At 73.0% G+C, this 112,409-nt stretch carries 112 protein-coding genes, 2 tRNA genes and 1 pseudogene (1 of these 115 running past the window's edge); 66 read left to right on the plus strand and 49 right to left on the minus strand.

The genetic code is table 11. The annotated features are described in order from the left end of the window. Positions 1-341: 341 nt before the first annotated feature. Together ACFV4N_RS01630 and ACFV4N_RS01635 are read left to right on the plus strand one after the other, a co-directional pair. Entirely contained in the window at positions 342-647 is a 306-nt protein-coding gene (locus tag ACFV4N_RS01630; protein WP_499670553.1) for a type II toxin-antitoxin system Phd/YefM family antitoxin, read from the plus strand. Positions 648-650: 3 nt separating this feature from the next. Beyond that, positions 651-1,022, plus strand: a complete 372-nt coding sequence (locus ACFV4N_RS01635) for a type II toxin-antitoxin system RelE family toxin (RefSeq protein WP_499670554.1) — start codon at positions 651-653, stop codon at positions 1,020-1,022. Positions 1,023-1,328: 306 nt separating this feature from the next. Here the strand turns inward: ACFV4N_RS01635 and ACFV4N_RS01640 are convergent, their stop codons facing one another. Beyond that, the gene (locus ACFV4N_RS01640; RefSeq protein WP_499670555.1) at positions 1,329-2,162 is read right to left on the minus strand and encodes a helix-turn-helix domain-containing protein; all 834 of its coding nucleotides are present in this window, start codon (positions 2,160-2,162) and stop codon (positions 1,329-1,331) included. Positions 2,163-2,323: 161 nt separating this feature from the next. Next, positions 2,324-3,544 carry a helix-turn-helix domain-containing protein gene (locus ACFV4N_RS01645; RefSeq protein WP_499670556.1) on the minus strand — a complete coding sequence of 407 codons (1,221 nt, stop codon included), beginning with the start codon at positions 3,542-3,544 and terminating at the stop codon, positions 2,324-2,326. Positions 3,545-3,683: 139 nt separating this feature from the next. Between ACFV4N_RS01645 and ACFV4N_RS01650 the strand changes: the two genes are divergently transcribed. Beyond that, positions 3,684-4,037: a hypothetical protein gene (locus ACFV4N_RS01650; RefSeq protein ID WP_499670557.1), complete on the plus strand. Its 354-nt coding sequence runs from the start codon at positions 3,684-3,686 to the stop codon at positions 4,035-4,037. A gap of 63 nt (positions 4,038-4,100) precedes the next feature. Here the strand turns inward: ACFV4N_RS01650 and ACFV4N_RS01655 are convergent, their stop codons facing one another. Further along, positions 4,101-4,709, minus strand: coding sequence for a TetR/AcrR family transcriptional regulator (locus ACFV4N_RS01655; RefSeq protein ID WP_499670558.1), 609 nt, complete (start codon positions 4,707-4,709; stop codon positions 4,101-4,103). Positions 4,710-4,808: 99 nt separating this feature from the next. Between ACFV4N_RS01655 and ACFV4N_RS01660 the strand changes: the two genes are divergently transcribed. After that, positions 4,809-5,801, plus strand: a complete 993-nt coding sequence (locus ACFV4N_RS01660) for a hypothetical protein (RefSeq protein WP_499670559.1) — start codon at positions 4,809-4,811, stop codon at positions 5,799-5,801. A 185-nt stretch (positions 5,802-5,986) separates the two neighbouring features. Next, on the plus strand, positions 5,987-6,451 hold the full coding sequence (locus ACFV4N_RS01665; protein WP_499670560.1) for a hypothetical protein: 465 nt from the start codon (positions 5,987-5,989) through the stop codon (positions 6,449-6,451). Between the two features lie 161 nt (positions 6,452-6,612). Here the strand turns inward: ACFV4N_RS01665 and ACFV4N_RS01670 are convergent. Then, positions 6,613-6,686, minus strand: a tRNA-Pro gene (locus ACFV4N_RS01670). Between the two features lie 39 nt (positions 6,687-6,725). Then, positions 6,726-7,685, minus strand: a complete 960-nt coding sequence (locus ACFV4N_RS01675) for a metallophosphoesterase (RefSeq protein ID WP_499670561.1) — start codon at positions 7,683-7,685, stop codon at positions 6,726-6,728. A 64-nt stretch (positions 7,686-7,749) separates the two neighbouring features. Here ACFV4N_RS01675 and ACFV4N_RS01680 point away from each other — a divergent pair, with 64 nt between their 5' ends. Next, complete coding sequence (locus tag ACFV4N_RS01680; RefSeq protein WP_499670562.1) at positions 7,750-8,217, plus strand: GatB/YqeY domain-containing protein; 468 nt, start codon at positions 7,750-7,752, stop codon at positions 8,215-8,217. A gap of 104 nt (positions 8,218-8,321) precedes the next feature. Here the strand turns inward: ACFV4N_RS01680 and ACFV4N_RS01685 are convergent, their stop codons facing one another. Further along, on the minus strand, positions 8,322-10,790 hold the full coding sequence (locus ACFV4N_RS01685; protein WP_499670563.1) for a transglycosylase domain-containing protein: 2,469 nt from the start codon (positions 10,788-10,790) through the stop codon (positions 8,322-8,324). A gap of 260 nt (positions 10,791-11,050) precedes the next feature. Between ACFV4N_RS01685 and ACFV4N_RS01690 the strand changes: the two genes are divergently transcribed. Then, complete coding sequence (locus ACFV4N_RS01690) at positions 11,051-11,341, plus strand: WhiB family transcriptional regulator (RefSeq protein ID WP_415361059.1); 291 nt, start codon at positions 11,051-11,053, stop codon at positions 11,339-11,341. 15 nt (positions 11,342-11,356) lie between these two features. Here ACFV4N_RS01690 and bagB read toward each other — a convergent pair whose 3' ends face one another. The 3 genes from bagB to ACFV4N_RS01705 are packed head-to-tail and all read right to left on the minus strand — an operon-like array spanning position 11,357 to position 13,765. Continuing rightward, a complete protein-coding gene (bagB, locus tag ACFV4N_RS01695; RefSeq protein WP_499670564.1) occupies positions 11,357-12,469 on the minus strand; it encodes an ATPase BagB in 1,113 nt (370 codons plus the stop codon). After that, on the minus strand, positions 12,466-13,458 hold the full coding sequence (bagA, locus tag ACFV4N_RS01700) for an ATPase BagA (RefSeq protein ID WP_499670565.1): 993 nt from the start codon (positions 13,456-13,458) through the stop codon (positions 12,466-12,468). Before bagA ends, bagB begins: the two co-directional genes overlap by 4 nt. A 55-nt stretch (positions 13,459-13,513) precedes the next feature. Further along, entirely contained in the window at positions 13,514-13,765 is a 252-nt protein-coding gene (locus tag ACFV4N_RS01705) for a hypothetical protein (RefSeq protein WP_499670566.1), read from the minus strand. 234 nt (positions 13,766-13,999) lie between these two features. On the opposite strand from ACFV4N_RS01705, the gene sp36 reads away from it, so the two are divergent. Genes sp36 through ACFV4N_RS01725 form a run of 4 tightly spaced genes read left to right on the plus strand, consistent with a single transcriptional unit; the run spans position 14,000 to position 16,623 of the window. Beyond that, a complete protein-coding gene (gene sp36, locus ACFV4N_RS01710; protein ID WP_499670567.1) occupies positions 14,000-14,155 on the plus strand; it encodes a Sp36 family protein in 156 nt (51 codons plus the stop codon). After that, a complete protein-coding gene (locus ACFV4N_RS01715) occupies positions 14,152-14,610 on the plus strand; it encodes a RidA family protein (RefSeq protein ID WP_499670568.1) in 459 nt (152 codons plus the stop codon). The genes sp36 and ACFV4N_RS01715 overlap by 4 nt, the downstream gene beginning before the upstream one ends. Position 14,611: 1 nt before the next feature. Continuing rightward, complete coding sequence (locus ACFV4N_RS01720) at positions 14,612-15,214, plus strand: hypothetical protein (RefSeq protein ID WP_499670569.1); 603 nt, start codon at positions 14,612-14,614, stop codon at positions 15,212-15,214. A gap of 38 nt (positions 15,215-15,252) precedes the next feature. After that, a complete protein-coding gene (locus ACFV4N_RS01725; RefSeq protein ID WP_499670570.1) occupies positions 15,253-16,623 on the plus strand; it encodes a hypothetical protein in 1,371 nt (456 codons plus the stop codon). Between the two features lie 52 nt (positions 16,624-16,675). On the opposite strand, the gene ACFV4N_RS01730 is transcribed toward ACFV4N_RS01725, so the two are convergent. Both ACFV4N_RS01730 and ACFV4N_RS01735 read right to left on the minus strand, forming a co-directional pair. Then, a complete protein-coding gene (locus ACFV4N_RS01730) occupies positions 16,676-17,572 on the minus strand; it encodes a Gfo/Idh/MocA family protein (RefSeq protein WP_499670571.1) in 897 nt (298 codons plus the stop codon). A gap of 41 nt (positions 17,573-17,613) precedes the next feature. Continuing rightward, a complete protein-coding gene (locus ACFV4N_RS01735; protein ID WP_499670572.1) occupies positions 17,614-18,039 on the minus strand; it encodes a hypothetical protein in 426 nt (141 codons plus the stop codon). 69 nt (positions 18,040-18,108) lie between these two features. On the opposite strand from ACFV4N_RS01735, the gene ACFV4N_RS01740 reads away from it, so the two are divergent. Both ACFV4N_RS01740 and ACFV4N_RS01745 read left to right on the plus strand, forming a co-directional pair. Then, positions 18,109-18,873 carry an NUDIX hydrolase gene (locus tag ACFV4N_RS01740; protein WP_499670686.1) on the plus strand — a complete coding sequence of 255 codons (765 nt, stop codon included), beginning with the start codon at positions 18,109-18,111 and terminating at the stop codon, positions 18,871-18,873. Continuing rightward, positions 18,870-19,682, plus strand: coding sequence for an MBL fold metallo-hydrolase (locus tag ACFV4N_RS01745; RefSeq protein WP_499670573.1), 813 nt, complete (start codon positions 18,870-18,872; stop codon positions 19,680-19,682). The genes ACFV4N_RS01740 and ACFV4N_RS01745 overlap by 4 nt, the downstream gene beginning before the upstream one ends. 616 nt (positions 19,683-20,298) lie before the next feature. Here the strand turns inward: ACFV4N_RS01745 and dnaN are convergent. The 4 genes from dnaN to ACFV4N_RS01765 all read right to left on the minus strand — a co-directional run bounded on the left by dnaN (position 20,299) and on the right by ACFV4N_RS01765 (position 24,521). After that, on the minus strand, positions 20,299-21,402 hold the full coding sequence (dnaN, locus tag ACFV4N_RS01750; RefSeq protein WP_499670574.1) for a DNA polymerase III subunit beta: 1,104 nt from the start codon (positions 21,400-21,402) through the stop codon (positions 20,299-20,301). Positions 21,403-21,650: 248 nt separating this feature from the next. Continuing rightward, on the minus strand, positions 21,651-22,892 hold the full coding sequence (locus tag ACFV4N_RS01755) for an MFS transporter (protein ID WP_499670575.1): 1,242 nt from the start codon (positions 22,890-22,892) through the stop codon (positions 21,651-21,653). Positions 22,893-23,393: 501 nt separating this feature from the next. Beyond that, positions 23,394-24,068, minus strand: coding sequence for a Crp/Fnr family transcriptional regulator (locus ACFV4N_RS01760; RefSeq protein ID WP_015097742.1), 675 nt, complete (start codon positions 24,066-24,068; stop codon positions 23,394-23,396). 201 nt (positions 24,069-24,269) lie between these two features. Beyond that, a complete protein-coding gene (locus ACFV4N_RS01765) occupies positions 24,270-24,521 on the minus strand; it encodes a hypothetical protein (protein WP_344034194.1) in 252 nt (83 codons plus the stop codon). Between the two features lie 205 nt (positions 24,522-24,726). Between ACFV4N_RS01765 and nth the strand changes: the two genes are divergently transcribed. Genes nth through ACFV4N_RS01785 form a run of 4 tightly spaced genes read left to right on the plus strand, consistent with a single transcriptional unit; the run spans position 24,727 to position 27,966 of the window. After that, positions 24,727-25,494: an endonuclease III gene (gene nth / locus ACFV4N_RS01770; RefSeq protein ID WP_499670576.1), complete on the plus strand. Its 768-nt coding sequence runs from the start codon at positions 24,727-24,729 to the stop codon at positions 25,492-25,494. After that, entirely contained in the window at positions 25,491-26,114 is a 624-nt protein-coding gene (locus ACFV4N_RS01775) for a TlpA disulfide reductase family protein (protein ID WP_499670577.1), read from the plus strand. Before nth ends, ACFV4N_RS01775 begins: the two co-directional genes overlap by 4 nt. A 35-nt stretch (positions 26,115-26,149) precedes the next feature. Beyond that, positions 26,150-26,782 carry an NUDIX hydrolase gene (locus ACFV4N_RS01780; protein WP_499670687.1) on the plus strand — a complete coding sequence of 211 codons (633 nt, stop codon included), beginning with the start codon at positions 26,150-26,152 and terminating at the stop codon, positions 26,780-26,782. Further along, positions 26,779-27,966 carry a MarP family serine protease gene (locus tag ACFV4N_RS01785; RefSeq protein WP_499670578.1) on the plus strand — a complete coding sequence of 396 codons (1,188 nt, stop codon included), beginning with the start codon at positions 26,779-26,781 and terminating at the stop codon, positions 27,964-27,966. The genes ACFV4N_RS01780 and ACFV4N_RS01785 overlap by 4 nt, the downstream gene beginning before the upstream one ends. Here ACFV4N_RS01785 and ACFV4N_RS01790 read toward each other — a convergent pair whose 3' ends face one another. The 4 genes from ACFV4N_RS01790 to ACFV4N_RS01805 form a co-directional block, all read right to left on the minus strand. Beyond that, positions 27,967-28,893 carry an alpha/beta fold hydrolase gene (locus tag ACFV4N_RS01790; RefSeq protein ID WP_499670579.1) on the minus strand — a complete coding sequence of 309 codons (927 nt, stop codon included), beginning with the start codon at positions 28,891-28,893 and terminating at the stop codon, positions 27,967-27,969. Between the two features lie 5 nt (positions 28,894-28,898). Continuing rightward, positions 28,899-29,369: a phage holin family protein gene (locus tag ACFV4N_RS01795; RefSeq protein ID WP_499670580.1), complete on the minus strand. Its 471-nt coding sequence runs from the start codon at positions 29,367-29,369 to the stop codon at positions 28,899-28,901. A 122-nt stretch (positions 29,370-29,491) separates the two neighbouring features. Next, positions 29,492-31,468, minus strand: coding sequence for an acetate--CoA ligase (gene acs / locus ACFV4N_RS01800; RefSeq protein WP_499670581.1), 1,977 nt, complete (start codon positions 31,466-31,468; stop codon positions 29,492-29,494). A 202-nt stretch (positions 31,469-31,670) separates the two neighbouring features. After that, positions 31,671-32,240, minus strand: a complete 570-nt coding sequence (locus ACFV4N_RS01805; RefSeq protein WP_499670582.1) for a GNAT family N-acetyltransferase — start codon at positions 32,238-32,240, stop codon at positions 31,671-31,673. Between the two features lie 91 nt (positions 32,241-32,331). Between ACFV4N_RS01805 and ACFV4N_RS01810 the strand changes: the two genes are divergently transcribed. Then, positions 32,332-33,057: a Fic family protein gene (locus ACFV4N_RS01810; RefSeq protein WP_499670583.1), complete on the plus strand. Its 726-nt coding sequence runs from the start codon at positions 32,332-32,334 to the stop codon at positions 33,055-33,057. Positions 33,058-33,236: 179 nt separating this feature from the next. On the opposite strand, the gene kynU is transcribed toward ACFV4N_RS01810, so the two are convergent. Continuing rightward, positions 33,237-34,346 carry a kynureninase gene (gene kynU / locus ACFV4N_RS01815; RefSeq protein ID WP_499670584.1) on the minus strand — a complete coding sequence of 370 codons (1,110 nt, stop codon included), beginning with the start codon at positions 34,344-34,346 and terminating at the stop codon, positions 33,237-33,239. A gap of 8 nt (positions 34,347-34,354) precedes the next feature. Beyond that, positions 34,355-35,170, minus strand: coding sequence for a tryptophan 2,3-dioxygenase (locus ACFV4N_RS01820; RefSeq protein ID WP_499670585.1), 816 nt, complete (start codon positions 35,168-35,170; stop codon positions 34,355-34,357). Positions 35,171-35,277: 107 nt separating this feature from the next. On the opposite strand from ACFV4N_RS01820, the gene ACFV4N_RS01825 reads away from it, so the two are divergent. Further along, entirely contained in the window at positions 35,278-35,727 is a 450-nt protein-coding gene (locus tag ACFV4N_RS01825; protein ID WP_499670586.1) for an Lrp/AsnC family transcriptional regulator, read from the plus strand. Here ACFV4N_RS01825 and murQ read toward each other — a convergent pair. The 6 genes from murQ to ACFV4N_RS01855 form a co-directional block, all read right to left on the minus strand. Continuing rightward, positions 35,696-36,634, minus strand: a complete 939-nt coding sequence (murQ, locus tag ACFV4N_RS01830) for an N-acetylmuramic acid 6-phosphate etherase (protein ID WP_499670587.1) — start codon at positions 36,632-36,634, stop codon at positions 35,696-35,698. The two genes, ACFV4N_RS01825 and murQ, sit on opposite strands and share 32 nt — an antisense overlap. Next, positions 36,631-37,548: a MurR/RpiR family transcriptional regulator gene (locus ACFV4N_RS01835; RefSeq protein ID WP_499670588.1), complete on the minus strand. Its 918-nt coding sequence runs from the start codon at positions 37,546-37,548 to the stop codon at positions 36,631-36,633. Before ACFV4N_RS01835 ends, murQ begins: the two co-directional genes overlap by 4 nt. Before the next feature lie 78 nt (positions 37,549-37,626). Next, positions 37,627-39,273: a serine hydrolase domain-containing protein gene (locus tag ACFV4N_RS01840; RefSeq protein WP_499670589.1), complete on the minus strand. Its 1,647-nt coding sequence runs from the start codon at positions 39,271-39,273 to the stop codon at positions 37,627-37,629. Between the two features lie 11 nt (positions 39,274-39,284). Next, positions 39,285-40,544: an exo-beta-N-acetylmuramidase NamZ family protein gene (locus tag ACFV4N_RS01845; protein ID WP_499670590.1), complete on the minus strand. Its 1,260-nt coding sequence runs from the start codon at positions 40,542-40,544 to the stop codon at positions 39,285-39,287. Positions 40,545-40,549: 5 nt separating this feature from the next. Further along, the gene (locus ACFV4N_RS01850; RefSeq protein ID WP_499670591.1) at positions 40,550-42,280 is read right to left on the minus strand and encodes a glycoside hydrolase family 3 protein; all 1,731 of its coding nucleotides are present in this window, start codon (positions 42,278-42,280) and stop codon (positions 40,550-40,552) included. Between the two features lie 568 nt (positions 42,281-42,848). Next, complete coding sequence (locus ACFV4N_RS01855; RefSeq protein ID WP_499670592.1) at positions 42,849-43,661, minus strand: HAD family hydrolase; 813 nt, start codon at positions 43,659-43,661, stop codon at positions 42,849-42,851. 461 nt (positions 43,662-44,122) lie between these two features. Here ACFV4N_RS01855 and ssd point away from each other — a divergent pair, with 461 nt between their 5' ends. The 9 genes and pseudogenes from ssd to ACFV4N_RS01900 all read left to right on the plus strand — a co-directional run bounded on the left by ssd (position 44,123) and on the right by ACFV4N_RS01900 (position 50,701). Continuing rightward, complete coding sequence (ssd, locus tag ACFV4N_RS01860) at positions 44,123-45,178, plus strand: septum site-determining protein Ssd (RefSeq protein WP_499670593.1); 1,056 nt, start codon at positions 44,123-44,125, stop codon at positions 45,176-45,178. Between the two features lie 70 nt (positions 45,179-45,248). Further along, entirely contained in the window at positions 45,249-45,815 is a 567-nt protein-coding gene (locus tag ACFV4N_RS01865) for a hypothetical protein (RefSeq protein ID WP_499670594.1), read from the plus strand. Beyond that, positions 45,805-46,926: pseudogene (locus ACFV4N_RS01870) on the plus strand (TadA family conjugal transfer-associated ATPase); the annotation flags it as partial. The gene ACFV4N_RS01865 and the pseudogene ACFV4N_RS01870, both read left to right, overlap by 11 nt. Positions 46,927-47,423: 497 nt before the next feature. After that, positions 47,424-47,999: a type II secretion system F family protein gene (locus ACFV4N_RS01875; protein WP_499670595.1), complete on the plus strand. Its 576-nt coding sequence runs from the start codon at positions 47,424-47,426 to the stop codon at positions 47,997-47,999. Further along, positions 47,996-48,544 (plus strand): type II secretion system F family protein, encoded by a 549-nt coding sequence (locus tag ACFV4N_RS01880; protein WP_499670596.1) that lies wholly within the window; start codon positions 47,996-47,998, stop codon positions 48,542-48,544. The genes ACFV4N_RS01875 and ACFV4N_RS01880 overlap by 4 nt, the downstream gene beginning before the upstream one ends. 45 nt (positions 48,545-48,589) lie before the next feature. Further along, on the plus strand, positions 48,590-48,748 hold the full coding sequence (locus tag ACFV4N_RS01885; RefSeq protein ID WP_499670597.1) for a DUF4244 domain-containing protein: 159 nt from the start codon (positions 48,590-48,592) through the stop codon (positions 48,746-48,748). A 401-nt stretch (positions 48,749-49,149) separates the two neighbouring features. Further along, the gene (locus tag ACFV4N_RS01890) at positions 49,150-49,482 is read left to right on the plus strand and encodes a TadE family type IV pilus minor pilin (RefSeq protein WP_499670598.1); all 333 of its coding nucleotides are present in this window, start codon (positions 49,150-49,152) and stop codon (positions 49,480-49,482) included. Then, positions 49,460-49,846, plus strand: a complete 387-nt coding sequence (locus tag ACFV4N_RS01895) for an Rv3654c family TadE-like protein (RefSeq protein WP_499670599.1) — start codon at positions 49,460-49,462, stop codon at positions 49,844-49,846. Before ACFV4N_RS01890 ends, ACFV4N_RS01895 begins: the two co-directional genes overlap by 23 nt. A gap of 264 nt (positions 49,847-50,110) precedes the next feature. Continuing rightward, positions 50,111-50,701 carry a bifunctional DNA primase/polymerase gene (locus tag ACFV4N_RS01900; protein WP_499670600.1) on the plus strand — a complete coding sequence of 197 codons (591 nt, stop codon included), beginning with the start codon at positions 50,111-50,113 and terminating at the stop codon, positions 50,699-50,701. Here the strand turns inward: ACFV4N_RS01900 and ACFV4N_RS01905 are convergent. Then, entirely contained in the window at positions 50,671-53,058 is a 2,388-nt protein-coding gene (locus ACFV4N_RS01905; protein WP_499670688.1) for a DEAD/DEAH box helicase, read from the minus strand. The genes ACFV4N_RS01900 and ACFV4N_RS01905 overlap by 31 nt on opposite strands. Positions 53,059-53,445: 387 nt before the next feature. Here ACFV4N_RS01905 and ACFV4N_RS01910 point away from each other — a divergent pair, with 387 nt between their 5' ends. Both ACFV4N_RS01910 and ACFV4N_RS01915 read left to right on the plus strand, forming a co-directional pair. Beyond that, positions 53,446-55,749 carry a sodium-translocating pyrophosphatase gene (locus ACFV4N_RS01910; protein WP_499670601.1) on the plus strand — a complete coding sequence of 768 codons (2,304 nt, stop codon included), beginning with the start codon at positions 53,446-53,448 and terminating at the stop codon, positions 55,747-55,749. Between the two features lie 181 nt (positions 55,750-55,930). Beyond that, positions 55,931-56,503: a hypothetical protein gene (locus ACFV4N_RS01915; RefSeq protein ID WP_499670602.1), complete on the plus strand. Its 573-nt coding sequence runs from the start codon at positions 55,931-55,933 to the stop codon at positions 56,501-56,503. A 55-nt stretch (positions 56,504-56,558) separates the two neighbouring features. On the opposite strand, the gene ACFV4N_RS01920 is transcribed toward ACFV4N_RS01915, so the two are convergent. After that, on the minus strand, positions 56,559-56,879 hold the full coding sequence (locus ACFV4N_RS01920; RefSeq protein ID WP_499670603.1) for a hypothetical protein: 321 nt from the start codon (positions 56,877-56,879) through the stop codon (positions 56,559-56,561). 10 nt (positions 56,880-56,889) lie between these two features. Here ACFV4N_RS01920 and ACFV4N_RS01925 point away from each other — a divergent pair, with 10 nt between their 5' ends. The 5 genes from ACFV4N_RS01925 (at position 56,890) to ACFV4N_RS01945 (ending at position 65,006) form a co-directional block, all read left to right on the plus strand. Continuing rightward, positions 56,890-57,357: a hypothetical protein gene (locus tag ACFV4N_RS01925; RefSeq protein WP_499670604.1), complete on the plus strand. Its 468-nt coding sequence runs from the start codon at positions 56,890-56,892 to the stop codon at positions 57,355-57,357. Positions 57,358-58,562: 1,205 nt separating this feature from the next. Next, positions 58,563-61,301, plus strand: coding sequence for a type I DNA topoisomerase (gene topA, locus ACFV4N_RS01930; protein ID WP_499670605.1), 2,739 nt, complete (start codon positions 58,563-58,565; stop codon positions 61,299-61,301). 30 nt (positions 61,302-61,331) lie between these two features. After that, on the plus strand, positions 61,332-61,676 hold the full coding sequence (locus ACFV4N_RS01935) for a hypothetical protein (protein ID WP_499670606.1): 345 nt from the start codon (positions 61,332-61,334) through the stop codon (positions 61,674-61,676). An 82-nt stretch (positions 61,677-61,758) separates the two neighbouring features. Beyond that, positions 61,759-63,786 carry a bifunctional MFS transporter/dTMP kinase gene (locus ACFV4N_RS01940; RefSeq protein WP_499670607.1) on the plus strand — a complete coding sequence of 676 codons (2,028 nt, stop codon included), beginning with the start codon at positions 61,759-61,761 and terminating at the stop codon, positions 63,784-63,786. 20 nt (positions 63,787-63,806) lie between these two features. Next, a complete protein-coding gene (locus ACFV4N_RS01945; protein WP_499670608.1) occupies positions 63,807-65,006 on the plus strand; it encodes a DNA polymerase III subunit delta' in 1,200 nt (399 codons plus the stop codon). A 10-nt stretch (positions 65,007-65,016) separates the two neighbouring features. Here ACFV4N_RS01945 and ACFV4N_RS01950 read toward each other — a convergent pair whose 3' ends face one another. Then, positions 65,017-66,606 carry a hypothetical protein gene (locus ACFV4N_RS01950; RefSeq protein ID WP_499670609.1) on the minus strand — a complete coding sequence of 530 codons (1,590 nt, stop codon included), beginning with the start codon at positions 66,604-66,606 and terminating at the stop codon, positions 65,017-65,019. A 125-nt stretch (positions 66,607-66,731) separates the two neighbouring features. Between ACFV4N_RS01950 and ACFV4N_RS01955 the strand changes: the two genes are divergently transcribed. Both ACFV4N_RS01955 and ACFV4N_RS01960 read left to right on the plus strand, forming a co-directional pair. Continuing rightward, positions 66,732-66,805, plus strand: a tRNA-Thr gene (locus tag ACFV4N_RS01955). Between the two features lie 155 nt (positions 66,806-66,960). Continuing rightward, on the plus strand, positions 66,961-67,122 hold the full coding sequence (locus ACFV4N_RS01960) for a hypothetical protein (RefSeq protein ID WP_499670610.1): 162 nt from the start codon (positions 66,961-66,963) through the stop codon (positions 67,120-67,122). Here ACFV4N_RS01960 and ACFV4N_RS01965 read toward each other — a convergent pair. From ACFV4N_RS01965 to ACFV4N_RS01980, 4 genes are all read right to left on the minus strand, one after another. Beyond that, on the minus strand, positions 67,109-68,062 hold the full coding sequence (locus ACFV4N_RS01965; protein ID WP_499670611.1) for a TIGR03617 family F420-dependent LLM class oxidoreductase: 954 nt from the start codon (positions 68,060-68,062) through the stop codon (positions 67,109-67,111). The genes ACFV4N_RS01960 and ACFV4N_RS01965 overlap by 14 nt on opposite strands. Before the next feature lie 91 nt (positions 68,063-68,153). Then, a complete protein-coding gene (locus ACFV4N_RS01970) occupies positions 68,154-69,098 on the minus strand; it encodes a TIGR03617 family F420-dependent LLM class oxidoreductase (protein ID WP_499670612.1) in 945 nt (314 codons plus the stop codon). 10 nt (positions 69,099-69,108) lie between these two features. Further along, on the minus strand, positions 69,109-69,858 hold the full coding sequence (locus tag ACFV4N_RS01975; RefSeq protein WP_499670613.1) for a thermonuclease family protein: 750 nt from the start codon (positions 69,856-69,858) through the stop codon (positions 69,109-69,111). Positions 69,859-69,960: 102 nt separating this feature from the next. Further along, positions 69,961-70,413: a DUF4442 domain-containing protein gene (locus ACFV4N_RS01980; RefSeq protein WP_499670614.1), complete on the minus strand. Its 453-nt coding sequence runs from the start codon at positions 70,411-70,413 to the stop codon at positions 69,961-69,963. Positions 70,414-70,554: 141 nt separating this feature from the next. Between ACFV4N_RS01980 and ACFV4N_RS01985 the strand changes: the two genes are divergently transcribed. Beyond that, positions 70,555-71,058: a MarR family winged helix-turn-helix transcriptional regulator gene (locus ACFV4N_RS01985; protein ID WP_499670615.1), complete on the plus strand. Its 504-nt coding sequence runs from the start codon at positions 70,555-70,557 to the stop codon at positions 71,056-71,058. A 2-nt stretch (positions 71,059-71,060) separates the two neighbouring features. After that, entirely contained in the window at positions 71,061-72,728 is a 1,668-nt protein-coding gene (locus tag ACFV4N_RS01990) for an MDR family MFS transporter (protein ID WP_499670616.1), read from the plus strand. Positions 72,729-72,793: 65 nt separating this feature from the next. Here the strand turns inward: ACFV4N_RS01990 and ACFV4N_RS01995 are convergent, their stop codons facing one another. Then, complete coding sequence (locus ACFV4N_RS01995; RefSeq protein ID WP_344034120.1) at positions 72,794-73,297, minus strand: inorganic diphosphatase; 504 nt, start codon at positions 73,295-73,297, stop codon at positions 72,794-72,796. A 118-nt stretch (positions 73,298-73,415) separates the two neighbouring features. Between ACFV4N_RS01995 and dacB the strand changes: the two genes are divergently transcribed. The 4 genes from dacB to hpt are packed head-to-tail and all read left to right on the plus strand — an operon-like array spanning position 73,416 to position 77,632. Further along, positions 73,416-75,050 (plus strand): D-alanyl-D-alanine carboxypeptidase/D-alanyl-D-alanine endopeptidase, encoded by a 1,635-nt coding sequence (dacB, locus tag ACFV4N_RS02000; protein ID WP_499670617.1) that lies wholly within the window; start codon positions 73,416-73,418, stop codon positions 75,048-75,050. A 47-nt stretch (positions 75,051-75,097) separates the two neighbouring features. After that, positions 75,098-76,141 carry a zinc-dependent metalloprotease gene (locus tag ACFV4N_RS02005; protein ID WP_499670618.1) on the plus strand — a complete coding sequence of 348 codons (1,044 nt, stop codon included), beginning with the start codon at positions 75,098-75,100 and terminating at the stop codon, positions 76,139-76,141. Positions 76,142-76,151: 10 nt separating this feature from the next. Then, entirely contained in the window at positions 76,152-77,063 is a 912-nt protein-coding gene (tilS, locus tag ACFV4N_RS02010; protein WP_499670619.1) for a tRNA lysidine(34) synthetase TilS, read from the plus strand. 17 nt (positions 77,064-77,080) lie between these two features. Then, positions 77,081-77,632 carry a hypoxanthine phosphoribosyltransferase gene (gene hpt, locus ACFV4N_RS02015; protein WP_499670689.1) on the plus strand — a complete coding sequence of 184 codons (552 nt, stop codon included), beginning with the start codon at positions 77,081-77,083 and terminating at the stop codon, positions 77,630-77,632. Positions 77,633-77,657: 25 nt separating this feature from the next. On the opposite strand, the gene ACFV4N_RS02020 is transcribed toward hpt, so the two are convergent. Then, a complete protein-coding gene (locus ACFV4N_RS02020; protein ID WP_499670620.1) occupies positions 77,658-79,358 on the minus strand; it encodes a substrate-binding domain-containing protein in 1,701 nt (566 codons plus the stop codon). A 431-nt stretch (positions 79,359-79,789) separates the two neighbouring features. On the opposite strand from ACFV4N_RS02020, the gene ftsH reads away from it, so the two are divergent. The 7 genes from ftsH to ACFV4N_RS02055 are packed head-to-tail and all read left to right on the plus strand — an operon-like array spanning position 79,790 to position 86,985. Then, on the plus strand, positions 79,790-82,123 hold the full coding sequence (gene ftsH / locus ACFV4N_RS02025) for an ATP-dependent zinc metalloprotease FtsH (RefSeq protein ID WP_499670621.1): 2,334 nt from the start codon (positions 79,790-79,792) through the stop codon (positions 82,121-82,123). Next, positions 82,120-82,752 carry a GTP cyclohydrolase I FolE gene (gene folE, locus ACFV4N_RS02030; protein ID WP_499670622.1) on the plus strand — a complete coding sequence of 211 codons (633 nt, stop codon included), beginning with the start codon at positions 82,120-82,122 and terminating at the stop codon, positions 82,750-82,752. The genes ftsH and folE overlap by 4 nt, the downstream gene beginning before the upstream one ends. Continuing rightward, positions 82,749-83,579: a dihydropteroate synthase gene (folP, locus tag ACFV4N_RS02035; RefSeq protein ID WP_499670623.1), complete on the plus strand. Its 831-nt coding sequence runs from the start codon at positions 82,749-82,751 to the stop codon at positions 83,577-83,579. The genes folE and folP overlap by 4 nt, the downstream gene beginning before the upstream one ends. Then, positions 83,572-83,934, plus strand: coding sequence for a dihydroneopterin aldolase (gene folB / locus ACFV4N_RS02040; protein WP_499670624.1), 363 nt, complete (start codon positions 83,572-83,574; stop codon positions 83,932-83,934). The genes folP and folB overlap by 8 nt, the downstream gene beginning before the upstream one ends. After that, positions 83,927-84,409, plus strand: a complete 483-nt coding sequence (folK, locus tag ACFV4N_RS02045; RefSeq protein WP_499670625.1) for a 2-amino-4-hydroxy-6-hydroxymethyldihydropteridine diphosphokinase — start codon at positions 83,927-83,929, stop codon at positions 84,407-84,409. The genes folB and folK overlap by 8 nt, the downstream gene beginning before the upstream one ends. A gap of 51 nt (positions 84,410-84,460) precedes the next feature. After that, positions 84,461-84,913 carry a DUF3180 domain-containing protein gene (locus ACFV4N_RS02050; protein WP_499670626.1) on the plus strand — a complete coding sequence of 151 codons (453 nt, stop codon included), beginning with the start codon at positions 84,461-84,463 and terminating at the stop codon, positions 84,911-84,913. 50 nt (positions 84,914-84,963) lie between these two features. Further along, on the plus strand, positions 84,964-86,985 hold the full coding sequence (locus ACFV4N_RS02055) for a DUF6779 domain-containing protein (protein WP_499670627.1): 2,022 nt from the start codon (positions 84,964-84,966) through the stop codon (positions 86,983-86,985). A 48-nt stretch (positions 86,986-87,033) separates the two neighbouring features. Here ACFV4N_RS02055 and ACFV4N_RS02060 read toward each other — a convergent pair whose 3' ends face one another. The 3 genes from ACFV4N_RS02060 to ACFV4N_RS02070 form a co-directional block, all read right to left on the minus strand. Continuing rightward, positions 87,034-88,098, minus strand: coding sequence for an NADH-quinone oxidoreductase subunit D (locus tag ACFV4N_RS02060; RefSeq protein ID WP_499670628.1), 1,065 nt, complete (start codon positions 88,096-88,098; stop codon positions 87,034-87,036). 21 nt (positions 88,099-88,119) lie between these two features. Then, on the minus strand, positions 88,120-88,566 hold the full coding sequence (locus ACFV4N_RS02065) for a DUF1203 domain-containing protein (protein ID WP_499670629.1): 447 nt from the start codon (positions 88,564-88,566) through the stop codon (positions 88,120-88,122). A 114-nt stretch (positions 88,567-88,680) separates the two neighbouring features. Then, on the minus strand, positions 88,681-89,127 hold the full coding sequence (locus ACFV4N_RS02070) for a MarR family winged helix-turn-helix transcriptional regulator (RefSeq protein WP_499670630.1): 447 nt from the start codon (positions 89,125-89,127) through the stop codon (positions 88,681-88,683). A 49-nt stretch (positions 89,128-89,176) separates the two neighbouring features. Here ACFV4N_RS02070 and ACFV4N_RS02075 point away from each other — a divergent pair, with 49 nt between their 5' ends. Beyond that, a complete protein-coding gene (locus ACFV4N_RS02075; RefSeq protein ID WP_499670631.1) occupies positions 89,177-89,497 on the plus strand; it encodes a cupin domain-containing protein in 321 nt (106 codons plus the stop codon). Positions 89,498-89,508: 11 nt separating this feature from the next. On the opposite strand, the gene ACFV4N_RS02080 is transcribed toward ACFV4N_RS02075, so the two are convergent. Continuing rightward, positions 89,509-90,420, minus strand: a complete 912-nt coding sequence (locus tag ACFV4N_RS02080) for an SAM-dependent methyltransferase (RefSeq protein ID WP_499670632.1) — start codon at positions 90,418-90,420, stop codon at positions 89,509-89,511. Positions 90,421-90,495: 75 nt separating this feature from the next. Here ACFV4N_RS02080 and ACFV4N_RS02085 point away from each other — a divergent pair, with 75 nt between their 5' ends. From ACFV4N_RS02085 to ACFV4N_RS02105, 5 genes are all read left to right on the plus strand, one after another. Further along, positions 90,496-91,620, plus strand: coding sequence for a PrsW family intramembrane metalloprotease (locus tag ACFV4N_RS02085; protein ID WP_499670690.1), 1,125 nt, complete (start codon positions 90,496-90,498; stop codon positions 91,618-91,620). A gap of 90 nt (positions 91,621-91,710) precedes the next feature. Then, a complete protein-coding gene (locus tag ACFV4N_RS02090; RefSeq protein WP_499670633.1) occupies positions 91,711-92,595 on the plus strand; it encodes a Rossmann-like and DUF2520 domain-containing protein in 885 nt (294 codons plus the stop codon). A gap of 6 nt (positions 92,596-92,601) precedes the next feature. Next, positions 92,602-93,492 carry a pantoate--beta-alanine ligase gene (panC, locus tag ACFV4N_RS02095; protein ID WP_499670634.1) on the plus strand — a complete coding sequence of 297 codons (891 nt, stop codon included), beginning with the start codon at positions 92,602-92,604 and terminating at the stop codon, positions 93,490-93,492. A 13-nt stretch (positions 93,493-93,505) separates the two neighbouring features. Then, positions 93,506-94,018 carry an aspartate 1-decarboxylase gene (gene panD, locus ACFV4N_RS02100; RefSeq protein ID WP_499670635.1) on the plus strand — a complete coding sequence of 171 codons (513 nt, stop codon included), beginning with the start codon at positions 93,506-93,508 and terminating at the stop codon, positions 94,016-94,018. A gap of 11 nt (positions 94,019-94,029) precedes the next feature. Next, the gene (locus ACFV4N_RS02105) at positions 94,030-94,815 is read left to right on the plus strand and encodes a type III pantothenate kinase (RefSeq protein ID WP_499670636.1); all 786 of its coding nucleotides are present in this window, start codon (positions 94,030-94,032) and stop codon (positions 94,813-94,815) included. Positions 94,816-94,821: 6 nt separating this feature from the next. Here the strand turns inward: ACFV4N_RS02105 and ACFV4N_RS02110 are convergent, their stop codons facing one another. Continuing rightward, on the minus strand, positions 94,822-95,580 hold the full coding sequence (locus tag ACFV4N_RS02110; protein WP_499670637.1) for a class I SAM-dependent methyltransferase: 759 nt from the start codon (positions 95,578-95,580) through the stop codon (positions 94,822-94,824). Between the two features lie 63 nt (positions 95,581-95,643). On the opposite strand from ACFV4N_RS02110, the gene lysS reads away from it, so the two are divergent. The 5 genes from lysS (at position 95,644) to ACFV4N_RS02135 (ending at position 101,001) form a co-directional block, all read left to right on the plus strand. Next, the gene (gene lysS / locus ACFV4N_RS02115) at positions 95,644-97,155 is read left to right on the plus strand and encodes a lysine--tRNA ligase (RefSeq protein ID WP_499670638.1); all 1,512 of its coding nucleotides are present in this window, start codon (positions 95,644-95,646) and stop codon (positions 97,153-97,155) included. A 116-nt stretch (positions 97,156-97,271) separates the two neighbouring features. Beyond that, entirely contained in the window at positions 97,272-97,619 is a 348-nt protein-coding gene (locus ACFV4N_RS02120) for a histone-like nucleoid-structuring protein Lsr2 (RefSeq protein WP_499670639.1), read from the plus strand. A gap of 459 nt (positions 97,620-98,078) precedes the next feature. Beyond that, entirely contained in the window at positions 98,079-99,080 is a 1,002-nt protein-coding gene (locus ACFV4N_RS02125) for a FecCD family ABC transporter permease (protein WP_499670640.1), read from the plus strand. Then, positions 99,077-100,192 carry a FecCD family ABC transporter permease gene (locus tag ACFV4N_RS02130; RefSeq protein ID WP_499670641.1) on the plus strand — a complete coding sequence of 372 codons (1,116 nt, stop codon included), beginning with the start codon at positions 99,077-99,079 and terminating at the stop codon, positions 100,190-100,192. Before ACFV4N_RS02125 ends, ACFV4N_RS02130 begins: the two co-directional genes overlap by 4 nt. Further along, positions 100,189-101,001, plus strand: a complete 813-nt coding sequence (locus ACFV4N_RS02135; protein WP_499670642.1) for an ABC transporter ATP-binding protein — start codon at positions 100,189-100,191, stop codon at positions 100,999-101,001. Before ACFV4N_RS02130 ends, ACFV4N_RS02135 begins: the two co-directional genes overlap by 4 nt. Here ACFV4N_RS02135 and ACFV4N_RS02140 read toward each other — a convergent pair. After that, positions 100,986-101,864, minus strand: coding sequence for a (2Fe-2S)-binding protein (locus ACFV4N_RS02140; RefSeq protein WP_499670643.1), 879 nt, complete (start codon positions 101,862-101,864; stop codon positions 100,986-100,988). The two genes, ACFV4N_RS02135 and ACFV4N_RS02140, sit on opposite strands and share 16 nt — an antisense overlap. 366 nt (positions 101,865-102,230) lie before the next feature. Between ACFV4N_RS02140 and ACFV4N_RS02145 the strand changes: the two genes are divergently transcribed. Next, on the plus strand, positions 102,231-104,789 hold the full coding sequence (locus tag ACFV4N_RS02145; RefSeq protein WP_499670644.1) for an ATP-dependent Clp protease ATP-binding subunit: 2,559 nt from the start codon (positions 102,231-102,233) through the stop codon (positions 104,787-104,789). A gap of 177 nt (positions 104,790-104,966) precedes the next feature. Here ACFV4N_RS02145 and pcp read toward each other — a convergent pair whose 3' ends face one another. Continuing rightward, positions 104,967-105,596 (minus strand): pyroglutamyl-peptidase I, encoded by a 630-nt coding sequence (gene pcp, locus ACFV4N_RS02150; protein ID WP_499670645.1) that lies wholly within the window; start codon positions 105,594-105,596, stop codon positions 104,967-104,969. Positions 105,597-105,614: 18 nt separating this feature from the next. Here pcp and ACFV4N_RS02155 point away from each other — a divergent pair, with 18 nt between their 5' ends. Then, on the plus strand, positions 105,615-106,586 hold the full coding sequence (locus ACFV4N_RS02155; RefSeq protein ID WP_499670646.1) for an endonuclease/exonuclease/phosphatase family protein: 972 nt from the start codon (positions 105,615-105,617) through the stop codon (positions 106,584-106,586). On the opposite strand, the gene ACFV4N_RS02160 is transcribed toward ACFV4N_RS02155, so the two are convergent. The 3 genes from ACFV4N_RS02160 to ACFV4N_RS02170 are packed head-to-tail and all read right to left on the minus strand — an operon-like array spanning position 106,558 to position 108,263. Continuing rightward, positions 106,558-107,352: an SIR2 family NAD-dependent protein deacylase gene (locus tag ACFV4N_RS02160; RefSeq protein ID WP_499670647.1), complete on the minus strand. Its 795-nt coding sequence runs from the start codon at positions 107,350-107,352 to the stop codon at positions 106,558-106,560. The two genes, ACFV4N_RS02155 and ACFV4N_RS02160, sit on opposite strands and share 29 nt — an antisense overlap. Beyond that, positions 107,345-107,656, minus strand: coding sequence for an antibiotic biosynthesis monooxygenase family protein (locus ACFV4N_RS02165; RefSeq protein WP_499670648.1), 312 nt, complete (start codon positions 107,654-107,656; stop codon positions 107,345-107,347). Before ACFV4N_RS02165 ends, ACFV4N_RS02160 begins: the two co-directional genes overlap by 8 nt. A 10-nt stretch (positions 107,657-107,666) precedes the next feature. Continuing rightward, positions 107,667-108,263 carry a CGNR zinc finger domain-containing protein gene (locus ACFV4N_RS02170; RefSeq protein WP_499670649.1) on the minus strand — a complete coding sequence of 199 codons (597 nt, stop codon included), beginning with the start codon at positions 108,261-108,263 and terminating at the stop codon, positions 107,667-107,669. Between the two features lie 45 nt (positions 108,264-108,308). Between ACFV4N_RS02170 and ACFV4N_RS02175 the strand changes: the two genes are divergently transcribed. Beyond that, positions 108,309-108,671 (plus strand): nuclear transport factor 2 family protein, encoded by a 363-nt coding sequence (locus tag ACFV4N_RS02175; protein ID WP_499670650.1) that lies wholly within the window; start codon positions 108,309-108,311, stop codon positions 108,669-108,671. Here ACFV4N_RS02175 and ACFV4N_RS02180 read toward each other — a convergent pair. Further along, positions 108,660-110,132 carry a M1 family metallopeptidase gene (locus tag ACFV4N_RS02180; protein WP_499670651.1) on the minus strand — a complete coding sequence of 491 codons (1,473 nt, stop codon included), beginning with the start codon at positions 110,130-110,132 and terminating at the stop codon, positions 108,660-108,662. The genes ACFV4N_RS02175 and ACFV4N_RS02180 overlap by 12 nt on opposite strands. 17 nt (positions 110,133-110,149) lie before the next feature. On the opposite strand from ACFV4N_RS02180, the gene ACFV4N_RS02185 reads away from it, so the two are divergent. Further along, positions 110,150-110,911: an alpha/beta fold hydrolase gene (locus ACFV4N_RS02185; protein ID WP_499670652.1), complete on the plus strand. Its 762-nt coding sequence runs from the start codon at positions 110,150-110,152 to the stop codon at positions 110,909-110,911. On the opposite strand, the gene ACFV4N_RS02190 is transcribed toward ACFV4N_RS02185, so the two are convergent. Both ACFV4N_RS02190 and ACFV4N_RS02195 read right to left on the minus strand, forming a co-directional pair. Beyond that, a complete protein-coding gene (locus tag ACFV4N_RS02190) occupies positions 110,860-111,357 on the minus strand; it encodes a 2'-5' RNA ligase family protein (protein ID WP_499670653.1) in 498 nt (165 codons plus the stop codon). The two genes, ACFV4N_RS02185 and ACFV4N_RS02190, sit on opposite strands and share 52 nt — an antisense overlap. Then, positions 111,358-112,227 (minus strand): HhH-GPD family protein, encoded by an 870-nt coding sequence (locus ACFV4N_RS02195; protein WP_499670654.1) that lies wholly within the window; start codon positions 112,225-112,227, stop codon positions 111,358-111,360. A gap of 179 nt (positions 112,228-112,406) precedes the next feature. On the opposite strand from ACFV4N_RS02195, the gene ACFV4N_RS02200 reads away from it, so the two are divergent. Continuing rightward, a protein-coding gene (locus tag ACFV4N_RS02200) for a hypothetical protein (RefSeq protein ID WP_499670655.1) crosses the window boundary here: on the plus strand, positions 112,407-112,409 show its 5' portion. 669 nt of this gene lie beyond the right edge of the window; 3 of the gene's 672 nt are visible here — the first part of the coding sequence; the start codon lies at positions 112,407-112,409; its stop codon lies beyond the right edge, outside the window.

Here is a 112,409-nt window from a genome sequence, read left to right on the forward strand (position 1 = left end):
CCCCTGGACCCCCGCCGGGGCTGACGCCCCTGGCCCCCGGCCCAGGGGCTCCGCCCCTCGGCGTCGCTGCGGCGCTTCGCGCTCGCGCTCCGCCCCCGAAGCCTTCCGCGTGGCTTCGGGGGGCTTTGACGCTTGGTGGCCGGGACGATTTCGAAGAGGTCGTTGAACTGCAGGGGTGCCGGGGCGGTGAGTGCGTCGCCGATGAAGGTCCGGACTTGTAGGCGTGCCCAACGGTCCTCTGACTCGACTGGCTGCCCCGACAGTGTGAAGTGGCGTGGACTTCTCCGTGTCTACCCGGAATCCTGACTAGAGTAGTGGTGTCCCGTTCGAGGAGCACCCACATGAAGATCGACTCAGAAGACATGATCAGCGTCACCGAGGCGAACGCCAAGGGCATCTCGAAGCTGGTCGCGGAGGCGAGCGCCGGGCAGACCCGGGTCGTGATGCGCAACAACCAACCGGCCGCCGCCATCGTCGACATCAAGACCATGACTCGCCTGCAACGCCTGGACGAGCTGGAAGACGACATGAGGCTGCTCAGCGTCGCCTGGGTGCGAGCCCTGACCGATTCCGGTGCTCGTCATCGCCTGGACGACGTCCTGGCTGATCTCGACATCGACATCGACGTCAGCGAGGACGAGGACTGATCGATGGCCGAGGTGGTGCTGACCGACGACGCTGTCGAAGACCTTCGGGAGCTTGACGGTTCAGCGCGAAAACTCGTCGGTAAGGCGCTCAAGAAGCTCGAGACGGCCCCAGAGCAGCGCGGTGAGCCCCTGGGCAGCCAACAGGGCGGAAACCTGACCACCTTCCGCAAGTTGGTTGTGGGGGACAGGGATTACAGGATCGTCTACCGCATCGACCGTGATGGCACGGTCGTTGTCGTATGGGTGATCGGCAAGCGCGCTGACGAGGAGTGCTACACGTTGGCGTGCTCACGGCTGAAGCTCCACGGCGATCGAGATCTGGCCGAAACCGCTCAGCACCTCCTGGATCGGGCCTGGCAGTCCGTCCGGAAGTGATGTCGAACGTCAATCCGGGTGCGGCCTCCGCCCCCGAAGCCCTTCGCATGTGGCTTCGGGGGCTTTGACGCTTGGTGGCCGGGACGATGTCGAAGAGGTCGTTGAACTGCAGGGGTGCCGGGGCGGTGAGTGCGCCGCTGATGAAGGCCGGGCCTGGTTGGAGGCGTCCGGTGAGCACTCTGGTGACGGTGGAGCGGTTGACGCCCATGGCTTTGGCCAGGGCGTAGTCGGAGTGGAAGCCGGCGAGTTCTCTCGCTTTGGTGAAGGCGTCTTCACGCAGTCGGATGGTCCGCGGAGTCCCAGGAGTCATGACGCCTTGATGTCGTAGTGGCTGGTCCAGTGGGCCAGGAGCGCTCGCGACTCGGCGGGGTCCAGGGCCAAGCGGTTGAGCTGTCGGAACCTGTCCTGGTAGACGGTGACCAGTTCGGGTGCGTCGTGGAAGACGGTGGCCAGGTCGGTCTCGACGTGGACCAGGGGCCGGGCGGGTGGCTGGAGGGTGAGCAGGGTGGCCGGGTGGCACAGGGCGGCGCACAGGGCCCTGTTGTGCGGGATGACGCGGATGGCGGTGTTGGGCGTTCCGGACAGCAGCGTCAGGTGCAGCAGTTGGTCCCGCATGACCTGGGTCGAGCCGACCACGGTGCCCAGGGCGGCTTCGCGGAGGAACAGCGTGGACGGGACCGTCAGTCGGTCTTGGCGCTCCACGCGCGCGGTGACGGTGTCTTCGTCGTTGGTCAGGGCGCGGGCGTAGTCGTCGGTCTGCACCAGGGTGGGGATGCCGATCGGGTCGTAAGACACGATGCCGGTGGCCTGCTCCTCGTGCACGCGCAGGCCGAACAGGGCATCCGGTGAACCGTCGTGCAGGCGCACGAAACTGCCGGTGTCGGTTTCCCAGGCCAGCGCCATGATGCGTTCACGCAACATTTTGTCCGCCCCGCACGCACCGAGCAGGAAAGCGATCTCGGACGCGGGCGTACCCCGCGTGCCGCACTCCAGCTTGGACAACTTGCCCGCCGACCACCCCAAGATCTCCAACAGCCCTTTGAACGGAATCTCGGACCGCCGCCGGACCAGGCGCAGGTGAGCGCCCAGCTCACGGCTGTGAGCGGTGCTCTGCCGAGTTGCTTCGTGGGTGGCTTCCACCGGGTTCCCTCCATTGTCAGAGATCGGCCCCTGATGTCATGGAAAGGTGTCAGTGCCGGCGGCCTCGTAGAAGTGACAGAATTTCAGAGGGAATCCGAACGAAGAACCGGGCTGGGACGTGTTGTCCCAGTCCGGCCGCACGATCGTGCCAAGCAGTACGACTACAGGTCGATGTCCAACCGATCGGCGAGTTGCAGCAGCGGCGTCCGCTTCCGCCGTGCCCTGTCCGCCAGTTCGCGCACCGTCTGGCGGCTCAGGGTGTGGTAGCGCATCCACTCCGGCGCGATGCTCTCGGCGGCGAGGAGTTGGGCCGTGGCCGCTTCGTCGTGGTCCAGTTCGCTGTGCGCGATCGCGATGTCGAGCAGGTGCCGCGCTCTGAAGGTCGGTGAGACCCACCCGTTCGCCGGCACGGTCCTGGCCAGTTCCAGGGCGTGCTCGAAGCGCTCGCTCTCCACCGCCGCGTTCACGGCGGCGATCCCGGCGTTGGTCGGTCCGAACGGAGTGGCGTAGAGGTTGTGGTCCTTGCCGACGCGGGCGGCGGCCGCGCGGGCCAGGCTCAGGTACTCCTCGGAGCGGTCGGCCTGCTTGTTCCGCACCGCCGCGCTCGCCGCCCGCAGCATGAGGATGCCCCAGACCGCCAGGCGCTCCGCCGAGCCCTTCACGAAGTCGACGCCCAGCCGCTCCGCCTTGCGCACGGCGGCGGCCTCCGCGTCGTCCAGTCGGCCCTGCTTGAAGAACACCCACGACAGCGCCGACACGTTCATCGCCTGGAGCAGTTCGTCGCCTGACTCCTCCGCCGCCTCCTGGGCGCGGATGAGGCCGATGTAGCCGATGTCCGGCTTGCCCAGCGCGGTGAGCATGGTCGAGGCGATCTGGATGACCTCGGACAGCAGGCCGTACGCCGCTGCGCGGTCGTCGCCCGACAGCTCGCGCACGGCGGCGCGGGCCTCGGCCACGAGCCCCGGCAGCATGACGCCGAGCTGGGCGAACGAACCGTGTTGGCGGACCGACTCGGCGTGCGCGAGCGCCATGCGCAACCCGTCCAACGTCGGCGGCTCGTCGTTGAAGACCTCCTCGTCGGCGAGACCGGGGAAGTAGGACAGCGACGTCAGCTCGTCGCGGATGGCCAGGATGCCGACCGCTTCCTCGTCCACCCGCGGTGCGATCGAACCCGTCTGGCCGAGGAGCTGCGGCACGTCCTTGTCCACCGCGCGGGCGATGCGCGTCAGCGAACTCATGCTCGCCGTGTGCCGCACGCCCTGTTCGAGCTTGCGAACGAGGTCGACGCTCACGTCCGCCTTCTCGGCCAACTGCTCCTGGGTGAGCCGGCGTCGCGTCCGAGCGCGCTTGACGCGCTCGCCAAGACTCAGGTCGTCGGACATGGGTCGGGCACCTCCCTGCCGGGACGGATAGGACCGCAGGTCAAGAATACGCAGGTCAGAGGTGTCACGAACGGGTGATAGGAGGTAGGACGTGGTGTCCTAGGGGCACGGTGCCGACAGTGCGGAAGCGGGCGGGCAGATGACGGACGACAGCCTCGCGGTGCTCAACGCGGCAGCCGCCGCAGCCGGTCTGGACGCGACCGGAGCCGAGGTGCTCCGGCTCGGCGAGGACGACCTGTACCGCCTCCCCAGTGGTGTGGTCGCCCGCGGCGGGCAGGTGAGGGCGGCGGCGAAGGAAGTCCGGGTGGCCCGTTGGCTGGAGGACAACGACGTCAGCGCGGTACGGGTGCTGCGCGGGCTGGAACAGCCAGTCGTGGTCGACGGCAGACCGGTGACCTTCTGGCACGACGCCGATCAGGCCGCACACCGGTTCGCCTGCCTGCGCGGACGGCGCGGCCCACGCCCCTGGAGCGGCTGGCACGCCGTGCCGTGATCCGGGTGGGGGTCCCGACTGATCGCCTGGAACCGACCACGTCCCGAGATCAGTACTGTCGGTTCACCGGCGGGGCGGGTCCTCGGCCTGCCCGCGCCCGCGCACGAGCGGCAGGAAGACCTCGTCCACGATCTCCACGATCGTGTCATCCGGCACCGCGGCCAGGCCGCGCGTCACGTACTCGTTGCGCAGCAGCGCGATCGCCACCGTCGCCACCCGCGGGTGCAGGGCTTCCGGTGACGCCTCGCCCCGCCGCACCGCGCGCCCCAGCAGGGTCAGCCACGGCCCCGCCGCCGCGTCACCGAGCCTGCCCTGGAGCTGGGCCAGCAGCTCCGGCTCGTCCGCGATCCCCGCCAGCAACCCCCGCAGCACGTCGCCGCGCGGCGACCCCAGGTCGTGGTTGACCTTGCGCAGCAGCGCCAGCGCGTCACCGCGCAGGTCGCCCGTGTCCGGCGGGCGCAGCTCCTCCTCCGCCAGTTGCCGGTAGGCGGCCACGCCGAGCGCCGCCCGGTTCGGCCAGCGCCGGTAGATCGCGTTCTTGTTCGTGCCCGCGCGCTTCGCGACGCGGTCCATGGTCAGCCCCGCGTAACCGGCCTCCAGCAGCTCGGCCACCGCGGCGTCCAGGATCGCCCGCTCCAACGCGGCCCCGCGCCGCCGCACCTGGCCGTCCACCCAACCTCCTCCGGTACGGGAAGTACCTTAACCGACCCCCTCCGGCCTGTGGCAGGATGAAAATAAGGTACGACGAGTACCCTAATGAGGGGAGTGGTCATGCGCGCCAAAGGCATCACCTACGACACCGGCTTCGTCAACCAGGGCAGCACCACCAGGCGGCACTTCGACCCGGCCACCGTCCGGCACGAGCTGAAGGTCATCCGCGACGAGCTGCACTGCACCGCCGTGCGCCCGACGGGCGGCGACCCGGACCGGCTGGAGCTGGCCGCGGCGATCGCCGTCGAGGAAGGGTTGGAGGTGTGGTTCTCCCCGTTCACCTGCGACCTGACCCAGGACGAGCTGGTGGCGTTCCTGGCGGACTGCGCGGACCGCGCCGAACGGCTCCGGGTCGCGGGCGGCGAGGTCGTGCTGGTCCTGGGCGCCGAACTGGCCCTGTTCACCAGGGGCTTCCTGCCCGGCGAGACCCTGGACGACCGGCTCGCGCTGCTCGGCGACCCCGCCGCGCTGCGCGCCGCCCTGCCCGCCGTGCCCGCGCGGGTCAACGGGTTCCTGGCTCGAGCCGCGCAGGTCGTGCGCCAGCGGTTCGGCGGCCGGATCAGCTACGCGTCCATCCCGTTCGAGCAGGTCGACTGGACGCCGTTCGACTTCGTCGGCGTGGACCTCTACCGGTCGGCCGAGGTGGCGCACGTCTTCGAGGACGCCGTGCGCCGCCTGGTGGCGACGGGCAAACCGGTGGCGATCACGGAGTTCGGCAGCGCGACGTTCCGGGGCGCGGCGGACCGCGGCGCGCAGGGCTTCGACGTCATCCGCTTCGACGGCACCGAACCGGCGGGTCTGCACGGCCACCACGAGCGGGCCGAGGGGGAACAGGCCGGCTACGTGCGCGACCTGCTGGCCCTCTTCGACGAGGCCGGCGTGGACACCACCTTCGTCAACACCTTCGCCTCGTACTTCCTCCCCCACCGCCCGACCCCGGCCGAAGACCTGGACCTGGGCAGCTACGGCGTGGTGAAAGTCCTGGACGACGGGACCTGGCGGCCCAAGGAGGCGTTCGCGGCGGTCGCCGCCCACTACGGCCGAACCCCCTGACCGCGTTCCCGGCCACCCGCGGCCCGGAGGGGGACGAGGGCTCGGGGCGATCGACGTGACGATGCCGGCAAGGGGCCTTTCACGAGGCGTGGCCCTGTGGTCGCTGCGTTTCCTGTGGGATCGCGCTTCCCGCGCGGGGTCGTTCGACCGACCTGCCCGGACCGGTGGGTGCCTTAGCATGCGGCGTGCCCCGACGCCGTAGCCTGCGCCCCGAGCCCCAAGCCATCTCGTTCCCGTCGCGGCTCCTCCTGGCCGCCGCGCCGTTCCTGGTCGGGTGCCTCTTCCTCTGGCGGCTGCTCGACCCGACGAGCAGCCGCGACACACGGGGGTTCAACCCGGTCTTCGGCTGGGCGCTGCTGTTCGTCACGGTGGCCGCAGCGGTCTACGTGCTCACGATGGGGTTCAGCGGCTGGGCCCACCGGGCGAACCGAGCCGCGAAGTACGTGATCGTGGGCGTGATGACGCTGGTCGCGGCGGTGCTCGTGCTCGGCGGCCTGGTGTTGCCGCACGTCCTCGACGCGTCGCTCGGCGCACGGGACCTCGGCGGTCCGGGCGGGATCCGGCTGCTCGGCGTGCTCGGACTGGTGGGGGCCCTGGTGGGTGCCTTCCTCTGGCTGCGGGCCCGGCGGCGCAAGCGATCCGGGGGCTGAGCACGACTGCGCACCTCGTCGGTCCGTGGTCACCGAGCCAGGAGGGGATCCGGCGGGGAGCGGAGGACCGCGGTCTTCTCCCGGGGTGCTCCCGAACCGGGCCGCAACACGAGTCAGGCCCGGTCCACGTCTGACGTGGACCGGGCCTGACTCGACCGGTGTCGGGGTGACAGGATTTGAACCTGCGACCTCTTCGTCCCGAACGAAGCGCGCTACCAAGCTGCGCCACACCCCGGTCTCGCCCCACCGGCTCCCCGGTGGAACGAGGAGAACTCTACCTGATGCTCCCACCCACTCCGAACCGGGTATCCCTTTCCGCGCCAACCCCGTCCTGACCTGCGCCAACAGGCCGCTCCACCAGCGTCAGCAGGCTCGCCTCCGGCGGGCACGCGAAGCGCACCGGCGCGTAGGGCGACGTGCCCAGGCCGGCCGACACGTTCAGCCACGTGTGCGCGCCCCACCGCGACACCCCGCGGGCCCGCGAGCGGTCCAGGTCGCAGTTCGTCACGATCGCCCCGTACCCCGGCACGCGCAGCTGCCCGCCGTGCGTGTGGCCGGCCAGGACCAGGTCGTAGCCGTCGCCCGCGAAGCCGTCCAGGACCCGGGGTTCGGGGGAGTGCGTCACGCCCAGCCGCAGGTCCGCCGCCGGCACGTCGCCCGCGATCTCGTCGTACCGGTCGCGCTTGAGGTGCGGGTCGTCGAGGCCGGCCGCGAAGATGTCCAGGCCGCCCGCCCGGAACGTCCGCCGCACGTGCGTCAGGTCCAGCCAGCCCCGCTCCACCATGGCCGCGCGCAGGTCGCGCCACGGCAGCTGGACGCCGTGGATGCGCTTGGTCTTCGCCGACGGCAGCAGGTAGCGCACCGGGTTCTTCGGGCGCGGCGCGTAGTAGTCGTTGCTGCCGAACACGAACACGCCGGGTCGTTCGAGCAGCGGGCCCAGGGCGCGGATCACGGCGGGCACGGCCTGCTGGTGCGCGAGGTTGTCGCCGGTGTTCACGACCAGGTCGGGCTCCAGGTCGGCCAGCGCCGCGACCCACCGCTGCTTGGACTGCTGCCCGGGGAGCATGTGCAGGTCCGACAGGTGCAGGACGCGCAGCGGGGTGGAGCCCGGCGCGAGGACCGGCACGGTGGCCTCCCGCAGCGTCCAGCGCCGCCGTTCGATGCCCGCCGCGTAGGCGACGGTGGCGGTGCCGAGGGCGGTCGTGGCGAGGAGGGCGCGGCCGAACTTGTTCACGCCTCCGAGGGTAGGGGCTTAACCAATTCGGGGCGTGCCGGGTCGCCCGGTACCGTTCCCGACCATGGCGGAGTTGAAGGCGCGGCTGAAGGCCGACCTGACGGCGGCGATCAAGAACCGGGAGACCGTCCGGGCGGGCGCGCTGCGGATGGCGCTGACGGCCGTGACCACGGAGGAGGTCTCCGGCAAGGCCGCCCGCGAGCTGAGCGACGACGAGGTGCGGAAGGTCATCACCCGCGAGGTGAAGAAGCGCAAGGAGGCCGCGGAGGCGTTCGCGGGCGCCGGGCGCGCCGAGAAGGCCGAGCTGGAGCGCGCCGAGTCCGAGGTGCTGGAGACCTACCTGCCCGCGCAGCTGTCCGACGACGAGCTGGCCGCGATGGTCGAGGGCGTGCTCGCGCGCCTGGCCGACGAGTCCGGCGAGCGGCCCGGCATGAAGCAGATGGGCCAGGTCATGAAGGCGGTCAACGCCGAGGTGGCGGGCCGCGCCGAGGGCGGCCGGGTGGCCGCGGCGGTGAAGTCGAAGCTGGCCTGAGGCGAACGGCGCCGGCCCCGGGACGACGGCCCCAGACGACGGCCCCAGACGACGGCGCCGGCCCGGGACGACGGTGGGGACCCCCGCGCGGGGTCCCCACCGGTCTACCTGCCGGGTGGCTCGATCGGGATGGTGAACCCGGGCGGCTCGACGGTCCGCCCCGGCGCCGTCGGCCGCGGGTCGTTCGGCTGCGTCTGCCCCGGCGGCGCGGTCGGCTCGGTCGGCTCGACGGGCTGCGGCGGCGGCACGTAGCCCGTGGACACCAGCAGCGTCACCACGGTGCCCTTCAACGCGCTGCCGCGCGGCGTCTGCCCGACCACGCGGCCCTTCGGCTGCTCGGAGTTGCGGTTCTGCACGGAGACCTTGTAGCCGGCCTGCTCCAGGGTCCGGGTGGCGTCGTTGACGTTGCGGCCCACCACCTCCGGGATGCGGATCTCGCTGCCGCCCTTGAGGTAGCGCTCCTCGACCGGCGGCAGGTTGCTCACCGGCAGTCCCGCGTGGACGTCGGTCATCGCGTCGAACCAGGTGCGCGCGGGGATCGTGCCGCCGTAGATGTCGCCGTCGCGGCACAGGCGCGGCGCGCGGCCGATGCAGATCGGGCTCGGGTCGGGTCCGTCGTTGAACGTCTGCACCGCGCCCGCGAACTCGGGCGTCGCGCCGATGAACGCCGCCGACTTGTAGTCCTCGGTGGTGCCGGTCTTGCCCATCATCGGCCGCTTCCAGTTGAACGCCCGCGCGGCCCCGGCGGCGGTGCCCGAGCCCTGGTCGTCCTTCGACAGCCCGGCCACCAGGCCGTTGGCGAGCGGTTCGGCGACGACCTGCTCGCACGGCGCCTCGTTGACCGGCACGCGCTCGCCGTTGCGGTCGAGCACCTGCGCGACCGGCGACGGCGGGCACCACACGCCGCCGCTCATCAGCGTGGCGGCCACGTTCGCCAGCTCCAGCGTGCTGGTCGGCGCGGGCCCGAGGGTGAACGACGCGCTGCCGCCGTTGGACTTGTAGAACTCGGTCTGCGACACCCGCAGCTTGTGGTCCCTGGACCGCGGGTCCGGCCGCACGCCCGAGAGGTTGGTGGCCATGGTCTCGCGCAGCCCCAGCCGTGACGCCATGTCCACGACCGGGTCCATGCCGAGCTGCTCCTCCAGGATTACGAACCCGGTGTTCGGCGAGGTCTGCAACGCCGCCTGCAACGTCATCTGCGCGGGGTAGTTGCCGTTGTGGTTGCGCAGGCAGTACCAGCGCGTGTCCGGTTCGCCGGTGGACGGGCAGCCGGGCGCGCCGCCCTTGAACACCCGCGACACGTGCGAGGTCGGCGTGGCGACGGTGTTCTCGATGCCCATGCCCTTCTCCAGGGCCGCCGCCGCGGTGAAGACCTTGTAGACGGACCCGGCGCCGAACTTGTTCTCCACCCCGGACGGCAGGTCGAACTGGGTCTGGAACTGGTCGGCCTTCAGCCCGTAGTCGCGGTTGGCGACCAGCGCGACCACCTCGTGCCGCTCCTTGCCCGGCCGCACGACCGCCACCGTGTTGGCGATGCCGGTGGTGGACTTGGCCACCTGGGCCTCGGCGGCCTGCTTGGCGTGGGAGGTGATGGTGCGGTCCAAAGTGGTCCGCACGGTGTAGCCGCCGGTCTTGAGCTGCTCCAGGCTGAAACCGTTGCGCGCCAGGTAGTTCAGCACGTACGAGCAGAAGAACCCGTTCTCCGGCCCCGCGCCGACGCAGCCGTTCGGCGGGGTGCGCACGGGCGTGGCGAGCCCCAGCGGCTCCCTCTTGGCCGCCTCGGCCGTGTCCCGGGACAGCTTGTCGTTCTCGACCATCTTGTCGATGACCTGGTTGCGCCGCTCCAGCGCCTTCTCCGGGAAGACTTCCGGGTTCAGCGCGGACGGGCTGTTGACCATGCCCGCGAGCATCGCCGACTGCGCCACGGTCAGCTTGTCCGGCGTGGTGTCGAAGTACGCCTGGGCCGCCGCGGCGATGCCGTAGATGGTCGAGCCGAACGGCACCACGTTCAGGTAGCGCGCGAGGATTTCGTCCTTGCCCAGCTTGGTTTCCAGCTGGATCGAGATCCGCGCTTCACGCGCTTTTCGCGCGATCGTCTGCTCCTGCGCCTTTTGCTGTTCAACCAGGTTGTTGCGGGCCACCACGTGCACGAGGTAGTTCTTCACGTATTGCTGCGTGAGCGTGGACGCGCCCTGGGTCACGACCCCGCTGAACTGGTTGGTCAGGCCGGCGCGGATGGTGCCGCGCCAGTCCACGCCCTGGTGCTCGTAGAAGCGGCGGTCCTCGATCGAGACCAGCGCCGCCTTCATCGCGTCCGCGATCTTCTCGGGCGGGACCAGCACCCGGTACTGGTCGTAGAGGTAGGCGATGGGCACGCCGTCCTTGTCCGTGATCGTGGTGATCAACGGCGGGTCGGTGGTGACCAGGTCCGCGGAGATGCTGTCGACCGTGTCGCTGGCCCGGTTCGACACCAGCCCCAGCGAGCCGACGACGGGGAACAGCAGACCCGACAGCAGCACACCGGCCAGCAGACAGAGGCCGAGCAGTTTCAGCACGCCGTTCCTGGCTCGCATGCAGGTCAGGGTACGCGCCACGCAAAGTGCGCGAGAGGTCGCGCACAGTTGATTACCCAGGATGAGTACTCGTACTCAAGACAGGTAACAGGTGGGCAACCCAGGGTTGGAGGTGGAACCGGAAGGCTCTACAGTCCGTCACTGTCCAAGACAGCAGTCGGCGGCATGACCACTCGACAGTGGTCAGCCTACGGCATCCGCGGCAGGGGTGTGGCGGATTTAGGAAGTCTGGACACTGTGTGAACCGAGGTGGGGGATATATGAATCAGGGGGATTGGCGGATCAAGGCTTCGTGCCGTGACGAGGAGCCGGACCAGCTCTTCGTGCGCGGCGCCGAGCAGCGCAAGGCCAAGGTGGTGTGCCTGGGCTGCCCGGTGCGCACCGAGTGCCTGGCCGAAGCCCTGGACAACCGGATCGAGTTCGGTGTCTGGGGCGGCATGACCGAACGCGAGAGGCGGGCGCTGCTGCGGCGCCGCCCGGACGTCACCTCCTGGCACGAGCTGCTGGACAGCGCGCGTCAGGAGCACATCGAGGAGTCCAAGGTCGGCTGAGCCCCCACCGGGGGTTCACTCACCCGCGAGCCGCCTGCCGATCTCGTGCAGACCGTCCAGGTCGTGCACGTCGGTCGGCAGCGCGGGTACTCCGACCAGCGGCACGCCGGGGTGCGCCCGGGTGAACCGCGCGAGCAGTCGCTTCTCCCGATCGGCGACGGCCACGCGGTCCGCGTGCACCCGCAGCACCGCGGCGGCCAGCGGCGCGTCGCCGGAGCGCTCCAGCCGGTCCGCCGCGGCCAGGGCGCTCGGCGCGGGCAAGGGGGCCAGCACCGGGTGCGTCCGGTTCGCGACCAGGCCGGTCAACGGCATGTGCTCCGCGCTCAACCGCTCCACGAAGTAGCTGGCTTCCCGCAGCGCGTCCGGTTCGGCCGCCGCGACCACCAGGAACCCGGTCCCGGGCGACCGCAGCAGGTCGTAGGTCGCCTGGGCGCGCTGCCGGAAGCCGCCGAACGTGCTGTCGAGGGCCTGCACGAACGTCGAGGCGTCGTTCAGGAGCTGGCTGCCCACGATCGTCGACACGGCCTTGGTGAACAGGCCGAAGCCCGCGCCGACGATCTTGCGGATGCCGCGCCCGCCCGCCCGGGCGGGCGCCGACAGCATCCGGATCAGCCTGCCGTCGAGCACCGTGGACAGCCGCTGCGGCGCGTCCAGGAAGTCCAGCGCCGACCGGCTCGGCGGGGTGTCCACGACGATCAGGTCCCACTCGTCCAGCGCGACGAGCTGGCCCAGCTTCTCCATCGCCATGTACTCCTGCGTGCCGGAGAACGACGTGGAGATCGTCTGGTAGAAGGGGTTGGCCAGGATCTGCTCGGCCCGCTCGCGGCCCGCGTGCTGCCACACCATGTCGTCGAACGTGCGGCGCATGTCCAGCATCATCGCGTGCAGCTCGCCCCGGAACGCGCCCTCGACCCGGCGGGGGTTGTTGTCCAGTTCCCGCAGGCCGAGCGACTGGGCGAGCCTGCGGGCCGGGTCGATGGTGAGCACGACCGCCCGCCGCCCCCGCTCGGCGGCGCGCACGGCCAGCGCGGCGGCCGTCGTCGTCTTGCCGACGCCGCCCGAGCCGCAGCACACCAGCACCCTGGTCGCCGGGTTGTCCAGCAGCGCGTCCACGTCCAGCAGGTTCACCGCACACCCCGCCCGACCATCACCTCGGCCAGCTCGTAGAGCGCGGCCACGTCCACCCCGTCGGTCAGCTCGGGCAGGTCCAGGGTCGGCAGGTCCGACTCGGCCAGCTTCTCCTTGGCACGCTGCTCCGCGCGGAGGCGCGCGGCGTGCTCCTCGGTCTGCTCGACCAGGCCCTCCAGCACGTCCTCGTCGAGGTCGAGGCCCGCCGCCACCAGGCCCGCGCGCACCTGGTCCGCGTCGACCCGGCCCGCCGCCGCGGCGGCCACCGACCGGGCGGGCAGCCGCGGCGGGCGCACCCGGTTGACGAACACCGCCCCCGGCCGCAGGTCCGCGCCGTCCAGCTCGGCCACCGCGTCCAGGGTCTCGCGCACCGGCATCTCCTCCAGCAGCGCCACCAGGTGCACCGCGGTGTCGCCCGAGTGCAGCAGCCGCACCACGCCCTCGCTCTGGCCCTTGATCGGGCCGACCTTGGCCAGGTCGGCCATGGCGCGGGTGACGTCGAGGAAGCGGACCACCCGGCCGGTGGGCGGCGCGTCCAGCACGACCGCGTCGTACTCGTGCCGGCCGGTCTTGGTGGTGCGCCGCACGCACTCCTTGACCTTGCCGGTGAGCAGCACGTCCCGCAGGCCGGGCGCCAGCGTGGTGGCGAACTCGATCGCGCCCATCTTCTTCAGCGTCCGGCCGGCGAAGCCCAGGTTGTAGAACATGTCGAGGTACTCCAGCAGCGCCGCCTCCGGGTCGACGGCCAGCGCCCGCACCTCGCCGCCGCCGGGCGCGGACGCGATGCGCTGCTCCGCGTAGGGCAGCGGCGGCCGGTCGAACAGCTGCGCGATGCCCTGCCGGTTCTCGACCTCGACCAGCAGCACCCGCCGACCGCCGGTGGCCAGCGCGAGGGCCAGGGCCGCGGCGACCGTCGTCTTGCCCGTGCCGCCCTTGCCCGTCACCACGTGCAGGCGGGCGCGGGTGAGTTCGTCGGTCCAGCCGTCCACCAGGTCAGCCTAGGCGCGCGGACGGGTGAACCGCTGGCTGGAGGGAGCCGCCACGTCAGTCCCACATGGTGATGAAGACCACCGCGATGGCGGTCGCGCCCACCACGCCCCACGCCACCACCGACGGCAGCACGTAGGCGATGAGCACCGCGACGACCGCGACCACGGCGAGCCCGATCAGCGCCGCGCGCCGCACGTCACCCCGGCGGGCGCCCTTGCGGTCGCGGGCCTGCGCCATGCCCACGAGCACCATCACCAGCCCGCCCACCAGGAACGCGCTGGTGGCGACGATCCGCCACGTTTCCACGCGATCAAGGTAGCGCCTGGTGACCGCGTCGTCACCTGCGGAAACCGCAGTTCTGCGTAAAGGGTGGTGCCTAGACTCGGCTGGTGGCCGCGCGCAACGGGATCAGCGGGATCAGCGGGACCGCGCACGGGCCGGTCGCGCGGTTCGAGGAGATCCGGACGGACCCCGGCGGAAAGGACCCCGATGCCCGGTAGCACCCGCCACCACTCAGCGTATGCCGCTAGGCTGCCCGCCATGCAGACGTGGGAGTACGCGACCGTCCCGCTGTTGATCCACGCCACCAAGGCGATCCTGGACCAGTGGGGCGCCGACGGCTGGGAGCTGGTCACCGTGCTGCCCAACCCGAGCGGTGAGCAGCACGTCGCCTACCTGAAGCGGCCCAAGGCATGAGCTGGAAGGCGCGGCTGGCCGAGCTGGGCGTCGAGCTGCCCGCGGTGGCGGCCCCGCTCGCCGCGTACGTGCCCGCCCTGCGCAGCGGGCACCTGGTCTTCACGTCCGGCCAGCTCCCGTTCGTCGAGGGCTCCCTGGCGGCGACCGGCAAGGTCGGCGGCGACATCAGCCCCGAGGAGGCCAAGGGCCACGCCCGTACCTGCGCGTTGAACGCGCTCGCCGCGGTCGACGCCCTGGTCGGCCTCGACTCGGTCGTCCGCGTGGTCAAGGTGGTCGGCTTCGTCGCCTCCGCCGAGGGCTTCACCGGGCACCCCGCCGTGGTCAACGGCGCGTCCGAGCTGCTCGGCGAGGTGTTCGGGGAGGCCGGGCGGCACGCGCGGTCGGCGGTCGGCGTGGCCGAGCTGCCGCTGGGCGCGCCCGTCGAGGTGGAACTGATCGTCGAGATCGGGGAGTGAGATGTCGGACACGTGCCACGAGCTGCTGCTGCGGCTGGCCGGGCGACTCCCGGACGACGTGCTGTGGCGGTTCCGCGACTGGGCCGCGACCGACGCGATCGCGGTGCTGGCCCGCGCCCTGCCGCGCACGCTCCTGCACGACCGCGTCGGCCTGACCGACCACGAGCAGCGCCTGCTCGCGGACGCCCTCGTGCCGCACGGCGCCGACCGCGCCGCGATCAGTTCCGTCAAGGGACTGGACGAAGTGCCCGATCCCGGCTACACCTTCTCCCCGGAATCACCCGATCGGGTGTTGATGGGTGATTCCGCGACCGTGGTGCTCGGAGCGACCCTGCGCGGGCGGCCCGGGGTCGGCGAAGTCCGGTCCTCGTGGCGGCTGGGCGGGGACGAACCCAGGAGGCTCGTCCTGGTCGCCGCCACGTCCGGGTTCGCCCGGCTGACCGGCGAGCTCCAGCGCGTGCTGCGGGCGCTCGGCGAGCACGACCCCTGCGTGGAGGTCCTGCCCGCCGGACTGGACCTGCCGCCCTACCACCGGGCGGCGTTGGCGGCCTCGGAGCTGGTGTGCACCGGCGCGGAGGCCGACGGGCACCTGGTGCCCGTCTAGAGCTCGGCGCTCCCGCGCGGGCCGGAAGGAGAGCAGGCGTGACGAACGACGGAGTGGGACTCCCCGTCCGTTTACACGACCTCCTGTTGGCGTTGGCCGGACGAGTCGACGACGACGCGTTGACCCAGGCCCGTGAGCTGCTGGCGGTCGCCGAGCTGGACAGAGCCGTCGAACTGGTGGTCGGCTGCCTGCTGGCCGGTCGCATCCCGGTGTCGCCGCAGGAGCGGCACGAGCTCGGCGGGCTGCTCGCCGAGGTGCGCTCCGACCCGGGCCTGGCCGACCGGCTGTTCGCCGTCGAGCACGTGCCCGTGCCCCGGCACCGGTTCACCGCCGAGTCGGACCCGGCCCAGGGCCTCGGCGAGGCGCTGGGCAAGACCCTGTCGGCGCTGCCCGACGTGCGCGGCGTGCGGGCGACCTGGCGGTCGAGCCCGTCCGGCGCCACGCCCGGACCGCTGCCCCAGCGGGTCGTCCTGGTGGACATCGGCCCGGCGGGCTTCCCGCCCGCCACCGCCTACCGGGTGGACACCGTGCTGCGCCGGGCGGGCATCCGCGCCGCGGTCGAGGTGCTGACCGCGGGCACGCCGCTGGGCGAGTACCACGCCGCGGCCACCACCACGGCCCGCGAGGTGTTCTTCCCGTCCGGCTCCACCACCCCGGAACCGCCACCGGACCCCACGACCTGGTTCGACGGCGACGTCCGGGACCAGGCACCGGTGGTCGAGCCGGCACCGGTGCCTGCCGAACCCCAGACCGGCTCCAAGTCACGGCGTTCCCGCGTCGACGCGTACGAGGGCGTGCAACCGTTCCCGCCCAAGCCGGTCAAGCGCCTGCCCGTGCGCGAACCGGTCGAGGAGGAACGGCGCCCCGTCGAGCCCGTCGCCGCGGAGCCCGTGCACGCCGAGCACCTGGTCGACGAGCACCCGGCCGACCGGCGCCTGGTCGACGAGCAGTTGGTCGGCGAGCACCTGGTCACCGAGCCCGCGGTCACCGAACCGGTGAACGCCGAGCCGGTGGTCACCGAGCCCGTCGCCGCGGAGCCCGCGCACGCCGAACCGGTGCTCGCCGAGCCCGCGCGTGCCGAGCCCGTGCGCGTCGAGCCGCTGTCCATCGCGCCGGCGATCGTCACGCCGCTGCCGCTGCCCGACGACCACCCGCTGTCGCGGTCCGAGGTGACCACCGAGCTGGGCCCGGACGACCTGGCGGCGCTCCAGGCGGCGCTGGCGGACGGGCACGCGCCCGCGTCCGTGCAGCTCCCGCCGACCGTGGACGCCAAGCTCAGCGACCGCGAGCGGGCGCTGCTCCAGCAGCTCCACGAGGAGCTGGCGCAGCGCGAGCAGCAGACGTGGCCCGGCGGACCGGAGTTCGTCAACGGCATGCCCAAGCCGAACAACGGCAGGCAGCCCGGCTGACAGCGCGTCCCGACGACCCGGCCCCTCGCGTGCGAGGGGCCGGGACCGGACCTCACACCTCGCCGGCCGCCTTGCGGCGCGCCAGGTCGATCACCCGCTGCAGGTGCAGGCCGCGGCGCACGTCCAACGGGTGCTCCGTCGTGCCGCTGTCGACCATGGCCACGAAGTCGTCCAACAGGTTCGTGAAGCACTGCCGCGCGGTCGAACCCCGGTCGGCCAGCACGCGCTGCCCGTGCTCGCCGTAGACCACGACCTCGGAGACGCCCGGGTCGATCGGCAGCGTCATGGTCATCGTGGCCACGCTCGTGGCGCCGCCCTCGTGGCGCAGGACCACCTGCCACAGGCCGTGCTCGGAGCGGTCGGCCGCGACGACGTCGGTGATCGGGCCCAGGGCGGCGTCGAGCAGGTCGAAGGCGTGCGGGCCGACGTCGTCCAGCGGGCCGCGCTCGTGCCGCCACGCCGAGTGCGAGAACGGGCCGCCGAGCAGGGCGCCGGTCAACCAGCGGGCACTGCCGCCGACCCAGCCGCCCGCCTCGCTGAGCTGCGCGAGCTGCTCCCGGGTCTCCGGGGCGTAGCGCCGGGTGAGCACCACGAGCGAGGCGACGCCGTTCCGCTCCACCGCGTCCACGAGGCGCTCGGCGTCCTCCAGGGTCGAGGCGATGGGCTTCTCCAGGACCAGGTGCCTGCCCCGCGCGGCGGCCTCGGTGGCGATCGGCGCCTGCACCTCCGGCGGCACCGCGAACGCGACCGCGTCCACCTGGTCGAGCAGGTCCTCGGGGGTCGGCGCGGTCGTCGCGCCGTAGGTGCCCGCCAACTGCTCGGCCGCCTCCGGACGCCTGGCCCAGACGGTGGTCAAGCGGGTGCCGGGGTGGTCGGCGATGCCCGGCGCGTGCACCTGGGTCGCCCAGGGACCGGCGCCGACGAGCCCTACGCGCAGCTGATCGTTCACCCGACCGATCCTAGATCGCGCCCCGCCACCCCACCCGGCTTTCATCGGCCGCCGACGTAAGCCTCCGCCGGCACGAAGATCCGCCCACCCCGGATGCCGCCGCCGCCCTCCTCCCCGCCGTGCTCGTTCCCATCACCGCTCCCGCCGTCCCCCTCCCCGACGCCGAACCGCAGCTCAACCCCCTCCGGCGACCGGACGACCTCGGGCGCCGTGCCCCACGCGTCCGGGATGGGGACGACGTGGCCGTAGTCCTCGGACCGCCCCAGCCAGACCTCGTGATCGGTGCCGCCGAGCAACCGGGACCGCTCCTTGACGTACACGTTCGGGCTTCCCTCGTCCGTGGAGATCGTCGTGCTGGAGGGCAGGAACAGGATCACGGCCGCGACCGCCGTCAGACCGGTGCCGAGGACCGCGCCGAAACCGAACAGCAGGACGTTGAGCAGGCAGCCTTTTCGCGTGGTGTCCACGGGAGGTGATCCTCGTCGTAGGCTCGGGTCGTGCGCGAACTACCCGACGAACTGGTGCTGCCACCGGAGATGGCCCCGGAGGTGCTCGACGGGCCACCGGTCACGCCGCGCGACGCGGCGACCGTGGTCCTGGTGCGCGACGGCCAGGCGGGCGTCGAGGCGTTCCTCCTGCGACGGGTCGCGGGGATGGCGTTCGCGGGCGGGATGACGGTGTTCCCCGGCGGCGGCGTCGACCGGCGCGACGAGGACACGTCCGTGGCCTGGGCCGGGCCCCCGCCCCCGTGGTGGGCGGAGAAGTTCGCCTGCACGCCCCGCCTGGCCCGCGCCCTGGTGTGCGCGGCGGTTCGCGAGACGTTCGAGGAATCCGGCGTCCTGCTCGCCGGCCCCTCACCCGATTCGGTGGTGGCGGACACCTCCGGTTACGCGGAGGCACGAGCGGCCCTGGTGGCGCGCGAACTGTCACTGGCCCAGTTCCTGGCCTCGGCCGGCCTGGTCCTCCGCGCCGACCTGCTGCGCCCGTGGGCGAACTGGGTGACCCCTGAAGAAGAGCCCCGCCGCTACGACACCAGGTTCTTCGTCGCGGTCCTCCCGACCGGCCAACGCGCGGACGGCATGACCACCGAAGCCTCCGACGGCGAGTGGCAGGCCCCCACCGACGCCCTGGCCGACTGGAAATCCGGCCGACGCGCCCTGCTGCCACCCACCTGGGTGACATTGGCCGACCTGGCCGAGCTGAGTTCGGTGGCCGAAGTCCTCGCCGCGCCGCGCGAGGTGTCGAAGATCATCCCCAAGATCGTGCGAGAGGGCGGGGCGTTGAAGGTGATCGTGCCGTGAGCGACGTCGAGGACCCCCGCGCCACCGGCCCCCGGTACGGCGTGCTGCGCGAGGTCACGCCGTACGCGTCGGTGGTGCTGGCGGAGAACCCGGGCGTGATGACCCTGGAGGGGACGAACACGTGGGTCCTCCGCGCGCCGGGCTCACCGACGTGCGCCGTGGTCGACCCGGGCCCCCTGGACCGCGCCCACCTGGACCGCGTGGCCGCCTGCGGCCCGGTGGACGCCGTCCTCCTGACCCACGGCCACCTGGACCACTCGGAAGGCGCACGGGCCTTCGGCGAGCTGGTCAACGCGCCCGTCCACGCGGTGACCCGCTCCCTGGGCACCGCCGCCGCGGCCCTGGCCGACGGCGACCTGATCGAGGCCGGCGGCCTGGAGATCCGAGCCCTGGCCACCCCCGGCCACACCGACGACTCGATCTCCTTCCTCACCCGGGACGCGGTCCTCACCGGCGACACCATCCTTGGCCGGGGCACCACCGTCCTCGACGGCAAGCTGGGCGACTACCTGGCGACCCTCAAGACCCTGGCCGCACTCCCCGCGGGCACCACCGTCCTCCCCGGCCACGGCCCCGAACTGCCCGACGTGGTGGCCGTGGCCCAGGCGTACCTGAAGCACCGCGAGCAGCGGCTGGCCCAGGTCAGGTCCGCGGTCGAGCACCTGGGCGGCGCACCCACCGCGAGGCAGGTGGTCGAACTCGTGTACGCCGACGTGGACCGCTCGCTGTGGCCCGCGGCCGAGTGGTCGGTGCGGTCGCAGCTGGAGTACCTGGGGCTGTCCCCCGACGGGCCCGCGCCCGTCATCTGAGGGGCCGCCCGCCTTCGCTTGCCGGCCTCTGTGCCTGCGCTACCCGGTCCCCACGTGGCCGGGGCTCTTGCCTGACCGGGACTGCTGCTGGCTAGGGCTCCTGCTGGCCGGGGCTGCTGCCGGCTGGGGCTGCTATGACCGGAGCTGCTGCTGGCTGGGGCTCTTGTTCGCTGGGCTGCCGTTGGCCGGGGCTGCGGTCTGTCAGGGCTCTCCCGTTGGCCGGGATGGCCGGCGGGGGCTTCTCGGCGCGAGGCTGGCTGAGGGAGTGGGCCGGCGGGGTGGTTCGTAGCGGTCGGATTTGGTGGGGCGGGTTCGGCGAGGCGGATTTGGTGGGCGGATTCGTCAGGTCGGGTTCGTCAGGTCAGGCTCGGTGGGCGGGTTGCTGGCGGAGAGCCGGGTGGGGGGCTCCCCCTGAGGTTCTCGGGGGTGGCCTGGGCGGGTTGTCGGTTGGGCGGGGTGGGTGGGCTGGTCGGGGTGTGGTGGGGCGGGGGTTGAGCGAGGTGAGGCGGGTGGTTCGTGGCGTCCTCATGGTTTAACCGATGATTGGTGACGGTGTTTTCGTACATTTTTTGTCGATGATCACCACATCGTGTGAACTTTGCCGACGCCTCGGCGGTCAGACGTTGGTTCGCAGGGGGACCACCAGGTAGGTCAGCTCCATGCCGTCCACGTCGGCTGGTGACGTGAGGACCGTGGAGCGCAGGCCGTCTTGGATGCGGAGTTCCACTCGGCGCCCGCCGAAGGCGCGCAGGGCGTCCGCCAGGTACCTGGCCTGGAACGTCTTGGTCACGCGGTTGCCGTCGACGGTGGCCTTCACCGACTCCTCCGACTCGCCCGCCTGTGGATCGCTGCCCCGCACCCGCAGCTCACCGTCGTGGAGCTGGAGGGTCACCGAGCCGTGCGGGCCCGCGTAGGGCACCGCTCGGCGCACGGCGCCCGCCAGGACGTCCGCTTCCACCAACACCGTGCTGTCGATGACCGCCTCCAGCAACTTGCGCACTCGATCGTCGGGGAACGGCGCGGCCAGCAGCGCGGTGCTCACGCTGCCGCCCGACCAGGACAGGGCGACGCGGTCGGCGTCGGCGTGGACCGCCACCTCGGCATCGCGGTCGGGCTGCCTGGACGCCTCGGCCAGGACCGCCGCCGGGGCCAGGACGTCCAGCTCCCCTGTCCGCACCCACGGTAGCGAAGCGAATGCCATTCGATAACGATCCGTCGCGATCAGTTCCAATCGAGATGCCGTACCGTGCACGCGCACGCCCGTGAAGACGGGCAGGGCGTCGTCCTTCGACGCGGCGCTCGACACGGCGGCCAGGGTCGAGGCGAGGGTCCGCGCGGGCACCGTGCCGACCGCGGGTGGGAGGCGCGGCACGCCGGGGTGCGAGGCCAGGTCCAGGAGCGGGAGCGCGAAGCGGGCGGTGCCGGTGCGGATGGCCAGGCGCGAACCCTCCACGACCAGGCGGACCTGCGGGTCGTCCAGGCCGCGCAGGGTTTCGGCCAGGGGCCTGGCCGGCACCAGGACCGCGCCGTCCGCGTGCACGGTGGCGGGGCGGGTCAGGCGGACGGCGTGCTCGCGGTCGCTGCCCGCCAGCTCGACCCCGTGCCGGTCGGCGCGCAGGACCACGCCCGCCAACACCGGGTCGAGCACCCTGGTGGGCAGCAGTCGGGCCACGTCGGCGGCGGCCGAGGCGAGGTCTGTCGTGGTGGCGGTCACGTCCATGTGGCGACGTTAGAGCCGACCACCGACAAAAACCGGTCCCGTCGGTGCACCTGTGGACAACTGGTCCGCCTGTGGACAACTCCCGTCGTCCGTCATCGGGAAGGCACCGCGAGAGGGAGACCGATGAGAGGGACCGATGAGGGGGACCGGCGGGACCCGGGGGGACCGATGAGGGCGGCTGGGAGAAGGCGGCCGGGGGAAGGTGGCCGGGAGCAAGCGGCTGGGAGGGGGAGAAGAGCCGGGCGGCCTCAGCGGGTGGCGGCCAGCTCCACCTCGTCCCGCCCGGGCAGCGGCGCGCCCGCCGCCACCGTGCCGCGGAACAGCCACACCAGGCCCGCGATCGCCAGCCCGGACACCGCCGCCGCCACGAACGCCGCGCCCGTGCCGTGCGTCTCCACGAGCTGCCCGCTCGCCGACTGCCCGATCGCCAACCCGACCGTCACCGCCGTCACCACCCAGCCGAACGCCTCGGTGGCCGTCCCGGCGGGTGCGACCTGCTCGATCGCCGTCGAGTGCGTGGTCGACTGGGGCGTGATCAGGGTGCCCACCACGAACAGCGCGGCGCCCAGCCCGACCAGCCCGGTCGGCACCGCCAGCAGCAGCGACAGCAAGCCGAAACCGCCGAGCAGCACGGGCAGCCGCAGGTGCATCGCCCGGGGGAACGGCTTCATCGAGTACAGCACGCCGAACAGCACCGAGCTGACCGACCACAGGCTCAGCAGCAGGCCGCCCACGCCGGGGTGGCCCGCCTTGGTCGCGGCCGCGGGCACGGCCACCTCGATGAACCCGATCGTCACGCCGAAGCCGAGCGCGGCCAGCGCGACCGTCCGCATGCCCGGCGACGCCAGGGCGCCCAGCAGGTTGCGCCGCGCCGGTTCGGGCCGCACGCCCCGCACGGTCGGGTTCAGCGCGAACCACAGCGCGCCGGCCACCATCGACGCCGCGCCGACGACCACGCCGGTGCCCGCCCACGGCGCCGCGACCAGCAGGCCCGCCAGACCCGGGCCGAGGATGAAGAAGACCTCCATGCTGATGGCCTCGTAGGCGTAGCCGGCGAGCCGCGTGGGCCCGGCGGGCAGCACGTGCGCCCACAGCGCCCGGGACGCCGACCCGACCATCGGCTCCGTGGCCCCGACGGCGAACGCCAGGGGCACGAGCGCGGGCAGCGCCGCGCCGGCCTCGACCGCCGTCACCGCCGCCGCCACGACCACCGCGAACAGCGACACCGAGGTGATCAGCGGGCGCGTCGGGCCGAACCGGTCCATCAGCCTGCCCTGCACGATCGAGCCGACCGCGACACCCACCAGCGCCGCCGCGGACACGAGTCCGGCGATGGCGAACGAGCCGCGCTCGCGCTGCACGTAGAGCAGCAGCGACAGGCCGATCATGGCGATCGGCAGGCGGGCGAGCAGGGACGCGGCGACGGGGCCGCGCATGGCTGGGGTGGTGAGGGCGGCGCGGTAGTCGGAGAGGCGGGCAGAGTGGGACATGCGTACCAGTATGAGGCTGGTGGTACGCCCGTACCAGTCATTTGCCGGTGCGGTTCCTCACCGGTCCCCGGCCGGTCGCCCGCTGGTCATCTACTGGTCACCTGCTGGTCGTCCGCCGGTTCCCCGCCGGTGATCTCGTCGACGGCCTCACCCGTACGGGGTGCCCCGGTGGCCTGAACCGACGTTGCGGTTCGATAACAACAATGGGATGACCGGGTGAAACATGCAACAAAACCGCTGAACCGGGGGTCCTTGAGGGTGAACGCCCTTGAGTTGCGGGAGGGGTCTCGTGCGATCGTTGGCGAAACAGCCTTTCCGCACCCGTTTCGGCCCAGGTCGCGACGGGTAACCCAACCTCCTTCCGGCGCCAAGGGTCGGGGCCTGCGGGCGCCGGAGGTGTGGAGGCGTGGTCTGTCGGGGGATGGGCCGCGCGAACAACAGGGCCGGTGCGCCGCGTCGGGGGCGGCGCCCGGCTCTGTTGCTCTTCGTCCTGCCGGCGCGCTACCGGGCCCGGCGGGCCAGCCGCTCCGGGTCCAGGATCAGCACGCTCTTGCCCTCCAGCCGCAGCCAACCGCGGTGGGCGAAGTCGGCCAGCGCCTTGTTCACCGTCTCGCGCGAGGCGCCGACGAACTGGGCGATCTCCTCCTGCGTCAGGTCGTGGGTGACCCGCAGCAGCCCGGCCTCCTGGCTGCCGAAGCGCTGCGCGAGCTGCAACAGCGCCTTGGCCACCCGACCCGGCACGTCGGTGAAGATCAGGTCGGCCAGCATGGAGTTCGTCCGGCGCAGCCTCCGGGCCAGGGCCCGCAGCAGCTGCTCGGCGATCTCCGGCCGGTTGGTGATCCACTGCCGCAGCGCCGGCCGGTCCATGCTGACCGCGCGCACTTCCGTCACCGTCGTGGCGGTGGACGTGCGCGGACCCGGGTCGAAGATCGACAGCTCGCCGAACATGTCGGACGGGCCGAAGATCCCCAACAGGTTCTCCCGGCCGTCGGGCGACTTCCGGCCGATCTTCACCTTCCCGGACTGGATGATGTAGAGCCGGTCGCCCGGCTCGCCTTCCGCGAAGATCACGTGGCCACGCGGGAATTCAACGGACTCCAGCGTCTGCGCCAGTGCCTCCGCTGCAGCCGGTTCAACCCCCTGGAAGATGCCCGCGCGGGCCAGGGTCTCGTCCACCTCGTCCCTCCTGTCGAGACACGGCGGCATGGTCGAGCGCGTTCCGCCTTCTGGCGGAGCAGCGCCTTGCCGCCGATCACTGAGAGCAGTCTAAGGGCTGTGGTGGGGATCGCCTTTCGGCGCGCCGCCAACAGCGCCCAAGACAGCGCGACGAGGCCCGCCGGGGGTGACCCCGAGGGCCTCGCCGTTGTTCGGTCCCGCTTAGCGGCGCACGCGTCGCTGGCGCAGGTTCCTGGCACGACCGCCCAGCCTGCGCAGCCGGAACAGCTCCAGCGCGCGGCCGATGCCGTGCCCGTAGAGCGCCCTGACCTCGTCGGGGCGCGCCGACTCCAGGAACTCCTCGACCTCGTCCTCCTGCACCGCGACGTGCCGGAGACGGGCTTCGACGCGCTCCATGAAGAGCGCGAAGAACATGATCACGATCGGAACGGCGATGACGAACCAGGCAGTCATGATGGCTCCGATCCTTGCGCATCCGGTTGAGCGCGCATGAGAGGGGGTCACTCCGGCGTGTCGTCGTGCGTTCTTACAGGGGACGTTCGTCACGGGTGCTGGTTGCTCGCCGTTGCTGTTCCCCGAGATCGACAGCCGACAAACACCCCCACCGTGCGATGCCGCCACGAGAGGTGACACGGGCCAACGCAGTAGTGTTCGGGGCATGGCCAAGAGCGCGGTGAAGCAGCCGGAGACGAGGTTGGGGCTGGTCCGCCGGGCGCGCCGGATGACGCGGGTCCTGGCCGTCGGCTACCCCGACGCGCACTGCGAGCTGGACTTCACCACGCCGCTGGAGCTGCTCGTCGCCGTGGTGCTCTCCGCGCAGACCACGGACGTCCGGGTGAACCAGGTCACGCCCATGCTGTTCCGCCGCTACCGCACGGCGCGGGACTTCGCCTCGGCCGACCGCACCGAGCTGGAAGAGCTGATCCGCCCCACCGGCTTCTACCGCAACAAGTCGACCTCCCTGATGGGCCTGGGCGCCGCGCTGGAGGAGCGGTTCGGCGGCGAGGTGCCCGGCAGGCTGGAGGACCTGGTCACGCTGCCCGGCGTGGGCCGCAAGACCGCGAACGTGGTGCTCGGCGACGCGTTCGGCGTGCCCGGCATCACCGTCGACACGCACTTCGGCAGGCTGACCCGCCGCTGGGGCTGGACCACCGAGGAGGACCCGGTCAAGGTCGAGCGCGAGATCGGCGAGCTGGTCGAGCGCAAGGACTGGACCCTCCTCTCGCACCGCACGATCTTCCACGGCCGGCGCGTGTGCCACGCCCGCACACCGGCCTGCGGCGCGTGCCTGCTGGCGCCGCAGTGCCCCTCCTTCGGCGTCGGCCAGGTCGACCCGGTCAAGGCGGAGAAGCTGGTCAAGGGCGAGGAGGCGCCGCACCTGATCGCGCTGGCCGAGCGAGTCCGGGCGGGGGAGAAGTTGGCGTGAGCGCCCGAGCGCGGTGGGCGGCCGTCGTCCTGGTGCTGGTGGTGGCGGGGGCGGTCGCCCTGTGGCCGAGGGGGTCGGACCCGAGGGGATCGGACCCGGTGGGCGCGGGCCCGCCGACCCGGTCCGCGCCGGACCTGGGCCCGCTGCGCGAACGGGCCGGCCTGGCCCCGTGCGCCGACGGGTCGGGCGGCACCCCGTCCGCGGCCCCGGGCGGGCCCGCCGAGCTGCGGGGGCTCGTCCTGACCTGCCTCGGCGACGGCACGCCGGTCGACCTGGCCGCGGCCCTGCCCGGTCGGGCGCTGGTGAACTTCTGGGCCACCTGGTGCGTTCCCTGTCAAGAGGAGCTGAAGGTGCTCGACGCGTACTCGCGCGAGCCGGGCGCGGTGCCGGTCGTGACGGTGCTCGTGGAGAGCAAGGAGGGTGACGGTCTGGAACTGCTGGCCAAGCTGGGCGTGCGCCTGCCGGCGATCCACGACCCGGACGACGCGGCGCGGGGCGCCTTCCGCACGCCACCCAGGCTCCCGGTGAGCTACGTCGTGGGCGGGGACGGCTCGCTGACCGAGGTGACCGAGCCGCTCGTGCTCGAATCGGTGGCGCAGGTGCGCGAGGTGGTCGGGTGACCGCCCTGGTCGAACCGGGTGACGTCCCGGAGTGGATGGCGGGCCTGGTCAAGGCCACCGCCGAGATCGACGCCCGCGCGTTCACCCGCATCGCGCCGCCACCGCCCGGCACGGGCCGCCCGGCCGCCGTGCTCATGCTGTTCGGCGAGGGGCCCGACGGCCCCGACGTGCTGCTGCTGCGCCGCGCCGACACCCTCGGCTCGCACCCCGGCCAGGTCGCCTTCCCCGGCGGCGCGGCCGACCCGACCGACGACGGCCCGGTGGACACCGCGCTGCGCGAGGCGTTCGAGGAGACCGGCGTGCTGCGCGAGGGCGTGCGGCCGGTCGCCACCCTCCCCGAGCTGCACGTGCCGGTGTCCGGTTTCGTGGTCACGCCGGTGCTGGCGCACTGGACCGAGCCGTCGCCGGTGGCGCCGGTCGACCCGGCGGAGACGGCCGCGGTCGCGCGGGTGCCGGTCGCGCACCTGGCTGACCCGGCCAACCGGTTCCGGGTGCGCCACTCGGCCGGCTACGTCGGGCCCGCGTTCTCCGCACCCGGCATGCTGGTGTGGGGTTTCACCGCCGGGCTGCTGAACGGCCTGCTGGCGCTGGGCGGGTGGGAACGGCCGTGGAACACCGCGGACGTGCGTGACCTCGACCTCGCCCTGCGCGCGACGGAGGTGCCGTGAACTGGGTCGACCTGCTCGTGCTGGCGCTCGCCGCCTTCGCCGCGGTCTCCGGCGCCCGACAGGGCATGGTCGTCGCGCTGCCCGCGTTCGTCGGCGTGCTCATCGGCCTGGTCCTGGGCACCCAGCTCGCGCCGATGGTGGTGGCCGAGTTCGAGAACGTGGTGACCAAGGTCGTCTTCGCGGTCGGCGTCGTGGTGCTGCTGGTGGCCCTGGGCGAGACGCTGGGCGTCTACGTGGGCCGCACGGTCAAGCCGCGGATCAGCTCCAGCCCGCTGCACGGCGTGGACAGCGCGCTGGGCGCGATCGTGCAGGCATCCGTGGTGTTCGTGGTGGCGTGGATGATCGCGCTGCCGCTGACCATGGTCGCGGGCATGCCGGGCCTGTCCAAGGGCCTGAACCAGTCGGTGATCCTGTCCACGGTGGACGAGGCCATGCCGCAGGCGGCCCGGGAGCTGGCCGACGACCTGCGCAACCTGTTCGACGTGTCGGGCTTCCCGGCGGCGGTCAACCCGTTCGACCGCACCCCGCTGCGCGACGTCGAGCCGCCCGACCCGACGCTGGCGGAAGACCCGGTCGTGCAGCGGCTGCGGCCCAGCGTGGTGAAGGTGCGCGGGCGCGCGCCGGCGTGCTCGCGGGCGCTGGAGGGCACCGGTTTCGTCATCGCGCCGGAGCGGGTGATGACGAACGCGCACGTCGTCGCGGGCACCACGGACGTGTCGATCGAGGTCGGCCTGGGCCGCTTCGACGCGACGGTCGTGCACTACGACGCGCAGACCGACGTGGCCGTCCTGGCGGTGCCGGACTTCGACGCCGCGCCGCTGGAGTTCCGCACGGACGAGATCGCGCCGGGCGAGGACGGGATCGTGCTGGGCTACCCGCTGGACGGCCCGTACACGGCGTCCTCGGCGCGGGTGCGCGAGCGGATCCCGGTGCTGCGCGGGCCGGACATCTACGACGCGCAGACCGTGACGCGGGACGTCTACACGGTGCGGGCGGAGGTGCGCAGCGGCAACTCCGGCGGGCCCCTGGTGGACCCGCAGGGGCGGGTGATGGGCGTGGTGTTCGGCGCCGCGGTGGACGACCGGGAGACCGGGTTCGTGCTGACCGCGCAGGAGGTCGCGGACGAGGTCCGGGACGCACCCGCGCTGGTGCGGAGGGCGTCCACGCAGACCTGCGCGTCGTGACTAGGACCCGCCCAGGAACTCGCTGATCAGCTTCGTCGTGGTGTTCGGCGACTCCTGGTGCGGGAAGTGCCCCACCTCGGGCAGCACGTGCAGGGACGAGTTCGGTCCCGCCCACTGGCCCGACGCGGCCGCCGTCGACTCCAGCACCACCGGGTCGAGCGCGCCGTGGACCTGGAGCACCGGCACCTCCAGCCGGCGGTCGATGGCCTCGGCGAAGCGGCGGCCGTCGCTGCGCAGCTGCGAGCGCACGGCCCAGCGGTAGTACTCCAGGGCGCAGTGCGCGACGCCCGGCACCAGGGCCGCCTCGCGGTTGCGCCCGACCACCTCGTCGAACTCCGGCGACACCGTCCACTTCGGACCGGACCAGGCGGCGAACAGGCCGCCGACCGCGGCGGCGCGGTCCCTGGTCAGCCGGCGCTCGGGCCAGATCGGCACCTGGAAGCGGAACACGTGCGAGCTGGCCCGCCCCTGGCGGCGGGGGTGGCGGCGGATCGCGCGGCGCAGGGCCAGCGGGTGCGGCGCGGCCAGCGCGGTCACCGAGGACACCAGGCGGGGGTGCATCGCGCCGACCGTCCAGGCCAGCATGCCGCCCCACGCGTGCCCGACCAGGTGCGCCCGCGTCGCGCCGAGGGCCTTGACCAGCCCGGCGACGTCGCCGGCGAGGGTGAACCCGTCGTAGCCGCGCGGCGGCTTGTCCGAGTCGCCGTAGCCGCGCAGGTCCACGGCCACGGCCCGGTACCCCGCCTCGGCCAGCGCGGGCAGCTGGTGCCGCCACGCCCACCAGAACTCGGGGAACCCGTGCAGCAGCAGCACCAGCGGTCCGTCGCCCATCTCCGCCACGTGCAGGCGGATGCCGTTCGCGGACACGTCCCGATGCGCCCACGGGCCGGGCACCCGCGAGGTCGACGGGTCTGGCGGCGGCCGCACGGCCGTCAGCGGCTCTCGCCGCGGTGCCGGATGGCGGCGACCGTGTCCCTGGCCGAGTCGATGGTCCGCTGCGGCGCGCGCAGCTTCCGCACCTTGCGGACGCCGAGGAACGCGAACACGCCCGCGACCACCAGCATCAGCGCGAACACGATCAGGAACGCCGCCCACCGGGGCAGCCACACGTCCAGCAGCTCCGCGCCGAAGAAGAAGAAGAAGAACGAGCTGAACAGCAGCACCGTCAGCGCGACGATGAAGTAGACGCTGCCCTTCAGGCCCTTCTTGATCTCGCCCGCGACCTCGGACTTGGCGAGTTCGACCTCGGCCCTGACCAGGGTGGACAGGTGCGCGGTCGCGTCGCGCACGAGACCGCCGATGGAGGTCTCGCCGGCGATCCTCTCCGGGCTCTCCGCGGTCAACGGGATCGACGGGACAGGTGGCAGCCCGCTGCCGTTGGTGTTCTCCCGAGCGCTGGTCACCGGGCCATCGTGCCATGCACGGGCGGTCGAGGCCGCTCGACCGGCAGATCACCCCGCCGCGTCGGCGCGCCGGTGCGCGAAGGGGGCGCCCCCCGTGCGGGAAGCGCCCCCTCGCGACGTGCTCAGTCCTCCGAGGCGCCCGACTTCAGGCCGCTGGAGATGAGGTCCATGACGGACGAGTCGGCGAGCGTGGTGACGTCGCCGACCTGGCGGTTCTCCGCCACGTCGCGCAGCAGGCGGCGCATGATCTTGCCCGAGCGGGTCTTCGGCAGCTCCGGCACGACCATGATCTGCCGCGGCTTGGCGATCGGGCCGATCTCCTTGGCCACGTGGTCGCGCAGCGCCTTGATCGCCTCCGCGCCGTCGGAGCCCTCGGCCACGCCGCCGCGCAGGATCACGAACGCCACGATGCCCTGGCCGGTGGTCGGGTCGGACGCGCCGACGACCGCCGCCTCGGCCACCGTCGGGTGCGAGACCAGCGCGGACTCGACCTCGGTGGTGGAGATGCGGTGCCCGGACACGTTCATCACGTCGTCCACCCGGCCGAGCAGCCAGATGTCGCCGTCCGCGTCGTACTTCGCGCCGTCGCCCGCGAAGTAGAAGCCCTGCTCGCCGAACCGGGACCAGTAGGTGTCGCGGTAGCGCTCCTCGTCGCCCCAGATGCCGCGCAGCATCGACGGCCACGGCTCGTCGAGCACCAGGTAGCCGCCACCGCCCTTGGCGACCTCGTTGCCCTGGTCGTCGACGACCTTCGCCGAGATGCCGGGCAGCGGGCGCTGCGCCGAGCCGGGCTTGGCGGACGTCGCGCCGGGCAGCGGGGAGATCATGATCGCGCCGGTCTCGGTCTGCCACCAGGTGTCGACGATCGGCGTCCGGCCGCCGCCGACGTTCTCCCGGTACCAGATCCACGCCTCCGGGTTGATCGGTTCGCCGACGCTGCCCAGCACGCGCAGGGTGGACAGGTCGTACTTGGCCGGGATGTCCGCGCCCCACTTCATGAAGGTGCGGATCAGGGTGGGCGCGGTGTAGTAGATCGTGACGCCGTACTTCTGGATGATCTCCCAGTGCCGGCCCTCGTGCGGGGTGTTCGGGGTGCCCTCGTAGACGACCTGCGTGACGCGGTTGGACAGCGGGCCGTAGACGATGTAGCTGTGCCCGGTGACCCAGCCGATGTCGGCGGTGCACCAGTAGACGTCCGTGTCGGGCTTCAGGTCGAACACGTTGTGGTGCGTGTACGAGGTCTGGGTCAGGAAGCCGCCGGAGGTGTGCAGGATGCCCTTCGGCTTACCCGTGGTGCCCGAGGTGTAGAGGATGAACAGCGGGTGCTCGGAGTCGAAGGCCTCGGGGGTGTGCCGGTCGGACTGGCGGTCCACCACGTCGTGCCACCACACGTCGCGGCCGTCGGTCCACTCGACGTCGCTGTTCGTGCGCTTGACCACGAGCACGTGCTCGACGCTCTCCGCACTGGCCACGGCCTCGTCCACGGCGGGCTTGAGCGGCGCCGGGTTGCCGCGCCGGTACTGGCCGTCGGTGGTGATCACGAGCTTGGCCCGGGAGTCCTCGATGCGGGTGCGCAGCGCCTCGGCGGAGAAACCGCCGAACACCACGCTGTGCAGCGCGCCGAGGCGGGCGCAGGCGAGCATGGAGAAGATCGCCTCGGGGACCATCGGCATGTAGATGGCGACCCGGTCCTCGGCGCCGACGCCCAGCTCGGTCAGCGCGTTGGCGGCCTTGGAGACCTCGCGCTGGAGGTCGGCGTAGGTGATGGCGCGGCTGTCGCCGGGCTCGCCCTCCCAGTGGATGGCGACCTGGTCGCCGTGGCCGGACTCGACGTGCCGGTCGACGCAGTTGTAGGCGACGTTGAGCTTGCCGCCGACGAACCACTTCGCGAAGGGGGCGTCGGACCAGTCGAGGACCCGGTCCCACTTCGTGTCCCAGGACAGCCGCTCGGCCTGCTCCGCCCAGAACGCCTCGCGGTCGGCGTTCGCCGTGTCGTACAGCTCGGCGGTGGCGTTGGCCTGCGCGGCGAACTCCTCGCTGGGCGGGAACGTCCTGTTCTCCGTCAACAGGTTGTCCAGGGCGGCGTGCGGCTCTGTCATGGCGGGGCGTACCTCCTGAATCCGTGGGGTGCGCACCGACCGTAGTGCGATCCAGCTCACTGCGCACCCAAAAGGTTCAGACCAATTTCGGCGGGTTCCGAAACGCGTGGGTAACTGTGTAACCCGCTCGGACGGCCCTGACCACAGTGTTCCCGCCGAACGACACCTAAGTTGCGACCAGCGGCACCTGGCGTGAGCCTGGTCACGTGGTGAGGCGCGCCTTGAGCAGCGGCCACTCGTCGGCGGTCATCGAGTAGACCACGGTGTCGCGCAACGTCCCGTCCGGGCGGACCCGGTGCACGCGCAGGACGCCCTCGCGGGTCGCGCCCAGGCGCTCGATGGCGCGCTGGGAGCGCTCGTTGCGCAGGTCGGTGTGCCAGCCGACGCGGTGCGCGCCGAGGTCCTCGAACGCGCGCTGGAGCAGCAGGAACTTGGCGTTGGTGTTCAGCGCGGTGCGCTGCCAGCGCGTGCCGATCCAGGTGTGGCCGATGTAGAGGCCCCGGTGCCGCGGGTCGATCTCGTAGTAGGAGGTGGTGCCGGCGACCTCGCCCGTGCGCGGGTCGACCTGGGCCCACGCGAGGCGGTCGGGGTCGGCCAGGGCGCGCTCGACGTAGGCGCGGGTTTCCTCCAGGTCCTTCGGTTGCGGCGTGTTCATCCAGGTCCAGATGTCCGGGTCCTTGCCGGCTTCGTGCAGGCCCTCGACGTGGTGGGGCCCGAGGGGTTCCAGGCGGACGTGGGCGCCGGTGAGCACGGGGCGGTCGTACCAGGTCATACCTCGACGGTAATACCGGAAGTGGCTACTCGTAACAGCCAATTCGGGGGTTGTTGAGAAGTCCACTTACCGACGGGTAGTGTTCGGTGGCGTGACCGACCCGCTCGCCCCGCTGCTGGACCTGCCCGGTGTGCCCGAGGCCGTCGACTCGGCGCGCGACGCCGTGTTCCAGGTGCACCGGCACCGCGTGAACCTGCGCGGCTGGGCGACCACCGCGGCCGAGGCGTCGGTGCGGGCCGCCCGCGCGTCGGCGGCCATCGACGGCGGCCCCGCGGAGATCCCGGCCGACGGCGCCGTGACCGACCCGGTGCTGGCCGGCTCGCTGCGCGTGGCCGAGGCGCTGGGCGTGCTCCTGCCGACGTGGCAGCGGGCGCCCCTCCAGGCCCTGGCCCGGCTGCACGTGCTGGCCGCCGCCGACCTCGACCCCGACCCGGGGCGCCCCCGCGTCGTGCCGGGCGTCTCCGAGCGCCTCGACCTGCTGGCCCGCCTGGTCACCGGCGGCACGTCGGCGCCCGGCCCGCTCGTCGTGGCCGTCGTCCACGGCGAGCTGATGTCGCTGGCGCCCTTCGCCACGGCCAACGGCGTGGTCGCCCGCGCCGCCGCCCGCCTGACGTCGATCGCGACCGGCCTGGACCCCAAGTCGCTCGGCGTGCCCGAGGTCATGTGCCTGCGCCGCCGCGACGACTACGCCGCCGCCCTGCACGCCTTCTCCACCGGCGACCCCGAGGGCGTCCGCCAGTGGCTCCTCTTCCACAGCGCGACCCTGGAAGCGGGCGCCCGCGAAGCCCGCGGCATCGCCGACGCCGCCACCCCCTGACCGGCGAGTCGTACGTCCAGAACGCGCGAGTCGTACGTCCAGGACCACCGTGTCGAACGCTCAGGACCCCCGAGTTCTACGTTCGCGACCCGGCCGGACGTTCGTGGCGGGTGTGCGAGTGCTGAACTCGGGGGTCCTGGAGGTACGACACGGTCGACCTGAACGTACGACTCGCGCGGTCAGAGGAGTTCTTTGAGGGTGGTGGCGGCTCGTTCGGCCTCTTCGAAGGTGTTGTAGAGCGGGGCGAAGCCGAAGCGGAGCACGTCGGGCGGGCGGTGGTCGCCGATGACCTGGCGCTCGATCAGCCGGTCCATCAGGCGCCGGGCGTCGGGGTGGCGGAGGGACACCTGGTGGCCCCGCCACTCGTCGGCCGGGGTGATCACCTCGACGCCGGGCAGGTGCTCGACCAGGGCGCGGAAGTGGGCGGTCAGGGCCAGGCCCTTGGCCCGCACGTCGCGCAGGTCCACCTGGTCCCACACGTCCAGGGCCGCGTCGAGGGCGAGCATCGAGATGATGTCCGGGGTGCCGACCCGCGCCCGGGACACGCCGGGGTCGGGCCGGTACTCCGGGTCCATCGCGAACGGCACCTCGTGCCCGGTCCACCCGGTCAGCGGCTGCTCGAACGCGGCCTGCGCGTGCTTCGGCACGTAGATGAACGCCGGCGACCCCGGCCCGCCGTTGAGGAACTTGTACGTGCAGCCGACCGCGAGGTCCACGCCCAGCGCGTCCAGCTCGATCGGCAGCACGCCCGCGCTGTGGCACAGGTCCCACACGACCTTCGCGCCCACCGCGTGCGCCTGCTCGGTCAGCGCCGCCATGTCCAGCAGCCGCCCGGTGCGGTAGTCGACGTGGTTGAGCAGCACGACCGCCGTGGTGTCGCGCAGGTCCAGCTCCTCCGGCGGCGCCGGCCGCAGCGCCAACCCGGTCAGCTCGGACACCGACCGCGCCACGTACCCGTCGGTCGGGAACGTCCCGGCGTCCACCACGATCTCCGACCGGTCGGTGTTGCGCACCGCCGCCATGAGCGCCTTGAACAGGTTCACGCTGGTCGAGTCGGCGACCACGACCTGGCCGGGCCCGGCGCCGACCAGTCGCCCGATCCGGTTGCCGACCCGTTCCGGCGCCTCCCACCAGCCCTCGGACCAGGACCGGATGAGCCGCCTGCCCCACTGCTCCCGCACCACCTCCGCCACCCGGTCGGCGACGTTCCTCGGCGGCGCGCCCAACGAGTTGCCGTCCAGGTAGACGACGTCGTCGTCCAGGTCGAACAGGTCTCGGACATGTGCCAACGGGTCGATCACACGTAGCTCCTCGCGGTCCACAGCTCCGGGAACACCGAGCGCCGCGTGCGCTTCTCCAGCCACGCGACCCCGGCCGAACCACCGGTGCCGGCCTTGGCGCCCATGGAGCGCCGCGTGGCCAGCAGGTGGTCGTAGCGCCAGCGGGCGAACTCCTCGGCGATGTCGGTCAGCGCCTCGCCCAGTTCGAGCAGGTCGCGGGAACCGCCGCGGTAGACGTCCGCCCACACCTCCTCCACCTCGGCGTTCGGCTCGTAAGCCTGGCTGAGGTCCCGCTTGAGCACCTCGTCGGGGATGGGCAGGCCCTGCCGCTGGAGCGCGGCGAGCACGTCGTCGTACAGGCTCGGCTCGTGCAGCAGCGCCTCCAGCGCGTCGTGCTGCGCGGGCACGGCCCGGTGCGGCACCAGCATCGACCGGGACTTCTCGCCGAGCAGGAACTCGACCTCGCGGTAGCGGCCGGACTGGAAGCCGGAGCCCTCGCCCAGGGCGTCGCGGAACGAGTTGAACTCCGCCGGGGTCATCCGCGCGATCGGCCGCCACGCCGCGTTCAGCGCCTGCATGTGCAGTTCGCTGCGGCGCAGGGTGCGCACGGCGGCGCGCAGGTCGTCGGCCCGCAGTTCCGCCTGCGCCTGCCGCCACTCGAAGCACAGCAGGCCGAAGTACAGCTCCATGACCTGGGTGATCACCAGGAACGACATCTCGCGCGGGTCGTCGGACCACTGCCGTTGGAGGCCGTGCAGCACGGAGGCGTGCACGTAGTCCTCGTAGGGGGTCGTGCCGCCGAAGTCGAGCTTGGGTGAGACGGGACAAGTCATGGTCCCAATGATCGGTGCGCGAACGGGTTAACTGAATGGGCAACGCACGTTGTCAGGCACCCTTCTTCTCGCATCCGTGAAGTCGGGGGGCCGGTAGCTTTTCATTCGTGAGCATCGAGCTTGACCGCGTGGACTGGGCCCTGCTGGAGGCCCTCCAGGAGGACGCGCGCCTGTCCTATAACGAGCTGTCCCGGCGGGTGCACGTCTCGCCGCCCACGGTCGCGCAGCGCGTGCGCAGGCTGGAGAACGCGGGCGTCATCACCGGCTACCGGGCCGTGGTCGACCCGACGGCGGTCGGCCGCCCGGTGGTCGCCCTGGTCCGGATGAAGTGCTACGGCCCGCGGTGCATCACGGTGCACCCGGAGCTGCTGGACGACTGCCCGGAGGTGGTCGAGGTGGTGCGGCTGACCGGCGACATCTGCTCGGTGGTCAAGGTGGTGACCACCTCGGTCAGCGAGCTGGAGCGGCTGCTCGTGCGGCTGGGCGGCCACGGCGAGACGTCCAGCGCGATGGTGCTGTCGACCCCTATCCCGTGGCGCCCGGTGACAGCAGGCTGAGCGCCTGCCGGACGTGCCCCTGGGTGCTCTCCAGCGCCTCGGCGGCCCTGGCCGCGGGCACGCCGGCCAGCAGGTGCACCAGGGCCACCTTCAGGTCGCCGCCCGCGTCGGCCAGCGCGGCCGTGCACTCGTGCTCCGGCAGCCCGGTGGCCTCGCGCAGGATGCGCACGGTGCGGCCGCGCAGCTTGGCGTTGGTGGCCCGCATGGACACCATCAGGTTCGAGTAGGTGCGGCCCAGGCGGACCATCACCGCGGTGGAGAACGAGGTCAGCACCAGCTTCTGCGAGCTGCCGGCCTTCATCCGGGTGGAGCCCGCGATCGCCTCGGGACCGGTGTCGACCGCGATCAGCACGTCCACGTCGACCGGCGCGGGCGCGGTCGGGTTGTTCGACACCAGCACCGTCCGGGCGCCCAGCAGCCGGGCCTCGGCCAGCGCCGCCACCACGAACGGGGTGCGGCCGGACGCGGTCACGCCCAGCACCACGTCGCCGGGGGAGGCGTGCCGCCGGATCTCGGCCGCGCCGCTGGCGGCCTGGTCCTCCACGTCCTCCACGGCGTGCACCAGGGCCTCGCGGCCGCCCGCGTGGTGGGCGACGAACCAGTCCGGCGGCGCGTTGAACGTCGGCACCAGCTCGGCCGCGTCGAGGGTGGCGAGCCTGCCGGACGTGCCCGCGCCCACGTAGTGCACCCGCCCGCCCGCGCGCAGCGCGCCCACGGCCAGGTCGGCGGCCCTCGCCAGCTCGGGCAGCACGGCCGCCACGGCGTCCGGGACCAGGTGGTCCTCGGTGTTGATCAACCGCAGCACCTCCAGCGTGGAGAGCCGGTCGATGTCGCCGGTCCTGGGGTTGCGGGCCTCGGTCGGCGAGTCCACGCGGACCACGACGTCCTGCCGGGGCGGCGGCGTCATTTACCGGACTCCCGACGCCGCCTGCCGTCCGGCCGGGCGCCCAGCCGGTGCCCCGAGACCGCGTGGTAGGTGGCTTCCAGGGCGGTCTTGGCGCTGTCCACGTGCAGCTGCGCGACGCCGATGAACAGGCAGTCGATCACGGTGAGCTGCGCGATCCGGCTGGCCATGGCGCCGGAGCGGAACGTGGTCTCGCGCGCGGCCGTGGTCAGCACGTGGTCGGAGACCTCGCTGATCGGCGAGCGCGGGAAGTTGGTCAGCGCCACGGTGGTCGCGCCGTGCTCGCGGGCGACCCGCAGCGCCTCCACGGTCTCCGAGGTGGAGCCGGTGTGCGAGATGCCGACCGCGACGTCCTCGCCGGTCAGCACGGCGGCGGAGGTGAGCGCGATGTGCGTGTCGTTCCAGGCGAAACATGTTCGCCCGATCCGGTGAAGTTTTTGCTGGAGGTCGAACGCGACGAACGCGCTGGCCCCGAAGCCGTACACGTCGACCCGCCGGGCCCCGGCGACCGCCTGGACGACCGCCTGGAGCGTCTCGACGTTCAACTGCTCGGCGGTCTCCTCGACGGCCCGCGCGTCGGCGAACGCCACCTTGCCCACGACCTGCCGCAGGTCGTCGCCCGGCCCGATGTCGCCACCGAGGTCCCGGTCGGTGCGCGCCGCCGTGCGGGCGGTGTCGGCGGCCAGCGCGATGCGCAGCTCCGGGTAGCCGCCGACGCCGATGGCCTTGCAGAAGCGGGTCACCGTGGTCTCGCTGGTGCCCGCGGCCTCGGCGACCTCGGTGATGCTGCGGTGGGCGACGGTCGCCGGGTTGTCCAGCACCACCTTGGCGACCCGCTGCTCCGCGCGGGCGAGGCCCGGCAGCAGGGAGCGGATGGTCACCAGGGGACTGGCCTCGGCGGTGCTCTCGGTGGACACGTGGGAAACTTACTAACCAGTGAAGGAGCGGTCAACGGAGAGTGGGCCCAGAACACCCCAAACCGTGACCTTGGGTGACTAGCGGTCCGCGACTCGCCACCCAACGGAGTGAATCCCTGAGGGTTCGCGTTCCGCGTCGAGCAACACTCCGTGTCGATCAGTCACGCGCACGGCGTCCACGTAGACGCCGCGGCCGTTGTAGCCCGCGCCCCGGACGTACCGCCAGCGGTAGCGCAGCGCCGCCTCGGCGACCACCTCGACCCGCTGCCACCGCCGCTGCCCGTAACCGGCCAACACCTGCACATCGCGCCAAGCGGCGCCGTCGTTAGTCGCCTCCACGACAACCCGGTCGCCGGGGTCGAGGTCGACGAACGCGGAGAACGACAACCGCTGCTCACCGGCCTGCCGCCCGAGGTCGCGGGTGCTCAGCACGGCGCCGTCGACCTCCGGCGTCCACGCGGTCCCGCGCCGCGGCTCCACGGCCAGCGCCCGCGCCAGCCCGTCGGCCACCGCGCGCCGCGCCGGGTTGATCGAGCCCCAGTCCCGGGTGGGGTGCACGCGGTTGGTCAGCAGGATCGCGATCGACCGGGACAGCGGGTCGAGCACCAGCGTGGTGCCGGTGAACCCGGTGTGCCCGGCGGACCGCGGCGAGGTCAGCGCGCCCATGTACCAGCGCTGGTCCAGCTCGAAGCCCAGGCCGTGGGAGTTGCCGGGGAAGCCCTGGTTGAAGTCGGTGAGCATCAGCTCGACGGTCTCCTCGCGCAGGATCCGCCTGCCCGCGTGGTGGCCGCCGTTGAGGATCGCCTGGCCGAGCACGGCCAGCTCGCGCGCCGTGGAGAACACGCCCGCGTGACCCGCGACGCCGCCCAGCGACCAGGCGTTCTCGTCGTGCACCACGCCCCTGACCACGCCCCGGCCGGCCTGGTGCTCGGTGGCGGCGATGCGGTCGAGCTTGCTCGCCGGGGGATTGTAGCCGGTGTCCCTGAGGCCCAGCGGCGCGGTGATGTCCTCGCGGACCAGGTCGTCCAGCGCCCGTCCCGACCACTTCTCGGCCAGCACGCCGAGCGTGATCAGGTTGAGGTCGGAGTACAGGTATTTCGTGCCGGGCGGGTTGACCGGCGTCGCGTCCATCACGGCCTTCAGCCGCGACGGCACGTCCGGGTACCGCGACCACAGCGGCAGCCACGCCACCAGGCCCGAGGTGTGCGTGAGCAGCTGCCGGACGGTGATGTCGGCCTTGCCGTTGACGCCGAACTCCGGCAGGTGGCGGGCGACCGGGTCGTCCAGCTCGAATTTCCCCCGTTCGTGTTGGCGCATGACCACGATCGAGGTGAACAGCTTCGAGATCGACGCGAGGTCGAAGATCGTGTCGCGGGTCATCGGCACCCGCTGGTCCTCGGGCAGCTCGGTGGTCGCGTCGGCGTAGCGGACCGCCCACCCCGTCGGCTCGTGCGTGACCACCGCGCCCTCGTGCGCGTACAGCGTGACCGCGCCGGAGAACAGCGGGTGGCCGCTCGCGTCGGCCCGCGTGTAGCGCTCCACCTGCGCCACCGCGTCGGCCAGCGGAGCCGGGTCGAGTCCCACGCGCTCCGGGGTACCCGTTCGCAGCACGCTGTTCGACCAGCCCTCGTGCGGCCGGTCGAACCGGGCCTCGCGGCCGCCGGCGGCGTGCGCGGGCACGCCCGTCAGCAGGGTGGTGGCGATCAGCAGGGCGGGGACGCGCATCGCTCCTCCATCTACCGGTAGCGCAGGTGGGGCCTTCGGGTGCGCTCGAACGCGGCCAGCTCGTCCTGCCAGGCCCCGACCACCTCGTCGGCGCCCGCGCCCGCGTCGACCATGCGGCGCAGCCGGTCGGAGCCGCTGAGCTTGTCGATCCAGTTGTCCGGCCGCCAGGCGAACCGGTCGGGGTAGCGGGACCTGGCCGTGACGATCATGGCCACGGCGGTGCGCGGCGCGTCGAACCGGCTCGCGTCGGTGAGGTGCAGGGCCACCCCGCCGCACAGCTGGTTGGCGAACTTGTGGAACGTCGGCGTGAAGTAGGCCTCGCGGAACCGGACGCCGGGCAGGTCCAGCGCGTTCAGGTCCTCGGCCCACCGCCAGTCCAGGCCCGGCGCGCCGATGGTCTCGAACGGGCGCGTGGTGCCGCGGCCCTCGGAGAACACCAGGCCCTCGAACAGGCACGTGCCCGGGTAGACCAGCGCCGTGTCGCGCGTGGGCATGTTCGGGCTCGGCGCGACCCACGGCACGCCCGTGTCCAGGTCGTCGCGGCGCCAGCCCCGCACCTCCACCACGTCGAGGCTTTCGACGCGACCGCCGTCGTCGGGCAGGAACTCGGCGTTGAACAGCAGCGCCAGCTCGCCGACGGTCATGCCGTGCTGCTGGACCACCGGTTTGCGGCCGACGCCCGTGGCGTGCGCGGGGTCGAGCTGGGGGCCGCGGGCCGTGCCGCCGACCGGGTTGGGGCGGTCGAGCACGACGAACTCGGCGCCGGTGGCCGCGGCGGCCTGCATGGCCGTGTACATGGTCCAGATGTAGGTGTAGAAGCGCGCGCCCACGTCCGCGATGTCGAACACGACCGTGTCGACGCCGGCCTTGGCGACCATGCCGGCGAGCTTGGCGGCGTTCGCGCCGTACGCGTCGTAGACCGGGATGCCGGTGCGCGGGTCCAGGTAGTCGCCCTCCGAGCCGCCGGCCTGGGCCGTGCCGCGGAAGCCGTGCTCCGGGCCGAACGCGGCCACGGGCGGGCGACCGGCGGCGACCATGGAGTCGACGACGTGGGTGTGGTCGCGGAGCACGCCGGTCGGGTTGGTGACCACGCCGACCCGGCGACCGGCGAACCGCTCCCAGCCGCGCGCGGCCAGCAGCTCCGCGCCGGTCTCGACCCGGTGCGGTCGGGCCGGCCCGCGGCCGTCCCCGGGAGCGCCGTCACCGGGAGCGCCGAGCGCGGGCACGGCGAGCGCGCCCGCCCCCGCCGCGAGGAAGTGCCTGCGGTCCACCGGCCTCACCAGCCCAGGCCGTGGCCGAAGGGGTACGGCCTCGGTCCCGGCACGGCCACCGGGAGCCTGCCGCCGGGCCGGACCTCGCCGGTGATCACACGGGCGAGTGATTCCATCGCGACGGCGCCGTAGGAGTAGGTGGCGAGCCACGTCGGCGCGTCGGTGTGCGCCACGTCGTACGGGTTCTGCACGGCCACCGCGACCACGGGTTTGCCGGTCGCCAGCAGCGCGGTCACCAGGGCCCGCTGCGCGGGTTGCCGGGACAGCGCGTTGGTGAGCACCACGACCAGGTCGGCGTCGCCCGCGGCGCGCACCGCGGCGGCGACCTGCGCGTCCGTCGGCGCGGCGCCGGTGGGCAGCGCGGTGCCGCCCAGCACCGAGGCCAGGGTGCGGGTCGTCGTCTCGCCCCAGCCGGTGACCAGCGGCGCGGTCGGGCGGGTCGCCAGGGGCAGCACGCCGGCGTCGTTGCGCACGGCGGTGGTGGTGCGGTCGGTGATCTCCCGCGCGGCCGCCAGGTGCGCCGGCGCGCCCACGGTCGAGTCGACCCGCGCCTGGCTGGTCGGCGGGCCGGTGAGCACGCCGCGCAGCAGCTTCATCCGCAGCACCCGCAGCACGCTCCGGTCGATGCGCTCCTCGGTCAGCTCGCCGGCGCGCACCGCCGCGACCACGCTGCCGACCGCCTCGCCGAGGTCCACGGGCATGAGCAGCTGGTCGACACCCGCCTTCAGCGCCAGCACGGGGATCTCGGCGTCGGGGTGCAGTTGGCGGACGCCCGCCATGGCCAGGGAGTCGGTGATGACCACGCCGTCGTAGCCCAGGTCCTCGCGGAGCAGGTCGATGGCGGGCTTGGACAGCGTCGCCGGCTCGCCCGACGGGTCGATCCCGGGCACCCGGATGTGCGCGGTCATGATCGAGTCGACGCCCGCGGCGATGGCGGCCTCGAACGGCGGGGCGTCCAGGGCGCGCCACTGCTCGGGGGTGCGGTCGACCACGGGCAGGCTGGTGTGGCTGTCCTCGGCGGTGTCGCCGTGGCCGGGGAAGTGCTTGGCGGTGGCGCTGACCGAGTGCGGGGACAGCGGGTGCTGCTGGTAACCGCGCACCTGGGCGGCGGTCAGCTCGGCGGTGAGCGCCGGGTCGCTGGAGTACGAGCGCACGCCGATGACCGGGTTGGCGGGGTTGGAGTTGACGTCCGCGTCCGGCGCGAAGTCCTGGTTGACGCCCATCGCGCGCAGCTCGCGGGCGGTGATGCGGGCGGCGCGCTCGGCGTCCCGCGCGCTGCGGCCCGCGCCGAGCGCCATGTTGCCGGGGAACTGGGTGGCGGGCGCGCCGATGCGGGTGACGATGCCCATCTCCTGGTCCGTGGCGATGGTCAGCGGGGTGCGGGCGGCCGCCTGGAGGCCGTTGGAGAGGGCGGCGACCTGGCGCGGGGTGTCGATGTTGTCGTAGCTGGAGTTGTTGAAGTAGACGACGCCGCCCGGCTGGAACTTCGCCACCACCTCGGCGGGGGTGGCCACGCCGAAGTCGCGCAGGTTGCCGGGGTGGGCCTCGTCGGCCGACTGGCCGTGCACGTAGGTGACGAACAGCTGGCCGACCTTCTGCTCCAGCGTCATGCCGCGGACCAGGGCGGCGGCGCCGAGGGCGCGGTCGGTCCGGTCCGGGGCGGCGGGGGTCGCGCCGGCCGGCGCGGACGCGGCGGAGGCCGCGACCACGACGGCGGCGAAGAGCGGACGGAGCACTTCGGCCTCCCCACTGGGAATCATCCACCACTAACGGCGACGTTTGGCAAGTTACCCACGTCACAGGGACGGGTCAACGGGTCGCTCGGCGTGGGAATTGTCCTGCGGGGCACCGACAAGACCGCGTCGTGCGCAGCCACTCGATCGGGCGAAGTTGGTGGGGTTCCCAGGGCACAAACAGACGGTGGGCCCCTCCGAAGAGGGGCCCACCGCCGCGGCGCGGACTGTCGAGTTACCAAGCGTGCAAATCGTGTCGTACCGACCTGGCCTCGGCGTCCGGCGTCCCGGTACGCAGGCCCTAGACGACAAGCCTCCCGCGGCGTGCTGCGCGTGGGTGTCTCGAAGTCCGCGCACGGAGCTCTGCCGGGGTGGGCGAGGCTTCTCCTCCGCTTCGCCCCTGGCCGACCCGAGGTCCGCACTTCCTTTGTAATCCGTGTTCGGCGTCACAGCAAGAGCTCGATGGGGTGCACCGTTCAAGCGACGTTGCGTAGCGGTTTTCCCGCCGGCGCAGGGATTCCCGCTCGCGCGCCGGGTCGGGTACCGCTGTCCGGGGCGGACCCGGGGTGAATCAGCTCCGGCGACGGCGGCGCAGGCCGTACCACGCCACGCCGGCCGCCGTCGCCGCGCCGAGGCCGAGGGCCGTCACCGCGACCGCCGTGCCCGACGGGCGCGGGATGCGCGCGCGCAGCGAGACCGGGTCGGAGAAGGTCAGCACGGGCCACCCGCGCTGCGCCGCGACCTTGCGCAGCGCGCGGTCCGGGTTGACCGCGGTGGGGTGGCCGACCGCCTCCAGCAGCGGCAGGTCGCTGATCGAGTCCGAGTAGGCGTAGCAGCGGGACAGGTCGTAGTCGTGCTGGTCGGCGAGCTGCTTGATCGCGATGGCCTTGTTCTCGCCCGCGCAGTAGAAGCCGACCTCGCCCGAGTAGCGGCCCTCGCTGACGACCATCCGGGTGCCCACGCTGCGCGTCGCGCCGACCATGGTCGAGATGGGCGCGACCAGCTCCTCGCCGGAGGCGGACACGACGACGACGTCGTGGTCCTGCTCCTTGTGCTCGCCGATGAGCTGCGTGGCCTCCTTGTAGACCAGGGGATCGACGATGTCGTGCAGCGTCTCTTCCACGATCGAGCGAACCTGCCCGACGTCCCAGCCCTCGCAGAGCGCGGTGATGTGCGAGCGCATCCGGTCCATCTGGTCGGCGTCGGCGCCGGCCAGCATGAAGACGAACTGCGCGTAGGCGCTCTTGAGCACCGCACGCCGGTTGATGAGGCCCTCTTGGAAGAAGGGGCGGCTGAACGCCAGCGTGCTCGACTTGGCGATGACCGTCTTGTCCAAGTCGAAGAACGCGGCGACGCGACTGCCTTCGGTGGCGCGATCGGTCACCGGTCCAGCTTAGGCCGGGTGGCGGTGCGGGCCCGCCGATGGTCGTTCGTCATTTTACGAACTGAATGTGCGGTCCACCGAATTTTCGGTGTCCCTCTAACGGAAGACACACAAGACCCTGCCCCAGGGGGATACAGTAGACGGGTCCGGCTCGACCGGACGGGTTCAGTCCGACCCCCCGGGACTGAACCATCGACGACCCCCGTCCCTCCCCCCTGGCGGGGGTCGTCCCATGTCCGGGGTCGGTTCCCGGGGTTCCCTTCCGGACCGCCGAACGCGTTCGCGGCGGTTTCCATCGGCTTTTGAAGCTTTTTCGCGTCTGTCGGGGCGCGCCGCGCGAGTCCGGGTGACTTGTCCACAGGCCGTCCGGTTGTCCACATCTTGATCTTGCTCCGTTGTGTCCTTCCTCACCGCCCGAGACCGTGGCACCCGAAGATCCACGACTCGTGCCGGGAGGGGCGATGGAGCGACCGGTGGCCTTGGTGGCCGACGCGGTGTTGGTCGACGAGGTGCTGCACGCGGCGGCGGTGGCGGGCTGCGAGCTGGAGCGGGTGGTCGACGTGGGCGAGCTGCGCGGCCGGTGGGCCGGCGCGCCCGCGGTGGTGCTGGACGAGGCCGCGGTGGCCGCGTGCGCGGCCGGCGAGCTGCCGCGCAGACCGGGCGTGTTCGTGGTGAGCACCGGTCCACCGGGTCCGGCGACGTGGCGGTGCGCCCTGGCCCTGGGCGCGGAGCAGGTGTTCGAGCTGCCCGACGGCGTGGTCGGGTTGGGGGCGGCGCTGGCCGACGCGGTCGAGGGCTCGGTGGGCGACGGCAAGGTGCTGGCCGTGGTGGGCGCGCGGGGCGGTGCGGGCGCGTCCGTGCTGGCGGTCGCGGTGGGCCAGGCCGTGCTGGCCGCCGGCGGCCGTGCCCTGCTCGTCGATTGCGACCCGCTCGGCGGCGGGCTCGACCTGCTGCTGGGCGCGGAGCGGCAGGACGGCCTGCGCTGGACCACGTTGCAGCTCAAGGAGGGGCGGGTGCCGGCGGCGGCCCTGCACTCGGCGCTGCCGGGGCGCGAACGCGGGCGGGGCAGGCTGTCCGTGCTGTCCTGTGGCAGGACCGGCCCCGACCCCGCGCCGGAGGCCGTGGCGGCGGTGGTCGAGGCGGGCCGGCGCGCCGGCGGGACGGTCGTGTGCGACGTGCCGCGCCGGCTCACCGGGGCCGCGTGCGCGGCGCTGGACCGGGCCGACCTGGCGGTCCTCGTGGTGCCGGCCGACGTGAAGGCGTGCATGGCCGCCAAGGGGCTGGTGGAGCAGGTGGCGGCGCGCGGCGTGCAGTTGCGCGCGGTGGTGCGCGGCCCGGCGCCCGGCGGCCTGTCACCGGCGGAGGTGGCGGACGCGGTGGACCTGCCGCTGCTCACCGCCATGCGCTCCGAGCCGGGGTTGGCGACCGCCCTGGACGAGGGCCGCGTCCCGGGTGCCGGGCGGGGACCGCTGGCGAAGGCGGCCCGCGAGGTCCTGGCGGTGCTCGATGCCTGCTGACCGAGGGCCGGCCGTGGTGCGGCACCCCCTGCACCGCCCGCGCCCGGGTTTCCGCACCTGCCGCCCGCACGTGCCGCCGGACGAGGGGTTCGCGGTGCCGCCGTTCTCCCGGGCCCCGATAGAGGACCGCTTCGCACGGCTCGTGCGCCCAACGGTGTTCGGCCGGTCTACACCGGACAACGCCGTTTCACCGCACGGCACTGCCTTCGCCCCACCGACGCGTTCGCGGCGCACGGCCTTCGCCGAGGACCAGGCCGACGACTTGGTTGACGGCCTGGCCGACGGCTTTGCCGGTGACTTGGCCGACGGCTTGGCCGGTGACTTGGCCGACGGCTTGGCCGGTGACTTGGTTGACGGCCGGGCCCGCGACTTGGCTGATGGCCTGGCTGACGGCCGGGCCGGGGACCTGGCTGACGAGCTGGCCGGCAATGGCGTGCCGCCACAGGGAGGTGCGTGCGCCCCGCCGGCGCGTTCGGCCCTGGCCGGTGATCCGGCCGGCAGCGGCGTTCCGCCGCACGGTGCCGCGTCCGCCCCACCGACGCGTTCCCGGCGCAAAGCCCTCCCCGCCCTTCCGGTTGATAACGGCGTTTCCGTTGTGTCGCAACGAAACCACCCCTCGGGAGCGGATCATGGCTGACCTGGTGGAACGCGTCCGCCAACGCCTGGCCAACGGCCCCGCCGACCTCACCTCCGCCTCCGTCGCGGCGGCGGTGCGCGGCGAGGCGGGCGGCGTGCTCGGCGACGAGGACGTCCGGCGGGCGCTCGCCGTGCTGCGGCAGGAGTTCGTCGGCGCAGGCCCGCTGGAACCGCTCCTGCGCGACCCGGGCACCACCGACGTCCTGGTCACCGCACCCGACCAGGTGTGGGTGGACGGCGTCGAGGGGCTGCGCCGCACCGGCGTCACGTTCCCCGACGAGCCCTCCGTCCGCAGGCTCGCCCAGCGGCTGGCGGTGGCGGCGGGCCGCCGGCTGGACGACGCCGCGCCGTACGTGGACGGCTGGCTGCCCGGCTCGGTCCGGCTGCACGCGGTGCTGCCGCCCATCACGCCAACCACCTGCCTGTCGCTGCGCGTCCTCCGCCCGGCAGCGCACGACCTGGCGACCCTGGGCGCGAAGGGCACGTTCAGCCCCGAGATCGCCGAACTGCTCCGGGCGATCGTGGTGAGCAGGCAGGCGTTCCTCGTGGTCGGCGGAACGGGCTCGGGCAAGACCACCCTGCTCGCCGCCCTCCTCGGCTGCGTGCCGCACCACGAACGCCTGGTCTGCGTGGAAGACGCCGGCGAACTCGAGCCCGGCCACCCGCAGTTCGTCCGCCTGCTGGCCCGGGGCCCGAACATCGAGGGCGCGGGCGAGGTGACGATGCGCGACCTGGTCCGTCAGGCACTGCGGATGCGCCCGGACCGGATCGTCGTGGGAGAGGTGCGCGGCCCGGAGGTGTGCGACCTCCTGTCCGCCCTCAACACCGGCCACGACGGCGGGGCGGGCACCCTGCACGCCAACTCACCGGCCGAGGTCCCCGCCAGGCTGGAGGCGCTGGCAGCCCTCGGCGGCCTGGACCGGCACGCGCTGCACAGCCAACTGGCCGCAGCGGTCAAGGTCGTGCTCCACGTGCGCCGCGCGACGGACGGCACCCGGCACCTCGCGGAGATCGGCGTGCTGCACCGCCGTGACGGAGACCTGGCAGTCGAGCCGGCCTGGCGCCGCGACACCGGCTGGCACGAGGCTGCCGCCACCCTGAGGAGCCTGGTGAACTGGCCGAAACCGCACTCGACGAAGCCACCGGCCGGCCGAACATCACCAGCTGGCCGAACACCACCGGCCGGATCGACGCCCCCGGCGAGTAGGGGGCTGCCGACCGGCACGCCACTGCTGAGCAGCAGGGCATCACCGCCCGGTGTGGCGTTGCGATCCGGTGGGGCACCGTCGCCCGGAGCCGCCGGAGCCGCCGGAGCCGCCGGAGCCGCCGGAGCCGCCGGAGCCGCCGGAGCTGCCGGAGCTGCCGGAGCTGCCGGAGCCGCGGTCGGGGCGAGGTCCGAGGCGGGTGCGCCATGAGCTTGCTGTTGCTGTTGCTGGCCGCTGCGGTCCTGGTTTACCCATCACCATCAGCGAGGCGGCGGTTGGCGCTGCTCCGGGGGCGGCCGACTCGCCGCCGGCGCCTTCCGACGCCCGGTCAGCCGGTCGTGGTGGTGGCGGGGGCGGTCGTTGGTCTTCTCGCTGGGGTCGGGGGTGCGATCGCGGGCGCGTTGTTGGCGGCCACCGCTTGGCACTACCGCCGCGAGACGGCGCGCCGGCACGTGCGGCTCCGGGCTTCCGCCGCGCTGGCCGAGGGCCTGAAAGCCTTCGCGGCCGAGTTGCGCACGGGTGCGCACCCGGCCGGGGCGGCCGCCTGCGCCGCCGAGGACTCGGAGCCGCCCGCCACCGAGGTCTTGCGCGCCATCGCCGCCGCGTCCGCCCGGGGTGGGGACGTGGAGGTGGCGCTGGCGGACTTCCCCGATGCCCGTCACCTGGCGCGGGCGTGGCGGTTGGCCGTGGACCACGGCGTGCCGCTGGCCGACGTGCTGGAGGCGGTTCGCCGGGACCTGGACCGGCGCGTGACGTTCACCAGGCAGGTCCAGGCCCGCATGGCGGGGCCGCGCACCAGCGCCGCCGTCCTGGCCGGTCTGCCGCTGCTGGGCGTCCTGCTGGGTGAGCTGACCGGCGCGGGGCCGCTCTCGGTGCTGACCGGTAGCGCGGCGGGGCAGGCGCTCCTCGTCGTCGGGGTGCTGCTGATCTGCGCGGGTCTGCGCTGGAGCGGCCGGCTGACCGGGCAGGTGGTCGCATGAGCCTGTTCCTGCTCGCCTTGGCGCTGCTCGTGTTCCCGCCGCCCCGGAAGGCCGCGTCGAGGCTCAAACCACCCCGCGCCCGCCCGCGCGCGCTGAAACCCGTCCCACCGGACCCGCTCGCGGCGGCGGCCACGTGGGACCTGCTCGCCGCGGCGCTCCGGGCGGGGCTGCCCGTGGCCAGGGCCGTGCACGCCGTGCGGTCAGGCGTGCCGCCCGGTCCGGCCGAACGCCTGCGCGAGGTCGGCGACCTCCTCGCCCTGGGCGCGGACCCGGTGACGGCGTGGGCCAAGGCCCTGGGCCACCCCGACGTCGCACCGCTGGCACGGGCGGCCCGCCGCACGGCTCGCTCCGGCGCGGCCCTGGCGAGCGCGGCAGCGGACCTCGCCGCCGAGGCGCGGGCGAAGGTGTCCGACCAGGCCGAGGCCCGCGCCCAACGGGCGGCGGTCCTGGTCGCGGGACCGCTGGCGCTGTGCTTCCTGCCCGCCTTCCTGTGCCTCGGGGTGCTGCCGGTGGTGATGGGGCTGCTCGATGGAGTGGGCGAGTGACGTGGGCGAGTGACGGAGATTGTCCATTGTGGATGGAGGACGACGATGTTGTGGGACGACAGGGGAACGGTGACGGTGGAGTACTCGCTCTGCCTGCTCGCCGCCGCGGCACTGGCCACGGTCCTGCTGGTCGCTTTGAAGGGTGACTGGGTGGTCGGGCTGGTCCAGGGAATGCTGGAACGAGCCTTCGAGGTGAACGCATGAGGACCGGCTGCGCGGCGGATCGGGGGACCCCGGCTGTTGGAGGGGAGCGCCGGGAGGAGCGACGACTCGACCGGATCCGTGCCGGGCCGATCCCAGTCGGGCCGATCCCAGTCGGGCCGATCCCCGCCCGACCGATTCCAGGCCGGCCCGTCCTGCCGGCGGTAGGGGGCGGTGGGCGCGCTGCGGCGAGCGGCGGGCCACAGGTCGGAGGAGCGGGGAGGCCATGGCCCGGCTCGCCGGTGCCGAGAGGTCGGCTGCGGTGGCGGTCGCAGTCGCGGCGGTGGTGTTCGCGCTCGTGGTGGCGGTCGCGGTCGGAGTCGCGGTGGTGCTCGCGGTGGTGGCTGCTGCGCTCGCGGTGGTGGTCGCGGTGGTGGTGGTTGCCGCGCGGGGACCGGGGTGCGGTGACCGTCGAGGCGGCGGTCGCGATGTGCGGGTTGGTCGTCGTGCTCGTGCTCGGCGCGACGGCGGTGATGGCGGTCGTCGGGCAGCTCCGGTGCACCGATGCGGCCCGGGAGGCGGCTCGGCTCGTCGCTCGCGGGGAGGAGGGGCGCGTCGGCGGTGTGGTGGAGGCGATCGCCCCGGCAGGTGCGCGGGTGGCGGTTCGGCGGGAGGGCGACGGGGTGTGGGTCGAGGTCGTCGTGGCGCGGTTGGGCGTGGAGTTGCGCGCCCGCGCGTACGCGGTCGTGGAGCCGGGGGTGGCGGGTGAGCGGGGTGCGGAGGTGGTGGGTCGGTGACGACCGCGGGACGGCTTCGGTCCTCGCGGTCGCGGTGGCGGGGGTGTGGTTCGGGCTCGTCCTGGTCGGGGTGCACGTCGGGGCGGCGGTGGTGGATCGGCACCGGGTGGCCGCCGCCGCCGACCTCGCGGCGCTGGCCGCCGCCGGGCACCTGGTGTCCGGGGTCCGTGCCGCTTGCGGGCGGGCCGAGTTGGTGGTCGGGCGGATGGGCGGTCGGTTGGCCGGGTGCGAGGTGGACGGGTGGGAGGTGAGCGTCCTGGTGGTCGGCGAGCCGTCGGTGGGTGGTGGGGCTCGGCTTTTCGGCGGTGCTCCGCTGTTCGGCGCGCCGAGCGCGCGGGCGCGGGCAGGTCCGGCTGAAGGATGAACCCCTGCCCACGCGACGAGCGGTCGTTCGTCGGCGGTGAACGGGCACACCGGGCCGCAGATTCGCGGCCTCGCGGTCCGTGGGCGGTTCCCGCGCTGTTCTGCCGCTCGTCCGCTGTTGTTTCGCTCGCCGTGCCGAATCGACCAGTTGTCGACTGGCGGTTACCAGAACCGCCGGTCATGTCGTTAGTTCAAGTGGCGACACCGACGCGGTGTCGAGGAACACCAGACGCGGTGTCGCGGGCTCACAGGAGGCGAACGGACGATGGAGTGGTCGGATAGCTGGCGCGGGGCCTTCCGCATCGAGCTGCGCGCGGAGGCGGTCAACCTCGCGTGGCACGGGTGGTCTGTGCTGCCGGGCACCTATCCGGCGGGTGAGCGGTGGGCCGGGCGCGACGGCGTCGAGGACCTGGGCCCGGTGCCCGTCCACGACGACTGGCAGGACCGCATCGGCACCCGCGCGGACCAGGTCGCCACCTGGTGGACCGGCCGGTCCTACAGCATCCTGCTGGCCACCGGGCACGGCGTGGACGCCGTCGAGGTCGACGCCGACCTCGGTCGCCGGGCGGCGGTCGCCCTGCGCGCCACCGGGATCCCCGTCCCGATCGTGGCCACGCCCTCCGGGCGCTGGATGTTCCTCGTCGCCTCCGGCGGCGCGCTGATCGCCGACCCCGGCGTCACGCACCGCGCCCAGGGCGAGTACGTCCCGCTGCCCCCGAGCCCGGCCCACCACGGCGTCGTCCACTGGCGGGTCAAGCCCCAGATCTGCGCCTGGCAGCTGCCGCACGCGAGCGTCGTGCACGAGGCACTGCTGAGCGCGCCGAGCTACGACCTGGTCGCCGCCGACCGGTCGTGATCACCGTGGCCGTGCCGGACGTCGCCGGGGTCTACCCCGACCGCCCCGATCACGACGTCCAGCACGGCCACCCCGCCCGCCTTGTCCAGCGGATCGTTGCCATTCCCGCACTTCGGCGACTGAACGCAGGACGGGCACCCGGCCGGACACGCGCAAGCAGCGATGGCCTCCCTAGTAGCGACCAACCACGGGACGACCGCGTCGAAACCGCGGTCGGCGAACCCGGCACCGCCCGGATGACCGTCGTGCACGAACACCGTCGCCTCCCCGGTGTCCTGGTGCAGAGCGGTCGAGACACCACCGATGTCCCAGCGGTCGCAGGTCGCGAAGAGCGGTAGCAGGCCGATCGCCGCGTGTTCGGCGGCGTGCAGTGCGCCGGGGACGAGCGCCGGAGCCAGACCGGCGCCCCCCGGCGCACTGCCCAACAACCCGGCCGACACCGAGTACCAGACCGCCCGCGTCACCAGCGTCTGCGGCGGCAGGTCCAGCGGCACCGAGTCGAGCACCTGGCCGGACGGCAGCTTCCGCAGGTAGCCGACCACCTGCGAGGTCACCTCGACCTCGCCCAGGCACACCCGCACCCCCGGGAACTCGCGCTCCTCCAGCACCCGCACCACCGAGATGTCCTTGGTGTCCCGCGCGGTGGTCGACCACTCGGGCCGCTCCGCGCGCACGAGCGCGATGCCGGTCTCCAGGTCCAGCTGGTCCACCACGTACGACTCGCCCTGGTGCAGGTAGACCGCGCCGGGGTGCACCGTCCAGTGCGCCGAGCCGGGGTCCACCGTGCCGAGCATCCGGCCCGAGTCCGCCTCCACCACCACGACCTGCTCGCCGCCGGAACCCCGGATGTCGACGTCGGCGTGCGGCCGGTCGTGCGACGTCCAGTACCAGCCGTTGGGCCGTTTGCGCAGGACGCGGTCGGCCGTCAGGCCCTCGACGACCGCGAGCGCCGCGTCGCCGCCGAAGTCCGCCAGCGACTCCGGGGTGAGGGGCAGCTCCGCCGCGGCGCACGCGAGGTGCGGCGCGAGGACGTACGGGTTCGTCGGGTCCAGGACCGTGGCCTCGACCGGCTTGTGCAGCACGGCGGACGGGTTGTGGACCAGGTAGGTGTCCAGCGGGTCGTCCCGGGCCACGAACACGACCAGGGCGTCCGAGTCGCCGGTCCGGCCGGCGCGGCCCGCCTGCTGCCAGAACGAGGCCAGCGTGCCCGGGAAGCCCGCCACCACGACGGCGTCCAGGCCGACGATGTCCACGCCCAGCTCCAGGGCGTTCGTGGTGGCCAGCCCCAGCAGCTCGCCCGACGACACCGCCCGCTCCAGCGCCCGCCGCTCCTCCGGCAGGTAACCGCCGCGGTAGGCGGCGACCCGGCCCGCCAGCTCCGGGTCGACCTCCGACAGCAGGCGCCGCGCGCCGATCGCGGTCAGCTCGGCGCCGACGCGGGAGCGCACGAACGCCAGCGAGCGGGCGCCCTCCACGGTCAGGTCGGCCAGGATGCGCGACGTCTCCGCGCCCGCCGACCGGCGCACCGGCGCACCGTTCTCGCCTTCGAGGTCGTCGAGCAGCGGCGGTTCCCACAGGGCGACCGTGCGGCCGGCGCGCGGCGAGCCGTCCTCGGTGACGGCGGCGACGTCCACGCCGAGCAGCGCCCGCGCCGACGCGGCCGGGTCCGCGACCGTGGCCGAGGCGAGCACGAAGGTCGGGTTCGCGCCGTACCGCGCGGCCACCCGGCGCAGCCGGCGCAGCAGCAGCGCCACGTGCGAGCCGAAGACCCCGCGGTAGGTGTGGCACTCGTCGACCACCACGCAGGTCAGCCGGCGCAGGAACCGGATCCACCGGGCGTGGTTGGGTAGCACGCCGCGGTGCAGCATGTCGGGGTTGCTGAACACCCAGTTCGCGTGCGCCCTCACCCAATCGCGCTCGGCGATGGGCGTGTCGCCGTCGAACGACGCCGCGCGCACACCGGGAACCCGTAGTTCCTCCACCGACCGCAGCTGGTCCGCGCCGAGCGCCTTGGTGGGGGACAGGTAGAGGGCGGTCGCCTTCGGGTCGGTCGTCAGCACGCTGAGCACCGGGAGCTGGTAGGCCAGCGACTTGCCCGACGCGGTGCCGGTCGCGACCACGACGTGCTCGCCGGCCCACGCGCGGTCGGCGGCCTCGACCTGGTGCCGCCACGGCTGGGTCACACCCCGCTCGACCAGGGCGGACGTGACGGCCTCCGGCACCCAGGACGGCCACGGCGCGTGCCTGGCGGGGCGGGGCGGCAGGTCTTCGGTGTGCGTCAGCGGCGATTCCCCGGTCGGCACGCCGGCGAGGACCCGGTCCAGCAAACGACGTCCCTGCTCCGCCACGCCCGGCAGCTTCGCACACCGGTGTTCCGGGTGGTCATAGCGCACTCGGGGGAGTGAGGAAGGGGCGGGGTGGTGAGTGGGTCCGGGGGTGGTCGGGAGTGCGGTTCGGAGTGGGCCGGCCGGTGCGGGATTCGCGTGGTGGTGGCCGGTTTTGCGTGGTGTGTTCACAGGGTGTTCGGGTACTTCGCGGGGGCGCTTCGCTTCCTGTGTGGATAACGGTGTGTGTACGGATCGACGCGCGCCGTTGCCCTGTTGCGCGCTATGAATAGACTCCGCCGCTATCGCATCCAATGAGGGATGCATCACGTTGTGACGAGGGCGACAGTCATGAAAGTGACCGGCCTCACATCAGCGCGATGGCCCTCATCGGGCCAGAAAAACTCACCAGGAGGACGGATGTCCCGGCAATTCCTCGCGGAGGGCTTGGAGCTCTCCGGGGGTGATCGCGGCCTCGTCGCCGTGGTCGCCGTGGTCGCGCTGGCCGCCCTGGCCGTCGGGTACGTGCTGCTCCGGGAGGTGCTGGCCGCGGGCCAGGGCACCCCGAAGATGCAGGACATCGCCAAGGCGGTCCAAGAGGGCGCGGCGGCCTACCTCAACCGGCAGTTCCGCACGCTCGGCATCTTCGTGGTCGTCGTGTTCGTGCTGCTGTTCGCGCTCCCCGCCGAAGACATCGGGGAACGCATCGGCAGGTCGCTGTTCTTCATCGTCGGCGCCGTGTTCTCGGCGATCATCGGCTACCTCGGCATGTGGCTGTCGACTCGCGCGAACGTGCGCGTCGCCGCCGCGGCCAAGGAAGCGGGCGGCCGTGAGAAGGCCATGCGGGTCGCGTTCCGCACCGGTGGCGTGGTCGGCATGTTCACCGTCGGCCTCGGCCTGTTCGGCGCGGCGGTGGTCGTGCTGGTCTACGCCGGCCAGGCGCCGAAGGTGCTGGAGGGCTTCGGCTTCGGCGCGGCGCTGCTCGCCATGTTCATGCGGGTCGGCGGCGGCATCTTCACCAAGGCCGCCGACGTCGGCGCCGACCTGGTCGGCAAGGTCGAGCAGAACATCCCCGAGGACGACCCGCGCAACGCCGCGACCATCGCGGACAACGTGGGCGACAACGTCGGCGACTGCGCGGGCATGGCGGCCGACCTGTTCGAGTCCTACGCGGTGACGCTGGTGGCGTCGCTGATCCTGGGCACGGCCGCGTTCGGCGCGCAGGGTTTGCTGTTCCCGCTGATCGTGCCCGCGATCGGCGTGTTCACCGCGGTCATCGGCGTCTACATCACGAGGGCGCGCGTCGGCGAGAACGGCCTGTCGGCGATCAACCGCTCGTTCTACATCTCGGCGCTCATCTCCGCGGTGCTGTGCACGGTGGCGGCGTTCGTCTACCTGCCCTCGTCCTTCGCGGCGCTGGACGGCGTGCCCGAGGCGGTGGCCTCGACCGGCGGCAACCCGCAGTTCATCGCGGCCGTGGCCGTCATCATCGGCATCGTGCTGGCCGGCGTCATCCTGTGGCTGACCGGCTACTTCACCGGCACCGAGAACAAGCCGGTCAAGGAGGTCGGGCGCACCTCGCTGACCGGCGCGGCGACGGTCATCCTGTCGGGCATCTCGGTCGGCTTCGAGTCCGCCGTCTACACGGCGCTGGTCATCGGCGGCGCGGTCTACGGCGCGTTCCTGCTGTCCGGGTCCGTGGTGGTGGCGCTGTTCGCGGTGGCGCTGGCCGGCTGCGGCCTGCTGACCACGGTGGGCGTCATCGTGGCCATGGACACCTTCGGCCCCGTGTCCGACAACGCGCAGGGCATCGCGGAGATGTCCGGCGACGTGGACGGCGAGGGCGCGCAGATCCTGACCGAGCTGGACGCGGTGGGCAACACCACCAAGGCCATCACCAAGGGCATCGCGATCGCCACGGCCGTGCTGGCCGCGACCGCGCTGTTCGGCTCCTACAAGGACGCGATCTCGCAGGCGCTGGCCGACGTGTCGGTCGGGCTGGACGAGGTGCCGGTCTCGTTCTCCAACCTGGTGTCCGACCCGAACGTGCTGGTCGGCGTGGTGATCGGCGCGGCCGTGGTGTTCATGTTCTCCGGCCTGGCCGTGAACGCGGTGACGCGGGCGGCCGGTGCGATCGTGTTCGAGGTGCGGCGGCAGTTCCGGGACAACCCCGGGATCATGGACGGGACCGTGAAGCCGGAGTACGGCAGGGTCGTGGACATCTGCACGCGCGACTCGCTGCGCGAGCTGGCCACCCCCGGGTTGCTGGCGGTCATGGCCCCGATCGCGGTCGGGTTCGGGCTGGGCGTCGGGCCGCTGGCCGGGTACCTGGCGGGCGCGATCGCCACGGGCACGCTGATGGCGGTGTTCCTGGCCAACTCCGGTGGCGCCTGGGACAACGCGAAGAAGCTGGTCGAGGACGGCAACCACGGCGGCAAGGGGTCGGACGCGCACGCGGCGACCGTCATCGGCGACACGGTGGGCGACCCGTTCAAGGACACCGCCGGGCCGGCGATCAACCCGCTGATCAAGGTGATGAACCTGGTGTCGGTGCTGATCGCGCCGGCGATCGTGACCTACTCGGTGGGGGCGGACGCCTCGGCCGGGGTGCGGTACGCGATCGCGGGGGTGGCCGCGGTGGTCATCGTGGCGGCGGTCGTAGTGTCGAAGCGGCGCGGGACGGCGATCGCGGACGCGCCGGCGGAGGCCACCACCTCGGCGTGAGCCTGGTGTTGGGTTGAGCCGGGTGCTCGGTTGAGCTGGGTGTTCGGTTGGTCGAGGGGCGGGGTGCCCGGTGTGGGCGTCCCGCCCCTTTCGCGTTGGTGGGGCAGACTGGGGGTGAGTGAGAAGCCGGAGCCCTGGGGCGAGAGCCGGAGCCCCGGGGCGAGAGGTTGGGAGTGCCCTGATGAGGTTTGTTCCGCTGGTGGCCGCGGTGCTGGTGGTTGCCGGGTGCGGGTCAGGGGGTGACTCCACCGCGCCGTCGTCGTCCGCGTCGCCGGGGGACGAGGCGGCGGTGGCGTACATGGACAAGGTGTGCACGGCGGCTTCCGCGTTCGTGACGACCCCGAAGACGCCGCCCCAGCTCGACGGGGGCGACCCGGCGAAGCTGAAGGCCGACATGGCCGCGTACATGGGCCAGATGGCCGACGCGTTCACCCGGACGGCCGGTCAGCTGAGGGAGGTCGGGCCCTCGCCCGTGGCGGGTGGGGACGAGCAGGTCGAGCGGATGGCGGTCACATTCACCGACATCGCGAAGAACTTCGGTGACGCGAAGGCGGCGCTGGAGGCGGCCGACGCGAACGACCCGGTGGGCGGGTTGCAGGCCGCCGGTGAGGCCATCACGCGGTTGGACTCGTTCGTGGAGCCGCTGAAGCAGTTGGAGGCGTCGCCGGAGCTGGGGGCGGCTGCCGAGAAGGCCGACGCCTGCCAGTCGTTGCGCACGTTGACGCCGCCGGAGAGCGCCGCGCCGACCACGTGAGACCTGCCTGACCACGTGAGAGGCCTACCTCGTTGGGGTGAGGTGGGGGCCTGGGTTACATGAGCGCCTGTTCGTGGGTACCTGTGCGGCGGGCGGTGTCGGCGGGCTCGGTCGATGCTTTGGTCGATACCTCGGTCGATGCCCTCGGGCTGTAGCAGGTGTCGTGTAAGCGCGGTGTGGGGGCGTAGTAGGTTGCGGCCTCTAACTTCACCCTATTGGGGGCAATTGTGAAGAGTGCTCTGAAGCGCCGCGCTGCGGTCGCCGGTGTGCTGTCGGCGGCCTTGGTGACCGCCGCTTGCGGCGGTGGCAGCGGGTCTTCGGCATCGGGCTCGAGCTCGACGACGGCGGCGACGACCACCACCACGGCGGCGGCCAACGCCGACCCGGTGGAGTGGGCCGGCACGTTCTGCGAGGGCATCGGGCCCACGGTCGAGGGCGTGATGAACCTGCTCAAGACCATGTTCGAAGGCGGCGCCGAGGACCCGGCGGTGCAGAAGAAGGCGCTGCTGGACTACAGCGGGCCGGCCGGCAAGTCGCTGACCGACGCCGGCGAGAAGCTCGAGGAGATGGGCGCGCCGTCGGCGGACGCCCAGGAGCTGCACGACGAGGTGGTCAAGTTCTTCAACGACTCCGGGGAGACGTTGACGCAGGTCAACGAGGAGTTGGCGGCGCTGGACCCGAACGACCCCGAGTTCGCCACCAAGCTGGAGCAGCTGGGTGGGGACCAGGCCGACCCCTCGAAGCTGCAGGAGCAGGTGAAGAAGCTCCAGGACGACCCGGAGCTGGGTGAGGCGTTCAAGAAGGCCCCGCAGTGCGTGGAGATGACGGAGATGCTCCAGTCGCTGGGCAGCTGAGGTCTCAGGCGGCTGGTTTCGGCGGGGTTTTCGAACGCCGGTGGTTGCGAAGGCCTCGATTTGACATGGGGCCCTTACGAGTACCGGAGGCAGGCCGCAGCCGGCAGGCACGGCGGGGAAGAGCGTCCCGCCGAGCCTGCCGGCTCCGACCAGCCTATGGCACTCGAACCCATGTCAAATCGGGGCCGCCGGCCGCCGCCGGTCCCGCTCCTCCCGCGTGTCCTCCGGTCGGACATCGCGTGTCCTCCGGTCAGACATCGCGAGTTGTCCGGTCGGGCATCGCGAGTCGTCCGGTCGGATCCCGCGTGTCATGCGTTCAGACCTCGCGAGTCGTACGTTCGGGGCCGGTGAGTCGTACGTTCAGGTCCGGTGAGTCGTACGTTCAGGTCCGGTGAGTCGTACGTTCGGGGCCGGTGAGTTGTGCGTTCGGGGGCCTGTGACTGGTGGGGCTGGTGTGGTTCAGCCCTTCGGAGACTGGTGGGGGTCGAACGTGTGTTCTACGCTGCTTGGCCGTGGGGCAACTGTCCTTCTTCTCGGCCGAGGCTCGCCAGCCTTGTGTCGGTGACCTGGCGGGTCTGTTGTGCGGGCCCGGTCAGGCGCTGGGGTTCGCCCGGGGGCGGGCGGCTCGGGTTTCGGTGGGGGTGGACACCGAGGTTCGGGGGCGGACCGTCGTGGCGGCGTTGGCCGAGCGGGGGGTTGAGGCCCGGGTCGAGGTCGGGGACGGTGGTTTGCGCGTCTCGACCGCTTTTCGAACTGATTTGACCGGATTGGCCTCCCAGTGGCTTGATGGGGGGCGGAAGGTCGTTCCACCCGGTTTCGCCCTTGACGGCGGCGTGCTCCGCTTGTGGGCGCTGGCGGCCGGTCGGTGGATCGAGTCCGGGTATTTCCTGGGGCTCGACGCCGATGCGCCGGAGACGCACGAACCTCTGCGCAAAGCATTGGGGTGGGCGGGGCTGCCCTCGACGATCTCGGGCGGGCCCGCACTTCGTGTGGTTGGTCGCAGGAGGCTCGAACGGCTCGCTGAGCTGGTCGGACGGGCTCCTCGGGGCGTTGCGGAGCGCACCTGGCCGGCCGCGTAGCGCGTCCTCCTGGCGGAAGATGGGGCACAGTTGTGTCACCCTGTCCCGACCAGGGCTGCCCAACGGCGACAAAGGACAGTGCACACTGGCGGGTTGGGACACAGTGTTCGAAGAGAGCGGGACGGCGTGGCTGGATCGACACGGGCGAAGAGGACAAACGGGGGAGCGGGCAACCGGCGGTTGGTGATCGTCGAGTCGCCCACCAAGGCGCGCAAGATCGCGTCTTACCTCGGACGGGACTTCGTCGTGGAGTCATCCAAGGGGCACATCCGGGACCTGCCCAGGGGCGCCGCCGACGTGCCCGCGAAGTACAAGGGCATGCCCTGGGCCCGGCTGGGCGTCGACGTCGACAACGCGTTCGAGCCGCTCTACGTGGTCACGCCGGACAAGAAGGCGACCGTCGCCGAGCTGAAGGAGCTGCTCAAGGACGCCGACGAGCTCTACCTGGCGACGGACGGCGACCGCGAGGGCGAGGCCATCGCCTGGCACCTGCTGGACACGCTGAAGCCCAAGGTGCCCGTGCGCCGGATGGTGTTCCACGAGATCACCGAGCCCGCGATCCGCGCGGCCGCCGCCAACCCCCGTGACCTGGACCAGAGCCTGGTCGACGCCCAGGAGACCCGCCGCATCCTGGACCGCCTCTACGGCTACGAGGTCAGCCCCGTGCTGTGGAAGAAGGTCATGCCGAAGCTCTCGGCGGGCCGCGTGCAGTCCGTGGCGACCCGGATCGTGGTCGAGCGGGAGCGCGAGCGGATGCGGTTCGTGTCCGCCGGGTACTGGGACGTGTCGGCGGTCATGGACGCCGGGGCCGAGGCGGCGCCGCGGAACTTCGCGTCGCGGCTGGTCGCGGTGGACGGGGTCCGGCTGGCGGTCGGGCGCGACTTCGGCTCCGACGGGCGGCTGAAGGACGGCGCCGAGGTCAGGGTGCTGGACGAGGCGCAGGCGCGCGCCATCGCGGAAGGCCTGGTCAACGCGTCGCTGGCGGTCTCCTCCGTCGAGGAGAAGCCGTACTCGCGGAAGCCGTACGCGCCGTTCATGACCTCGACGCTCCAGCAGGAGGCGGGGCGCAAGCTGCGGTTCTCCGCCGACCGGACCATGCGGACCGCCCAGAAGCTGTACGAGAACGGCTACATCACCTACATGCGCACCGACAGCACGACGCTGTCGGAGACGGCGATCTCGGCGGCGCGGGCGCAGGCCACCGAGCTGTACGGGTCGCAGTACGTGGCGAGCGCGCCGCGGCAGTACAACCGGAAGGTCAAGAACGCGCAGGAGGCCCACGAGGCCATCCGGCCGGCGGGCGAGGTGTTCCGGACGCCGGGCCAGGTCGCGGGCGAGCTGGAGTCCGACGAGTTCAAGCTCTACGAGCTGATCTGGCAGCGGACGATCGCCTCGCAGATGGCCGACGCGCGGGGCAACACCACGTCGGTGCGGATCACCGGGCGCGCGGCGGGCGGCGAGGAGGTCACGTTCGCCTCCTCGGGCCGGACGATCACGTTCGCCGGGTTCCTGAAGGCGTACGTCGAGACCGTCGACGCCGAGGCCGGCGGCGAGTCGGACGACGTCGAGTCGCGGCTGCCGCAGCTGGTGAAGGACCAGGTGGTGACGGCCGCCGAGCTGTCCGCGGACGGGCACTCGACCTCGCCGCCGCCGCGGTTCACCGAGCCGTCGCTGATCAAGACCATGGAGGACCTGGGCATCGGGCGGCCCTCCACGTACGCCTCGATCATCAGCACCATCCAGGACCGCGGCTACGTGTGGAAGAAGGGCTCGGCCCTGGTCCCGTCGTGGGTGGCGTTCGCGGTGGTCGGGCTGCTGGAGCAGCACTTCGGGCGCCTGGTCGACTACGACTTCACGGCCGCGCTGGAGGACGAGCTCGACGGGATCGCCGCCGGCCGGCAGGAGCGGACGACCTGGTTGTCCGGGTTCTACTTCGGCGGGAACGTCGGGCCGGAGTCGTCGGTGGGGCGGTCCGGCGGCCTGAAGAAGCTGGTCGGGTCGAGCGTCGAGGAGATCGACGCCCGGGAGGTCAACTCGATCCCGCTGTTCTCCGACGAGGAGGGGCGCACGGTCTACGTCCGGGTCGGCCGCTACGGGCCGTACCTGGAGCGGGAGGTCGACGGGGCGTCGCAGCGGGCCAACCTGCCCGACGACCTGCCGCCGGACGAGCTGTCGCCCGAGATCGCGGAGAAGCTGTTCGCCACCCCGCAGGAGGGGCGGTCGCTGGGGGTCGACCCGGTCAGCGGTCACGAGATCGTGGCCAAGGAGGGCCGGTTCGGGCCGTACGTGACCGAGGTGCTGCCGGAGCCGCCGGAGGGCAAGAAGGCCGCGAAGCCGCGCACCGGGTCGCTGTTCAAGTCGATGTCGCTGGACGCGGTGACGCTGGACGACGCGCTGAAGCTGCTGTCGCTGCCGCGCGTGGTGGGCAAGGACCCGGAGACGGGCGCCGAGATCACCGCGCAGAACGGGCGGTACGGGCCGTACCTGAAGAAGGGGACCGACTCGCGGTCGCTGACCAGCGAGGACCAGCTCTTCACGGTGACCCTGGACGAGGCGCTGAAGATCTACTCGGAGCCGAAGAAGCGGGGTCGGGCGGCGGCCGCGCCGCCGCTGAAGGAGCTGGGCGCGGACCCCGTCTCGGGCAAGCCGATGGTGGTCAAGGAGGGCCGGTTCGGCCCTTACGTGACCGACGGCGAGACCAACGCGTCGCTGCGCAAGTCCGACAGCGTGGAGGGGCTGTCCGACGAACGGGCGGCCGAGCTGCTGGCGGAGAAGCGGGCGAAGGGCCCCGTGACCAAGAAGAAGGCGCCGGCGGCCAAGAAGGCACCCGCTCGGAAGAAGGCCCCGGCCAAGTCCAAGGGCTAGTCTCGGGGCGGTTGGCGCTGGGAGGTGGCCGTGGACGAGTTCGGCCCGGACGGGACGCAGGCCCTGCCACCTCCCCGGTTCTTCCCCGACCCGCTGGCCGGGCTGGTCCCGGTCGAGGGACCGCCGGTCCCGGACGCCGTGCCGCGGGTCGTGGTGCCGGCCGCGCCCGTGGCCCCGGTCGCGCCGGTGCGGCGGGAGCCCGTCCGGCGGCGGGCGCCGCGGCCCGCACCACCGGCCGTGCACGCGCCGCGGGCGGAGCCGAAGAAGAACCGGGGCGCGCTCGTCGGGTGCCTGGTCGCGCTGGTCGCGCTGAGCGGGCTGCTGTTCAACGTGCTCCGTGAGATCATCGGGGCGGTGGTCGACCTGCTGAAGTGATCTCGCTTCGGTCACCCGTGCGGTGGTTGTGGCCATCCGGGTGAATTGCCCCGGCTACGCTGGTGGCCTGGCGCGATGGGGGGTGAGCACGATCCAGGACGGCGGCACATCGGCTTCGACCAGCCACCGGATTCGCAGCGTGCTGGCGATCCGGCCGTTTCGCAGGCTCTGGGGCGTCACCTACCTGTGCAGCGTCGGTGACTGGCTGTCGTTCCTGGCGCTGACCGGCCTGGTCACGCAGCTGACCGACAGCTACCAGTGGCAGAGCTTCTCGCTGAGCCTGGTCGTGCTGACGCAGCTGCTGCCCGGCATCCTGTTCGCCCCGGTCGGCGGCGTGCTGGCGGACCGGTTCGACCGCCGCAAGGTCATGGTCGTCTGCGACCTGCTGCGCGGCGCCCTGTTCATCTCGATCGCCCTGGTCGGCACCGCCTGGTGGCTGTTCATCGCGAACTTCCTGGTCGGCTGCTGCGCGATGCTGTGGATCCCATCCAAGGACTCCGCGGTGCCGAACCTGATGCGCCGGCCCGACCAGGTGGAGACGGCCAACCAGCTCGGCCTGGTCATGACCTACGGCATCTCGGTCATCTCCGCGTCCGGCCTGTACTCGCTGATCTCCGGCATCCCCGGCTACCTGAACCTCCAGGGCTCCAACCTGGAGTTCCGGATCGCCACCATCGCCGTGATGGTCAACGGCGCGCTGTACGTGACCTCCGCGATCCTGGTCGCCACCCGCATCCCGGAGCTGTCCGGGCGGATCGCGTCGGTGAACCGGCGCAAGCGCGAGGACGGCGAGGCGGACGGGTTCTTCGCCATGATGCGGGACGGCCTGAAGTACGCGGGCCGCACGCCGCTGGTGCGCGGGCTCGTCATCGGCATGGTCGGCGCGTTCGCCGCGGCGGGCGCGGTCATCGGCACCGCCCCGCTCTACACCCAGTCGCTGCTGGGCGGCGCGTCGACGTTCGGCCTGCTGTTCGTGGCGGTGTTCGTCGGCCTGGCGCTCGGCATGGGCTCGGCGCCCCGGATGGCGCGGCAGCTCTCGCACGACCGGCTGTTCGGGCTGACGATCCTGGTCGCGGGGCTGAGCCTGGTGGTGGTGGCGCTCGCGCCGCACCTGTGGGTGGCGCTGATCGCGGTGGCGTTCGTCGGCGCGTCGGCGGGCGTGGCGTTCCTGACCGGGCTGACCATCGTCGGCGCGCAGGTCGAGGACGCGATGCGCGGCCGGACCGTGGCGCTGCTCCAGTCGCTGCTGAAGGTCGTGCTGGCCCTGTCCACGGCCACCGTGCCGCTGCTGGTGTCGCTGGTGCAGCAGCGCACGATCACCGTCTTCGGGCACCCGATGCAGGTCGACGGCACCCGGCCGGTGCTGTTCGGCGCCGGGTTGCTCGCGGCGCTGCTCGGGCTGGTCGCCTACCGGCAGATGGACGACCGGCGCAGCGAGCCGATCCTGTCGGACCTGCTCTCGGCCCTGCGCGGGCGCGGGCGGCGCGAGGTCGGCCTGCTGATCGCGGTCGAGGGCGACACCCGGCTGGACACCGCCGCGCAGTCCCGGCGGCTGGCCGAGGCGCTGCGCGCCGCGGGGCGCGACGTGCTGCTGGCGTCGGACCCGGACCTGGACGAGCAGCGGCTGCGCAACCTGCTGACCACCGCCGACCTGGCCGGGGTGCGGGCGCACGCCCTGGTGGCCGCGGCGGTGCGGGCGGACGTGGTGGAGCGCGAGGTGCGGCCCGCGCTGGACCGCGGCGCGCTGGTCGTCATGGAGCGGTACGTCGACAGCCCGCTGGCGCACTTCAGCGCGGGGGGCAGCGTCGAGCCGCGGGAGGTCGAGGGCCTGGTCGACTGGGCCACCGGGCGGCTGCGGCCGGACGTGACCGTGCTGCTGGACCGCACGCCGTCGCAGGCGCGGTCCGGCGGCGCGATGGAGAACGTCGAGCACCACTGGCGGGTGCGGGAGCTGCTGGCCGAGATGGCGGCGGCCGACCCCGAGCGGTACGTGGTGGTCGACGCGGACGGCACCGAGGACGAGGTCGCCGAACGGGTGGTCCAGGCGGTGCTGCCGCTGCTGTCGGCGCGCGCCGGGACGACGTCCCGACCGGTGGCCGAGAGGTCCTGACGGATCGGTACGGTCGCCTGGTGAACCGTGGTGTGTGGGGCGAGGTCGTCGGCCAGCCCGAGGCGGTCGCGGTGCTGTCGGCGGCGGCCGGGGCGGCGGCGTCGATCGTGGCGGGCGGGTCCCCCGCGCCGGGCGCGATGACCCACGCGTGGCTGTTCACCGGGCCACCGGGGTCCGGGCACGTGGACGCGGCGCGGTCGTTCGCCGCGGCGCTCCAGTGCACGGTGGCGGACGACCGGCCGGGCTGCGGCACGTGCGCCGGGTGCCACACGGCGCTGGCCGGCACGCACGCCGACGTGCGCGTGGTCGCGCCGGAGGGCCTGTCGATCTCGGTGGCCGAGATGCGGTCGCTGGTCCAGGTGTCCGCGCGGCGGCCCACGTCCGGGCGCTGGCAGGTGGTGATCGTCACCGAGGCGGACCGGCTCACCGAGGGTGCGGCGAACGCGCTGCTCAAGGCCGTGGAGGAACCGCCGGAGCGGACCGTGTTCCTGCTGTGCGCGCCGTCGGCCCACCCGGACGACGTGTCGGTGACCATCCGGTCGCGGTGCCGCGTGGTGTCGCTGGGCACGCCCCGGCCGGCGGCCATCGCCTCCGCGCTGGAGGAGGAGGGCCTGGCGCCCGAGGTGGCCTCGTGGGCGGCCTCGGTGTGCGGCGGGCACGTGGGCCGGGCGCGGCGGCTGGCGACCGACGAGGCCGTGCGGGCGCGGCGCGAGGCCGTGCTGCGGATCCCGCTGGCGCTGCGCCGGCCCGCGGACGTCTTCACGTGCGCCGACCAGCTCGTCTCCGCCGCCGAGGCGGACGCGGTGAGCGCGCACGAGGGGCGTGACGCGGCCGAGCGCGAGGCGCTGGAGACGGCCATGGGCGCGGGCGGCACCGGCAAGGGCACCGCGGCCGCCACCAGGGGCGCGAAGGGCGCGATCAAGGACCTGGAGAAGCGGCAGAAGTCGCGGGCCACCCGCACCCAGCGCGACTCGCTCGACCAGGCCCTGATCGACCTGGCCGCGTTCTACCGGGACGTGCTGGTCACCTCCTCGGGCGCGGGGGCCGTGCTGAACCACCCGGACCGGGCCGACGACGCGCGCCGGGCCGCGGAGGCGTGGACGCCCGAGTCGACGCTGCGCCGGCTGGAGGCGGTGCTGGGTTGCCGGACCGCGCTGGAGCGGAACGTCAAGCCGCGCATCGCGGTCGAGGCCATGCTCGTCGCGCTCCAGCGCGGCTGACGCCCCGCCCTCAGGCCGACGGGGGCCGCTCGGGCGACCGGGCCGGGACGGCGCGGCGGGCGGGCAGGGCGGCGACCAGCACGACGCCGAGCAGCAGCAGGGCCGTGCCGGTCCAGAAGATCGGCACCGTCTTGTACGCCGCGTTGGTGTAGGCGAGCTGCTGCGGTTGCTTCGGCGGCGCGGCCTGGCCGCCACCGCCCGGACCCGGCTGGGTGGGCGTGGGCGCGCCGCACACCACCCCGCCGGTCGGGGCGGCCGCGCGCACGATCTGCTCGCCCAGGGACACCTGTGCCAACGCCGACGGCAGGTTCGGCAGCCCGAGGGCATCGGTCGGCAGCAGCTGGAGGTCGAGCAGGCGCGCGGTCGCCCCGAGCATGAACCCCTTGATGGCGGGGCCGCCCTGCTGGAGCGGGCCGTCGATGACCTGCTCCTTCCGGTTGAACTGGGCGATCTGGAGGCGCAGGACGCCGATGTCGAGGGCGTCGCCGAGGTCGCCGACCAGGGGCAGGTCCCGGCCGGGCAGGACGCCGATCGGCACGTCGAGCGCCGGGTTGGCGGCGTCGAGCGTGCCCAGTTCCCGGCCGCCCTGGCTCACCCTCAGCACGGGGGCGCTGTAGGTGACCGTCGAGGTGGCCGCGTCACCGGTGGACAGGGCGGTGAGCGCGGGCTGGGAGACCACGTCGATCCGCAGCTCCGCCGGGGTGCCCTGGAGCAGGCGGATGCTCGCCGCCTGGAGCGTGGAGGTCGACTTGACGGCCTTGTTCGCGCTGCCCGGCAGGTCGACCAGCTCGACCTTCGAGTGGGCGCTGAGGGTGTCCGGGAGGCTGAGCAGCGAGCCGTTCGCGCCGCTGTCGGGCGTGCCGGAGAGCAGGCCGCCGAGCCTGCTCAGCGGGCCGGCGAGCTGCTTGAGGTTGTCGACCAGGGACTGCTTCGCGCCCTCGTCCAGCTTGGGCGTGTCCTGGGTGAGCATCCCGGTCAGGTCCTGCGAGCCGGGCAGGGTCGGGATGGCGTTGAGCACGCTCAGGCTCGCCACGGAGGTCTTGGCGTCCGCGACCGGGCTCACGCACGGGCCCAGCTCGTCGTGCCAGCGGGCGTGCACGCTGCCGTTGAGCAGGCCGACCTTGAGCAGGGCGTCCAGCGGGGTGGTGGGCGGGTCGATGCCGCCGGCGAGGGGTTCGGCGTTGTCGGGGGAGGCGGTCTGGACGAGCGTGCCGGGCGTCTGGGGCGCGCGGCCCTGGACGGCGAACCCGAGCGGCGACGCCTGGGCGACCGCGCGCTCGTAGCTGAGGAACGCCTCGGTGTTGGCCTGGGCGCTGGCCAGCCCGACCCCGATCTCGGCGGCCGACTGCTTGGGCAGCCGCTCGCCGAAGCCGGGCAGGATCGTGTTGGTCGGCGTCGAGTCCGGCGCGAGCCGCACGACCGCCAGCCCGGTGCCCGCGTCGCCGATCGCGTGGGTGACCAGCTCCGGGCCCGACGACGCGGGCGGCTGGCCGGGGTCCTGCGGTCCCGGCACGGGGGTCGTGACCACGGGTTGGGCGAAGGCGGGGGAGGCGGTGAGCGCGACCAGCAGGGCGGCTGCGGGCAGGGCCAACGGGCGCATGTGGTCTGGTACCTCCCGTGACGGCGGCGTCAGGCGTGGCGGACGCGTGCATCCGTCACGTTCGGGACAACGACCAACCCCCCGGTCAGGTGACGCCGGCGCTTCGGCTATAGTTGTCACGTCTCGCCGCCTTAGCTCAGTCGGCCAGAGCGGCTCACTCGTAATGAGCAGGTCGTCGGTTCGATTCCGACAGGCGGCTCGCGAGATCCGAAGGCCCCGGACCACCTGGTCCGGGGCCTTCGTCGTGCCTCATCCCGTCGGGGTGGTTGCCAGGCTGCTCCATCGGGGTGACACTTCTGCCATCGGCGTCAGGGGCGGGCGACCGTGTCGTTGCCAGCCTGGAGGTGATCGCCAGTGGGCACGATGGTCCTGGTGACGGTGCTCGCCCTGCCGTTCGCGGTGTTGGCGGCGCGGGTCGGGCGGAGGCGGTGGGTGCGCCCGCGCGGTCGGGCCGCGCTGTTCCGGCACCGCGTCCTCGGCGACGAGCCGAGCGGGCGGTTCCTCATCCGGTCCTGACGGCCGTCGGCGTCGGCGCGGCGCTCCTGGTGACCAGGCCGCCGTAGCGGCGGGCGTACTCGGCCCGGACCTCGGCGGGCGTGCCGACGACGGCGAGCGCGTGCAGCACCTCGTCGGTCACGAGGCCGGCCATCTCGTCCCACCGCCCGTCCAGGGAGAGCTGGTGCAGCTCCTCGTGCAGGTCGCCCCAGCCGTGCAGGTCGAGGACCTTGCGGTAGGCCGGGGTGGAGCCGTAGAAGGCGAGCAGCCGCCGGAGCTTGACCACCGACCGGTCGTCGTAGGCGATCAGGGAGGGCCCCTGGACCTCCAGGGGCGGCAGGCCGACCGCCCTGGCCCGGCCGCGGGCGAGCGCGGGCAGGGTCACCTCGCGCAGGTACCGCTCGGTGGTGAAGCTGTGGCAGAGGAAGCCGTCCGCGACCTCGCCGGCGACCTCGGTCATCAGCTCGCCCACGCCGGCCAGCCACACCGGAGGGCGGCCGAAGGGGTTGGGTCCCGGGTCGAACACCGGGGTCATCAGCGTGTGGGTGTAGAACTCGCCGCGGAACCGGAGCTGCTCGCGGGTGGCCCAGCTGTGCCAGATCGCGCGCAGCGCGAGCACGAACTCGCGCATCCGCGCCGCCGGTCGGGACCAGGGCATGCCGAACCTGTTGGTGACGTGCGCCTCCACCTGGGTGCCCAGGCCGAGGTGGAACCGGCCGCAGGAGAGCAGCTGGAGGTCGTTGGCCGCCATGGCGGTGGTCATCGGGTTGCGCGCGAACGCCACCGCGACGGCCGTGCCCAGGTCCAGCTCCACCTCGCCCGCGACGCGGCCCAGGGCGACGAACGGGTCGCGGGAGGTCTCGGCCACCCAGAACCCGTCGCAGCCGTCCTCCTCGGCGGTGCGCGCGAGGTCCAGCACCCTCGTCGGGTCCGGGCTGACTTCCAGGCGGTCGGTCTTCACGGTCCGTGAAGCTAACGGCGCGCCGCGTGGCCGGCGGGGTCGCCGGGCGGGCGGGTCGTGATCATCGCCGGATCGGGCGACGGTGCCCCGTTCACCCGGTCCTGAGCACGGGCGCGGCGGCCCGGGTGACCACGTCGCCGTAGCGGCGGGCGTACTCGGCCCGGACCTCGGCGGGCGTGCCGACGACGGCGAACGCGTGCAGCACCTCGTCGGGGACCGCGTCGGCCATCGCGTCCCACCGCCCGCGCCGGGACATCCGGTGCAGCTCCTCGTGCAGGTCGCCCCAGCCGTGCAGGTCCAGGACCTTGCGGTAGGCGGGGGTGGAGCCGTAGAACGCGATCTGCTTCCGGACGTCCGCCACCGACCGGTCGTCGTGGGCGACCAGGGACGGGCCCATGACCTCGACGTCCTTCGCGTGACCCGCCTTGGCCCGGCCGCGGGCGAGCGCGGGCAGGGTCACCTCGCGCAGGTACCGCTCGGTGGTGAAGTTGTGGCAGAGGAAGCCGTCCGCGACTTCTCCGGCGACCTCGGTCATCAGCTCGCCCACGCTGGCCAGCCACACGGCGGGGTTGCCGAAGGGGTTGGGGCCGGGGTCGAAGAAGGGCGTCATCAGCGTGTGGGTGTAGAACTCGCCGCGGAACCGCAGGCGGTCGCCGGTCGCCCAGCTGTGCCAGACGGCGCGGACCGCGAGCACGAACTCGCGCATCCGCGCCGCCGGTCGCGACCAGGGCATGCCGAACCGCTTGGTGACGTGCGGCTCCACCTGCGAGCCCAGGCCCAGGTGGAACCGGCCGCCGGAGAGCAGCTGGAGGTCGTTGGCCAGCACGGCGGTGCTCATGGGGTTGCGCGCGAACGCGACGGCGATGGCCGTGCCCAGCTCCAGGTCGGCGGTGCCGGCGACGCGGCTCAGCGCGAGGAACGGGTCGTGCCGCGTCTCGGCCACCCAGAACCCGTCGCAGCCGGCCTCCTCGGCGGCGCGGGCGGCGTCGGGGACGGTCGTCGGGTCGGGGTCGAGCTCCAGCCGGTCCACCTTCACGCCGGTGAACCTACTCGCACGCCACCCCGTCGCCGTCCCGGTCGAGGCCCGGCCGGTAGCCCGGCTGGCCCGCGTAGAGCGGCGCGGCGCCGGCGGCGCGGGCGGCGGCGCAGTTGGCGTAGTAGGCGCCGGCGGGCGGGTCGGGCTGCGGCGCCGGCTGGACGGGGGCGGGCTGGACGGGCGCCGGCTGGACGGGCGCGGGTGCCGGCTGGACGGGTGCGGGCGCGGGTTGGACGGGCGCGGGCGGCGGCGGTGGTGCGACGGTGTCCGCGCCGGAGCACGGCGCGCCCCACAGCCCGAGGCCGGCGGCCTTCGCCGACTCCTGCGCGGCGACCAGGGCGCTGCCCGCCGCCTGCTCCGCGCGGGCCATGCCCCGGCTCAGGACGTGCACGGCCAGGTCGACGCCGTCGGGCAGCAGCACCGCGGCGCCGTCCACCCGCAACGCCTTGCCCGTCACGGCCTGCTCCAGGAAGTCGACCGCGGTGGCGGCCCAGCACTCACCGGGTTGCGCCAGCCCGGCGAGCCGCACGCGCGCCCCGCCGGCCAGGACGAGGGTGCGCGCGTCCACGACCTCGGCGACCGGGACGGGCGGGGGAGTCGTGGTGGTGGCCGTGGTCGTGGTGGTCGTGGTGGTGCCGGGCGCGGAGCTGCCGCCGGCCGCGCCGGTGGCGGTGGTGCCGCCGCACGCCGCGGCGAGGCCGGCGAGCGAGGCGAGCGCGACGGCGGCGAGGGTGCGGGACCGGGTTAACGAACCGTTCATGCCCGCGTCATCGGCGGTTGGACTACGTACCGTTACCGACGTGACTGGCAGTGATCGAGCCTGTGTCGCCCGTCACGTCGCACCCGTCCCGAGTGGGCGGCCTCAGCGGTTCGGGCGCAGCGTCCAGACGACGGTCACCTCGCCGGTCGTGACGCCCTCGGCGTTGGTGATCGTCACGTGCACGGGGAACTCCGGCCGCGTGCCGCCCTCCAGCTCCGCCAGCACGTCCGCGGCCGGCCGGCCGAGCACCGCCTCGGCGCGCAGGTCGCCCAGCGCCAGCTTCTTGTAGGCGATCTCCGACCGGGCGACCAGCGGCGTGGCCCGGTCCAGGTGCGACGCGAACGCGGCCATCACCACCGCGCCGGACGCGGTCTCGGCCACGCCGAACATCACGGCCGCGTGGGGGCCGCCGACGTGGTTGCGCAGCTCCTCCCGGTCCGGCAGCCCGGCCACCACCCGGTCGCCCGCGACCTCGACGAATTCGATGCCCGTGGTCCTGACCCACGGCACCGCCTGCTTCATCGCCTCGGCGACGAACGAGGGATCTGCGCTCATGGCCGCGATATTACCCGCCAGTAACCGATGCGACGCGGGTCACCGGTATTTCGTTTGCCGGAACCCGCCCGGCGGGCCCATGCTTGTACGCAGCAACTAGTTGGTTGATACAAGCAAACGGAGTGTGGGAGGGCGATCCCGGTGCGTCACGAAGGGCAGGCGGACGACCTGCTGAACGCCGACCGGCTGGGCATGGCCCTGGTGCGGATGAACAAGATGCACGCCTGCGTCGCCTCCCACCTGAGCAAGACGGGCATGGACAAGTCCGCGTTCATCCTGCTGGCCAACCTGAACCAGCTGGGACCCTCGCGGGCGGGCGCCCTCGCCGAAGCGGTGTTCTCGGACCCCTCCACGGTCAGCCGCCAGGTGGCGGCCCTGGTGAAGGAGGGGCTGGTCGAGCGCCGGGCCGACCCGGAGGACGGCCGCGCCAGCGTGCTGGCCGTCACCGAGGCGGGCGCCCGGCTGGTCGCCGAACGCCGCCGGCAGCGCAACGAGGCGCTGATCCGCCTGTTCGCGGACTGGGACCCCGAGGACCGGGACCGGTTCGTCGAGTACTTCGAGCGCTTCGTGGGGGACTACGAGAAGGCGCTCCCGTTTTTCATCGCTGAGGGCGGGCTGGGGCCGCGCTCAGAAGGGGAGAGATGACCATGTCGGAAGCGACAACCCGAGCGGACGCGCCGCCACCCGGCGCCGCGCTGCTCACCCACCGGCAGATCCTGACCATCCTGTCGGGCCTGCTGCTGGGGCTGTTCCTGGCCGCGCTGGACCAGATGATCGTGGCCACCGCCATGAAGACCATCGCGGACGAGCTGCACGGCCAGACCCTCCAGGCGTGGGCGACCACGGCCTACCTGATCACCGCGACGATCTCCACGCCGCTGTACGGCAAGCTGTCCGACATCTACGGCCGCAAGCCGCTGTACCTGACCGCGATCTCGCTGTTCCTCGCGGGCTCGCTGCTGTCGGGCATCGCGGGCTCGATGTACGAGCTGGCCGCGTTCCGCGCGGTCCAGGGCCTGGGCGCGGGCGGCCTGATGTCGCTGGCCATGGCGATCATGGCGGACATCACCTCGCCGCGCGAGCGCAGCCGCTACATGGGCTACTTCATGGCCGTGTTCGGCGTTTCCAGCGTCGCCGGCCCCGTCGTCGGCGGCCTGTTCGCGGGCCTGGAGTCGTTCCTGGGCACGGCCGGCTGGCGCTGGGTGTTCCTGATCAACGTGCCGATCGCGCTGGTCGCCCTGGTCGTCGTGGCCAAGGTGCTGAACATCCCGCACCAGCGGGTGAACCACCGGATCGACTTCGTCGGCGCGGGCCTGCTCACCGTGGGCCTGGTGCCGCTGCTGATCGTGGCCGAGCAGGGCCGCGAGTGGGGTTGGGCGTCGACCACCTCGATCGTCATGTACGTGGTCGGCGTGCTCGGCCTGATCGGGTTCGTCCTCGCCGAGAAGCGCATGGGCGACGAGGCGCTGCTGCCGCTGCGGCTGTTCCGCAAGCAGACGTTCGCGCTGGGCAACGCGATCAACTTCGTGCTCGGCCTGGGGATGTTCGGCGGCATGGTGTCGCTGCCGCTGTACCTCCAGATCGTGAAGGGCTACTCGGCCACCGAGTCGGGCCTGATGATGGTGCCGCTGACCCTCGGCATCATGACCGCGGCGGGCACCAGCGGCAGCATCACCGCCAAGACCGGCCGCTACAAGGTGTTCCCGGTGGTCGGGTTCGGCGTGATGACGGTGATGCTGTTCCTGTTCAGCTTCGTCGGCCCGGACACCCCGCTGTACCAGCCGCTGGTGCTGATGTTCTTCCTGGGCATCGGCCTGGGCCTGAACATGCAGACCCTGCTGGTGGCCATCCAGAACGACGCCGAGCCGCGGGACATGGGCGTGGCGACCTCCTCGGCCACGTTCTTCCGGCAGATCGGCGGCACGGTCGGCACCGCGGTGTTCCTGTCGATCCTGTTCAGCACGGTCGGCGACAAGATCGGCGACGCGCTGCGCTCGGCGTTCGGCTCGCCGGAGTTCCAGGCGGCGCTGGCCCGCCCGGAGAACCGGGAGTTCGCCGCCGGGCTCCAGAGCGGCCAGGGGTTCGACCTGGACAACACCGAGTTCCTCAACAGCCTCGACCCGGTGCTCGCCCGGCCGTTCCTCGACGGGTTCTCCGGCTCGATCGACCTGGTGTTCCTGGTCGGCTCGCTGGTCACCCTGGTCGGCTTCGTGATCGTGTGGTTCCTGCGCGAGGTGCCGCTGTCCACGCGCTCCGGCCTGGAGCGGGTGAAGGACTCCGAGTCGGACGACCAGACCCCGATCGCCATGCACTGACGCCACGACGGAAGAAGGCCCGCTCCCGATCAGGGGGCGGGCCTCCTCCTTGGTCTCTTACGCGCTCAGTGCTCCTCGCCGCGCGCCACGGCGTCCTTGAGGCGCTGGTAGGAGCGGACGATCTCGGCCTCGGCCTCGGTCCGGCCCACCCAGGTGGCGCCCTCGACGCTCTTGCCCGGCTCCAGGTCCTTGTAGACCTCGAAGAAGTGCTGGATCTCCAGCCGGTAGAACTCGCTCAGGTGGTGGATGTCGCGCAGGTGCTCGCTGCGCGGGTCCTCCGCCGGCACGCAGAGCAGCTTGTCGTCGCCGCCCTTCTCGTCGGTCATCCGGAACATGCCGATGGCCCGCGCGCGGATGAGGCAACCGGGGAAGGTCGGCTCCTGGACCAGGACGAGGGCGTCGAGGGGGTCGCCGTCCTCACCGAGCGTGTCGTCGACGAACCCGTAGTCCGCCGGGTACTGAGTGGCCGTGAACAGGGTGCGGTCCAGCCGGATGCGCCCCGTCTTGTGGTCCATCTCGTACTTGTTGCGGACCCCCTTGGGGATCTCGATGGTGACGTCGAACTCCACTGCGCGGTCCTCGCTCGTTCTCGCCGTTCGTTACGCCACTAGTGTGGACTACGACGTCTCGTCAACCCCGAGCGCAGGGTGTGACGTTGCCCGTACTCGACGACCGCGGAGGATCGCGTTGCCCGACGAGCCATCCTGGCCGACCGTTGACGGCGACGACACCAACCACGAGCCGCCGACGGTGCAGGTCAGGCGGCCGGACCCGCCCACCGTCCGGATCCCGGCCCCGGTGCCCGCGGAACGCCGGCCGCCCGCGCCCGGGCCCGCCGCGCCGCCGCCCGCGACCCCCGCGCGGCCCGCGGGCGAGATCGAGAACGAGATCAAGTCGGAACCTGAACCGGTCCCTGAACCGATCACGGAAAGTGAAGGCGAGGCCCCGCCCGCCCGGCGCCGCAAGCGCCCGTTCCTGATCGCCGCGGCCGTGCTGCTCGTGCTCGCGCTGGCGGGCACGGCGGTGGTGGGCGCGCAGCGCGGCTGGTTCGACCGGACGCCCGCCGCGACCACCGCGGCGGCGGCGCCGCCCGCGCCGGTGACGCTCGCCGTCAAGGGCGTGGGCACGGGCGGCACGCGGCCGACCCCGGCCGGGGTGGGCGCCGTGCTGGCCGGGCCGACGGCCAACGAGCTGCTGGCGCCCCTGACGGGCACGGTGGTCGACCCGGCGAGCGGCCAGGTGCTGTGGAACCAGGGCGAGACCACCCCGGCGACCCCGGCGTCCACCACGAAGGTCCTGGTCGCCGCGGCCGCGCTGCTCGCCCTCGACCACACGGCCCAGCTGTCGACCAAGGTGGTGAAGGGCGCCGAACCCGGCACGGTGGTGCTGGTCGGCGGCGGCGACCCGACGCTGTCGCCGCTGCCCGCGGGCCAGGCCACGGTCTACCCCGGCGCGCCCACCCTCGACGACCTCGCCGCCCAGGTGCGGGCCGCGGGCCCGGTGACCCGGGTGCTCTACGACGCGACGCGGTACACCGGTCCGGGGCTGGCTCCCGGCTGGGCGCCCGCCGACGTGCCCGACGGCTACGTCTCGCCGATCCAGCCGCTGATGCTCGCCGGCGGCCGCAGCGACCCGACGAAGGGCGACGTCCGGCGCACCGAGACCCCCGCCGCCGACACCGCGACCGCGCTCGCCCAGCGGCTGGGCGTGACGTCGGTCGCCGCCGGCGCCGCGCCGGAGAACGCCGAGGTGCTCGGCGAGGTCGAGTCCGTGCCGGTGGACCAGCTCGTCGAGAACATGATGCAGCTGTCCGACAACGTGCTCGGCGAGACGCTGTCCCGCGAGGTCGCGATCGCCCGCGGCGCGGAGCCGTCGTTCGCGGGTGGCGCGCAGGCCGTGCGGGACGTGCTCACCGAGAACGGGTTCGACCTCACCGGCGCCACGTTCGTGGACGGCAGCGGGCTGTCGCCGAACAACAAGCTGCCCTCGCGGCTGCTCGCGGACATCGTGGCGGCGGCGGCCGGCCCCGACACCGCCGACCCGAAGACCGCGGAGCTCCGGCCGCTGCTGACCGCGCTGCCGGTGGCGGGCGGCAGCGGCACCCTGGCCGGCCGGTTCACCGAGCAGGGCGCCGGGGGACGCGGCTGGGTCCGCGCCAAGACCGGCACGCTGACCGGCGTGAACTCCCTGGCCGGCGTGGTCCTGGACACCGACGGGCGGCTGCTGGTGTTCGCGTTCATGTCGCTCAGCGACGACGACACGACGAGGGTCCGCGGCGCGCTGGACCAGGTGGCGGCGGCCCTGCGGACCTGCGGCTGCTAGGGCGCTGGAGTGTCGCCCGACCGGTCCGCGCCGGTAGCGTCAACGGGGTGAACCCGGCGACGCAGGACCGCAGCGCCCCGAGCGGGCAGGCCCCAGGCAACCGGACGACGGTCGACTGGGACCTGGCCGTCACCACCGCGACCAAGCTCCTCCGCCCCGGGCCGGTGGTGCCCCGGGCCGAGGCCGACGTGGCCGTGCACCGGCTGCGCGAACTGGCCGTCGACGCCGAGGCGCACGTGCGCGAGCTGACCGGCCTCGGGCACGACCTGCCGCTCAAGTCCGGCGAGGTCGTGGACCGGCCCGGCTGGGTGCGGGCCGCCGTGCAGGGCCTCGCCGCGCTGACCGACGACGCGCTGCCCCGACAGTCCGGCGCGTTCGGCGGCGTCCTGGCGGGCACGGCGGGCGTGCAGGCGGGCGTGGTCGTCGCGTTCCTGAGCGGTCGGGTGCTCGGCCAGTACGACCCGTTCTCCGAGGGCGGCAGGCTGCTGCTCGTGGCCCCCAACATCGTCGGCGCCCAGCGGTCCCTGGACGTGCCCGGCGAGGAGTTCAGCATGTGGGTGTGCCTGCACGAGAGCACCCACCGGCTCCAGTTCACCGCCGTGCCGTGGCTCGCCGGGCACTTCTCGGGCCTGGTGACGACGCTGCTCGGCACCATGGACGAGGGCTCCGCGCCGCGCCTGCGCGACCTGCCCAGGCGGCTGCGCGAGGCGGGCGGCGTGGTCGACCTGCTCCAGAGCCCCGCCCAGCGGGACGTGCTGGACCGGCTGCTCGCCCTGTCCACGCTGCTGGAGGGGCACGCCGACCACGTGATGGACGCCGTCGGCCCGGAGGTGGTGCCGTCGGTCCGCGTCATCCGCGAGCGCTTCACCGCCCGCCGCAAGGGCGGCGGCGTGCTCGACCGGGTGCTGCGCACGCTGCTCGGCGTCGAGGCCAAGGTCCGGCAGTACGCCGAGGGCGCGGCGTTCACCGGCCACGTGGTCGACGCGGTCGGCATGGAGCGCTTCAACACCGTCTGGACCGGCCCGGAGACCCTGCCGACGCGCGCCGAGATCGCCGACCCGGCCTCCTGGCTGCGCCGCGTCCAGCCGTGAGGCACCGGCCGTGAACGGGCCGCTGGCCGAGGTGCGCGTGGCCGTGCGGCGGTTCCTGGACGAGCACCGCCCGGAGGAGGTCGCCGTGGCGGTGAGCGGCGGCGCGGACTCGCTCGCGCTGGCCGCCGTCACCGCGAAGCTGACCCCCGCACGGGCGGTCGTGGTCGACCACGGGCTCCAGGACGGCTCGGCGCGGGTCGCCGAAGAGGCCGCGCGGACCTGCCGCGACCTGGGCCTGGACGCCGAGGTGCGCCGGGTCGAGGTCACCGGGCCGGGTGGTCCCGAGGCCGCCGCCCGGCGGGCCAGGTACGCGGCGCTGAGACCCGAACGCGGGCTGGTGCTGCTCGGCCACACCCGGGACGACCAGGCCGAGACCGTGCTGCTCGGCCTGGGGCGCGGCTCGGGGGCGCGCAGCATCGCCGGCATGCGCCCGCACGACCCGCCGTGGGGCCGCCCGCTGCTGGGCGTGCCCAGGTCCACCACCGCCGCCGCCTGCGCCGAACTGGGGCTCGCCCCGTGGCACGACCCGCACAACGAGGACCCCCGCTACACCAGGGTCCGGCTGCGCCGGGAGGTGCTGCCGCTGCTGGAGGACGTGCTCCAGGGTGGTGTCGCGGACGCCCTCGCCCGCACCGCCGCCCAGTTGCGGGAGGACAACGACGCCCTGGACGAGCTGGCCGAGGCGTTCGACGGCGACTGCTGCGCGGTGGCCGAGATCGAGTCCCTGCCCGCCGCCCTGCGGCGGCGCGTGCTGCGGCGGTGGCTGCTCGGGAGGAACGTGCCCGAGTTGTCCGACTCGCACCTCCGGCGGGTGGACGCCCTGGTGAGCGACTGGCGAGGTCAGGGCGGGGTGTGGTTGCCGGGCGGCTTTGTGGCTCGGCGCGCGCATGGCAGGCTGGACGTGGAACCAGTGCAGGCATGACCAAAGGGGAACCGTCCGTGTACGACGGCGACATCAGCTCCGTCCTCATCACCGAGCAGGAGATCAGCGACAAGGTGGCCGAGCTGGCCAACAAGGTCGCCGCCGACTACCCCGCCGACGGCGAGAACGACCTGGTCCTGATCACCGTGCTCAAGGGCGCGGTCATGTTCATGACCGACCTGGCGCGTGCCCTGCCGGTGCCGGTGCAGCTGGAGTTCATGGCGGTGAGCTCCTACGGCTCGTCGACCTCGTCGTCCGGCGTGGTGCGCATCCTCAAGGACCTCGACCGCGACATCGCCGACCGCGACGTGGTCATCGTCGAGGACATCATCGACTCGGGCCTGACCCTGTCGTGGCTGCTCAAGAACCTGGCGTCGCGCAAGCCGCGGTCGCTGGAGGTGTGCACGCTGCTGCGCAAGCCGGACGCGGTCAAGGTCGAGGTGCCGGTGAAGTACGTGGGCTTCGACATCCCCAACGAGTTCGTGGTCGGCTACGGCCTGGACTACGCCGAGCGCTACCGCGACCTGCCGTACATCGGCACGCTGGACCCGAAGGTTTATTCGAGCTGACGCGAGGCCGCGCCGGAGGCGCGGCCTAACAGTTCGGCCTACAGCGGCGCTGGGAGATCGCGTCCAGCAGCACGCCGCGGATGTCCTCCGGCTCCAGGGCCTGGTATGCCTTGCCGCCGGTGGCCTCGGCGATCTGCCTGAGCGCGTCCATGTCGGCGTCCTGGCCCAGGCCGACCATCATCATCGGCACGGGTCGGGCCGGGTCGGCCTCCTCGCGCAGCGTGGTCAGCAGCGAGGGCAGGTCGATGCTGGAGATGTCGTCGTTGCTGCCGTCGGTCATCAGCGTGACCGAGTTGATCATCGACGGGTCGTAGGTCCGCTGCACGTGGCGGAACGCGGCCAGCACGGTGTCGTTCAGCGCGGTGCCGCCGCCGACCAGGGCGGGCAGGCCGTTCGCGCCCTTCTGGAGCTGCACGCGCCGCGGCGCGCCCGCGATCGGCTCGCCCAGCGGCCCGATCGGCACCAGCTCGACCCAGTCGTTCGGCGGCTTCTTGTTCGTGGAGAACGCCCACAGGCCGATCTCCGAGGTGTCCGGCAGCATGCCCAGGGCGGTCAGCGCGGCCTCCTTGGCCGCGTCGACCCTGGTCTGGCCGTTGCTCGTCGTCTCGGCCATGGAGCCGGACACGTCCAGCACGGCCAGCAGCCGCGTGTCGAGGCTGACCGCGCCCCAGGTGCGCAGCAGCTCGGAGACCTCGTCGGGGGACGGCGTGCCCAGGGTGGTCACGTCGTCGCCGCGCACGCCGTCGGCCTCGTTGGTCCAGCCCTCGGGCGCCTCGCCGCCGGGGGTGCGGAAGCCCTGCTCGGCGAACCGCTGGGCGGTGCGGCCGGTGCGCAGCGCCTCCTCGAAGCCGGCCGCGGCGGCCTCGGTGCCCGCCGGCTCGCCGACCCGGCCCACCCGCACCACCGGGAAGTCGAACGCGACCGTGCCCTCCTTCGGGTAGGAGGCGACGACCCGGCGCGACCCGGCGGCCCGGTTGGCCTCCAGCACGGACTGCTCGGAGGCGGTGAACACCGGCGCGTCCTCGGTGCCCTGCACGACCTTGCCGAACGCGTCGCGCACGGACGGCAGCGCGTTCCGGCCGACCCGCAGCAGGGCGCCGATCAGCTCGGGCTTGGGCGTGCCGTCGGGGTTGCCGAGCTGCGCGCGCACGACCGCCAGCGTGGCCAGGCCCTCGGTGGACGTGGTCGGGTCGCTCAGCGTCACCGACACCTTCGGGTCGACGACCCTCGCCCAGCTCACGGGCGTGACGGGCCAGCCGAGCGAGGTCATCGCCCGCTCGGAGCCCGCGATCACCAGCGGCGAGGTGGCCAGCGGGTCGCGGACCTCCAGCCGCGGCGCGTCCGCGCCCTGGTCGCCGGCCTGCCGCTGGGTCTCCGCCGCCCACATGGACGAGTCCGGCACCCACAGCGCGGGCGGGTTGATCTGGGCGGTGGGCAGCTCCTTGGCCACGTCGGCCGCGCCGCGCGCCTCCACCTGCACCTGGACGCACTTGCCGTCCACCACGGGCTGGGTGGCCAGGTAGTCGTCGGCGGCGCCCCGGACGACCTCCTCGACCGCGGGCGTGACCGCGACCTTGAGCGGGAGGGTGCCCCGGCACTCGGGGCCGCTGGTGGCCCGGATCGCCACGACGGCCACGCCGGCGGCCGCCACGACGCCGATCAGCGCGCCGACCGGCAGGGCGACGCGGCGGAAGCGACCGGGGGCCGTTCGGTTGCGCGCTGGCATGTTGTTCACACCTTCGCTCAGTGTTCACCCGGTTGGGCGCTACAGGGGACTCGCGGTAATTGCCGAGGATGACAGGTGAGCATCACATGACAACCTCTCGTGTTGCACGTCACCCGAGTGCTGCTCATGTTCTCGCTACCTGCTAGTAACGCACCACTCCCGGTGAGGGTTACGGACCGGAACGCCGACCGGTTCACCCCCGGCGCCCGTCCGACTGAACCGGTTCGACCTGCGATCCGTGTTCGCGGTCACCGGGTACCCCCGGGCGGGAACACCGGGCGGCCCCCGCCCGTTGGTCCGGCAAGACACGACGGGTCCCGCACGCGGAGCACTCCGCCCGAGCACGGGCGGTAGGCTGGTCGGACGGGTGTGCCCGTCCGCGCCCGTCGACAAGTCAGGGAGGGTCGAGGCCGCCCGCCGGCCGTAAGTGCATGGACCGCAAGCGCCTGCTTCGCAACCCGCTGCTGTGGATCGTGGCGGTGTTGCTGCTCTTCTACGCCTTCAACGTGCTCTTCGACGACAACCGGGGCTACACCCCGATCAAGACGTCCCAGGCACTGCAACAGATCCGGGACGGCCAGGTCAAGGAAGCCACGATCGAGGACAAGGAGCAGCTGCTCAAGCTCACCCTCAACGACGGGGTGACCGTCGAGGGCAGCAACCGCGTGCGGGCGCAGTTCCCGGCGAGCTCCACGGACGAGATCTTCACCATCCTCGACGAGGCGCCCAACGACCCCGTCCTGGAGACCAAGGTCACCCAGGACTCGTTCCTGATGCAGATGCTGCTGTACCTGGTCCCGCTGGGCCTGCTGCTGCTCCTGCTGATGTGGATGATGAACAACGCCCAGGGCGGCGGCAACCGCGTCCTCAACTTCGGCAAGTCCAAGGCCAAGCAGCTCTCCAAGGACATGCCCAAGACGACGTTCGCCGACGTGGCGGGCGCCGAGGAGGCGGTCGAGGAGCTCTACGAGATCAAGGACTTCCTCCAGAACCCGGGCCGCTACCAGGCCCTGGGCGCCAAGATCCCCAAGGGCGTGCTGCTCTACGGCCCCCCCGGAACCGGCAAGACGCTGCTCGCGCGCGCCGTGGCCGGCGAGGCCGGGGTGCCGTTCTACTCGATCTCCGGCTCCGACTTCGTCGAGATGTTCGTCGGCGTCGGCGCCTCGCGCGTGCGCGACCTGTTCGAGCAGGCCAAGCAGAACGCGCCCTGCATCATCTTCGTGGACGAGATCGACGCGGTGGGCCGCCACCGCGGCGCCGGCCTGGGCGGCGGCCACGACGAGCGCGAGCAGACGCTGAACCAGCTGCTCGTCGAGATGGACGGCTTCGACTCGCGCGGCGGCATCATCCTGATCGCCGCCACCAACCGGCCCGACATCCTCGACCCGGCGCTGCTGCGCCCCGGCCGGTTCGACCGGCAGATCCCGGTGTCCGCGCCCGACCTGAAGGGTCGCAAGCAGATCCTGCGCGTGCACGCCAAGGGCAAGCCGTTGGCCCCGGACGTCGAGCTGGACGGCCTGGCCAAGCGCACCGTCGGGTTCTCCGGCGCCGACCTGGCCAACGTGATCAACGAGGCCGCCCTGCTGACCGCCCGCCAGAACGGCACCGTCATCACCAACGGCGCCCTGGAGGAGTCGGTCGACCGCGTGATCGGCGGTCCGGCCCGCAAGAGCCGGATCATCTCCGAGAAGGAGAAGAAGATCACCGCCTACCACGAGGCCGGGCACGCCCTGGCCGCGTGGGCGATGCCGGACATCGACCCGGTCTACAAGGTCACGATCCTGGCCCGCGGCCGGACGGGTGGTCACACCCTGTCCGTCCCGGAGGAGGACAAGGACCTGATGACCAGGTCGGAGATGATCGCCCGGCTGGTGTTCGCGCTGGGTGGCCGCTCCGCCGAGGAGCTGGTCTTCCACGAGCCGACCACGGGCGCGTCCAACGACATCGAGCAGGCGACCAAGATCGCCCGCGCGATGGTCACCGAGTACGGCATGTCCGCCCGGCTGGGCGCCGTCAAGTACGGCCAGGAGGGCGGCGAGCCGTTCCTCGGCCGCACCGCCGGCAAGCAGGCGGACTACTCGCTGGAGGTCGCGCACGAGATCGACGAGGAGGTGCGCGAGCTGATCGAGGCCGCGCACACCGAGGCGTACGAGGTGCTCAACACCTACCGCGACGTGCTCGACGCGCTGACCCTGGAGCTGATCGAGAAGGAGACCCTGCACCAGAAGGACCTGGAGCGGATCTTCGCCACGGTCGAGAAGCGGCCCCGGATCACCAAGTTCAACGAGTTCGGCAACCGCACCCCCTCGGACAAGCCGCCGGTCAAGACCCCGGCGGAGCTGGCCAAGGAGCGCGGCGAGCCGTGGCCGCCCGCGATCGAGGACGTGCGCGACGCGGAGCCCTCGGTGCCGGACCCGACGCCCGCGCCGCCGGTCAACCCGAACGGGCCGAACGGCAGCAACGGCGCGCAGTACCCGCAGCCGCACCAGCCGGCGCAGCCCGGCCAGCCGTACGGCGGCCAGCAGTACCAGGGCCAGCAGTACCAGGGCCAGCCGTACGCGGGTCAGCAGTACCAGGCCCAGCCGCAGGCGCCGCACGCGCCGTCGGCCGTGCCGCCGAACTACGGCGCGCCGCCCGGGTGGACCCCGGCGACCGCACCGGGCGGCGGGGTGGCCCAGCCGCCGTGGCAGCCGCAGCCGGAGCAGCCGCAGGACGCCGAGGCCGGCAAGCGGAACTTCGAGACGGATCCGGACAACCGCACGTGACCGAGATCGACCAGACCGGCCTCCCCGGAAACGGGGAGGCCGGTCTCGCACGCCGGCCCTTCGACCAGAAGCGCGCCGAGGCCGCGGTGCGCGAGCTGCTGCTCGCCTGCGGCGAGGACCCCGAGCGCGAGGGCCTGCGCGACACGCCGGCGCGCGTGGCGCGGGCGTACCGCGAGCTGTTCGCGGGCCTGTTCACCGACCCGGACAGCGTGCTGGCCAAGACGTTCGACGAGTCGCACGAGGAGTTGGTGCTGGTCACCGACATCCCGATGTACTCGTTCTGCGAGCACCACCTGCTGCCGTTCCACGGCGTGGCGCACGTCGGCTACATCCCGAACGAGCGCGGTCGGGTGACCGGCCTGTCCAAGCTGGCGCGGCTGGTCGACCTGTACGCCAAGCGGCCGCAGGTGCAGGAGCGGCTGACGTCGCAGATCGCGGACGCGCTGGTGCGCCGGCTCGAACCGCGCGGCGTGATCGTGGTCGTCGAGGCGGAGCACCTGTGCATGGGGATGCGCGGCGTGCGCAAGCCCGGCTCGCGGACCACCACCTCGGCCGTGCGCGGCCTGCTGCGGGACTCGGCGTCGTCCCGCGCGGAGGCGATCGAGCTGATCAGGGGGCGCCTCCGGTGAGCGTGGCCAGGCCGGACCGCTGCGTCGTGGTGGGCGTGCTGAACGTCACCCCCGACTCGTTCTCCGACGGCGGCCGCTACCTGGGGTTCGACGACGCCGTGGCGCACGGCGTGGCCATGTTCCGGCGGGGCGCCGACCTGGTGGATGTGGGCGGCGAGTCGACCCGGCCGGGCGCGGAGCGGGTGGACCCGGAGGTCGAGGCCGCGCGGGTCGCGCCGGTGATCCGCGCGCTGGTCGCGGAGGGCGTGCCGGTCAGCGTGGACACGATGCGGGCGCGGGTGGCCGAGGCGGCGCTGGAGGCGGGCGCGTCGATCGTCAACGACGTGTCCGGCGGGCTGGCCGACCCGGCGATGATCCCGCTGGTCGCGTCGGCGCGCGTGCCGTACGTGCTGATGCACTGGCGCGGGCACAGCCGGGAGATGAACCGGCTGGCCGTGTACGACGACGTGGTGAAGGACGTGCGGGACGAGCTGTGCCGCCAGGTGGACGCGGCGCTGGCCGCGGGCGTGGCCGAGGACGACGTGGTGCTCGACCCGGGCCTGGGCTTCGCCAAGGACGCCGACCACAACTGGCAGCTGCTCAACCGCCTCGACGCGCTCGTCTCGCTCGGGTTCCCGGTGCTGGTGGGCGCGTCCCGCAAGCGCTTCCTCGGCTCGCTGCTGGGCGGTCGCGAGCCGGACGGCCGCGAGGACGCGACCGCGGCGGTCTCGGCGCTGGCGGCGTTCAACGGCGCCTGGGGGGTGCGGGTGCACGACGTGGCGAAATCGCTGGACGCGGTCGCGGTGGCCGGTGCGTGGAGGGCGGGCAGAGGTGGCTTCGGTGGCTGACCGGATCTCGCTGCGCGGCCTGCGCGTGCGCGGCTTCCACGGCGTGTTCGAGCACGAGAAGCGCGACGGCCAGGACTTCCTGGTCGACATCACGGCCTGGCTGGACCTGTCCCGCGCGGCGGCGACCGACGACCTGCGGGAGACGCTGCACTACGGCGAGCTGGCCGAGCGGGCGGCGGCGATCGTGGCCGGCGGACCGCACGACCTGATCGAGACCGTGGCGGGCAAGGTCGCGGACGAGGTGATGACCGACCTGCGGGTGCGTGCGACCGAGGTGACGGTGCACAAGCCGTCCGCCCCGATCCCGCTGGCGTTCGCGGACGTGTCCGTGACCATCCGGAGGACCCGTGACTAGGGCGGTGCTGTCGATCGGGTCGAACCTCGGCGACCGGCTCGGGTACCTGCGGGCCGCGGTGGAGGGCTTCGCCGGGTCCCTGGTGGCGGTGTCCCCGGTGTACGAGACCGCGCCGTGGGGCGTGACCGACCAGGACGACTTCCTCAACGCCGTGCTGGTCGTGTCCGGCGACGAGGACGAGTGGGGCTGGCTGCGGCGCGGCCAGGCGCTGGAGGAGGCGTCGGGGCGGGTCCGGGAGCGCCGCTGGGGGCCGCGGACGCTGGACGTGGACGTGGTGGTGGTGGACGGGGTGACGTCGTCGGACCCGTCGCTGCTGCTGCCGCACCCCGGGGCGTTCGAGCGGGCCACGGTGCTGGTGCCCTGGCTGGACGTGGAGCCGGGCGCGGTGCTGCCCGGCCACGGGCGGGTGGCGGACCTGGTGGCGGGGCTGGACCTGAGCGGTGTCACCCGGAGGGATGACCTTTCGCTCCGGTGACCCCGCGAGGGCCGTTCCGGGCGACCGCTCGGTTTCGGGGACGATGGTGGGGTGAGGTTCACCAAGCCCCGTGACCTGCTCGCCGCCGGACTCGTCGCGGGTCTGCTCGCGCACCTGCTGGTCAGGCTCTCCTACGACACGCTGCCGCCGCTGCCGACGTTCGCCGGGTTCACCCTGCTGGTGATCGCGGCGGTGAACCTGTGGCTCGCGTTCTCGCTGCGCGCCCGGATCCTGCGCAAGCCCGGCGCGGAGCCGGTGCAGCCGCTGACCGCCGCGCGGGCCGTGGCGCTGGCCAAGGCGTCGTCGCTGCTCGGGGCGATCATGCTCGGCGCGTGGGCCGGTGTGCTGGTCCACGTGCTGCCGGTGCGGGACGAGTTCGAGGCGGCGGGCCACGACGTGGTCAGCGCCGTCGTCGGGATCGTGTGCGCCGCCGCGCTGATCGGCGCCGCCCTGTGGCTCGAGCACTGCTGCAAAACGCCGACCGACCCCCACCGCGACGAGTGAATGCGGACGCCGAGGTCTCAATCGGATAACTGACCGGTACGGTAGACGCCATGACCGGGCGAGGCGCGTCGGACGATGACGAGCAGCAAGATCACGGTCGTGGCTCCGGGCGACTGCTGCTGGTAGCGGCGTTGGCGCTCGCCCTGGGTGCCGCGGCGGTGCTCGTGCTCAGCGACAACGCCCGCTGGCTGCGCCTGGCCGTGGTCGCCGCGCTGTGGGCGGCCCTGGTGGGCGCCTTCCTGGCCGCCCGCTACCGCAGGCAGGTCGCGGACCGCGACGACGAGGTGGCCGACCTCCAGTCTGTCTACGAGCTGGAGCTGGAGCGCGAGGTCGCCGCGCGTCGCGAGTACGAGCTCGAGGTCGAGGCCGAGACCCGCAAGCGGGTCCAGGAGGAGGCCAAGGACGACCTGGAGGCGCTGCGCGAGGAGCTGCGCGCCCTGCGGGAGAACCTGGAGGCCCTGCTCGGCGGCGAGGTCCTGGTGGAACGGGTGGCGCTGCGCGCCGAGTCGACGCGGATGCGCGCCCTGTCCGACCAGGCCCGGCTGATGGCGGTGGGTGACCAGCGGATCATCACCGCAGGGACCGCGCTGCCCGCCGCGGGCGCCAAGAAGACCGCGAACAAGGTCGTGGGGAAGACGGCGGACAAGCCCTCGGCGGACCGCACGGAGCTGATCGAGCGGGTGAACCACGACGCGCCCCGCAAGGAGCAGGTTCGGCGACCCGAACCGGCGCGCCCGGAGCCGGTGCGGCGGGAACCGGCCCAGCCGGTGCGCCGGGAACCCGCCCGCGCGGACCGGCAGCGCCCGGCGCCCCAGGCCGCGGCCGCGGTGCGGCGCGAGGCGGCGCCCGCGGTGGAGCCCAAGGTGGAGTCGACCGAGCGCGTGGGCCGGGTGGAGGCGGGCCGGGCGGAGGTGGGCCGGGCAGAGGTGGCGAACCGCCTGACCCCGGCCGAACCCGCCCGCGCGCCGGAACCCGCCCAGGACGAGTACGCGCCGACCGAGCACGGCGGCCAGCGGCGCAGCCGGGTGGCCGAGCGCACCGAGATGATCAGCCGGGAAGCGGTGACCCGGGTGCGGCAGGCGGAGGCCCAACCGGCGCGCCGCCCGGACCCCGCCCGGGTGGAGGCGACGCGGGCGGTCCCGGTGCGCCGGTCGCCCGCCGAGCGCGCGTCCGGCCGGGCTCCGGCCGAGCCGGCCGGCGAGCACCGCCCGGTGGCGGAGGACCGCCCCGGTTCCGCCCGGGTGGACCTGGCCGGCGAGCACCGCCCCGTGACGAGCACGGCGGGCCGCCGCCCGAGCCTGGAAGCGCGACGCGCCGAACTGACCGGCGAGCACCGGCCCGTGACGGGGGACCCCCGGCGGTCGCCCGCCGAGTTCGCCGGCGAGCCCAGGCCCGTGCCGGGGGCGCACGCCACGCCGACCGGGACGCACCAGCCGGTGACGGGGGCGCGCGCGAACCAGACCGGGACGCACCAGCCTGTGGTGGCCAGGCGGGCCGAGCAGACCGGGACGCACCAGCCGGTGGTGGGCGCACGTCCGGACCAGGCCGGGGCACCTCAGCCGGTGGCGGGTAGGCGGGCGGAGCAGACCGGCACGCACCAGCCGGTGGCAGGTAGGCGAACCGAGCAGACCGGTACGCACGAGCCGGTGGCGGGCAGGCGGGCCGAGCAGTCGGGCACGCACCAGCCGGTGGCGGGTGCGCGGGCGGACCAGGCCGGGAGCCACCGCCCCGTGGCCCCCGAGAGGGGCCGCAGGTCCGCCGAGGCGGCACGCCGCGCGTCGGCCGAGCTGGAGGGGCGGCCGGGACGCCGGTCGGTGGAGCGGCTGGAGGCGGAGGCCGCGTCCTCCGCGGGTCGCCGCCGGGCGCCGGAGCCCACCGAGGCGGGCGGTCGCCGCCGTGCCGAGGAGCACGGCGACACGTGGGAGGAGATCTCCAAGCCGAGCCGGCGCAAGGCCCCCGAACCGGCGGAACCCGCCGGCGCCCACGCGGACGGCAAGTCGGTCAGCGAGCTGCTCGCCGCGTTCGGCGGGGCCGATTCGCCACGCCGCCGCCGGCGGCGCGGCGGGGACTGAGCCTGTCGGGGGACTGAGCCTGCCGGGGACTGAGCCCGCTGTTTGCCGCTACTTGTCGATGTCGCCCACGACCACGGCGAACGACCCCAGCACCGCCGGCAGGTCGGCCACTCGCGTGCCCGGCAGCAGCGCGGACAGCGCCTGCACGTTGTTGAACGACGGCGTCCGCAGCTTCAACCGCCACGGCGTCTTCTCGCCCCGCGACGCCAGGTGCACCCCGGACGTGCCCAGGGGCGCCTCCACCCACGTGTAGACCGACCCCTCGGGCGCCTTCACGGCCTTGGGCAGCCGCACGTTCACCGGTCCGCCCGGCAACCGGTCCAGGCACCGCCCGGCCAGTTCGACGGACTGGCGCACCTCGTCCACCAGGCACCGGACCCGCGCCAGCGCGTCGCCTTCCGCGCGCACCACCGGCCGCACGTCCAGGCCCGCGTAGCCGGGCAGCGGGTCGTCCCGGCGCAGGTCGAAGTCCACCCCGGACGCCCGCCCGATCGGGCCGGTCACCCCGAACGCCAGCGCGTCCTCCCGGCTGAGCACGCCGAGGCCGGCCAGGCCGGTCGGGGCCTCGCCGGGGTCCACCCGGGCCAGCACCTCGCGCACCCGGTCGGTCCAGCCCGCCGGGACGTCCTCGCGCAGGCCGCCGATCCGGTTGAACATGAAGTGGATCCGCCCGCCGGACGCCTCCTCCAGCACGGCCTGCACCGCGTCGCGGTCGCGCGTCCCGGTGAGCGGGGCCAGGAACACCAGGTGCGCCATGACCCGGTTCAGCTCGCACAGCACGGCGCGCAGCACCTGGGCGCGCGGCGGCACGTCCATGCCGGTCATGCGCTCCACGGCCAGCGCGACGGCCAGTTCGTTGCAGAACGCGGCCAGCCAGTCGTGCCGGTTGGCGAGGGTCAGGACCTGCCGGTAGTCGCGGACCTCGAACAGCTTCTCCGCGCCCCGGTGCAGGTGCCCCACGAGCGGTTCGGCGGCGGTGATGACCTCGTCGTCGCGGACGGTCAGCCTCAGCCGGTACGCGCCGTGCGCCGACGGGTGCAGGGGGCCCAGGTCGACCACCCGGTCCACGCCCAGGTGGCGCGCCCCGGCCCCCACGCCAACGGTGATCTCCACCCGGTCATGCTCGCACGGCCGCTAATCGCGGGTGACGGCGAACAGGAAGCAGCCGTGCGACGCGCTCCGCACCTGCACCTCGACCACCTCCGGGTCGTCGAGCAGGCCGCGGACGCCGTCCTCCAGCCGCTCCGGCGCCGCCACCACGCCGTCGTGGATCCGGCCGTCCGCCGTGTACGCCCGCAGCAGGCGCTGAGCGTGCCGGAAGGCTTCCGGGAGCACCGCGGTGGTCTCCGGCCCGCCGCACGGCTCGGCGTGCGCGAACACCGGTCCGACCTCCTCGTAAGGCCCCCGACCGGCGGTCGGCGAGTAGCGGAACAGCACCACCGGCTCACCGGCGCCGGCGCGGCGCAGGCAGCACCTCAGCGGCACGCCCGGCGACTCGGGGTGCAGTTCGTGGTGCTCGTCGGCGCCTGCTCGGGCTCGGGCGCGGTCCAGGACGTCGGCGGGCAGGGCGTGAATCCTCATGGACCCAGGTTCACCCGGGAGGGTGCGCGGGAGCCGGCGGTCTTCGGCCCTGGAGGCGGAAGACCGGCCCCGCCTCACCGGCCCGCTCCACCGGCCCCGCCTCACCGGACCGCGTCACCAGACCGGCCGGAGGCCGCCCTCCGCGCCCTCCAGGTACGCCTCCAGCGCCCCCCGCACCGCGGCCACCCGCTCACTACCGACGGTCGCCGCGAACTCCTCCTCCAGTTCGCCCCACAGCGCGTCGGCCAGGTCCAGGTACGCGCGGCCCTTCCCGGTCAGCTCCAAGGCCTGCGCCCGGCGGTCGGTGGGGTGCGCGGTGCGGCGGACGTAGCCCCAGTCCACCAGTTCGGCCACGGTCTTGGTCGCCGCCTGCTTGGTCACGCCCAGGTGCCCGGCCAGCTCGACGGCGGTGCGGGCGTCGCCGCCGGCCAGGAAGCGGAAGGCGAAGCCGTGGGCCGGGCGCAGCGGCTCCAGGTCCGGCGCCCGTTCGGCGAGCCGCGCGTGGAACCGGTCGGTCATCACGCGGAAGGTGCGGGCGAACAGCATCGACACGGGCTCCACGACCGCCTAGTCTGCAACTAGACAACCAAGTTGACTAATTGGAGGACCGATGTTCGAGCGCCACGGGTTCGTCTTCACGCCGCACGCCACCCCGTCGCGGGGCAGCACCCAGATCGCCCTGTGGACGGTGGAGGTGCCGCCGGACGCGCGCGGCGAGCGGCACAGCGTCGACAAGGAGGAGGTGTTCCACGTGCTCGCCGGCCGGGTCTCGGTCCACGGCCGGGACGTCGGTCCCGGCGAGACCGTCGTCGTGCCGCCGCACACCGACTTCGAGCTGGTCGGCGGCCCGGCCACGGTGCTGGTGGCCACCTCCGTCGGCATCACCGGGCTGGTCGGGGAGGAGCGGATCACCCCGCCCTGGGCCCAGTAGCCCCCCGGGCCTCAGGGTCGCCAGGGCGGCAGGGGCGGCAGCAGGTCGGACACCGGCACGCCCACCCCGTGCAGGAGCCAGCCGAACGAGCCCAGGCCGCCCACCGCCCGCAGCTCGGCCACCCGGGACGCCCGCTCGGCCGCCGCCAGCCAGTCGCCGGCGGCCGGGTCCACCGCACCGCCCAGGCCCAGCGCGCCGAGCGCGTCCCGCTGGGACACCAGCACCCGCTCCCCGCCGGCCGCCGCGCCGCACGCGTCCAGCGCCACGTGCGCGGTCAGGTCGCAGCTCCCGTCGAACACCGGCTCCACCCGCCGCCCGCCGCGGTAGGCCGCGAACGTGCCCGCCGCGTACCGGCCCGCCACCCGGTCCGCCCGGACGTGCCCGTAGTCCACCGCCAGGGCCGCGCCGGCCGACACCCGCGCCACGGCGTCCGCCCACGCCGCGTCCCGGGGCGCGCCCACCTCCGCCCGCTCGCCCTCCCGCACCGGCCACCACCGGGCCAGCCACGCGTCGTCCGACGGGCCGGTGACCAGCGGGCACGGGATCGCGTCCAGCCACTCGTGCCCCACCAGCAGGCCGCGCACCGACGCCGGCAGCTCCCGCACCCACCGCACCCCCGGCAGGAACCGGGCCGGCCCGACGTCCACCGCCGTCACCACCAGCCGGGGCGCCAGCGCGGCCGGCGCCAGCGCCCGCACCGCCGCGGCCAGCTCGCCGCCGCCCGCGCCCACGTCCACGAAGTCCACCCGATCGGGTCGTCCGAGGGCGGCGTCGACCCGGTCCAGCAGCACCAGCAGCGCCTCGGCCAGCTCGGGCCCCACCAGGGGCGCGGTGCGGAAGTGGTCGGCGGGCACCTCGCCGCGCGTGAAGAACCCCGCCGGTCCGTACAGCGCCTCCCGCCAAGCGGATTCCGACTCCACCACCGGTCAAGTGTCCCTTTAAGGTTTCCGTCCGTGACCACTCCCGCCCGCAAGCGCGTCGACCAGCGCCGCTGGACAGTGCTGCTCCCGGTCGTCGGCCTGATCGCGTTGGGCGTGTCCGGGCTGGTGCTGCTCGGCCTGGGCACGAGCAGCGTCGGCCTGATGCCCATCCTGGTCGGCGCGCTGGCCGCCCTGGTGCCGGTCCTCGCGGTCATCGGCGCCTACCTGTGGGTGGACCGGTGGGAACCCGAACCGGCGAAGGTGCTGCTGCTGGCCTTCGCCTGGGGCGCGTGCGGCGCGACGATCACCTCGCTGGTGTTCAACCAGACCGCCTACGTGCTCGGCGAGCTGATCAACGGCGACGGCGCCACGTTCGCCGCCGTCGTCGGGGCGCCGGTGGTCGAGGAGGCCGCCAAGGCGGCGTTCGTCATCGGGGTGTTCCTGCGCCGCAGGCAGGAGTTCGACGGCGTGGTGGACGGCATCGTCTACGCGGGCGTCACCGCCGCCGGCTTCGCGTTCACCGAGAACATCTGGTACTTCGCCCGCGTCTTCGCCGACAGCGGGTTCGGCGACCTGAGCAGCGGCGTGATCGCGCTGTTCGTGCTGCGCGGCGTGCTCTCGCCGTTCGCGCACCCGCTGTTCAGCTCGCTGGCGGGCATCGGGATCGGCGTCGCGGCGATGACCGGCAACCGCGCGCTGAAGGTCGTCGCGCCCCTCCTGGGCTACCTCGCCGCGGTCGGCCTGCACTCGCTGTGGAACTTCTCCACCACGGTCGGCACCGGCTCCACGTTCATCAACCTCTACTTCCTGATCATGGTCCCGATCTTCGCGGGCATGGTGTGCATGGTCGTCTGGCAGCGCCGCCGCGAGCAGCGGGTCGTCGCGGCGCAGCTCCCCGCGATGGCCGAGCAGCGCTGGATCGCCTCCAGCGAGGTCACCCTGCTGGCCAGCCTCCAGGGGCGGCGGCGGTGGCGGCGCGCGGTCCGCCGCAAGGTCGGCGAGCCGGCGGCCAAGGCCGTCGCGGGCTACCAGGTGGCGGCCACGGAGCTGGCGTTCCTGCGGCACCGGATGGCCCAGGGCACGGCGGGCGCCGACGCCGACGAACGTCACGCGAAGCTGCTGCACGCCCTCGTCGTCGCACGTCAGGCCGCTGTGGACGCGCCGGGGGCGCTCAAGGCCGCGGGTGGCGTTCGTCGCAGTTGACCACCCCGGGCCACCCGCCGGATTACGCTCGCGGCCGTCGTCCGGTACCCGCTGGAAGGGACTGGAACGCCGCTTAAGGAGCTGTGTCGCATGGACGCGACCCCCCGCCCCGCGCGGCTGGCCGTGGGAGTCATCTCGGCCGGTCGGGTGGGCTCGGTGCTCGGCGCCGCGCTGTCCCGCGCGGGGCACGTGGTGAGCGCCGCCTCCGCCGTGTCGCGCGACTCGCTGCGCCGCGTCGAGGAACTGCTGCCGGACACCCCGGTGCTGCCCCCGCCCGAGGTCGCCGCCTCCGCGGACCTCGTGCTGCTCGCCGTGCCCGACGACGAGCTGCCCGGCCTGGTCCGCGGCCTGGTCGCGACGGGCTCGCTGCGCCAGGGCCAGATCGTCGTGCACACCAGCGGCGCGCAGGGCGCCGCCGTGCTCGCGCCCGCCGCCGGGGTCGGCGCGCTGTGCGTGGCGCTGCACCCCGTGATGACCTTCACCGGCCGCCCCGAGGACGTGGAGCGGATGAGCGCCTGCTCGGTCGGCGTCACCGCGGCCGACGGCGACGAGGTCGCCTGGAACGTGGGCGAGGCGCTCGTGGTGGAGATGTCCGCCGAGCCGGTCCGCGTGCCCGAGGCCGCCCGCCCGCTCTACCACGCCGCCCTCGCGCACGGCTCCAACCACCTGATGACCCTGGTCGCCGACTGCGCGGACCTGCTGCGCGAGGCGGGCGTCGCCAACGCCGAGCGGGTGCTCGGCCCCCTGCTGTCGGCCGCGCTGGACAACGTCCTGCGGCACGGCGACCGCGCGCTGACCGGCCCGGTGGCGCGCGGCGACGCGGGTACCGTGGCCAAGCACCTGGCGGTGCTCGCCGGCCACGAGGCCCTGCCCGCCTACCGGGTCCTGGCGCGCCGCACCGCGGCGCGCGCACAAACCGCCGGGCTGCTCAAGCCCGGACCGGCGTCCGACGTCCGCTCGACCCTCGAGGACTGACCAGGCATGACCAAGCCCCTCACCAAGGACGACTACAAGCCGGGCGACGTCACGGTGCACCACGACCCCCGGCGCCTGAACCGCGTCACCAAGGCGCTCAAGGCCGCCGGCCGCAACATCGCGCTGGTGCCGACCATGGGCGCGCTGCATGAGGGCCACCGCAAGCTGATCCGCGAGGCCCAGGTGCTCCAGAACACCGTGGTCGTCGTCTCCGTCTTCGTGAACCCCACCCAGTTCGGGCCGGGCGAGGACTTCGAGCGCTACCCGCGCACCCTGGAGTCCGATGTGGACATCTGCCGCGAGGAGCGCGTCGGCCTGGTGTTCGCGCCCTCGGTCGAGGACATGTACCCGGCGGGCAGCACGGTCACCGTCGACCCCGGCCCGCTCGGCGACGAGCTGGAGGGCGCGTCGCGGCCGGGGCACTTCGCGGGCGTGCTGACCGTGGTCGCGAAGCTGTTCAACATCGTGCAGCCCACCTACGCGGTGTTCGGCGAGAAGGACTACCAGCAGCTCACGCTCATCCACCGGATGGCGCGCGACCTGGACTTCCCGCTGGACGTCGTGGGCGTGCCGACCGTGCGCGAGCCCGACGGCCTGGCGCTGTCCTCGCGCAACCGCTACCTGTCCGACGCCGAGCGGCACGCGGCGACCGCGCTGTCCGCCGCGCTGGTGGCGGGCGCGCACGTCAGCGGCCAGGGCGCGGAGGCCGTGCTGGCGGCCGCCCGCGACACCCTCGCCGCCGAGCCCGGCGTGGCACCGGACTACCTGGAGCTGCGGGCGCCCGACCTCGGCCCGGCGCCCGAGAACGGCGACGCCCGGCTGCTGGTCGCCGCCCGCGTCGGCTCGACCCGACTGATCGACAACGCCGCCGTGCTGCTCGGCACCGGTGACGAGTAGAAGGGGGACCGCGGTGTTCCGCACCATGCTCAAGTCGAAGATCCACCGGGCCACCGTCACCCAGGCCGACCTGCACTACGTCGGCTCGGTCACGGTGGACGAGGACCTGATGGAGGCCGCCGACCTGCTGGCGGGCGAGCAGGTCGCGATCGTGGACGTCACCAACGGCGCGCGCCTGGAGACCTACGTCATCCCCGGCGAGCGCGGCAGCGGCGTGATCGGCATCAACGGCGCGGCGGCCCACCTGGTGAAGCCGGGCGACCTCGTCATCCTCATCGCCTACGGCCAGATGGACGACGCCGAGGCGCGGGCGTACCGGCCGAAGGTCGTGTTCGTCGACGCCGACAACCGGGTGGTCGACCTGGGCGCCGACCCGGCCCACGCCCCGGAGGGCTCCGGCCTGGTCAACGGCGGCACGTCCGCCCAGGCCAACGGGAGCCACGCCAACGGGGCGCAGGCCGAGGCGGCGCCCGCGGAGACCGAGGACGCGGCGGCGCTGGACGCGCTGATCCAGGCCGAGAACTAGGGGGAACGGCTGTGCTGCTCGCCATCGACGTCGGCAACACCAACATCGTCCTCGGCCTGTACGACGGCACCGGGGACAAGGCCGCCCTGGTCCGCGACTGGCGGATGCGGACCGACGCGCGGATGACGGCCGACGAGCTGGCGCTGACCATGCGCGGCCTGCTCGGCGAGTACGCGGACAAGGTCACCGGCATCTCGGCGCTGTCCACCGTGCCCGCGGTGCTGCGCGAGCTGCGCGTGATGCTGGGCCGCTACTACTCGTCCGTGCCGAAGGTGCTGGTCGAGCCGGGCGTGCGGACCGGTGTGCCGCTGCTGGTGGACAACCCCAAGGAGGTCGGCTCCGACCGGGTGATCAACACGCTGGCGGCGCACCACCTGCACAGCACCGCGTGCGTGGTGGTGGACTTCGGCACCTCGACCAACCTGGACGTCATCTCCGCCAAGGGCGAGTTCCTGGGCGGCGCGCTGGCGCCGGGCATCGAGATCTCGGTGGACGCGCTGGCCTCCCGCGCCGCGCAGCTGCGCAAGGTGGAGCTGGTGCGGCCCCGGTCGGTGATCGGCAAGAACACCGTCGAGTGCCTCCAGTCCGGCATCGTCTACGGGTTCGTCGGCCAGGTCGACGGCCTGGTGCGGCGGATCGTGGAGGAACTGCAGGCGAGCGAGCCGGGCCCGGTGACGGTGATCGCCACCGGCGGGCTCGCGCCCCTGGTGGTGGCCGAGTCGGCCACCATCCAGGCGCACGTGCCGGACCTGACGCTGCTGGGGCTCCGCCTGGTGTTCGAGCGGAACATGCGCTGACGCGGCTCAGCGCGTCGACCGCATCCGCTTGGTCAGCGTCCTCAGGGGCAGCTCGAACCCGTCGCCGGAGGTCTCGGGGGTGGCGGCGAGGAACGCGCGCATCCGGGCGTTGACCTCGTCGCGCTCCTCGGGCGGGATCACCAGCAGGTGCGAGTGGGTGTTGACGGTGGCCACCAGCGACTCGGCCGTGCGCGGCTGGGAGTGCCGGAACACCCGCTCCTCCGCGTCGGTGAAGGCATCGTGGTCGGGCATCCAGTCGCCGCGCGCGTCGTTCGAGCTGACGCTCGACCCGGCGACCCGGTTGAACTCGGCGAGCCACGGCACGGACACGTCGAACTCGTTCCACAGCGCCGCGAGCACGCCGCCGGGCCGCAGCACGCGCGCGATCTCCGGCAGCGCGCGCTCGGGGTCGAACCAGTGGAACGCCTGCCCCACCAGGACGGCGTCCACGGTGTCGTCCGGCACCGGGATGCGCTCGGCGCTGCCCGGCAGGGCCCGCGCCGAACCGTGCCGGCGCACCAGTTCGCCGAGCATCCCCTCGTCCGGCTCCACGGCGGTGACCTGGTGGCCCTCGCCGAGGAGCACGCCGGTCAGCTTCCCCGTGCCCGCGCCCAGGTCGAGCACCTCGAACGGGCCTTCGCCGCCCAGCGGCTCCAACGCCCACCGGACGGCCGCGACCGGGTAGTCCGGTCGGTGTTCCGCATATGCCTCGGCACGCGCCCCGAAGGAGTTCGCCCGCCGGGCCCGCAAGTCGTCTGACGTCACCGCACCGAGCCTAGTGAGAGCCGGTTCGAATACCGGGTGAGTTCTTCCGTACCCTTCCTCTCCGTGAGCGAGCAGCCGGCGATCCCTTCCGCGACCAGCGACGACGACCTCCCCGAGCAGATGCGGGTGCGCCGCGAGAAGCGGGCGCGGCTGCTGGAACGGGGTGTCGATCCCTATCCGGTCGAAGTTCCCCGCACGCACACGTTGCGCGAGGTGCGCGACGCCCATCAGGGGTTGGCCCCCGACACGACCACCGGTGACGTCGTGGGCGTGACCGGGCGGGTCATGTTCATCCGCAACACCGGCAAGTTGTGCTTCGCGACGCTGCGCGAAGGCGACGGCACCGAACTCCAGCTGATGCTGAGCCTGGACGGGGTCGGCGAGCGGGCGCTGGCCGAATGGAAGTCCGACGTCGACTTGGGCGACCACGTATTCGCGCACGGCGAGGTCATCACCTCGCGCCGCGGCGAACTGTCCGTGCTGGCCGACGAGTGGCGGTTGACCGCCAAGGCGCTGCGCCCGCTCCCGGTCGCGCACAAGGAACTCGCCGAGGAAACCCGCATTCGGCAGCGCTACGTGGATCTGATCCTGCGCGAGCAGGCGCGGAACACGGTGCGCAACCGGGCGGCCGTGGTCCGCTCGTTGCGGGAGTCGTTCCACCGGCGCGGTTTCGTCGAAGTCGAGACCCCGATGTTGCAGACGTTGCAGGGCGGCGCCACCGCCCGCCCGTTCGTGACCCGCTCGAACGCCCTGGACATCGACCTGTTCCTGCGCATCGCGCCGGAGCTGTACCTGAAGCGCTGCGTGGTCGGCGGTATCGAGAAGGTCTTCGAGATCAACCGCAACTTCCGCAACGAGGGCATGGACTCGTCCCATTCGCCCGAGTTCTCCATGCTGGAGTACTACGAGGCATACGCCACCTACGACACGAACGCGGTCCTCACCAGGGAGTTGATCCAGGAGGCGGCGATGGCGGTCGCCGGCTCGCACGTGGTGACGCTGGCCGACGGCGAGGAGTACGACCTCGGCGGCGAGTGGACCACGCTGGGCATGTACGAGTCGCTGTCGGAGGCGGTCGGCGAGGAGGTCGCGCCGGAGACCACCGCGGAGCGGCTGCGGGAGCTGGCCGACAAGCACGGCCTGGAGGTGGATCCCAAGCTGGGCCACGGCAAGCTGGTCGAGGAGCTGTGGGAGCACCTGGTCGGCGACGGCCTGCACGCGCCCACGTTCGTGCGCGATTTCCCGGTCGAGACGTCCCCGCTCACCCGGCAGCACCGCACCCGTCCGGGGGTGGCCGAAAAGTGGGACCTGTACGTGCGCGGTTTCGAGTTGGCCACGGGATACTCCGAACTGGTGGACCCGGTGGTCGAGCGGGAGCGCTTGGAAGCCCAGGCGCGCCTTGCGGCCGGCGGCGACGTCGAGGCGATGCCGGTCGATGAAGACTTTCTGCGATCGCTGGAGTACGGAATGCCACCGAGCGGCGGGGTCGGAATGGGCATCGACCGCCTCCTCATGGCGCTCACCGGTCTCGGTATCCGGGAGACGATCCTGTTCCCCCTCGTGCGCCCGGAATGAGTAACTTCTCGGACTCCGGGCGGCGGATTACGCTACTTGTGCGCTAACCTGCACTCGCCAATGCTTTAGGTCGCGGTCGGGGAGCACACCGCGCATTCGAGTCCAGGAGGATACGCATGGCGCAGAAGGTCACCGTGACCCTGGTCGATGACCTGGACGGTGGGCAGGCCGAGGAGACGGTCGGTTTCGGTTTGGACGGTGTGTCCTACGAGATCGACCTTTCTGCGGGCAATGCGTCCAGGCTTCGCGAGGCCCTCGCCGACTTCGTCGCCAGCGCGCGCAAGGCCGGTGGCCGCAAGCGCGGTCCTGGTCGGCCCGCCGGTGTGAAGGCGGCGCGTCCGGCCTCGGCTGACCGGGAGCAGAACCAGGCGATTCGGGAGTGGGCCCGCAAGCAGGGCATGAAGGTCTCGGACCGGGGCCGCATCCCGGCCGAGGTGCTGGAGGCTTACCACCAGCAGGGCTGACGGCCACGTGGCGCAGGCCACGGGCAATTACGTCAATCGACGAAGGGGCGCCGGGTATTCCGGCGCCCCTTGGTTGTTTTTCCGCACCCACTCGGGTGGGCTCCGCCGGGTGACTCGGCGGGCTTGTGGTGAGCGATCGGGTGAGGGCTTGATGCGCGCCGGATGAGGGCGGCGGCGGACTTGTGGGGGCTCGCGGGCGGAGTTGCGCGGGGTTGGCCGGCGGAAGTCCCACCGGCTCCCGAGGCGCGGTCTCGCGGGCGCGGGTGAGGTGATCTCCGCGGTGGCCGGCGGGCGTTGAAGATCCATTTTGTTCACCCGTTCCCCGCAGCGGTGATCTTCTGTTCGGACTTCGCTCGTCTCGATTGGTTGTGGTGTTCGGCACGTCGAGTGCCACGCCTCTCACCCGATCGTGTTCGGTTAGGCTGCCCTCACCTGGTCTGGACTGGTGAGGGGGAAACCTTGGGCCTCCGCGCCACCCGCCTGCCCGCGCTCCTCGGCGCCCTGTCCGGCGTGCTGGTCCTCGTGGCCCTGGCGAGCGTCGCCGTGGGCGCCCGGGACATCCCGCTCGACGAGGTGTGGCGGGCGCTGACCGCGCCGACCGGGGCCGAGGGCGACGTGGTCGTGCGCGAGCTGCGGGTGCCCAGGACGGCCCTCGGCGTGGCGGTCGGCGCGGCCCTGGGCGTCGGCGGCGCGCTGATGCAGGGCCACACCCGCAACCCGCTCGCCGACCCCGGCATCCTCGGCGTCACGCAGGGCGCGTCGTTCGCGGTGGTCCTGTCGATCTTCACCCTCGGGGTGGGCGACCTCTACGGGTACGTGTGGTCGGCCTTCGCGGGCGCCCTGGCGGCGAGCGTGGTGGTGTTCCTGCTCGGGTCCGGCCGGTCCGGGCCGACGCCGGTGACCCTGGCCCTGGCGGGCGCGGCGGTGTCGGCGCTGATGACGGGCCTGGTGTCCGCGCTGGTGCTGCTGGACCGGCAGAGCCTGGACGCGTTCCGGTTCTGGCAGGTCGGCGGCCTCGCCGGGCGCGAGCTGTCGGTGCTGTGGCAGGTGCTGCCGTTCCTGCTGGTCGGGCTGGTGCTGGCGGCGTTCAACGCGGGCGGCCTCAACGCGCTGGCCCTGGGCGACGAGGTGGCCCGGTCGCTCGGGCACCGCGTCCTGGCGACCCGCGTGGTGGGCGTGGTGGCGATCACGCTGCTGGTGGGCGGTGCGGTGGCCGCGTGCGGGCCGATCGGGTTCGTCGGGCTCGTGGTGCCGCACCTGGCGCGGGCGCTGACCGGGCCCGACCACCGGTGGCTGCTGCCGTTCTCGGGGGTGGTGGGCGCGGTGGTGCTGCTGGCGGCCGACGTGGTGGGGCGGGTGCTGGCGCGGCCCGGCGAGCTGGACGTGGGCATCGTGATGGCGCTGGTGGGCGCGCCGTTCTTCATCGCCCTGGTGCGGCGGCGGAAGCTGGTGAAGCTGTGAGCCGGGGTGGGGCGGCCGGGGCCGACGCCGGTGCCGGTGCGCGTGGCGGGGTGCGCGGCGGGGTCGCCGGGGTGCGGCTCGGGCCGGTGTCCTGGCGGCTGCGCCCGCGGCCGTTGGCGCTGGTCGTCGCGGGGTTGGCGGCGCTGGCCGTCGCCGGCGGGGTCGCGGTCGGGCTCGGCGACGTGCCGATCGGGCTGGGCCGGGTGTTCGAGGTGCTGCTCGGCGGCGGGACGCACGGGCAGCGGTTCATCGTGCTCGACCTGCGCCTGCCCAGGGTGCTGACCGGGGTGTGCGTCGGCGCCGCGTTCGGGATCGCCGGCGCGGTGTTCCAGTCGATCGCGCGCAACCCGCTGGCCAGCCCGGACGTGCTCGGGATCAGCGGTGGCGCCGCGGTGGGCGCGGTGCTCCTGATCACCTTCGCCGGGTCGTTCGGCGCGGTCGGCGGCGCGGCGGCGAGCGTCGGGGTGCCGCTCGCGGCGCTGGGCGGCGGGCTGGTGGCCGGGCTGCTGGTGCACGGGCTGGCGTGGCGGCGCGGCATCGAGGGCTTCCGGCTGGTGCTCGTCGGCATCGGCGTGGCCGCGGTGGCGGTCAACGCCACCAACTACCTGCTGACCGTCGGCGACGTCAACGACGCGGCGCGGGCCATGGCCTGGCTGACCGGCAGCCTGAACGGCCGCGGCTGGGAGCACGTCGTGCCGGTCGCGGCGGCGCTGGCGGTCCTGCTGCCGGTGGCGCTGGTGGCCTCCCGGTCGCTGGGCGCGCTCCAGCTCGACGACGACACGGTGCGCGGGCTGGGCGTGCGGCTCGACCGGGCGCGCGGCGGCCTGCTGCTGCTGGCGGTCGTGCTGGCGTCCGTGGCCACGGCGGCGGCCGGGCCGGTGGCGTTCGTGGCGCTGGTGTCGCCGCAGGTCGCGCTGCGCCTGGCGGGCACGGCCACACCGCCGGTGATGGGGTCCGCGGTGGTCGGCGCGCTGCTGGTGGTGGTGTCCGACCTGGTCACGCGGGTCGCGTTCGGCGGGGTGGAGCTGCCGGTCGGCGTGGTGACCGCGGTGCTCGGCGCGCCCTACCTCATGTACTTGCTGGTCCGCGGGCGTCGGGAGGCACGGGTATGACCGGGGTGGGCGCGGCGTCGGGGGTCCGGCTGCGGGCGCGGGCGCTGTCCGTGGGCTACGGCGAGCGGCTGGTGGTGTCCGGGCTGGACCTCGACGTGCCGTCCGGCTCGGTGACGGCCGTCATCGGGCCCAACGGGTGCGGCAAGTCGACGCTGCTGCGGGCGCTGGGACGGCTGCTGCCCGCCCGCTCGGGCGAGGTGCTGCTGGACGGCGAGCGCATCGACCGCAAGCCCACCCGCGAGGTGGCGAAGGTGCTGGCGGTGCTGCCGCAGTCGCCGCGGGCGCCCGAGGGGCTGACCGTGGCCGAGCTGGTGGCGCGCGGCAGGCACCCGCACCAGGCCTGGTACCGCCAGTGGTCGGCCGAGGACGAGGCCGCGGTCGCGTCGGCGCTGGAGATGACCGGCATGGGCGGGCTGGCCGACCGGGCCGTGGACGAGCTGTCCGGCGGGCAGCGGCAGCGGGCGTGGATCTCGATGGCGCTGGCCCAGGGGACCGACCTGCTGCTGCTCGACGAGCCGACGACCTACCTGGACCTGGCGCACCAGATCGACGTGCTGGACCTGGTGCAGCGGTTGAACTCGGAGTTCGGGCGGACCGTGGTGATGGTGCTGCACGACCTCAACCTGGCCGCCCGGTACGCCGACCGGCTGGTGGCGATGAGGGACGGCGGGGTCGTGGTGGCCGGCACGCCCGAGGAGGTGCTGACCGAGGAGACCCTGCTGGAGGTGTTCGGGCTGGACGCCAGGGTGGTGGTCGACCCGGTGGCGGGCACGCCGCTGGTGGTGCCCATCGGTCACCGGCACCGGTGAGGGGCGGCAGGGCCGCTCAAGCTCGGGGAGGGCCGCTCAGGCAGGGCCGCTCCGCACACCCTCGGGCACGTGGCGCAGGCCTCGGCGCCCGGCAGGACGTAGTGGAAGCAGCAGCTCTCGCGGCGGCGCGTCCAGCCCGTCGCGGTCGACCGCAGGGTCGAGGCCGAGGTGAACGGCTCCAGCTTGGCGGGCAGCAGCAGCGACGCGTCCACCACGCCGGAGGCCTCGTCGCCGCACATCTGGCCCGCCGTCCACGCGGCGCTGTCCAGGGCGTCGGTGGCCGCGGCCCACAGCATCCGGCGGCCCAGCCGCACGGTCGGGCCGAACGCGGCCACGAACGCCGCGCCGTGCGCCGCGAACCTGGCCCGCAGGAGCGAGGCCAGGGCGTTCTCGTCGGCGACGACGGTGGCCGCCGGGTGGTTGCCCGCCGGGTCGTCGGGCAGGCACGCGAAGTCGTCGGTCAGCAGGGCCACGCCCATGGTGTGCGGCCGGCCGGAGCCCGCCACCTTGATCGCCACGTCGGCCGGGCGCAGCGACGGCACCCGGCGGGCCATGTGGAACAGCACGCCGCCCAGCACGCCGACGACGTTGAGGTACCAGCTCATGACGTACCCGGCGGTGGTGCGCTCCGGGGCCTCGCCGTACTGCTCCCGCAGCCACTCGGCCAGCGCGCCGCGCCAGGCGTCGAACCGCGCCGGCTCCGAGGTGAACTCCGCGCACGTCGTCCACGCCGCGCGCTCGGCCGGGTCGACCGGCAGGCCGAACCGCACCTCGAACCCCGTGGCCAGGGAAGCCGCCCTGGTCAGGGACTCGGACAGGGGAGTCGTCGCCTCGCGTGCGGTCACCCTCGCCGGTACGGTCATGTCCAGAAGGTCCTCAACGTCCGTGGGTCGTCGCCGGGGTGGTTCGCCAAGCCTCACCCGAGGGGTTCCTCAGGCTTGCCTAACCTTACCGAGGTTCGCCTAACTTAACCCCATCTGGTGACACCGGTCACGTGCGGGACGCCGAACGGCTGAATGTTCGCGCTCAGCGGACAGCGCCCGCTCCGTGGAATCTCCCAGGCAGATCACGCGTTGGTACCGATGTCAGAGATCCCCGAAGGCGACTGCGGGCGAAGGGGAACTGAGAGTCTCGGGGCCGGCGACTACAGTGGTCCCACGGTGCCGCGCTCTCCACGGTCTGCCCGTGGTGAGCCCGAGGACCGCCGGCGCAGCAGTCAGGGAGTGCGAATGTTCGAAAGGTTCACCGACCGCGCGAGGCGGGTGGTTGTCCTGGCCCAAGAAGAGGCCCGGATGCTCAACCACAACTACATCGGCACCGAGCACATCCTCCTGGGGTTGATCCACGAGGGTGAAGGTGTCGCCGCCAAGGCGCTGGAGTCGTTGGGGATCGCGCTGGAGGGCGTGCGCCAGCAGGTCGAGGAGATCATCGGCCAAGGCCAGCAGGCCCCTTCCGGTCACATCCCCTTCACCCCCCGTGCCAAGAAGGTGCTCGAGCTGTCGCTGCGCGAGGCGCTCCAGCTCGGCCACAACTACATCGGCACCGAGCACATCCTGCTGGGCCTGATCCGCGAGGGCGAGGGCGTCGCGGCTCAGGTGCTCGTCAAGCTGGGTGCCGACCTCAACCGCGTGCGCCAGCAGGTGCTCCAGCTGCTGTCGGGCTACTCGGGCGGCAAGGAGCCCGCCGAGTCCGGCGGCCGCGGCGAGGGCACGCCGTCGTCGTCCCTGGTGCTCGACCAGTTCGGGCGCAACCTGACCGCGTCCGCGCGGGAGGGCAAGCTGGACCCGGTGATCGGGCGCACCAAGGAGATCGAGCGGGTCATGCAGGTGCTGTCCCGCCGCACCAAGAACAACCCGGTCCTGATCGGCGAGCCCGGCGTGGGCAAGACCGCCGTGGTCGAGGGACTGGCCCAGATGGTCGTCAAGGGCGAGGTGCCCGAGACGCTGAAGGACAAGCAGCTCTACACCCTGGACCTGGGGTCCCTGGTGGCGGGCTCGCGGTACCGCGGTGACTTCGAGGAGCGCCTGAAGAAGGTGCTCAAGGAGATCCGCACCCGCGGTGACATCATCCTGTTCATCGACGAGATCCACACCCTGGTGGGTGCGGGCGCGGCCGAGGGCGCCATCGACGCGGCCTCGATCCTGAAGCCCATGCTGGCTCGCGGTGAGCTGCAGACCATCGGCGCGACGACCCTCGACGAGTACCGCAAGTACGTCGAGAAGGACCCCGCGCTGGAGCGCCGGTTCCAGCCGATCCAGGTCGGCGAGCCGTCGCTGGAGCACACCATCGAGATCCTGAAGGGCCTGCGCGACCGGTACGAGGCGCACCACCGCGTCTCGATCACCGACTCGGCGCTGGTGGCCGCGGCGACCCTGGCGGACCGGTACATCAACGACCGGTTCCTGCCGGACAAGGCGATCGACCTGATCGACGAGGCCGGCGCCCGGATGCGGATCCGCCGGATGACCGCGCCGCCGGACCTGCGCGAGTTCGACGAGAAGATCGCCGACGTGCGCCGCGACAAGGAGTCCGCGATCGACGCGCAGGACTTCGAGCGGGCCGCCAAGCTGCGCGACCAGGAGAAGCAGCTGCTGGGCCAGAAGGCCGAGCGGGAGAAGCAGTGGAAGGACGGCGACCTCGACGTCGTCGCCGAGGTGGACGACGAGCAGATCGCCGAGGTGCTGGCGAACTGGACCGGCATCCCGGTCTTCAAGCTCACCGAGGAGGAGACCACGCGTCTGCTCCGCATGGAGGACGAGCTGCACAAGCGGATCATCGGCCAGGTCGACGCGGTCAAGGCCGTGTCGCAGGCGATCCGCCGCACGCGCGCCGGGCTGAAGGACCCGAAGCGGCCGTCCGGGTCGTTCATCTTCGCGGGCCCGTCCGGCGTCGGCAAGACCGAGCTGTCCAAGGCGCTGGCGAACTTCCTGTTCGGCGAGGACGACGCGCTCATCCAGATCGACATGGGCGAGTTCCACGACCGGTACACCGCGTCGCGGCTGTTCGGCGCGCCTCCCGGGTACGTGGGTTACGAGGAGGGCGGCCAGCTGACGGAGAAGGTCCGTCGCAAGCCGTTCTCGGTGGTGCTGTTCGACGAGATCGAGAAGGCGCACCAGGAGGTCTACAACACGCTGCTGCAGGTGTTGGAGGACGGTCGCCTGACCGACGGCCAGGGCCGGACGGTGGACTTCAAGAACACCGTCATCATCTTCACCTCGAACCTGGGCACGTCGGACATCAGCAAGGCCGTGGGCTTGGGCTTCACCTCGGGTCAGGACACCGCGTCCAACTACGAGCGGATGAAGAACAAGGTCAACGACGAGCTGAAGAAGCACTTCCGGCCCGAGTTCCTCAACCGCATCGACGACATCATCGTCTTCCACCAGCTCACGCAGGACGAGATCATCAAGATGGTGGACCTGATGATCGCCCGCGTCGAGCAGCAGTTGAAGAACAAGGACATGGCGATCGAGCTGACGGATCGCGCGAAGAAGCTGCTGGCCAAGCGCGGGTTCGACCCCGTGCTGGGTGCGCGGCCGCTGCGCCGGACCATCCAGCGCGAGATCGAGGACCAGCTGTCGGAGAAGATCCTGTTCGGGGAGATCCAGCCCGGCCAGATCATCATCACCGACGTCGAGGGCTGGGACGGCGAGTCCGAGTCCGACGACAAGGCCCGGTTCGTGTTCCGCGGTGAGACGAAGCCGCTGCGGGTGCCGGACGCGCCGCCGGTGGACCTCGCCGCTTCGGGTGGCGAGGGCGGCGGGGAGGCCGAGGCCGAGTCCGCTTGATCCTGTAGTACCGGGAACGCCCCTGGGACCATGTGGTCCTGGGGGCGTTTTTGGGTTACTGGGCCGGTTGGGTTACTGGGCCGTTTGGTTCACGAGCTGAAAGACAAGGGCGCGCTCGCCGCTGGGCAGGCCTCCGGGGGAGGGAGGGCTGCGCTCGGGCTCGCGAGGGTGTGGTGGTCAGTGGAGGGTGCCGCCGATGGGGGTGTGGAGGTCCTGGGGGGTGTTGAGGGTGGTGGTGATGATCAGGTCCAGGGCCCGGGCGGTGGTTTCCAGGGGGAGGCTCGGTGCGGTCGTGGTCTGGTCCGGGGTGTAGGGGACGTGGACGAAGCCCGCTTTGAGGTGGGGGTGCTTCGTCGCGACCAGGTGCATGAGGCCGTAGAAGACGTGGTTGCAGACGAAGGTGCCCGCGGTGTGGGAGACGGAGGCCGGGATGCCGGCGGCGGTGAGGGCCGCGGTGCAGGCCTTGACCGGGAGGGTGCTGAAGTAGGCGGTCGGGGCGTCGGGGACCACCCTCGTGTCCACCGGTTGGTTGCCGGCGTTGTCGGGGATGCGGGCGTCGTTGAGGTTGACGGCCACGCGTTCCGGGGTGACGTGCGGGCGGCCTCCCGCTTGGCCTACCGAGACCACCACGTCGTAGCGGCGGGCGCCCAGGGCCTCTTCGAGGACCTCCAGGGACTCGTCGAACACGCAGGGCAGTCGCAGGGTGGTCAGCTCGTACCCGGACGGTCGGACGGTGTTCGCCGCTTCCCATGACGGGTTGGTGCGCTGTCCGTCGAAGGGTTCGAAGCCCGTCAGCAGTACCTCCACTCGGGCAGACTAGATGTCGTGGTCGAACTGGAGGAACGCCGGACCAGGCGTGGTGGGACGACATTCCTGCTGGTGGGGGCCGCGTTGGCGTTCCTGGCGGTCGGGTTCGTGCGGTTGCTGGGGGTGGATGGCACTCGTCACATGGTGGCCGTCGCGGCGTTGACGCCCTACTTCACGGTGGCCGGCGCGGTGCTGGGGGTGGTGGCGTTGCTGCTGCGCCGGTGGGGTGTGGCGGTGGTGACGTTGTCGCTGGCGGCGGTGCTGGTGGCGGCGGTCGCGCCCCGGGCGTTCCCGGACTCGCGGCCGGCGGGGGTGGGGCGGCAGGTGACCGTGATGGCGTCGAACTTCCTGGTGGGGACGGCCGATGCCGAGGTGGTGGTGGACCTCGTCCGGCGGCACCGGGTCGACGTGCTGGCGATGCAGGAGCTGACGCCGGAGATGGTCGGCGACCTCGACCGGGCCGGGTTGGGGCTGGTGCTGCCGCACCGGCACCTCCTGGACGAGCCCGGTGGGTCCGGGTCGGGGATCGCGTCGCGGTACCCCCTGGCGCCCCGGGAGCTGACCGCGCCCAGTTCGCTGCGGCAGGCGGGCGCCCTGGTGGACCTGCCCGGCGCCGACCTGGAGGTCGTGTCGGTGCACCCGCTGCCGCCGGTGGTCTACGCCGGCCCGGAGACGTGGCAGCGGGACATGGCCGGGCTGCCGGAGCGGGACCTGGGCGGGCCGGTGCGGGTGCTGGCGGGCGACTTCAACGCCACGCTGGACCACGTGGCGCTGCGGCGGCTGCTGAGCAGCGGGTACGTGGACGCGGCCGACCAGGTCGGGGAGGGGCTGACGCCCACCTGGCCGGCGGGGGCGCTGTGGCCGCCGCCGGTGACCATCGACCACGTGCTGGTGGACGGGCGGTGCCCGGTGGACTCGTTCGAGGTGGTGAACGTGCCGGGGACCGACCACCGGGCGGTGGTCAGCCGGTTCGTCGTGCCAGCTCGGTGAGGGCTTCCCGGGCGCCCAGGGGCAGGGAGACGCCCCGGCCGTGCCTGATCCCCGGCTCGCGGGGGTTGATGCGGACCAGGTTGCCCGTGGCGGCGGTCGCCAGCTCCGCCTGGCGGCGGACGGTGGGGACGGCGGTGCCCGCGCCGATCTCGACGACGGTGAGGTTCCGCGCTCCGCGGCGCCAGGCGGTGAGGGCGTCCAGGGCCGCCTGGGAGCGGTGGGGCACCCAGGACCGGTCGCCGAACATGAGGATGTTCGGCCTGGCGAGGCCGCCGCAGTTCGGGCAGGTCGGCAGGGGGCCCTCGGCCCTCATGGTGCCGGGGTCGACGGTGATGCCCAGGTCGTTGGGCCAGATGTCCTCCGAGCACGGCTCGGCGCACTGGAGGTGGTGGATCGAGCCGTGGACCTCGGCCACGTCGGCGAGGCCGGCCCGCTGGAACTGGCCGTCGACGTTGGAGGTGAAGACGCGGGCGTCCCAGCTCTTGAGGACCCGGAAGCCGTCGTGGGGCTCGGTGTCGCGGTAGAGGGCCAGGCGGTGGCCGTAGAAACCCCAGGCGAGCGCCGGGTCCTCGGCGAAGTGGACCGGGTCCGCCAGCTCCTCGAAGCGCAGGCCGAGGCGGGCGTAGGGCGGGTAGGCCTGCCAGAAGCCGGTGGTGCCCCGGAAGTCCGGCAGGCCCGAGTCCACGCCCATGCCCGCGCCGGCGCACACGAGGATCGCGTCGGCGTTCCGGATGAGGTCCGCTGCCTGGTCTAGGGCCTCATTCACCCTTGGGGGCGGAGCTGAGGACGACCTCGAACTCCAGCAGGTCCGAGCCGGTGCCGACGGGCTTGGCGCGCTCGCCCGAGTGGGCCTCCTTGGCGCTGCCGCGCAGCCAGTTCTGGAAGTCCTCCTCGGTCTCCCACTGGGTCACCACGAAGTACCGGGTGTCGCCCTTGACCGGCCTGAGCAGCTGGAAACCGAGGAAGCCGGGCTCGGAGTCGACGGCGCCCAGGCGCGCGGCGAACCGCTTCTCCAGCTCCGGGCCCGAGCCGTCGGGCACGTGGATCGCGTTGATCTTCACAACCGCCATGGGTCCGACGTTACAGGGGTTCGGCCTCGCGGCGGGCGCGGTGGGTGCGGACCTTGTGGCGGTTGCCGCAGCGCTCCATCGAGCACCAGCGCCGGTTGCCGGAGCGGGACGTGTCGAGGAAGAGCAGCCCGCAGTCGTCGGCCGAGCACTCGCGGACGGCGCCGGTGGCGAGGGTGTGGACGGCGTCGCGGGCCGCCGCGCCGAGGACCTGGGCGCCGGTCACCGGCGTCGTCCAGGCGAGGGCGCCGGTCCCCGGGTCGAGGCGGGGGCGCGGGGTCTCGGCGGTGGCGGCGTTGAGGGCTTCGACGTGGGCGGGGTCGGGGGCCTCGCCGCGGGCCTGGGCCTGCGCGAGGTGCAGGAACGCGTCGCGGAGGGCCTTGATCCGGTCGAGGTCCTCGGGGGTGACGCGGACGTCGGTGATCGGGGCGGTGGTGGTGAGGCGGCAGTCGCGCAGCCAGGCCGCGAGGTCGTCCGGGGTGTGCAGGACCTCGTACCGGCGGTACTCGCCCGGACCGCCGGTGACCAGCAGTTCCAGGCTGAAGGAGCCGGGGTCGAAGCGGTAGCGCTGACCGTCGTGCCCGGTGAGGGTCCTGGACCAGGTCGGCATGTAACCACTGTAGCCGGTTTCTCTTCTACCGGCTAAGATGGTTACATGGACGAGCTGATCCGGTTGGAAGAAGAGCTGTGGCGCGCGAACCGCGAGGGCGACGGCGCGTTCTACGAGCGGTCCCTGCGGGACGACGCGGTGGCGGTCAGCCAGTACGGCGTGATGACCAAGGCCGACGCCGTGTCGACGATCGGGGCGAACCGCAACCCGTACCTGAAGACCGAGCTGTCCGGGGTCCGGGTGCTGGAGGTGGGGGCCGACAGCGCGGCGGTGACCTACCGGGTGGACGTGGTGGCCCTCGTCGAGGAGCGCGAGGTCGAGTTCTCGGCGCTGGTGACGACCGTCTGCGCGCGCGAGGGCGACGGGTGGCTGGTGGTGCTGCACCAGCAGAGCCCGCTATCGGCGTAGCGAACCCGGGTACAGGTGCTCGTCGGCCGGGATCCCGGCGCCGCGGAACCAGGCCGCGAAGAAGGCGTCGAGGTCCTGGCCGGACACCCGCTCGACGTGGGCCTCGAACTCCGGCCAGGACGCGTTGCCGCCCGCGTGCTCCGCGATCCACCCCTTGAGCACCCGGTCGAAGTCGTCGTCGCCGATCTGGCGGCGCAGGGCGTGCACGGCGAGCTGCCCCTTGTCGTAGACGCCGCGGAACTCGTTGCCGCGGCCCATGTCGTAGAGCTTGCGCCCCCAGTAGGCGTCGCGGTCGGCGACCTGCTCCACCGTGTCGCGGTAGAGGGCGTCGAGGTCGGCGCCGTTCTCGGCCTCGTCCCACAGCCACTCCGCGTAGCTGGCGACGCACTCGTTCAGGCAGATGTCGGCCCAGCTCTCCACGGACACCAGGTCGCCGAACCACTGGTGGGCGTTCTCGTGCACCACGGTCTCCAGCCTCGCCCAGCCCGCGTAGACGGGCCTGGTCTGGGTCTCCAGGGAGAACCCGATGTCGTCGGCCAGGAAGATGCCGCCGGCGGTGCTGAACGGGTAGGGGCCGAACCGCTCGGAGAGGAAGCCCAGGACTTCCGGGAGCCTGCGCTGGTGTTGGCGGGCGTTCTCGGCGCCGGGGGCGTAGGCGTCGAGGACCGGGGTGCCGTCGGGGAGGGTGGAGCGCTCGATCGTCCACCGGTCGACGGCGATGGTGGTCAGGTAGGTGGCCATCGGCTCCTCGGCCGCCCAGCGGAACGACGTCCAGCCGTCGGCGGTGACGGGCTCGCCCCGCTCCACGCCGTTGGAGACGACCGACCAGCCCTCGGGGACGCGGGCGGTGAGGGCGAACGAGGCCTTGTCGCGCGGGGTGTCGTTGGCGGGGAACCAGGTCGTCGCCGAGTGGGGCTCGCCGGCCGCGAACGCGCCGCCGCCCCGCGAGACCTGCCAGCCGCTGCTGCCCAGGGCCCGGTCCTGGAACAGGGTGGGCTCGCCGCCGTACCGCACGGTCGTGGTGAACTCCTCGCCCTCGGCCAGCGGCGCCCCGGGGGTGATCACCAGTTCGTGCTCGCCCTCCTGGCGGAAGGTCGCGGGCAGCCCGCGCACGAGCACCTCGTCGACGGTGAGCCGGTACAGGTCGAGGTTGAACCGGGTCAGGTCGGCGGTGGCCCTGGCGGTGATCTCCGCGACGCCGTCCAGTCGCCGGGTGGCGGGGTCGTAGGTGACGTCGAGGTCGTAGCGGCCGACGTCGTAGCCGGTGTTGCCGTCCCGGGGGTAGTACGCGTCGCCCGCGCCGTCGCCGCCCTCGGCGCCGACCACGGGCGGCGTGGTCGGGCCGGTGGTCGTCGGGCCCGCCTGCCGGTCGTGCGGCAGCCTGGCGACGACGACGCCGGCGACCACCAGCACCAGGCAGAGCACGAGCAGGTACGGGCGTGCCTTGGGGCTGATGGCCATGTCGACATGATGCACGCATGAGCGTGGTGGAGTTCGGCGGTTCGGGACCCGGCATCCTGCTGCTGCACGGCCTGATGAGCCGGGCGAGCACCTGGTGGACGGTCGCGCGGTGGCTCAGGCCGTACGGCCGGGTCGTCGGCCTCGACGCGCGCGGGCACGGGCGGAACCCGCGGCGCGGTCCTTTCCGGACCGAGGACTTCGTCGCCGACGCGGTGTCGGCGATCGAGCGGCTGGACCTGGGTCCGGTGGTGGTGATCGGGCACTCCATGGGCGGCCTGCACGCGTGGGCGCTCGCCGCGCTGCGGCCCGACCTGGTGCGCGGGGTCGTCGCGGAGGACGTGGTGCCGGACAACCGGGGCCGCTCGGTCGACGAGTGGCGCTGGTACTTCGAGGCGTGGCCGGCGGCGTTCCAGTCGTTGGCGCACGTGCGGTCGGTGGTGGACGTGCCGCGGGTGGAGGAGCTGTTCGAGGAGCGGGCCGACGGGTGGCACCTGATCGCCGACCTGGACGACCTGTACGAGATCGCCGCGGAGTGGGGCGAGCGGTCCTACTGGGACTTCGTGGACGCGATCCGGTGCCCGCTGCTGGTGGTCGAGGCCGGGCGGGGCGTGCTGCCGGCGGGGCAGATGGCCGAGGTCGTCCGGTGGTGCGCGGCCCGGGGTCTCCCCGCGCACCACGTGGTGGTGCCCGAGTCGGGGCACGTGGTGCACGACGAGGCGCCGGAGGTCTACCGGGGCGCGGTGGAGGCGTTCCTGAGCGGGTCGATCCCGCCGGTCTGAGTGTCCACGACGGCCACCTGGCGGGCCCTGGCGCGGATCGGGGCGACCGGGTGCAGCTCGGCGAACGCGGCCTTGACCGCGTCGTCGTCGCCGGTGAGCAGGGTGCAGTGCGGGGTCCAACTGCCGGGTAGGTGCCGGGCGGTCGGGTGCTTCACGCGGCCCGCCAGCACGTCGTGGATCGCCGAGTGCACGGCCAGCAGCTCGCCGTCGACCACGGCGGCGAGCCGCAGGGCGTCGTCACTGGCGCTGAGCGCGTGCAGCCACAGGTCGGGCAGCCAGAGGCGGGACAGGTCCTCGCGCAGCTCCGCGCGCACCTTGGGGCCGATGACGCCGGCGGACGCGCACGTCAGGTGGGGCGGCAGGTCCGGCGCGACGCCGACGCGCCGCCACAGCTCCCGCACGGCCCGGTCGGCCTCGTCGTCGAAGAACACCACGAGCAGGTGCACCTAGTGCTCCCCGGGCAGCGCGAACAGGCCCTCGGCGGTCTGCTCGACCAGGCCGTCGACCAGCAGCGAGTGCAGGCACCGGTCCCGCTGGCCCGCGTCCGACCACACGAGGTCGAGCCGGGCCTTGGCGACCGGGCCGGTGGTGCCGCGCAGCACGTCCAGCAGCAGGCCGCGCACCTGCCGGTCGGTGCCCGCGAACTTCTGCACCGCCTTGGCCGGGCCGTCGTAGGCGGGGCGGCCGTTGAGCTGCCAGGCGCACGAGGCGAGGACGGGGCAGTCGGCGCACTTGGGCGTGCGGGCCGTGCAGACCAGGGCGCCCAGCTCCATGAGCGCGGCCGAGTAGGTCGCGGCGCGCTCGTCGGGCAGCAGGGCCTCGACGTCGCGCAGGTCCTTCGTGGTCGACGGCGGGCCCGCGTCGCCCGCGCCGTGCACCGCCCGGGCGACCACGCGTCGCACGTTCGTGTCGACCACCGGGCACTTCCGCCCGTAGGCGAACGCGGCCACCGCGCGGGCGGTGTAGGCGCCGATGCCGGGCAGCGCGAGCAGCGTGTCCACGTCGTCCGGGACCACGTCGTCGTGCTGCTCGGCGATGGCCTGGGCGGCGGCGTGCAGCCGGAGGGCGCGCCGGGGGTAGCCGAGCTTGCCCCAGGCGCGCACCACCTCGCCCTGCGTGGCGGCGGCCAGCGCGGACGGCGTCGGCCAGCGGGCCAGCCACTCGCGCCAGATCGGCTCGACGCGGGCGACCGGCGTCTGCTGGAGCATGATCTCGCTGACCAGCACGCCCCACGCGGTGCACTCCGGCCGTCGCCAGGGCAGGTCGCGGGCGGTGTCGGCGAACCAGTCGAGGAGGAGGTCTGCGTCCAGGCTCATAACGCCGACCAGTGTTCCACGAACGGGTTAGCCGACCTCGGTCAGCTCACCGGTGCGCACGTCGTGGGCGAAGCCCCGGACCTCGTCCTCGCCGATCGGCTCGCGCCGGGATCACGTTCACCACATCGGGGGACCAACACTTGGCCCGCCATTCCACGCCGCGAGGATATTTTCGTCGGGTG

This window comes from Actinosynnema sp. NPDC059797 (assembly GCF_042732085.1).
Taxonomy (GTDB): Bacteria; Actinomycetota; Actinomycetes; order Mycobacteriales; family Pseudonocardiaceae; genus Actinosynnema.

Coding starts and splice junctions, on each gene's coding strand:
- ACFV4N_RS01630 (WP_499670553.1), top strand. CDS start 342: ATGAAGATCGACTCAGAAGACATGATCAGCGTCACCGAGGCGAACGCC.
- ACFV4N_RS01635 (WP_499670554.1), top strand. CDS start 651: ATGGCCGAGGTGGTGCTGACCGACGACGCTGTCGAAGACCTTCGGGAG.
- ACFV4N_RS01645 (WP_499670556.1), bottom strand. CDS start 3,544: ATGTCCGACGACCTGAGTCTTGGCGAGCGCGTCAAGCGCGCTCGGACG.
- ACFV4N_RS01650 (WP_499670557.1), top strand. CDS start 3,684: ATGACGGACGACAGCCTCGCGGTGCTCAACGCGGCAGCCGCCGCAGCC.
- ACFV4N_RS01660 (WP_499670559.1), top strand. CDS start 4,809: ATGCGCGCCAAAGGCATCACCTACGACACCGGCTTCGTCAACCAGGGC.
- ACFV4N_RS01680 (WP_499670562.1), top strand. CDS start 7,750: ATGGCGGAGTTGAAGGCGCGGCTGAAGGCCGACCTGACGGCGGCGATC.
- ACFV4N_RS01685 (WP_499670563.1), bottom strand. CDS start 10,790: ATGCGAGCCAGGAACGGCGTGCTGAAACTGCTCGGCCTCTGTCTGCTG.
- ACFV4N_RS01690 (WP_415361059.1), top strand. CDS start 11,051: ATGAATCAGGGGGATTGGCGGATCAAGGCTTCGTGCCGTGACGAGGAG.
- sp36 (WP_499670567.1), top strand. CDS start 14,000: ATGCAGACGTGGGAGTACGCGACCGTCCCGCTGTTGATCCACGCCACC.
- ACFV4N_RS01715 (WP_499670568.1), top strand. CDS start 14,152: ATGAGCTGGAAGGCGCGGCTGGCCGAGCTGGGCGTCGAGCTGCCCGCG.
- ACFV4N_RS01720 (WP_499670569.1), top strand. CDS start 14,612: ATGTCGGACACGTGCCACGAGCTGCTGCTGCGGCTGGCCGGGCGACTC.
- ACFV4N_RS01740 (WP_499670686.1), top strand. CDS start 18,109: ATGGCCCCGGAGGTGCTCGACGGGCCACCGGTCACGCCGCGCGACGCG.
- dnaN (WP_499670574.1), bottom strand. CDS start 21,402: ATGGACGTGACCGCCACCACGACAGACCTCGCCTCGGCCGCCGCCGAC.
- ACFV4N_RS01755 (WP_499670575.1), bottom strand. CDS start 22,892: ATGTCCCACTCTGCCCGCCTCTCCGACTACCGCGCCGCCCTCACCACC.
- ACFV4N_RS01765 (WP_344034194.1), bottom strand. CDS start 24,521: ATGACTGCCTGGTTCGTCATCGCCGTTCCGATCGTGATCATGTTCTTC.
- nth (WP_499670576.1), top strand. CDS start 24,727: ATGGCCAAGAGCGCGGTGAAGCAGCCGGAGACGAGGTTGGGGCTGGTC.
- ACFV4N_RS01780 (WP_499670687.1), top strand. CDS start 26,150: ATGGCGGGCCTGGTCAAGGCCACCGCCGAGATCGACGCCCGCGCGTTC.
- acs (WP_499670581.1), bottom strand. CDS start 31,468: ATGACAGAGCCGCACGCCGCCCTGGACAACCTGTTGACGGAGAACAGG.
- ACFV4N_RS01805 (WP_499670582.1), bottom strand. CDS start 32,240: ATGACCTGGTACGACCGCCCCGTGCTCACCGGCGCCCACGTCCGCCTG.
- ACFV4N_RS01820 (WP_499670585.1), bottom strand. CDS start 35,170: ATGACTTGTCCCGTCTCACCCAAGCTCGACTTCGGCGGCACGACCCCC.
- murQ (WP_499670587.1), bottom strand. CDS start 36,634: ATGACGCCGCCGCCCCGGCAGGACGTCGTGGTCCGCGTGGACTCGCCG.
- ACFV4N_RS01840 (WP_499670589.1), bottom strand. CDS start 39,273: ATGCGCGTCCCCGCCCTGCTGATCGCCACCACCCTGCTGACGGGCGTG.
- ssd (WP_499670593.1), top strand. CDS start 44,123: ATGGAGCGACCGGTGGCCTTGGTGGCCGACGCGGTGTTGGTCGACGAG.
- ACFV4N_RS01880 (WP_499670596.1), top strand. CDS start 47,996: ATGAGCCTGTTCCTGCTCGCCTTGGCGCTGCTCGTGTTCCCGCCGCCC.
- ACFV4N_RS01885 (WP_499670597.1), top strand. CDS start 48,590: ATGTTGTGGGACGACAGGGGAACGGTGACGGTGGAGTACTCGCTCTGC.
- ACFV4N_RS01900 (WP_499670600.1), top strand. CDS start 50,111: ATGGAGTGGTCGGATAGCTGGCGCGGGGCCTTCCGCATCGAGCTGCGC.
- ACFV4N_RS01910 (WP_499670601.1), top strand. CDS start 53,446: ATGTCCCGGCAATTCCTCGCGGAGGGCTTGGAGCTCTCCGGGGGTGAT.
- ACFV4N_RS01915 (WP_499670602.1), top strand. CDS start 55,931: ATGAGGTTTGTTCCGCTGGTGGCCGCGGTGCTGGTGGTTGCCGGGTGC.
- ACFV4N_RS01950 (WP_499670609.1), bottom strand. CDS start 66,606: ATGCGCCCGTTGGCCCTGCCCGCAGCCGCCCTGCTGGTCGCGCTCACC.
- ACFV4N_RS01975 (WP_499670613.1), bottom strand. CDS start 69,858: ATGAACGGTTCGTTAACCCGGTCCCGCACCCTCGCCGCCGTCGCGCTC.
- ACFV4N_RS01980 (WP_499670614.1), bottom strand. CDS start 70,413: ATGAGCGCAGATCCCTCGTTCGTCGCCGAGGCGATGAAGCAGGCGGTG.
- ACFV4N_RS01990 (WP_499670616.1), top strand. CDS start 71,061: ATGTCGGAAGCGACAACCCGAGCGGACGCGCCGCCACCCGGCGCCGCG.
- ACFV4N_RS02020 (WP_499670620.1), bottom strand. CDS start 79,358: ATGCCAGCGCGCAACCGAACGGCCCCCGGTCGCTTCCGCCGCGTCGCC.
- ftsH (WP_499670621.1), top strand. CDS start 79,790: ATGGACCGCAAGCGCCTGCTTCGCAACCCGCTGCTGTGGATCGTGGCG.
- ACFV4N_RS02055 (WP_499670627.1), top strand. CDS start 84,964: ATGACCGGGCGAGGCGCGTCGGACGATGACGAGCAGCAAGATCACGGT.
- ACFV4N_RS02065 (WP_499670629.1), bottom strand. CDS start 88,566: ATGAGGATTCACGCCCTGCCCGCCGACGTCCTGGACCGCGCCCGAGCC.
- ACFV4N_RS02075 (WP_499670631.1), top strand. CDS start 89,177: ATGTTCGAGCGCCACGGGTTCGTCTTCACGCCGCACGCCACCCCGTCG.
- ACFV4N_RS02090 (WP_499670633.1), top strand. CDS start 91,711: ATGGACGCGACCCCCCGCCCCGCGCGGCTGGCCGTGGGAGTCATCTCG.
- panC (WP_499670634.1), top strand. CDS start 92,602: ATGACCAAGCCCCTCACCAAGGACGACTACAAGCCGGGCGACGTCACG.
- ACFV4N_RS02120 (WP_499670639.1), top strand. CDS start 97,272: ATGGCGCAGAAGGTCACCGTGACCCTGGTCGATGACCTGGACGGTGGG.
- ACFV4N_RS02135 (WP_499670642.1), top strand. CDS start 100,189: ATGACCGGGGTGGGCGCGGCGTCGGGGGTCCGGCTGCGGGCGCGGGCG.
- ACFV4N_RS02140 (WP_499670643.1), bottom strand. CDS start 101,864: ATGACCGTACCGGCGAGGGTGACCGCACGCGAGGCGACGACTCCCCTG.
- ACFV4N_RS02145 (WP_499670644.1), top strand. CDS start 102,231: ATGTTCGAAAGGTTCACCGACCGCGCGAGGCGGGTGGTTGTCCTGGCC.
- ACFV4N_RS02165 (WP_499670648.1), bottom strand. CDS start 107,656: ATGGCGGTTGTGAAGATCAACGCGATCCACGTGCCCGACGGCTCGGGC.
- ACFV4N_RS02170 (WP_499670649.1), bottom strand. CDS start 108,263: ATGCCGACCTGGTCCAGGACCCTCACCGGGCACGACGGTCAGCGCTAC.
- ACFV4N_RS02175 (WP_499670650.1), top strand. CDS start 108,309: ATGGACGAGCTGATCCGGTTGGAAGAAGAGCTGTGGCGCGCGAACCGC.
- ACFV4N_RS02180 (WP_499670651.1), bottom strand. CDS start 110,132: ATGGCCATCAGCCCCAAGGCACGCCCGTACCTGCTCGTGCTCTGCCTG.
- ACFV4N_RS02185 (WP_499670652.1), top strand. CDS start 110,150: ATGAGCGTGGTGGAGTTCGGCGGTTCGGGACCCGGCATCCTGCTGCTG.
- ACFV4N_RS02195 (WP_499670654.1), bottom strand. CDS start 112,227: ATGAGCCTGGACGCAGACCTCCTCCTCGACTGGTTCGCCGACACCGCC.